Below are 114028 nucleotides of genomic sequence, written 5' to 3'. Positions count from 1 at the left end.
GCCGACGATGACGGGGACGTCCAGCTCGTAGATGAACCGTTTGAGGTTGAGGGGTTCGGCCGTGCTGGAGACGTGCTCGGCGGAGACGGTCGTGCCGCGGATGACGAAGAGGTCGACCCCCGCCTCCACGACGACCTTCCACAGCTGCTGGGTGCGCTGCGGGGACAGGGCCCCGGCCACCGTCACCCCGGCCTCACGCACCTGCCGGAGCCGCTCGGTGATGAGCTCGGGGCGCACCGGCGCGGCATACAGCTCGCGCATCCGGGACGTGGTCCGCTCCTCCGGCAGCTCGGCGATCTCGGCGAGCGCCGGACCGGGGTCCTCGTAGCGGGTCCACAGACCCTCGAGGTCGAGCACGCCCAGGCCGCCCAGCCGTCCCATCATGATCGCGGTCTCCGGCGAGACCACGGAGTCCATCGGGGCGGCGATCACCGGCAGCTCGAAGTGGTAGGCGTCGATCTGCCAGGAGATGGAGACGTCCTCGGGATCACGCGTGCGGCGGGACGGGACGACCGCGATATCGTCGAAGGTGTAGGCGCGGCGGCCACGTTTCCCGCGTCCGATCTCGATCTCGTTCACCCGCACAGGCTACCCAGCCCACGGCCGTGCTCCGAGCCGCACACTCCGATCACCGACGGGACGGGCACCCTTGTCAGTAGGTGACGCATCACGTACCATCGTGCCATGGCCACCCCCAGCAGCCGGATGCCGGTCCTCTACCTCTCGCACGGCGCGCCGCCGCTCGCCGACGACGCCCGCTGGACGCAGGAGCTGGCGACCTGGTCGTCGGACCTGCCGACGCCGCGCAACATCCTCATGGTCTCGGCGCACTGGGAGAACGCACCGCTGTCGGTGTCCGCCACCCGGGCGGCCCAGCCGCTGGTCTACGACTTCTGGGGCTTCCCGCGGAGGTACTACACGGTCACCTACGACGCCCCGCTCGCGCCGGAGCTCGGCGACCAGGTCGAGCAGCTCGTCGGGTCGCACGTCGCCGGCGGCGTCCACCGCGACGAGACCCGCGGGCTGGACCACGGCGCCTACGTGCCCCTCGTGGAGATGTTCCCGGACGCCGACCTGCCCGTCCTCCAGCTCTCGATGCCCACGCTCGACCCGCGCCAGCTCTTCGAGCTGGGTCGCCGGCTGGCACCGCTGCGCGACGAGGGCACCCTCATCGTGGGCTCCGGCTTCACCACCCACAACCTGGCCTGGTTCGACCCGAGCGCCGGCGCGGACGCCGCGCCGCCGACGGCCTCCGCCGAGTTCGACCACTGGGCCGCCGAGGCCCTCGAGCGCAACGACGTCGACGCGGTCCTGGACTTCGAGGACCGGGCCCCCGCCGCCCGGGTGGCGCACCCGCGCACCGAGCACTGGGCGCCGCTCTTCCTGTCCCTCGGCGCGGCGGACGCCGGCGGACTGAGCAGCACCAGCGTGGTCGACGGCTTCTGGTACGGCCTGTCCAAGCGCTCCTGGCAGTTCGCCTGAGCCGGGACCGACCGCCCCGACGCGACGACCGGCGGCTCAGCGGCTGTAGTTGGGCGCCTCCGCCGTCATCTCGATGTCGTGGGCGTGCGACTCCTGCAGGCTGGCCTGGGTGATGCGCACGAATCGTCCCTTGTCCCGCAGCTCGGGCACGGTGCGCGCGCCGACGTAGAACATCGCCTGCCGCAGACCGCCGGTCATCTGGTGCACGACGGCGCTGACCGCGCCGCGGTAGGCGACCTTGCCCTCGACACCCTCGGGGACCAGCTCGTCGTCGCTGGTCACCTCGGCCTGGAAGTAGCGGTCCTTGGAGAAGGACTTCTTGCCGCGCGAGCTCATCGCGGCCAGCGACCCCATCCCGCGGTAGCTCTTGAACTGCTTGCCGTTGACGAAGATGAGCTCGCCGGGGGTCTCCTCGCACCCGGCCAGCATCGAACCCATCATCACCGCCTCGGCTCCGGCGACGAGAGCCTTGGCGATGTCGCCGGAGAACTTCATGCCGCCGTCGGCGATGACGGGCAGGCCGAGGGACCGGACCGCCTGGGCGGCCTCGTGCACCGCGGTGAGCTGCGGCACCCCGACCCCCGTCACGATGCGGGTGGTGCAGATGGCACCCGGACCGACCCCGACCTTGACCGCGTCCGCCCCGGCCTCGGCGAAGGCGAGCGCGCCGGCGCCCGTGGCCACGTTGCCGCCGATGACCTGGACGTGCCGGGTGGCGGGGTCGGACTTGAGCCGCTGGACCATCTCGACGAGCATCCGCACGTGCCCGTGGGCGGTGTCGGCGACGAGCACGTCGACGCCGGCCTCGACGAGGGTGGACGCACGCTCCCACGCGTCGCCGAAGTAGCCGATGGCGGCACCGACGAGCAGGCGGCCGTCGCCGTCCTTGCTCGCGTAGGGGTACTGCTCGGACTTGACGAAGTCCTTGACCGTGATGAGCCCGACGAGGCGCCCGGCGTCGTCGACCAGCGGCAGTCGCTCCCGCTTGTGCGCCCGCAGGATGGCGGTGGCGTCCTCGCGCGAGACGTCGGCGGGTGCGGTGACCAGCGGGGTCGGCGTCATGACGTCACGCACGAGCGTGTGCTCCCACTCGGCGACCGGGGTGAAGCGCAGGTCCCGGTTGGTGCAGATGCCCAGCAGCAGGCCGTCCTGCGCCACGACCGGCAGGCCCGAGACGCGGTACTGCCCGCAGACCTGGTCGAGCTCCTCGAGGGTGGCGTCGGGTCCGATCGTCACCGGCCTGGAGATGCGCCCGGTCTGCGTGCGCTTGACCAGGTCGACCTGCATGGCCTGGTCCTCCACCGACAGGTTGCGGTGCAGGATGCCGATGCCGCCCTGGCGCGCCATCGCGATCGCCATCCGTGACTCGGTGACGGTGTCCATCGCCGCCGAGACCAGCGGGACCTTCAGCGAGATCTCCCGCGTCAGCCTGCTGGTCGTGTCGATCTCGGCCGGCGCGAGGTCGGTGTCGCCCGGCAGGAGCAGGACGTCGTCGTAGGTGAGACCGAGGCGCGCGAACGCGGCGGGCACGGAGGAGCTGTCGTCGACGGGGAGCATGCTGCGGATTCTAGTTGCCGGGCGTCCGCCGCTCCCCCACGCCCGTCGACGTCACGGCGAGGAGGGTCGCTCCGCAGGGGGCGCGGCCGGACCCTCGGCCTGCGTGCCCTGCTCGGCCAGGGGATCGCCATCCGCCGGGGTAGGGGGCACCTGCTTCAAGGTCGCCGGGTCCGCGGGCACCTGCTTCTTGGCCGCCTGGCCGGGAGGCACCTGCTCCTTGACCGCCTGGCCGGGAGGCACCTGCTCCTTGACCGCCTGGCCGGGAGGCATCTGCTTCTTGGCCGCCTGGCCGGGAGGCACCTGCTCCCTGACCGCCTGGCCGGGAGGCACCTGCTCCTTGACCGCCTGGCCGGGAGGCACCTGCTCCTTGACCGCCTGGCCCGGCGGCACCTGCTCCCTGACCGCCTGGCCCGGCGGCACCTGCTCCCTGACCGCCTGGCCCGGCGGCGTGGAGGACAGCCGTCCGCGCTCGGCGGCGACCTCGACCGGCCGCAGCTGGCCGGGCGGCGTGGCGGGCCTGCCCCGACCGGCGCTCGGATGCTGCACGGGCGCCTCGGCCGCAGCGCCCTGCGCGGCCGTCGGGTCGCCCGCGGACGGCCCGGACGGTCCCGCCCCGACCCATCCCAGACCCGGCAGGACCCGCTCGCGCTGGGGCGGCAACAGGCTGCGGGCGGCCTTCTTCTGCTGACCGGGAGCTGTCCACCTGCCGCGAGACCACGACCGGGTGTCGAGACCCGCGGCCGAGGGGGGCAGCCCGTCGGCCGCGTCCACGACCCCGACGTGCCCGGACAGGTCACCTGCGACGGCCGGCGCCTCGCCGTCCGTCGTCGCCGGACCGGTGGACCGGGCCGGCGTGGTGCGCACGTCCCCGGCGCGCTCCAGCAGGGGCGGCACCGCCGCCGCGCCCTCGGTCGAGGCGTCGCCGGCGGCCGCGGTGGCGGGGTTCTCCGGGCGCGGACCGGCCGCGTCCGCACCGGCACCGTCGTCCGCCTTCTCCGCCAGGGGGTCCTCCCCCCGGGGGACGACCGCTGGCTGATGCAGGACGTCTCCCGGGACCATCTCCACGACCGCGCGGCCGAAGCTCGTCATCGCAGGCACCTCCGCGCCGGTGAGCGCGGCGGCCACCGAGGCGCCCGAGAGGGTCGCGAGCACGACGGCTCCGCCGCCGAGGATGCCGCGCATCCGTCGTCCTCGCGCGGCGCGGTGACGTCCCCGCCGGGTGGCAACGGGCAGCTCGTCGAGCTGCCCGACCCACGCCGCCAGCGCGGCGACGACGTCGTCGTCGGCGGTCGCGGAACAGTCCAGCCTCCCACCCAGCTCGTCCAGGATCCGGTCCGTCCTGGCCACTCCACCGAGGTTCATCGGTCGGCTCCCTTCCAGCGGGCCCGAAGTTCCCCGAGGGCGCGGTGCTGCGCGACGCGGACGCTACCAGGAGTCATCCCCAGCGCGTACGCGGTCTCCACCGCGCTCAGTCCTACGGCGACGCGCAGGACAAGCACCTCGCGGTGCCGGTCCGAGAGCGTCTCCAGCAGGTCCCAGGCGCGTCGCGCCTCGTCCCTGTCGACCACGTGCGTCTCCGCGGAGGCGACACGGCCCTCGAAGAGCGGCGACTCGACGTGGTCGGCGGTCACGGGCGCCCGGGCGTGCGCCCGCTGGGCGTCGGCGACCTTGTGGGAGGCGACACGGTAGACGAAGGCCTCGAAGGGCGCTCCACGGTCGTCGTAGTCCGGGAGCGCGGTGAGCACCGCCATGCCCACCTCCTGCGCGACGTCGGCGGCGACCTCCGCGGCTGCGGGATAGGTCCCCAGCCGCGCCCTGGCGTAGCGGTGGGCGACCTGGAGCACGGCCCCGAGCAGGTGCTCCCGGGCGACGGGGTCGCCCGACCGGGCGGCCTCGACGAACGGGCGCATCTCGCCGACGGCAGCCGGTCGCCCGTCCTCCTGCACGTCCGTGGCACCCACCGGCGCAGAGACGACGCGGATCCTGCGCGCCGGCGGTGGCGCGTCGAGATCGGTGCTCAGGGCCGCCGCGGCGCGGGGCATCGTCACCCGGTTACCTCCTCTTCAGCGGACCCTGCTGCGGTGAGTGGCGATCCCCCGGGACCGCCCCGTGCGGGAGCGACGGCCCAAGGATGCCACAGGACCGTCCGGCAGGGAATACCTCACCCTGCGCGCCGCCGTCGGCACGGGCGAGGCCCCCGCCCCGGAGTACCGGGACAAGGGCCTCGTGGTCACCTGCGCGCGAGGCGCCGGAGCCGCCTGTCAGTGGCTGTGACCGTGCTGGTCGTCCTCGTCCTCGGGCTTGTCCACCACGAGGGTCTCGGTGGACAGCACCATGGCCGCGATCGACGCGGCGTTGCGCAGCGCCGAGCGGGTCACCTTGACCGGGTCGACGACGCCCTGCGCGACCAGGTCGCCGTACTCGCCGGTCGCGGCGTTGAGGCCCTGGCCCAGCGGCATCTCGCTCACCTTGGCGGTGGCGACGTAGCCCTGGAGCCCGGCGTTCTCGGCGATCCAGCGCAGCGGCTCGGCGGCGGCCTTGCGCACGATCTGGGCGCCGACCGCCTCGTCGGAGGTCAGGTCGAGCTCGTCGATCGCCACCGCGGCGTGCAGCAGCGCGCTGCCACCGCCGGGGACGATGCCCTCCTCGATGGCCGCGCGGGTGGCCGACACGGCGTCCTCGATGCGGTGCTTCTTCTCCTTGAGCTCGACCTCGGTGTGCGCGCCCACCTTGATCAGGCACACCCCGCCGGCCAGCTTGGCGATGCGCTCCTGGAGCTTCTCGCGGTCCCAGTCGCTGTCGGTGGACTCGGCCTCGGCCTGCAGCTGCGCGACCCGGTCGCTGACCGCCTGCTGGTCGCCGCCGCCGTCCACGATCGTGGTCGAGTCCTTCGTGGCCACGACCCGGCGCGCGGTGCCGAGGACCTCGAGCCCGACCTGGTCGAGCTTGAGGCCGACCTCCTCGGCGACGACCTGGCCGCCGGTGAGGATCGCCATGTCCTGCAGCGTCGCCTTGCGGCGGTCGCCGAACCCGGGCGCCTTGACCGCGACCGCGTTGAAGGTGCCGCGGATCTTGTTGACGACCAGCGTGGAGAGCGCCTCGCCCTCGACGTCCTCGGCGATGACGAGCAGCGGCTTGCTCGCGCCGACGACCTTCTCCAGCAGCGGCAGCAGGTCGGCCACCGCGGAGATCTTGCCCTGGTGGAGCAGGACGAGTGCGTCCTCGAGGACGGCCTCCATCCGCTCGGCGTCAGAGACGAAGTACGGCGAGAGGTAGCCCTTGTCGAACTGCATCCCCTCGGTGAACTCCAGCTCCATGGCCGTGGTCGAGGACTCCTCGACGGTGATCACGCCGTCCTTGCCGACCTTGTCGAAGGCGTCGGCGATGAGCTCGCCGATCACCTGGTCCTGGGCGGACAGGCTGGCGACCTGGGCGATGTGGTCGCGGCCCTCGAGCTCGTGGGCGTTCTCCAGGAGACGGTCGTTGACCGCGGCGACCGCCTTGTCGATGCCTCGCTTCAGGCCGGACGGCGAGGCACCCGCCGCCACGTTGCGCAGGCCTTCCTTGACCATCGCCTGGGCCAGCACCGTCGCGGTGGTGGTCCCGTCGCCGGCGACGTCGTTGGTCTTGGTCGCGACCTCCTTGGCCAGCTGCGCCCCGAGGTTCTCGTAGGGGTCGTCCAGCTCGACCTCGCGCGCGATGGTCACGCCGTCGTTGGTGATCGTGGGGGCTCCCCACTTCTTGTCGAGGACGACGTTGCGGCCCTTGGGACCCAGCGTCACCTTCACCGCGTTGGCCAGCGCGTCGACACCGCGCTCCAGCGCCTTGCGGGCGTTGTCGTTGAACTCCAGCTGCTTCGCCATGGCGAACAGCTCCTTTCGGGTATGGGGTGGTGCACGCGAGCGCCCCGTCTCACCGCGCCGCGCGGGCGGGTGGGACGGGGCGGCTCAGGTGCTGGTACTGCTCAATGAGATCCGGGGCTGTCAGCCGACGATCGCGAGCACGTCGCGCGCCGACAGGATCAGGTACTCGGTGCCGCCGTGCTTGATCTCGGTGCCGCCGTACTTGCTGTAGATGACGCGGTCGCCGACCTTGACGTCCATGGGGACGCGCTCGTCGCCGTCCTCGTTCCAGCGGCCCGGGCCGACGGCCAGGACCTCGCCCTCCTGGGGCTTCTCCTTGGCGGTGTCCGGGATGACGAGGCCGGACGCGGTGGTCTGCTCGGCCTCGACGGCCTGGACGACGATGCGGTCCTCGAGCGGCTTGATGGAAACCGACACGGTTACCTTCCCTTTCGTGAGCCGGGCGAGGGACGCCCGGCATGGTCGTGTGGTGCGGTCACTCGCCACGGGCTCGACCGCCGTCGCGGGGGTCGGCCGCGTCCGCGGCTGGCACTTGCGTGCCCCGAGTGCTAAGTCTGAATCTAGGCATTCGTTAGCACTCGGTCAAGCCGAGTGCTAAGAAAAATGACGATGTTCGCTCAGAGCATGGCCTCGAGGGGGCGGAGCGAGCGCTCCAGCACCCGGTAGTACCAGGGTCGCGCCCGCCACCTCTCGAGCGTGATCTCCTCGCAGTTCTGCAGGTCGCGGCGGAAGATCTCCTCCATCGTGGCGGCCTGGTCGGCGTCCACCACCTCGAGGTTGATCTCGTAGTTGCCGCGCAGCGAGAGCCGGTCGATGTTGGCCGTCCCGATGGTCGACCAGGCGCCGTCGACGGTCGCTGTCTTGGCGTGCACCATGACGTCCTTGTAGAGGAAGATCCGCACCCCGCCCTCGAGCAGCGCGCTCCAGTAGTAGCGCGCGACCACGTCGGCCAGCACGTGGTTGGACCTCTCGGGCATGATGACGCGCACGTCGACCCCGCGGGCGGCCACCGCGAGCAGCCCCTCGAGGATCTCCTGGTCGGGGATGAAGTAGCCCTGCGTGATCCACACGTTCTTCATCGAGCGGTCGATCGCCTCGAGGTAGAGCGAGCGCACCGGGTAGACCAGCCGGCTCGGCTCGTTGCGCGCCGCCAGCACCACGGTGTTCCACCTCGGGTTGCCGCTGTCCTCCAGCGCCGGGTGGCCCTTGTTGCGGTGCCGGTTCCAGAAGTCGGAGAAGGCGTTCTGCAGCTCCCAGACCCCCGGACCCTCGATCCGCACGTGCGTGTCGCGCCAGGAGGTGGCGTAGAGGGAGCCGATGTTGTAGCCGCCGACGAAGCCGACGCGCCCGTCGACCACGAGGATCTTGCGGTGGTCGCGACCGGTCCGGCGCAGGTCCATGAGCGGCAGGCCGGGCCGGATCGTCGGGAAGCGCAGCACGTGCACCTGCTCGGGGAACTCGGTGAACGCGCGGGGCACCACCAGGTTGGCGAACCCGTCGAAGACGACGCACACCAGGACGCCGCGGTCGGCGGCCCGCACGACGGCGTCCTTGAACTCCTGGCCGACGTCGTCGCCCTTCCAGATGTAGGACGCCAGGTAGACGAAGTCCTCCGCGCGCTCGATGGCCGCGAGCATGTCGTCGTAGAGCGCGCGCCCGTAGGTGTAGGTGGTGATGCGGTCCTCGCGGACCGGCACCTCGACGGGTTCGTCGGCGGGCGCGGTGCCGTCGCGGCGCTTGCGCAGCGAGTCGGCCGCGACCACGGCGGCGGCGAGCGAGACCTGGCCCGCGACGCCCCAGGCGAGGGTCCGGACCGCGATGCGTCGGGCGTCTTTGAGCCAGTCTCGGGCGTGGGGGGCGAGGACGGGTCTGGGCACGGAACCCAATCTAGCTGCCGCACAATGGGCGGGTGACCCGCGACGACCCGGTGGACGCCCCTTCGGCCGCCGACCTGATGCGCCGCCTGCACGGGACCGAGGGCACGGACCTGCTGGCGGCGCTGCCCGACTACGAGGAGCAGGACGTGATCGCCCTCACCCGCCGGCTGCGCGGGGAGGGCGCCGACGCCGCCCTGGTGGCGGCGGCGCTGACCCAGTCACGCCTGCGTTCCCGCGGGCGGGAGCGGCTGGGCCGGCTCGCCGACCGGCTGCTGCTCACCGCGCCTGGGCTGGAGCAGGCGACCCGGCCCGCGGTCGCCCGGCGGCACGCGCAGCGCTTCCTCGACGCCGGCGTCGCTCACGTGTGGGACCTGGGCGCCGGGCTCGGCCTGGACGCGGTGGCGTTCGCCGACGCGGGCCTGGCGGTGACCGCCGTCGAGCGCGACGAGGAGGTGGCGGCCGCAGCGGCCCACAACCTTGCTCCGTACCCCCGTGCCCGCGTGGTGGTGGGCGAACGCCCGGGAGCTGTCCCCCTCCCCCGAGGACGGCGCCTGGCTCGACCCGGCCCGCCGCACCCCCGGCGTCGCGGACGCGTGCGGCCGCACCCGCCGGTTGTTCCGCCTCTCGGACCTGTCGCCCTCGTGGGAGCACGTCCAGGAGGTCGCCGGCCGCGCCCGGGCGGCCGGCGTCAAGCTCTCGCCGGGGTTCTCGGCCGCGGACCGACCCCCGGGGGCCGAGGCCGAGTGGGCGGGTGTCGACGGCGCCGTGGTCGAGTGCGCGCTGTGGTGGGGGTCCGCGGTCCGCCGGGTCGGCGTGAGCGCGGTCGTGGGGACCTCGACCGCGGTCGGCACCTCCTGGCTCACCGTCACACCGGTGCAGGACCCGCCCCCGCCGCTGGGGCCGGGCGAGGCGCCCGGGCCGTTCCTGGCCGAGCCGGACCGCACGGTGCTGGCGGCCGGGCTCACCGCGAGCCTGGCCGCGGCGGTGCAGGGCCGGGAGTCCGGCCCCGGGACGGGGTATGTCGTGGCGCCCGCGGTCGTCGACCTTGCGTGGGCGCGGTGGTTCGCCGTGGAGGAGGTCCTGCCCCTGCACGCCCGGGCCGTGCGCGCCTGGCTGCGGGAGCGCGGGTACGGCCGGGTCACGATCAAGAAGCGCGGCGTGCCCACCGACCCGGACCGCTTCCGGGGCGAGCTGCGCCTGAAGGGAGCCCGCGACCTGCCGGAGGCCACGCTCGTGCTCACCCGGGTCGGCGCGACACCGTCGACGATCGTGGTCCGACCGCTGCCGCCGCGCTGAGGACGCTCACCGGCCCCGGCACGACAGGGGCACCTGCACTCCTCCTGCGGTCCCTCTCCTCCGGTGGCTCGAGCCGGCTCAGGCACTGACCTGGGACACCGGCTGGGAGGAGTCGGCCGGCAGGTCCAGGCGCGAGGCGTCGCGGCCCTTGAGCACCATCTCGGCCCCCAGCGCGGCGACCATCGCGCCGTTGTCGGTGCAGAGCCCCGGGCGCGGGACCCGCAGCCGGATGCCCGCGTCGTCGCACCGCTCCCGGGCCAGCGCTCGCAGCCTGGTGTTCGCCGCGACCCCGCCGCCGATGAGCAGGTCGTCCACGCCGTGCTCCCGGCAGGCCAGGACCGCCTTGCGGGTCAGCACGTCGACCACGGCCTCCTGGAAGCTGGCGGCGACGTCGGCCACCGGCACCGGCTCGCCGCTGTCCCGCCGGGCCTGCACCCAGCGGGCCACCGCGGTCTTCAGCCCGGAGAAGGAGTAGTCGAAGCGGTGGCGCTGCAGGTCGCGCCCCGAGGTGAGCCCCCGCGGGAAGTCGATGACGACCTGACCGCCCTCCCTGGCCACCCGGTCGATGTGCGGTCCGCCGGGGAAGGGCAGCCCCAGCAGCCGGGCGACCTTGTCGAAGGCCTCGCCGGCGGCGTCGTCGATGGTCGCGCCGAGCGAGCGGATGTCGTGGGTGACGTCGGGGACGAGGAGCAGGTTGGAGTGCCCGCCGCTGACGAGCAGGCCCATCGTCGGCTCCGGCAGCGGACCGTGCTCGACCACGTCCACCGCGACGTGGGCCGCCAGGTGGTTGACGCCGTAGATCGGCCTGTCCAGGGCCAGTGCGAGGGCCTTGGCGCTGGCGACGCCGACGAGGAGCGCCCCGGCCAGGCCGGGCCCGGACGTCACGGCGACCGCGTCCACGTCGGCCAGCCGGACCCCGGCCTCGGCGCAGGCACGCTCGATCGTGGGGACCATGGCTTCCAGGTGTGCCCTGCTGGCCACCTCGGGCACGACCCCGCCGAACCGCGCGTGCTCGTCGACGCTGCTGGCGACCGCGTCCACGAGCAGCGTCTGGCCGCGGACCAGGCCGACCCCGGTCTCGTCGCAGCTGGTCTCGATGCCCAGCACCAGGGGTTCGTTCACGGTCCGACCAGCTCCTTGCGCATGACGAGGGCGTCCACGGGCGAGGCTGCGCCCGCGGAGCGGTAGTAGCCGCGTCGGGTGCGGACCACCCGGTAGCCGCGGGTGGAGTAGAGCGCACGGGCGGGCTCGTTGTCGGCGCGGACCTCGAGCAGGACCGCCACGGCGCCGGCGTCCACAGCCCGTGCGTGCAGGGTCTCGAGCAGCCGCGCGCCGAGGCCGGTACCCCGGCGTCCCGGGTCCACCGCGACCGTCATCACGTCGGCGAGGTCGCCGGCCACGTCGAGCCCGGCGTAGCCGGCAAGCTCCTCCTCGCCCGCCGTCCCGTCGACGGCGACCCAGTAGGAGCGGCGAGGGCGCTGGGCCAGCTCGGCCCAGAAGGTCTGCGCCGACCAGCCGTCGTGCGGGAAGCAGCGAGCCTCCAGCTCGGCCATCCCGGCCAGGTCGCGCCAGGTCGCCTCGCGCAGCCTCACGACGCCCCCCTCCCCTCCGAGGAGGCCGTCATCGCGGTGCCGGGAGCGGCCACCGCGTCCGGACGCCGCAGGTAGAGCGGTTCTGGGTCGAGCAGGCCGGTGGCCGAGTCCGGGTGCCGGCCCGCCCGCAGGGCCACGGCCAGGTCGGCGAGGGCGGCCGGGTCCACGTCGCGGCGCCCGCCCGCCAGCCGGTGCGGCAGCGCGTCGGGGTAGAGCTCGGGGCCCCGGCCCACGGCCGGCAGCCGGCGCAGCTCATCGGGCAGGTCCGCGGCCCGTGAGACAGCCGGCCCGTCGAGGCGGCGCGCGCCCCCCGGCTGCACGTCGTAGACCGCCCAGTAGACCTCCTTGCGGCGGGCGTCGGTGGCGACCAGGGCCCGCCCCTGGTGTCGGCCGACCAGCTCGTGGGCGAGCGCGTCGAGGGAGCACACCCCGTCGGGGGCGGGCAGGCCGAGCGCGTGGGCGAGCACCAGCCCGGTGACCACCCCCACCCGCAGCCCGGTGAAGGGGCCGGGTCCGACGCCGCAGACGACCGCGGACAGTGCGCGGCGGTCCGCCCCGGCCCGCTCCAACGCCTCGGCGATCGCGGGCGCCAGCAGCTCGCCGTGCCGGCGCGCGTCCTCGTGGGTCACCGACGCCAGGACGCGGGTGCCGTCGTGGAGGGCTGCGCCGATGGCCGTCGTCGAGGTGTCGATCGCGAGGAGCACGGACCAAGGCTACGTGCCGGTGCCGGCACCGTCCGGAGCGGTTGCTGCCGTGCGCAGGCGCACGGCATCACTGGCGGCCAGCAGGCCGCGCCGCTCCAGGTGCCGGACGAGGGCGTCCACGACCTGGGGGTCGTACTCGTGCGGAGTCGAGCGCAGGATGCGCTCGAGAGCCTCGACGGGGCCGTGCCCGCCGCCGAGTCGGGTGCCGGCCCCGGTCAGGTCGTCGAAGGCGGAGACCACCCGCACCACGCGTGCGGACATGGGCACGTCGCCGCGCTGCTCGGCCCAGTGCTGGGGTATCCCGACGTCACCGACGGTGGAGGCCAGCCGCGACAGGTCCGCGGTGCGGGCGAGGATGGCCGCACCGGTGGCGGCGACCCTCCGCTGGTCGCGCGCGGACACCTCCACGGTCGCGCCCCCGGGGATGGGTCTGGTGAGCCCCACCTGGCCGATGTCGTGCAGCAGCGCGGCCGCCTCGACGTCGGCGAGGTCGGCGTCCTCCACGCCTGCCTCCCGGGCGACCGGCACCGCGGTCCTGGCCACCCGTACCCCGTGGCCCGGCGTGGTCAGGCCGGCCTGGTCGGTGAGTCTGGACAGCGCGAAGATCGTCTGCCGCTGCGCTTCGCGGATGCGACGCTGCCGGGTCACGGCCGGCTGGAGCAGCGCCATCGGCACCAGGAAGAGCACGAACGAGGCGGCTCCGAGCAGCCGCACCGACAGCGCCATGACGGCGGCGGTGGTGGCCGTCGCCAGCATGAGCGCCCCGTGCCTCGCCAGGTGGTCGGTGATCTGCACCCGCAGCGGGCTGCCCTCCCGCGCCGCCTGCACCGCCGCGCGACCCAGGACCGGAGCGACCACCGCGATCACCGAGACCACCAGCAGCAGGAGCGCCACGGTGGGAGCCTGCGCGCCGGGTGCCTCCGCGCGCTCGAGGAGGCTGGCGGAGCCGAGCAGCGGCACCCTGGCCAGCAGACCAGCCACCAGCACGGTGCTCACGGTGCGGGCGAGGTCAGGCGGCACGGCCCACCACGAGCGCCTCGCCGCGGCGACGACGAGGACGGCCAGGCAGGCCAGGACCAGCGGACCGAGCAGACCGAGCAGGTGGTCCGGGTCGTCGTGGGCCGGCCACGCGGTGGAGACGGCCAGGGCCGCTGCGGTCGCCTGCGACAGGGGCGCGTCCTGGCCGACCCCGGGCACGGACACCCGCCACGCCTCCCCGACGATCATGGCGAGGAGCGCGACCAGCGCCAGCTCGGGCGTCAGCGCCACCGCGCCCCCAGCGCCTGCTCGGGCTGCCACTCGGCGAAGGTGTCGCTCACCGACGGATGGTCGTGGTCGACCCCGGTCCCGCGTGGCGCGCCGCCCGCGGGATCCTCGGGACGCCCCGCAACCTCTGTCGCGCGTGCCGGGGTCGCTCCGGGCCGGCGGGCGAGCGCCCCGCCCAGCGCCTGGACCACGGCGGGGTCGAGCTGGGTCCCGGCGCGGGACCGGAGCTCCTCCAGCACCTCGGCATCCGTGGCCGGCGTGCCGGCGCGCCTCCCGGCGAGCGCGTCGTAGGCGTCGGCGACCGCGATGATGCGGGCGGCCAGCGGGATCGTCTCGCCCTCCAGCCCGGCCGGGTAGCCCCGGCCGTCGTAGCGTTCGTGGTGGTGCGCGATCGCCGGCAGCGCCCCGGTCAGGAAGTCGAGCCCCCGCAGCACGGCCACGCCCGCCTCGGGGTGCGCGCTGATCGCGCTGAGGTAGGCCGTCTGCTCGACCTCCGGGTCGGGGGGAAGCTGGGTGCGTACGGTCACCAGTCCGATGTCGTGGAGGAGGGCGGCGTAGCGCAGGTCCTCGGTCTGCTGCCCCCCCAGGCCCAGGGCGCTGCCGACGAGCTCCGCCAGGTGCGCGACGCGGGCGGCGTGCCCGGCCGAGACCGGGTCTGCCTCCTCCAGCGCCGCCACGAAGGTCGTCACGGTCTCTTGGTGCTCCCGCCGGGCCAGCGCCTCCCGGCCGATCGACCAGTGCGCGACCACGAGGGGACCCAGCACGAAGATGGCGCTCAGCACGCCGAGGTCGGCGGCGGTCCACAGGACGACGAAGAGGAACCCGACGATCAGATGGGTCAGCGTCCCCCAGCCCAGGCTCCGGAGCGCGCCGGCGGCCGAGGGCAGCACCCGGCTGCCACGGACGGCCGAGGCCATCAGACCGATCGACAGCGCGTTGAGCAGGGTCATCGCCGCGTGCGCGAGCAGCAGTGGCAGGCCGATGTCGAGCAGCGGCACGGTCTGCGGCGAGTCGACCGCGAGCCCCCCGGCGACCAGCAGGTAGACGACGCCGCCCACGGCACCGATGGCCCCTGCCATCGAGGCGTTGAACACGCGGGTGCGGGGACGCTTCTGATGCACGTCCACCGCGTACGCCACGAAGCCGACCAACGCCGCCCCCGCCGGACCGGTCAGCGCTACGGCGGCCGCCAGCACCACCGAGATGACGGAGACGCCCAGGTGCGGGCCGAGGTTGCGCTCCCGGAGCAGCACGCCCCCGACGCCCAGCCCGACGAGCGGCACGACGATGTCCGGCTCGAGGCGGGCGTCCGGCCCGAGCTCCCTCCAACCCCACCACGAGCCCGCGACCGCGACCGCCGCCAGCAGGAAGACGACGATGCCGACCCGCACGGAAGAGGGGCGAGGGGCTCGTCGCCCCTCGCCCCTCGTCGCGTGCTCCGGGACCGTCAGTCCTCCCAGGAAAGAAGGTCCGGGGTATAGCCACCGAGGGTGAACGAGGCGAGCATCGAGAGAATCTGGAGCACGATCGTGTCCTTTCACGGGTGCCGGGCGGCACAGGGATCAGGTCGTCCGGCGCAGGGTCGGCCGTAGAACACACTGTCCCATACACCCCGCCGCAGGTCGAGAGAAGAAGCCTCCTACGGAGGATTCTTGAACAAGTCTTTACCTTCACCGTGATGTGCGTCACGGTTGATGCGGGCCGCCGTACCCCGGTGTGAGATCATGGGGGACAGCGTCCGGCCGACGACCTCGCCAGGACGCACCCCTGACCACCACCGACCGGGAGGCAGACATGAGCAAGCGTGCACGCAAGCGCCGCGACCGCAAGAAGAAGGCGGCCAACCACGGCCGCCGGCCTAACGCCTGAGCCCTCACGCCTCAGCGGCGCCGAACGACAGACGCACAGAGAGGGCCGGCGCGCACCTGCGGGTGCGTACCGGCCCTTCTTGTGTGTGCCTCAACGGGTCAGGAGCGGTCCGGGCCGCCCTCGACGACGGTGACCCGGGTGGTGACGATGCGCGTGAGGATCTGGGCCCGCAGCGTCTCGGGGGCCGGCTGGCACGCGCACGCCCGCCGGACCAGCGCTTTGATGAGCAGGTCGCGCTCGTACTCGGCCAGGCAGCGTCCGCACTCCTCGAGGTGTGCGTGGATCCGCTCCCGGTCCACCGGCGCGCTCTCGTTGTCCACGTACTCGAACAGCCGCAGGATCACGTCGGCGCAGTCGGCGGCGCCGGCCTGCTCGGTCGGGCGGTTCATCGGCGGGCCTCCTCGGGCGAGGAGATGACGCCACGCTCGAGCGCGTAGTCGGTGAGCAGCTCGCGCAGCTGCTTGCGGCCCCGGTGCAGCCGGGACATCACGGTACCGATCGGCGTGTCCATGATCTCTGCGATCTCCTTGTAGGAGAACCCCTCGACGTCGGCGAGGTAGACGGCCATGCGGAAGTCCTCGCCGATCGTGGCCAGCGCGCGGGTCACGTCGCTGTCCGGCAGGTGGTCCAGCGCCTCGGCCTCCGCCGAGCGCAGACCCTTGGAGGAGTGCGAGGCGGCCCGGGCCAGCTGGTAGTCCTCGACCTCTCCGGCGTCCGACTCCAGCGGCTGGCGCTGCTTCTTGCGGTAGGAGTTGATGAAGCTGTTGGTCAGGATCCGGTACATCCAGGCCTTGAGGTTGGTGCCCGGGCGGTACTGGTGGAAGGCGGCGAACGCCTTGGCGTACGTCTCCTGGACGAGGTCTTCGGCGTCCGTCGGGTTGCGGGTGGTGCGCAGCGCGGCGCTGTACATCTGGTCCAGCAGGGGCATGGCCTCCCGCTCGAACCTGGCGGCGCGCGCGTCGGGCGTCTCGGTCGCGACGTCGACGCTCGCGTCGGCCTCCGCGATCGCCTGCGCCTCGAGCTCCTCGATCGTCGGCTGGTCAGTATCCATCGCCTGCCAGCCTAACCCGTGAGCCTGGACGAGCGCGCTGGCGCCGGTCCGCTCTCCGGGGGTCGTTGCGGTGATGAGCAAGGGACTGCCTCCTGCGTCCTTCGGGGTCGGCAGGGGAACGTGGCGGGAGGCTCCCGGCATTCCCGCCGTGGGACGATGGTGCGGTGAGCCAGAGCCACCGCACCCGTCCGCTGAAGCCGTTGAACCAGTCCGTCAAGCTCCAGAACGTCCTGTACGAGATCCGCGGGCCGGTGGCCGCCCGGGCCGCGCAGCTGGAGGCCGAGGGCCACCGGATCCTCAAGCTCAACATCGGCAACCCGGCCCCGTTCGGCTTCGAGGCCCCCGACACGATCCTGCAGGACATGATCGCCTCGCTGCCCGACGCCCAGGGCTACTCCGAGTCGAAGGGCATCCTGCCGGCCCGGCGCGCGATCGTCTCGCGCTACCAGGACGTCCCCGGGTTCCCGGCGCTGGACGTCGACCGGGTCTACCTGGGCAACGGCGTGTCCGAGCTGATCATGATGACGCTGCAGGCGCTGCTCGACAACGGTGACGAGGTCCTCGTGCCGGCGCCCGACTACCCGCTGTGGACCGCGGCCACCAGTCTGGCCGGCGGCACGCCCGTGCACTACCTGTGCGACGAGGCCGACGGGTGGAACCCCTCGGTGGAGGACATCCGCGCCAAGGTGACCCCACGGACCAAGGCCATCGTGGTCATCAACCCGAACAACCCGACCGGCGCGGTCTACAGCCGCGCGGCTCTCGAGGAGATCGTCCAGGTCGCCCGCGAGAACTCGCTGCTGATCCTGGCCGACGAGATCTACGACCGGATCCTCTACGACGGCGCCGAGCACGTCTCGATCGCCACGCTGGCCCCCGACCTGCTCTGCCTGACCTACAACGGCCTGTCCAAGACCTACCGGGTGGCCGGCTACCGCGCCGGGTGGGTCGCGATCACCGGTCCCACCGCGCACGCCACCGGCTTCCTGCAGGGCATCGAGCTGCTCGCCTCGACCCGGCTGTGCCCCAACGTCCCCGCCCAGCACGCCATCCAGGTGGCGGTCTCGGGCCACCAGAGCATCGAGGAGCTCGTGGTCCCGGGGGGACGGCTGGCCGAGCAGCGGGACGTCGCGGTGTCGATGCTCTCCGCGATGCCGGGCGTCTCCGTCGTCGAGCCCCGGGGCGCGCTCTACGTCTTCCCCCGGCTGGACCCCGACGTCTACCAGATCCAGGACGACGAGCGGTTCGTCCTGGACCTGCTGGAGCAGGAGAAGATCCTGGTCGTGCACGGACGCGGGTTCAACTGGCCCGAGCCGGACCACCTGCGGATCGTGACCCTGCCGTGGGGAGCCGACCTGCGCGCCGCGCTGGAGCGGATGGGCAACTTCCTCGCGGGCTACCGGCAGTGAACCGCGTCCGGGCGGTCCGGGCGGACGGGGCCGGCTGATGTGCGGGCGCTACGCCGCCACCGCGCACCCCGACGAGCTCGTCGAGGCCTACGACGTGGAGCTGGACGCCACCGCCGAGCGGTCGCGCAGCGTGCTGAAGAACCCGCAGCAACCACCGCCCGGCCAGCCCGACACCAACGTCGCCCCCAGCAAGCAGGCGCCCGTCGTGCTCACCCGCGTGCCCAGGGACGGTGACGAGGGCGGCGCACCGGTGCGCCAGCTGCGGCTGCTCACGTGGGGGCTGGTTCCCTCGTGGGCCAAGGATCCCTCCGTCGGCGCCCGGATGACCAACGCCCGCTCGGAGACCGTGCTGGACAAGCCGGCCTTCGCCCGGGCGGCCGCCCGGCGCCGATGCCTGGTGCCGGTCACCGGGTGGTACGAGTGGCAGCAGAGCCCCGTGGCCACCGACGCGCGCGGCCGGCCCCGCAAGCAGCCGTTCCTCGTCACCCGTGCCGACGGGGCGCCGCTCGCGCTCGCCGGTCTCTACGAGTTCTGGAAGGCACCCGAGGACCCGGCCGAGGACCCGCTGTCCTGGATCGTGTCCTACACGGTCATCACGACGGCGGCCGAGCCCGGTCTGGACCGGATCCACGACCGCCAGCCGGTCGCGCTGGACCCCGACGCGTGGTCCGACTGGCTGGACCCCGGCCTCACCTCCCCGGACGAGGTGCGCGCGCTGCTCGACGCCTCGCACGTGCCCGGCCGGTTCCGGGCCTGGCCGGTCAGCACCGCCGTCAACTCCTCGCGCAGCAACGGGCCCGACCTGCTGGAGCCGCTGCCGGCCGACCAGCTCGTCGGCGCGGTCGACCCCGCGACCGGTGAGGTCCTGGGCGGGTGAGCGGGCCGACCGGGGCGCCGGGGACCGAGGTCGTCACCCGCGAGGGTCCCGCCCTCGTCCGGGTGGTCCGACCGGCCACGGTGAACGGTCCCGGTCCCGGTCACCTCGGCACGCTGCTGCTGGGGCACGGTGCGGGCGGCCGGCGGGACGCGGCCGACCTCCTCGCGCTCGCCGCCCTCGCCGAGGACGGCTGGACGGTCGTGCTGGTCGACCAGCCCTGGCGGGTGGCCGGACGCAGGGTCGCCACCGCACCCCCGAGCCTGGACCGGGCATGGACCGACGTGACCACCACCCTGATGACGCCGGGCTGGCAGCAGGAGCACGACATACCCCTGCCTGTCCCCTGGGTGGTCGGCGGCCGCAGCGCCGGAGCGCGCGTCGCCTGCCGGACCGCCCCGGAGACGGCCTCGGTGGCCGGCGTCGTCTGCCTCGCCTTCCCGCTGCACCCGCCCGGCCGTCCGGACCGCAGCCGCGCTGCGGAGCTGGCCCGGCCGCTCGCCGCGGCGCTGCCCACGCTCGTCGTGCAGGGAACCCGGGATCCGTTCGGCACCCCCGAGGAGGTGTCCGCCGCGGTCGGCCCCGACCCGGCGCTCACGCTCGTCCCGGTCCCGGGCGCGCACTCCCCCTCACGCGAGCTCACCACGGTCCGTCGTCAGGTCGCCGACTTCCTGGCCGCGCTACCGTGAGACCCACCCACCGAGAGGAACCGCACCGATGAGCGACCTGCCGACCTGGTCCGCACCCCATGCGTCCGGGCCCGTCGACGCCGTGGTCCCCGTGCCCGGCAGCAAGTCGCTCACCAACCGCTGGCTGGTGCTCGCGGGCCTGGCCGACGGCACGTGCACGCTTCGCCAGCCGCTGCGCTCGCGCGACAGCGACCGGATGGTCGGGGCATTGCGCGTCCTCGGGGCCGTCGTCGACGACTCCTCCGACGACGCCTGGCGTGTCGTCCCACCGGTCCGGCCGCGCGGCGGCGGCATGATCGACTGCGGCCAGGCCGGGACGGTCATGCGCTTCGTCCCGCCCATGGCGGCCCTGGCGGACGGCCCGGTCCGCTTCGACGGGCACGACAGCGCCCGGACCCGTCCCGTCGGGCCGGTGCTCAGCGCCCTGCGCGGCCTCGGGGTCGAGGTCGAGGACGAGGGCCGCGGCACGCTGCCGTACACGGTGCACGGCACCGGTGGCGTCGGCGGCGGTCAGGTCCGCGTCGACGCCTCGGCCAGCTCGCAGTTCGTCTCCGCGCTGCTGCTCGCCGGGGCGCGCTTCGCCGACGGGCTCACCCTGGAGCACACGGGTGCGACGCTGCCGTCGAGGACCCACATCGAGATGACGGTGCAGGTGCTGCGCGCGGCCGGCGTGGAGGTCTCCTGCCCGGACGCCCAGACGTGGCGCGTGGAGCCCGGACGGGTGCGCGCCTTCGAGGTGGAGGTCGAGCCGGACCTGTCCTCCGCGGCCCCGCTCCTCGCGCTGGCCGCGGTGACCGGCGGGACCGTCGTCGTGCCGCGCTGGCCGGCGACCACCACCCAGCCGGGCGACCACCTGCGCGAGGTCCTGGCGCGGATGGGCGCGACCACCTCGCTGACCGAGCGCGGCCTCGTCGTCACCGGCAGAGGAGTGCCGGACGGCGGGCTCGTGGGCGCCGACCTCGACCTCTCCGACGCCGGCGAGCTGACCCCGGTCGTCGCGGCGCTGGCGGTGCTGGCGACCACCCCCAGCCGGCTGCGGGGCATCGCGCACCTGCGCGGCCACGAGACCGACCGGCTGGCCGCCCTGACCACCGAGATCGGCCGGCTCGGCGGCCGCGCGGAGGAGACCGCCGACGGGCTCCGCATCGAGCCCGCGCCGCTGCACGGCGCGCGGCTGCGGACCTACCACGACCACCGGATGGCGATGTTCGCCGCGGTGGTCGGCGCGGCCGTCCCCGGCGTGGAGGTCGAGGACGTGGGCACCGCCGACAAGACCTTCCCCGGCTTCCACACCGTGTGGGAGCGCATCATGGAGGACGGGGCCACGGCCCCCGTGCCGTGAGCGGGCGCTACGACCACCTCGACGAGTCGGCGGTGCACAACCGCCCGTCGCGCCGCGGCAGCCGGCCGAGGACCAAGGAGCGTCCCGCCCACGAGGACGCCGTCGTCGGGATGGTCACCGGCGTCGACCGGGGCCGCTACACCACCCGGGTCGGGGACCGCGCGGTGGTCGCGATGCGCGCCAGGGAGCTGGGGCGCTCCAGGATCGTCGTCGGCGACCGCGTGGCCATGGTCGGCGACACGACCGGCACGCCCGACACGCTGGCCCGCATCGTCCGCGTCGAGGAGCGCGACACCGTGCTCCGGCGCAGCGCCGACGACAGCGACCGTGTCGAGCGGGTCATCGTCGCCAACGCCGACCAGCTGGTCGTGGTCACCGCGCTCGCCGACCCCGAGCCGCGCCCCCGGATGGTCGACCGGTGCCTCGTCGCCGCCTACGACGCCGGGCTGGACCCGCTGCTGGTGCTGACCAAGGCCGACCTGGCCGACCCGAGGGACTTCCTCGCCCACTACGACGCGCTCGACGTGCCGCACGTGGTCAGCCGCAGCGCGGCTGGCCCTGGGGGCGGCGCCGCCCTGGACCCGCCGGCGGTGGAGGCGGTGCGGTCCCACCTCACCGACCGCGTCAGCGTGCTCGTCGGACACTCCGGCGTGGGCAAGTCGACCCTGGTCAACGCGCTGGTCCCGGAGGCGGACAGAGCGACGGGCCCGGTCAACACGGTCACCGGGCGCGGACGGCATACCTCGACCTCCGCCGTGGGGCTCGAGCTGCCCGGCGGCGGCTGGGTCGTCGACACCCCGGGCGTGCGGTCCTTCGGCCTGGGGCACGTGGACCCGGCGACCTTCGTCCAGCACTTCGAGGACCTCGTCCCCGGCACCGCCGGCTGCCCCCGCGGGTGCAGCCACGACGAGCCGGACTGCGCGCTCGACGCGTGGGTCGAGGAGGGCCACGCAGGGCCCGCGGGACCGGCCCGGCTGGAGTCGCTGCGGCGGCTGCTGCGCAGCCGTACCGGTGACGAGCACGCCTGACCTGCGGCTGCACGGCGGGGCTCGTCGGCCGCGACGCCCGCGGCGGATACGGTGAGCCGGTGGCCACGTACGACGACGACCTCCGCCTCGCGCACGTCCTCGCGGACGCCGTCGAGCGCACCGCTCTCGACCTCTTCGGGTCGCCGGACCTGCACCTGTCGGTGACCGACGACGGCGCGCTGATCACCCAGGCCACCTCGCGGCTGGAGGAGCTGCTGCGCCACCAGCTCCAGCGGACCCGTCCGCGCGACCGCGTCGAGGGCCGGGTCCTGGAGACGACGGGGCACGGCGACCGCCGGTGGGTCCTGGACGCGCTGGACGGCACCGCCAACTACGTGCGCGGGGTCCCGGTGTGGGCCACCCTGATCTCGCTCGTGGTCGAGGACGAGCCGGTGCTCGGCCTCGTCGCCGCGCCGTCCCTGGCCCGTCGGTGGTGGGCCGGGCGCGGCTCGGGCGCCTGGACCGGGCGCCAGCTCAGCCGCGCGCGGCCGGTCCGCGTCAGCGACACCTCGGTGCTCGAGCACGCGTCGGTCTCGGTCGACGAGGTGGCCTCCTGGCTCTTCGGTCCGCACGGGGACGGCTTCGCCCAGCTGTGCGACCGGGTATGGCGCACGCGCGCCTTCGGCGACTTCTGGAGCCACGCGCTGGTCGCCGAGGGCGCCGCGGACGTGGCGCTGGCGGCGACGGCCGACGTCTATCAGCTGTCCGCGCTCAGCGCGATCGTGCACGAGGCAGGCGGACGGGTCACCGACCCGTGGGGTGCCGGGGTGACCGGCCCGGACGCGTCTGCGCCGACGCCCGTCCTCGTCACGAACGCGCACCTGCACGAGCTGGCCCTGGCCACCCTGGCTCCGCAGGACGGCGCTCACGGGTGAGGGCAGCGGCCCGCACGGTCGGGACGCGCTCCCCCTGACGGACGGGTGGTCCTAACCCTCCAGGACGGTCAGCTCCCCCAGGCCCAGCCCGTCCAGGTCGTCGGCCAGGGCGGGGTCCCCGACGAGCACGACGGTCCAGGGCGGTCCCTGACGCACCTCGTCCCAGGCGGCCGCCACCTGCTCGGCCGTCAGTCCGCGCAGCTGGGCGAGCGTGTGGGTGACCGTCTGCGGCGAGAGCCCGTCGGCGGCCAGCGAGACGATCTCCTCGGCCACCGCGTCGGCCGTGCCGTAGCGGCCCGGTGCGGTCATGGCGACGAAGTCGGCCGCCGCCCGGACCTCGTCGTCGGTGAGCTCGGCCCCTGGCGTGTCCAGGATGGGGAGCAGCTCGGAGAGCGCCTCCGCCGTGGCGTCGGTCCGCACCGACCCTCCGACCACGGTCAGGCCGCCCACGGCACGGGGCCGGAAGCCGGCCCGCACGCCATAGGTGTAGCCCTTCTCCTCGCGCAGGACCCGGTCGATCCGGGCGTGCGGGGAGCCGCCGAGCAGCATCCCCAGCGCCTGGTAGGTGCCCCACCCGTGATGGGTGCGCCGGTCCGGCCCGGGCCGACCCAGGTAGAGCTCGGTCTGCGCCAGCCCCGGGCGCGGCACGAGCACCGCGCGGCCCGCGTCGGCGGCGCGGCGCGCGGGACCCGGCAGGTCGGCGAGGTCGCCGTAGCCCGCCCAGGTCCCCAGCGTGGCCGACACGATCGACACGGCCCCGGGGGCCGAGGACAGGTCGCCGGCCAGCACGACGGTGGCACCGAGGGGGCTGAGCTGGGCGTGGCGTTCGCGCAGGTGGTCGGGGGTCAGCGCGGCGACGGTCTCGCGGGTGCCGCCCACCGGCAGGTGGGGCCGGTCGCGGTCGTCGAAGTAGGTCCGCACGAACTGCAGCGACGCCCGGGAGCCCGGGTCCGCCTCCGCGTGCGCGATGTCAGCGAGCCGGTGCCTCACCAGCCGCGCCACCTCCGGGTGCGGGAAGGTCGCCTCGCCCAGGACCTCCGTCATCAGCGCCATGGCCGTCCCGAGGTGACGTCCGGTGGCCTCCACCCCCAGGTGGACGCCGCGCTCCCCCGCCCCGGCTCCCCACGCGATGCCGTTGCGCTCGGACAGCTCGGCGATCTGCTCGCTGGTATGGCGCGTGGTCCCCTCGTCCAGGGCTCTGGCCATGAGCAGCGTGGCGCCCTCCGTGCCGGGTGCCTCGTGGGAGACCGGCAGCCGCAGGTGCACCCGTACGGAGAGCACGTGCTGGCCGGGCAGGTCCACGACCAGCAGCCGCATGCCGTTGCCCAGACGGTGCTGCCGCGGTTCGGGGAACTCCCACGCCGCCGGTGGGAGGACCGGGGGCCGCTGCACGACGCGCGCGCTCACGGCATACCTGCGTCCGCGACGGGCGGCCGCAGGTAGCGCAGGGTCGCCGCGCAGCCGGGGCGCAACCACCGCTCGGCAGCGGCCCGGACCTCCTCGGCCGTCACCGCCATCACCTCGTCCAGGTAGGTGTTGACCTGCTGCGGGTCGCCGTGCAGGACGACGGCCCGGCCGAGCAGCTCGGCGCGCTGGTCGAAGCTGGCCAGCGCCTCCAGCCAGGAGCGTTCGGTCTCGGCGCGCGACGCCTCGAGCTCGGGCTCCCCCGGACCCTCGGCCGCGAGGGCCTCCAGCTCCTCGTGGACGGCGCGCTCGACGTCGGCCGGGTCCACGCCCTCGCTGACGTCCAGCACCACCAGACCCAGCGACGTCCCGGAGGCCAGCCCGAGCGCCGAGGCGTGGCAGCCGCTGACGCTCTCCTCCCGGCGCACCAGCCGCAGCTGGAGCCGGGACACCTCCAGCGAGGCGAGGGCGTCCAGAGCCATCGTGACGGGCACGAAGTCGGGGTCGGTCACCGCGGGCAGGCGGAAGGCGAGGTAGAGCCGCTGGCTGGGGACGTCCTCGACGAGGTCGAGGGCGACCGGGGCGGGCAGCGGCCCGAGGGGCTCGGCCGCCGCGGGTCGGGGGACCGTCCCGTCCTGCAGGTGTCCCAGGTAGCGCTCGGCCAGCTCGCTGGCCCGCTCCGCCGTCACGTCGCCGACGAGCGTCAGCACGCTCGTGCGGGGGCCGTAGTGGGCGGTGAAGAAGGCGTGCACGTCGTCCAGGTCGGCGGCCGTCAGGTCGTCCATGTCGCCGATCGTGGTGTGGTGGTAGGGGTGGCCCTCGGGGAAGACCAGCCGGCACGCGTGCGCGAGCGCCTGCCCGTAGGGCACGGTGTCGTAGCGCTGCCGCTTCTCCTCGACGACGACGTCCCGCTGGTTGTCCAGGTTGGTCTGGGTGAGGGCGGGCAGCAGGTGGCCGTGGCGGTCGGCCTCGAGCCAGAGGGCCAGCTCGAGCGCGCCGGTGGGCACCGACTCCACGTAGGTGGTGCGGTCGAAGGAGGTGGTGGCGTTGGACCGGCCACCCTGCGCCATGAGCGTGGCCATGTGCTCCCCCTCGGCGACGAGCTCGGAGCCCTGGAACATCAGGTGCTCGAACAGGTGCGCCAACCCGGTCCGGCCGGGCTGCTCGTGGCCGGAGCCGACCTCGACCCAGAGGTTGATCGAGACGCTGGGCACGGCGTGGTCCTCATTGACGACCAGCCGCAGACCGTTGTCCAGCGTCGTCAGGGAGACGGGGAAGTCCAGGGGCATAGTGCGACCACTGTAGGCGGGGACGGAGCCCGGAAAAGCACCAGGCCCGGAGAGCTGTGTCTCCGGGCCTGGTGCTGTGGTAGCGGGGGCAGGATTTGAACCTGCGACCTCCGGGTTATGAGCCCGGCGAGCTACCGAACTGCTCCACCCCGCGTCGCGATCACTACTCTACGTCACCCGGGCGGGCGGACCAAATCGTCGGTCCGCCGCCCGGGAGGCGCGCGCCGTCAGGGTGCCGTGGTCTGCGACGCGTCGTCGGCGCCGCCCCCGCTCCCGTCACCGGGCAGGGTGACGGAGCCACCCCCAGGACTGGCGTCGACCGCACGCTGGATGGCCTGCTGGAGCCGGTCCTGGGCCTTGCCGTAGGCGTCCCAGTCGCCGGACTCGAGCGCCTTCTGGCCCTCCGCGTAGGCCTCCTGGATGTCGTCGACCGCCCCGGCCAGCGCATCCTCGTCGGCGCCGGTCCCCGGTTGCTCGCCGGCCGTGCCGCCGGTGCCGCCCGTGCTGGGCTCGCCCTTGCTGCCGGCATCCCCCGCCGTCGCCCCGGAGTCGCCGCCGAACAGCTCGTCCAGAGCGCCGTCCAGGGTGTCGGACCAGGCCAGGTCGTTGCCGAAGGCGACCACGACGACGCGCTGGAGCGGGTAGGAGGAGCCGCCCTGGGACTGGACGTAGACCGGCTCCACGTAGAGCAGCCCGTCGCCGACCGGCAGCGTCAGCAGGTTGCCCAGCTTGACCTGCGAGCCCTGCTGGCGGTTGAGGTTGAGGAACTGGGAGAGCGTGACGTCGAAGGCGTCCGAGGTCTCGTTGGAGGAGTTGACCTCGTTCTGGAACTGTCCTGGTCCGCGCACGGTGGTGTCGCGGGGCAGGACGAGCATCCGCAGCTGGCCGTAGTCGTCCCGACGGCCGCCGCCGTCGGAGCCCGCGTCGGCATCCACCGCGAGGTAGCCGGTGAGGTTCTGCCGCTCCGACCCGGCCGGGATGTAGGTGGTCGTGAGGCTGAAGGTGGGGCTCTGCTGCTCGGGCATCGCGATGGACAGGTAGTAGGGCGGGATGTCCGGCTTGGTCTCCTGCTCGACCGTGGGGTCCTCGGAGACGGCCCAGAAGTCCTGGCCGGTGAAGAAGGAGCCCGCGTCGACGACGTGGTAGCGGGAGAGCACCTCGCGCTGGACCTTGAAGAGGTCCTCCGGGTAGCGCAGGTGCCCCATCAATTCCCCGCTGATGTCGGAGATCGGCCGGACGGTGCCGTCGAAGGCCTGCGACCACGCCTTGAGGAGCGGGTCGTCCTCGTCCCAGGCGTAGAGGTTGACGCTGCCGTCGAAGGCGTCGACGGTGGCCTTGACCGAGTTGCGGATGTAGTTGACCCGGCCCTGGCCGATGGAGCGGACGTTGTCCGCCTGCTGGAGCGAGTCGAGGGTGACCTCGCCGAGCTCCTCCATCTGGCTGTAGGGGTAGCGGCTGCTGACGGTGTAGCCGTCGACGATCCACTGCACGCGACCGTCCACGACCGCCGGGTAGGGGTTGCCGTCCAGGCGCAGCCACGGAGCGACACGCTTCACGCGCTCGCGCGGGCCGCGGTGGTCGAGCAGGAGCGACTGCTCGTTGACCGAGTCCGACAGGAGGATCTCGACCTGGCGGTACTTGATCGCGTAGGCGAGGCGGTGGGCGAGCGTGCCGATCGGCACGCCGCCCGTCCCGGCGTAGGTGTTGCTGACCTCACCGGTCTCCTGCCCGCTCACCGGGTAGTCCAGCTCGCGCGGGGTCGCACCCTCGGGCGCGCCGACGATCGAGTACAGCGGCGAGTGCTCACCGAAGTAGATCCTCGGCTCGTACTCGCCCAGAGCCCCTTTCGGGGGGATGTTGCTCTCGAAGAAGCGCGGCTCGCCCTCCGGGGTGCGCTGGTTGCCGTAGGCGGCCACCACGCCGAACCCGTGCGTGTAGACGGTGTGGTCGTTGACCCAGTTGCGCTGCCCGGCGGGCACGCCGTCGAGGTTGAGCTCGCGCACGGCGATGACGGTGTCGACCATCTCGCCCTTGACCTCGTACCTGTCGACGTCGAGCGCGTCGCCGAACTGGTAGTAGTTGCGCACGCCCTGCAGCTGGCGGAAGGTGGGCGAGACCACCTGGGGGTCGACGATACGGATGCCGGGGACGGTGGCGGCGTCGCTGCGCAGCTGGCCCGGCTCGGCCTCGGTCTCGGCCTTGTAGTCGATCTTCTCCAGCTTCTCCAAGCCGTAGGCGGCGAGGGTGCTGTCGATGGCCCGGTCGATGTAGGGGACCTCGAGCTGCGCCTCGGAGGGAAGGACCCGCAGCGACTGGACCAGCGAGGGGTAGACGCCGCCCAGCAGCAGGGCGACCACCAGCAGGCCGGCGAGGCTGATGAGCGGCAGTCTCCAGGTGCGGGTCCAGATCGTGGACAGGAAGAAGACCGCGCACAGCAGGGCCGCCGCCGCGAGGATGCCGCGCGTAGGCAGGACCGCGTGCACGTCGGTGTAGGTCATGCCGGTGATCCGGGCGTGCTGCGACATCGACAGCGCGTAGCGCTCCAGCCAGTAGCCCCCCGCCCGCACGAGGAGGAGCACGGCGATGATCGTGGCGATGTGCACGCGGGCGGCCGTGGTCGTCCGCGAGGACCGCGGGCCGCCCTGCAGCTGCAGCCCGCCGTAGATGTAGTGCGTCAGCAGCGCCGCGACGAGGGTCAGACCCAGGACGAGCGTGGCGAAGGAGACGAGCATCTGCCAGAACGGCAGGCTGAAGACGAAGAACCCGACGTCCAGGCCGAAGTGCGGATCCTTGGTGCCGAAGGGCTGGCGGTTGAGGAAGAGCAGGACGGTCTGCCACTGCGACGCGGCCGCGGTCCCGGTGAAGGCGCCGAGCAGGACCGGCACCGCGACGAAGACCAGCCGACGGACGGGATCGAGGGCGGTGCGGTAGCGGTCCAGGGCGGCCTGCTCGGGGGTGCTGGGCGCGTAGACCGGGCGGTGACGCCAGGCGAGCCACAGGCCGGACCAGATGACGGTCGCGGTGAGGACGGCGGCGACCACCCACAGGCCGGCCTGGGTGAGCAGGCGGGTGGTGAGCACCCTGCGGAAGCCGACGGAGTCGTACCAGAGGAACTCGGTCCACAGCGTCGCGCCCCAGCCGATGAGGGCCAGCAGCGCCAGCAGCACCAGCACGGTGGGCACGAGCCGTCCGCGCCGCCGCGGCAGCCCTCGACCGAAGGGGCCCCCAGGGGGCGGTCCGCCGGCGCGGCCGGCGCCCGCCGGACCACCGGGGGGTCGGCCGGCGGGGTCGTCGGGGCCGGGCCCGTTGTCCTGCTCGCTCACCGCTCCAGCCTAACCGGCGGCTTGCGGCGGACAGACCACCAGCCCTGCGGCGGCCCGGCGATGCGACGCCGGACCGCTCCCGCGGGGATGGGACGATGGGTGCTGTGCTCTCCGAGAAGCGTCCCGCCGTCCCGCCGTCCGCCCTGCTGACCGCCGCCGTCGACACCGAGCGGCACGTGGCCAGGCTCGGATGGGAGCAGCCACCCCGGGTGTTCGCGCTCGTGCGCACCGCGCTGCTGCGCGAGCGGGAGCCCTCGCTCGCCGGTCAGCTCGGCGACCCGGGCGCAGAGACCGACGGCTACACGGCGGTCGAGCAGGAGGGGCTGCCCAGGACCTCCGACCTGGAGTCCCTGCTCGGACGGATGGCCTGGCCGGAGGACGTGGACGGTGCCGTCATCGCCGTCGAACGGGTCGTCGTGCCCCCGGAGGCCGAGCAGGACCTGCCGCCGGACCCCGTCGCGGCCACCGACCGACTCGCCAACCACCCCCAGCGCAAGGACGTGCGGCTGCTCGCCGCCTGCCTGCGCGACGGGGAGCAGCTGTGCCTGCTGCGTCAGCGCGACCACGACAGCGACGACGCCGTCGCGGTCGGGCGGGACATCGCCCCAGGACTGACGCACGCCCTGGCGGCGACGCTGCGCGACTGACGCTCAGCCGTCGGTGCTGGTGGCGCCGTCGTCGAGGACCTGCTCGCAGGTCGGCAGGTCCAGGGCGGCCACGTCGTCGGTGGCGGCCGCCTGCTCGACGAAGCCCAGTGCTTCCTCGAAGGTCGCGACCGGCACCACGGTGAGCCCGTCGGGCTCGGCGCCGGCCACCTCGTCGCAGTTGTCGACGGGGGCGAGGAAGAGCTCGGCGCCGGCCCGCTCAGAGGCGTACATCTTCTGCGGGATGCCGCTGATCGGACCGACGATCCCCTGCCCGCTGATCGTGCCGGTGCCGGCGAACGCGTGCCCGCCGGTGAGCTCACCCTCGGTGATGGTGTCGTAGACCGCGAGGGAGAACATCAGCCCGGCGCTGGGGCCGCCGACGTTGCCGGCGTCGATCGTCACCGTGTAGGGCATCTCGTAGCGGGGCGCGAGGTAGACGCCCACGATGGTGCGTCCGGTCTGCTCGTCGCGCTTGGTGGGCACCTCGAGGTCGACCTTCTTGCCTCCGCGCAGCACCGTGATCGCCGCGCTGTCCCCCGGCTGAACGTCCTGCAGCGTCTCGCGCACCGTCTCGGTGTCCGTCGGTCTCTCCCCCTCGACGGACAGGATCTGGTCGTCCACGTGCAGCACCCCGTCCGCGGGGGCGTCGGCGATGACCTGTGCGACGACGATCTCCTCGGGGACGGTGATCCCCGCGGCGCGCAGGCCCACCACGGCGGCGTCCTCCTGCGAGTGCTCCATGAGCTCGGTGTTCTGCTCCCGCACCTGCTGGGCCGTGACGTCGCTGGGGAAGACGTCCTGGCGCTGGTAGACGCTGAGTGCGGGGTCGAAGCGCGCGGTGAGCCACTCCCAGGCGGTCACCTTGGTGCCCGGGCTCCCGTCCAGGATCACGGTGGTGAAGTAGAGGTCACCACCGGTGGGATAGGTCCTCAGGTCATCCTCGACGCTGATGATCGGCGATCCGTCGATGGTCCCCAGCGTGTTGAAGACCGGCCCGGGACGGAAGATGACCTTGTCGACCGGGATCCAGCTGAGTGCCGCGCCGGCCAGCATCAGGACCGCGACGAGGATGAGCGCGACGCCGGAGCGCAGGCCGACGCCCGTGTGCGGCGGCGCGGTCGTCGGGTCGGTGTCGCCCTCGTGGTGTCCGTCGCTCACATCCCCACCCAGCTGTGCCCGCCGTCCACGTACTGCTGACGCTTCCAGATCGGGACCTGCGCCTTGAGCACCTCGATCAGCCGGCGGCCACCCTCGAAGGCTTCGGCCCGGTGCTCCGCCGAGACCGCGCACACGACTGCCAGGTCGCCGACCCGCAGCGAACCGGTGCGGTGCACGGCATACACCCCGTGGACCTGGTGGCCCTGGGAGACGGTCGCAGCGATCTCGGCGAGGCGGTCGGCGGCGTCCGGGTGCGCGCTGTAGTCGAGGACGGTCACGCCCTCCCTGCCCTCGTCGTGCTCGCGCACGGTCCCGACGAAGATCGCCACCGCGCCGGCACGGGGATGGCTGACGGCGCGGAGCGCCTCGTCGACGGACAGCGGGCTGTCGCGGACATCGGTCACGACGGAGGGACTGCTCACCGCGTCATCATGCCCCATGCCGGCTGGGAGGCCGCTGCGCCCCCATCGCCCGGCGCCCGACGCGGCGCCGTCCCGGGTCCGTCAGCCACGAGGGCGCCGGCGGCGGGTCAGGGCTGCGGTCGCGATGACGGCCACGGCGGCGCTGGCCGCTCCGGCGGCCGCCGCCCCCACCGCGTCCCGCGCGGTGACCCGACGGGCCATCACGGCGTGGTGACCATGCCCGCCGGCCAGCAGGACGGCCAGGCAGGCGGCGTTGTCATGCGCGGGAACCCACCCGTGGCCGAGCAGCGCGACCGGCTCGGTGGCCCAGGGGTGGGCCACGTACGCCAGGTCGTCAGCGGGCACCGGCACCACCCCGAGGCGGTGCAGCCGGTCCGCGGCCGCACGGGCCACGGGCTCGGCCAGCTCGACGCGCCGCATCCCGGAGAGCTCCTCCACCTCGTGCTGCGAGAGCCACCCCGGGGAGGACACCGTCAGCTCGCTCGGCATGGCACCGTGCGCCACCTGGGAGAGCGCCGTGCCGAGGTCCTCGACATGGCAGAAAGTCCAGGCGGGGCTGGTGCCCCGCAGGGTCAGCAGTCGGGGCGCCTCGAAGTGTCTGGTGATGATCGTGTCCGCCCCGCCCCCCACGAGCGCGGCGGGCCGCACCACGCTGACCCGAAGCTGCGGGTGGAGCCGGGCCAGCGTGGCGACCTCCTCCTCCACGGCCACGAGGTCGGCGACCGAGCCCTCCGGGTCGAGGGTGCGCAGCGGGGCGTCCTCGGGCAGCGGGACGGGGTTGTCAGGTCGCGCGCCGAAGACCATGGCGCTGGTGACCAGCACGAGGTGCGGCACGCCGGCGGCGGCGGCTGCCGTGGTCAGGGCGGTGGCCTCGCCGAGCAGTCTGCCCCGGCGGGTCCCGGCGGGCTCCCGCAGCGCGGCTGCCAGGTCGTGCTCGTCGACGAGGTGGACGAGGAGGTCCACGTCATCCAGCGCCCTCACCACCGACGGTGCGGCGACGTCGCAAGGCCGCCACTCCACGTCCCCACGCTCCCCCGCCCGCACGTCCAGGCCCACGACCGCGTGACCACGCCGCACCAGGGCTCCCGCAACGGCCGACGCCGGGCCGCCGGCGGCGCGGGTCAGTGCGATCCGTGGTGGGCAGCCCGCGCCCGCACGGCGCGCTGCGTCGGAGGTCGTGGAACTCACGGGAGCCTCCCGGTGTTGTCATGGTGGGGCGCCGCCGTCAGGCGGTGCCGGAGCAGAGTCATCGTCTCAGGCGTGGCAGGCTGGAACCAGCTGCCCCGGCCAGGAAGGATCCACATGTCCGAGCACCCGCCCGTCGGCCGACCAGACGACGAGCCCGACCCGCTGGAGGCGCTCTTCGGCGGTCCGGTGCCGCCACAGATGAGGGAGGCCCTGGAGTCCATGGGGCTGGGCTCCCTGGACCCGGCGCAGCTCCAGCAGATGCGCGCCCAGATGGAGATGCTGATGGGGGGCGGTGACGGGGCCGACGACGGTCCCGTCAACACCGAGCTGGCGCACGACGTCGCCCGTCAGGTCGTCTCCGCGGCCGGCGACACCACCATCGGCGAGGCGACCCGCCGCGACGTCGAGCAGGTCGTGCAGGTCGCGACGCTCTGGCTGGACCAGGTCACCGACTTCCCGCCGCCGGTGGGACGGGCGCGGGCGCTCAGCCGCGCCGAGTGGGTCGAGGCCACCCTGCCGGTCTGGCAGCGCCTCACCACCCCCGTCGCGCAGGGGCTGCAGGTGGCCATGTCCACGGCCATGCAGCAGCAGATCGGCCAGCTGGGTCAGGAGGGCGCCCCCCAGATCCCCGGGCTGCCTCCGGGCATGAACCCAGCCGCGCTGATGGGACAGATGGAACCGATGATCCGCCGGATGAGCGGCTCGATGTTCGGCGGGCAGGTCGGTCAGGCGGTGGGCGCGCTGGCCGGCGAGACGCTGTCCGGCACGGAGGTCGGGATCCCGCTGCTCGGTGACGAGTCCGTCGCGATGCTGCCTGCCAACGTCGCCGCGTTCGCCGAGGGGCTCGAGGTCGACGCGGGCGAGGTGCACCTCTACCTCGCGGTCCGCGAGGCGGCGCGGGTGCGCCTGTTCGCCGCGGTCGCGTGGCTCGGGCCCCAGCTGCTCACCGCTGTCGAGGACTACGCCCGCGACATCCGGATCAACACCGACGGGATCGAGGAGGCGCTCCGCTCAGCCGACCCCCAGGACCCCGAGGCGATGCAGGCCGCGCTGGGCGACAGCCTGTTCTCGCCGGAGCCGAGCACCGCCCAGCAGGCGGCCCTGACCCGCCTGGAGACGCTCCTGGCGCTCGTCGAGGGATGGGTGGACGTCGTGACCGCGCTCGCGGTAGGCCCGCACCTGCCGAACGCCGACGCGCTGGCCGAGGCCGTCCGGCGTCGCCGGGCGACCGGCGGGCCCGCCGAGAAGACGTTCGCCTCGCTCGTGGGTCTCGAGCTTCGCCCCCGACGCCTACGCGACGCCGCCAACCTGTGGAGCTCCCTGGATTCGGCCGGTGGGAAAGACGCACGCGACGAGGCCTGGGGCCACCCGGACGTCGCGCCCACCGCAGCCGACCTGGACGACCCCCTCGGCTTCGCCGAGCGGCGGGCGTCCGGCTCCGAGAGCGGTCTGACCATCTCCGACGAAGACATCGAGGCGCTGCTGTCCTCCGCGGACGGACAGGCACCGCCTGACCAGGGTGACGGCCCCGACGTAGGCGACGGCCCCGGGGACGGCGCCGCGAGGTGAGGAGGTCAGCGCACCGCGGTTGAGGTGCCTGTGGACAACCCCGTGAGCAGGCTGCCTCGTCCTGCCAGTCTGGTCTGGTGAGCGCCGACGACACCCGTGCCCGAGTCCCGCTGGTCCGCCGCCCCGACGGTGGTTGGCAGGCGGGCGTGGGCCCGGGCGCGGTCGTCCTGCTGCCGTCGGCCGAGGGCGGGGACGAGGAGACGGGTCGGGTCCTGGTCCCGGCCCTGGCCGGGCTCAGTCTCGGCGCGGCCCTCGGTGGGGCGGGCGCGGGTCGCGGTGGGGCGCGCGGGGACGACGCGGCGTGCCCGGTCGTCGGCACCGGCCCGCTGGCCGTCCGCCTGCGCGCCCGCCTGGGTGGCGTCGAGGACGAGACGGACGCGCCGGTCCACGTCGCGGTCCACCACCACGCGGTGCCCGCGGAGGTCGGCCTCGCCCTCGCCCGTACCTCGAGCGTGGTCGTCCCCGTCGTCGTCCAACCCTGGCGGGTGGTGGTCGGTCCGGTGACGGGACGGACGGACGCGCCCTGCCTGCACTGCCTGGACCTGCACCGGCGTGACCGGGACCGGGCCTGGCCGACGCTCGTGTCGGTCCTCGGCCACCCGGTCGAGCAGGTCGCCCGCGTCGAGGTCCCGGACGCGGTGGCCACGGCCGTCGAGGGACTGACGACGATGCTGGTCTCGACGGTGCTGTCCGGACGGCCGGTGTCACCGGGTCTCGGCTACGAGGTCGGCCGCAGCGCACCGCACGTGGTCGTGCGCGGGTGGACCGTGCACGCCTCCTGTCCCTGGCACGCATGAGGAAGGGGGCCGTCCCTGTCCTGGGGCGACCCCCTTCGTGCGGCGCTGGCGGCCGGCCCGGTCCGGGTCAGGCCGCGGCCTCGTCCTTGCGGGGACGGCCCCGCGGCCTCTTGCGGGCCACGACGACTCCGCGGAGCAGGAGCTGGCCGCCCCACACCCCCCAGGGCTCGTTCCGGCGCAGGGCATCGCGCAGGCAGGCCTCCCGGATGGGGCAGGGCTCGCACAGCTGCTTGGCCTGCTCCACCTCGGAGGGGAGCTCGGCGAACCACAGGTCCGCCTCGTTCTCCTGGCACGGCAGGCCGCCCGGGGTGCCCCGGCCGGCATCGGGTCGGTCGACGGGCCGGGTGAGCATGTGCATGCCGACGGTGCGGAGTGCCTCGGTGTGCGTGAGCGTGGCGGAGGACACGTCTCTTCCTTCCTGATGGTCGTGTCTGTGCTGCTGGACTGGCGGGTGGCTGGTGATCGTCATGGCGGTCTCCTCCGGCGGTGAGGGTGGATCCGCGGTGACAGGTCCCTGCTCCCCGGACGATGTCCGGTCAGGCAGCAGAACGGCCGCGGATCCTTTGACGAGGACTCGCGGCCGGCAGACGCAGGAAGGGGTGCCTAGCTGGTCGGGTCGGGAGTCACGTCCAGGACGGGGACGGGGGTCGGCGAGAGCTCGGTGCGGGCGGTGCCGAAGCCGGAGCCACGACCTCCCGCTGCATCGTCCGCCGGGCGGAACGCACGCAGACGCGCGCCACCGGTGGCGGGCAGAACTGCGGCGTGCGTGTCGACAGACGCGCCGGTGAGGTTGACGATCGTCATCTTCATGGTTCCTACCCTCCTCCCGTTCGGTGCTCGACCCCACGAGCCGATGCGACGGCCGTGAGCTGGACGGGAATCACTCTAGACCTGGCCGTCGACACCGGGCAAGGTATTTATTCGCCCCGTCCGCGACCGGCCCGCGAGGAGTCGCCCGCGGCCGGCCGGAACACCTCGAGGACGGCGTCCCCATACAGCTCGATCTTGCGTTCCCCCACCCCTGAGATGCGTTGCAGCGCTGACCGGTCGGTCGGCCGAGTCTCGGCGATCGCGACGAGCGTGGCGTCGGTGAAGACCACGAAGGCGGGCACCCCGTCAGCGGCGGACCGCTCCTTGCGCCAGGCGCGCAGCTGCTCGAAGGTCGCCTCGTCGTAGGTCGGGGGGCAGTTCGCGCACCGGCCCACCTTGCGCTCGCCGGCGGTGTCCAGGATGGACCCGCAGGTGCGGCACGTCCGTGGGGTCCGCGGCGCCGTGCGCCGACGGGCACGGCGCCCCTCGGACGTCGGCCTCGCTCCTGCCGCGGCCCCCTCACCCAGCACCGCGGCGGCCGGCGCCAGGAACCGGGAGACCTGACGGCTGGACCGGCCGCCCGGTGTCCGTGCCCCCGCCCAGCTCAGCTCCAGGCGCTCCCGTGCCCGGGTGATGCCCACGTAGAGCAGCCGGCGCTCCTCCTCCACCCGCTCCGGGGTGTCGGCGAGGGTGATGGGGAGCAGCCCGTCGCTGCATCCGACAAGCAGGACCACGTCCCACTCCAGGCCCTTGGCCGAATGCAGGGACGCCAGGGTGATCCCCTGCACCGTCGGCGCGTGCTGCTCGGCGGCCCTCCTGTCCAGCTCTGCCACGAAGTCGCCGGCCCGCGCCGCAGGCGTCGTGCGCGCCAGGTCGTCGGCCAGGAGCACGAGCGCCTGCAGGCTCTCCCAGCGCTCCCGGGTGGCTCCGCTCCCCTCCGCCGGCTCCGGCGACCACCCGGCGCCGGCCAGCACCGCACGCACCACCTCACCCAGCGCCGAGGAACCGTCGTCGCTGCGCACCGCGCCGCGCAGCAGCAGGACGGCCGAGCGCACCTCGGCGCGGGCGAAGAACCGCTCTCCGCCGCGGACCAGGTAGGGCACGCCGGAGCGAGCGAGCGCCGACTCCAACGCCTGCGACTGCCCGTTGGTCCGGAAGAGCACCGCGATCTCGCTCGCGGCGACGCCCGAGCCGAGCAGGTCCTGGACCCTCGCCGCTACTCCCTGCGCCTCAGCGACGTCGTCGTCGTAGCGCTGCAGCGTCGGCGCCGGACCGTCCCTCCGCTGGGCCACGAGCTCGAGGGACGGAGCGAGCGAGCGGCCGGCCGGCCCGTCGGGTCGACGCGCTCCGGCCAGTACCAGGTTGGCCAGGTGGATGACCTGGGGAGTGCTGCGGTAGTTGCGGACCAGCCGGACGGTACGGGCTCCGGGGTGCCGGGCGGAGAAAGACAGCAGGTGGTCGGCGGATGCACCCGTGAAGGAGTAGATCGACTGGGCCGGGTCCCCCACGACGCAGACGTCAGAACGCTCGCCCACCCACAGGTCCAGCAGCTTCTGCTGCAGGGGGTTGACGTCCTGGTACTCGTCGACCACGAAGTGCCGGTACTGCCCGTGGACCTGCGCCGCAATGCGCGGGTGCTCGTCGAGCAGACCCACCGTGAGCAGCAGCACGTCCTCGAAGTCGATGACGTGCCGCTCGTCGCAGACCTCGCCGTAGACCTGGATGAGCCTGGCCATCGCTGTCGCGTCCAGGCCGGCCGCCTGACGTCCGCCGGCCCGCGCTGCGGCCGCGTACGTCTGAGCGGTCAGCATGCTGACCTTGGACCACTCGATCTCAGCAGCCGCGTCGCGCAGCGCCGCCCGGTCGAGCCGCAGCCGCAGCCGGCCGGCGGCCTCGACCACCGCCGGGACCTTCTGGGCGACCACGTCGGGCGGCGCGCCGCCCACCGCCTGCGGCCAGAAGAACTGGAGCTGGCGCAAGGCCGCCGAGTGGAAGGTACGCGCCTGGACGTGGGGCACGCCCAGGCCGCGCAGCCGGGTGCGCATCTCCCCTGCCGCACGGGCGGTGAAGGTCACGGCGAGCACGCGCGAGGGGTGGTAGACGCCGCTGGCCACCCCGAAGGCGATCCGGTGGGTGATGGCGCGGGTCTTGCCCGTGCCGGCCCCCGCCAGCACGGCCATGGGCCCGCTCGGGTGCGCGGCCACCTCGCGCTGCTCCGGGTCCAGGCCCTCCAGGACGGTGTCAGCGCCCTCTGCCATCACCGGCGCGGCTCCCCTGTCGGCTCCTCGATGGGTCCGCCGTACCACTCCTCGATGAGCAGTCGCGCGATGGACACCCTGGCCGGCAGGGTGCGGCTGCCCTCTGCGACCCTCGTCGCCAGATCGTCCCGGGTGTACCAGTCCGCCGCGCTGATCTCGACGGGGTCGAGCGTCAGCCGGGTCGCGGTCGCCCGGGCCCGGAAGCCGAGCATCAGCGAGGCGGGGAAGGGCCAGGGCTGGTCCCCGCGGAAGACCAGGTCGGTGACGTGCACCCCGACCTCCTCCTGGACCTCACGGACGACGGCCGCCTCCATCGTCTCGCCCGCCTCGACGAAACCGGCCAGCACGGACACCCGACCCGGTGTCCAGCCGGTGCCGTTCGCGAGCAGCAGCCGATCGTCGTCGTCCACGACCGCCATGATGACCGCAGGGTCGGTGCGCGGGTAGTGCTCGGAGCCGTCCCGGGGGCACCGGCGCACCCAGCCGCCCTGCACGACGTGGGTCGCCGCGCCGCAGCGGGGGCAGTGGCCGTGCCGGGAGTGCCAGCCGTGCAGTGCCGTGGCGGTGGTGAGCAGGCCCACCTCCAGGTCGTCCAGGTCGGATCCCACCTCGCGCAGCGACGCCCAGACGCCGACCGCCCCGCGCCCCGCGCCTTCCTCGTCGTCGGCAGGCTCCGGCTCGTCGACGGCCAGGTAGGCCACCCCGTCATGACGACCGAGGAACCAGGGCACGCGTCCTTCGTCCGAGGGGCCGGGCGGCCGCAGCGCGAGCCGGGTACCGTCGCCACCGACCACCCGGCTGCGACCGTGCCGCAGGACCAGCACCCGGGTGCGGTCGTCGCCGAGCGCGCGCGCCACCGTCGCCTCGTCCGCCCGCTCGCGCGCGGAGCGGTCGATCAGGGCACGGGACAGCGCCAGGTCCAGGAGCGTCTCGTCAGCGGGGGTCACCCGGCCACTGTAGGTGGCGCCGGTGACCGACCGAGGACGTGCCGGTCCACCTCCCCCGCTGCGGGGACGGCACCGCATACGGTGGGAGCGTGATGCGCAGCGATCTGGCCCTGGCCGCACTCGCCAGCGCCGCCGTCCCGGGGATGAAACCGGTGTCGGTGGCGGGGATCGGTCTCCCCCACGGCGGGTACGACCACGACCTGCAGACCGCGGTGGTGGAGGACGCCACAGGTCGTCGATGGACGGTGAGGGCGCCGCTGACCCCGGTCGCCGGCGCACGTCTGCAGCGCAACGACGAGCTCGTCCGGCAGCTGGCCAGGCACGTGCCGTTCAAGGTGCCGGCGGCGGTCGGCTACGCCTCCCTGGGCAAGGACGGCAGCGCCGCGGTCTATCCCTACGTCGACGGCTCGCCGCTGGACCTGCACCGGCTTCCGGCCGGTCCGGGCCTCGCGAGCGCTGTCGGCAGGGCCCTCGCCGCCATCCACAACATCACGCGCGGGGTGTTCGAGGAGCAGGACGTGCCCATCTACGACGCCGCGGGAGCCCGCCAGCGGATCATCGCCGAGGTCGACCGCGCCGCCGAGACCGGCCGGGTGCCCACAGGCCTGCTCGCACGCTGGGAGGAGGCCTTCGACGCAGCCCCGATGTGGCAGTTCGCACCCACGCCGGTGCATGGCCGCTTCACCGGGGACAGCGTCCTGGTGGCCTTCACCGACGACCAGGATGCGGCCTCGGGGCGGGTGGTCGCGGTGACGGACTGGGACGAGGCGATGGTCGGCGACCCTGCTGTCGACCTCGCCGAGCTGCGCTCGCATGCCTCGCCGGAGGCCTGGGAGGCCGTCCTGGAGAGCTACACCCTGGCCCGTGCTCACCGCCCGGACCCCTACCTCCACGCGCGAGCACGCCTGGTCGCCGAGCTGCGTCACCTGCGCGGGCTCGCACGGGCGGTCGCCGAGGACGACGAGGCCGGCGCCCGCAGAGCCGTCGAGTCCCTGCGGCGCGCCGACCGGCTCACCGAGGCCGACGACTCCCTGGTGCCGGTGACGGCTCGGCCGTCCGGCGCCACCGCCGGCCACCGGCCCGTGGGCGCCGTCGTACCGGCGGGCGAGCCCGCCGACCGACCCGATCCCGACGTGACGATGGAGGTGCCCCTCCCCGAGGTCGAGGACGTCCACGGCGAGCGGACCCCCGCTGACGACGCCGTGGAGCCGATCCCCGTGATCGAGGGCGAGGGCGACGAGCAGGGGTGGGTCGCGCAGGGCAACGCATCCGCCGAGGAGGCGGGTGGTGACGGTCAGGCGGGTGCTTCCGAGGACGTGCCGGATGCACCGGACACCGTGACGGCCGGCGAGCCCGTGGAAGGCGACAACGATCCTGAGACCGAGACGGACCCGGGGGCGGAGCCGGCGACAGGGACGGTGTTGGGAGCCGCGACGGACCTGGGAGCCGCGACGGAGCCGGCAGCCTGGTCGGGGACGGGCGACGAGCCGAGCACGGACGACGCCGGTCATGAACAGGTGATGCACGGCCGGACGCCCGGGGATGACGACGAGGGGGCCCGGCACGCGGACGCCGCGGACGAGGAGGCTGTGGACGACGAGGAAGACGCGCAGCGGCTGCACGAGCTCTACGGGATGCCGGACCCGGCACAAGACGGGGGCGACCGCTGACGTTCCTGGTCCGGGGCGGCGCTACCGGTGGTTCCGTCCCGGCGTCGTCGCCGGCTCCGACGGTGCGTCGTCGGTCAGGGCGGACAGAAGCTCCTCCAGCTCTCGCTCGTCCGGCATGTTGGGCCGCACCGTCTCCCCGGTCGCAGCGAAGAAGAAGGCCGCTCGCACGAGAGCGGGCTCGCGCCCGGTGAGCCGGGCGTAGGCGAGCCGGTAGACCGCGAGCTGGAGGGCCCGCTGCGACCGCTGCTGCTCGGTTCCGGGCCGCCCGGTCTTCCAGTCCACGATGGTGACGCCGCCGTCGAGGTCCTCGAACACGGCGTCCAGCCTGCCCCGGACGCTACGACCGGCCAGGGTGGTCTCCACCGCCACCTCGACCTCCAGCGGCACCCGGTCCGCCCACGGGCTGGCGAGGAAGTGGCGCTGGAGCACCTCGAGCTCCTCCTCCGGGTGGTCCTCCGGGTGCCCGGCGACCAGCTCGTCCAGGTCGACGAGAGCAGCGGCCGCATAGTGCTGCTCGACCCAGGCGTGGAAGGCGGTGCCCAGCCGGGCGTGGGCCGCCGGCGGGGTCGGCAGAGGTCGGCGCAGCCGCGCGCGGAAGCCCGCCGGGTCACCCGCCAGGTCCACGACGGCCGACGTCGACAGGTGCTCCGGGATGCGGGCGCCGGGGCTCGCCAGCCGCGCCTCCGCCCGCTCGGTCAGCAGCTGCCGGACGACGTCGCCCCAGGGTCCCTCACCCGATCTGACGGGGGTCCCGGCGGCGCGCGCCGACACCAGGGCCGTCGCCACGTCCCGCACGTTTCGGCGCCGGTCCGAGGGCGCGACCGGCCACGGGGCGGTCTCCTCCTCCGCGAGCCGCGGGTTCTGACAGGCCACGGCGTCGTCCGGGTCTGGCATCGGCACCCACGTGCGGACGGTCACCGGCGACCCGGGCGCCGTCATGACGTCCTTCAGGAAGCGCGAGGTCACGCGCGGCCGCTTGCCCGTGGACCAGACCGGGGCGGTGAGCAGCATCCGGTGCCGGGCCCGCGTGAACGCAACGTAGGCGAGGCGACGCTCCTCGCGCACGGCGTAGACCCCGCCCTCGCGGTAGACCCGGTCCAGCTCGTCCTCGAGCTCGTGGGTGTCCGTCACCGAGGCCCAGCCCAGGTCCGGGCGGTCCTCCCGGTCTCCCCGCAGGGGGGTCGGCAGCCTGCCGATGCCGGTGAGCCACGTCTTGTCGCGACGCTCGCCCACGACCCACTCTCCCCCGCCCGCCTTGGCGGGGGACCCGCCCGCCGGGAAGGTGCCCTCCACCAGCCCGGGAACGGCCACGAGGTCCCACTCCAGGCCCTTGGCCGCGTGGACGGTGAGCACCTGGACCGCGGAGGTGTCCACGCTGACCTCGGCCAGCTCGGGGACCTCCGCCTCCTCCAGGCCGCGCTCGTGCTGCCGGGCGGCGTCGAGCCAGTCGAGGAAGCCACCGAGGCTGACCCGGTCGGCAGCAGCAGCGAACCCGGCAGCGACGTCGGCGAGCGCGTCCAGCTGCGCGTGTGCCCAGGACGGGTGCAGGTCCGGGTCGGCCGCGACCTCCAGGTCGAGCCCCAGGAGCCGCTCGGCCTCGATGACGAGGTCGGGCAGCGGCAACCCGACGAGGGACCTCAGTCGGCGCACCACCCCGGAGAGCCAGGCGACGCGCGCCTGCGCCTCGGGCCCGAGGTGACGACCCTCGGGGTCGACCCAGCCGGACGGGGGCGGGTGGTCCAGCGACTCGGCGAGCAGCGGCGCGTGCTCGCGGCCGAGGTGCTCGTAGCCCGCCGGGGGGCGGGCCTGCTCGCGCGCCCACGCCCACAGCGCGTCGACGTCCGCGGCACCGAGGCGGCAGACAGGTCCGGTCAGCAACCGCATGACCTGGTCCCCCCTGCTCGGGTGCTGGACGGTCCAGAGGAGTGCCACCAGGTCCAGGATCTCGGGGGTGTCGAGCAGCCCGCCGAGGCCGACCACCTCGACGGGCAGGCCACGCCGGCGCAGCGCGTCGACGAGGACCGGGAACTGTGCCCGGGCGCGGCACAGGACCGCCGCGGTGCCGACCCCGGGGCCGCCCCAGTGCTCGCGCACCCAGTCGGCGACGTGCTCGGCCTCGGCGACGTGGTCCAGCAGCCGCGCCGCCTCCACCGTGCCCCCGCCCGCGGCGGGGCCGGCGCGCAGCATCTCCACGGGGATGCGGGTGGTGGCCTGCAGGTCCGCGGCCACCGCGTTGGCCGCGGCGAGCACGTCTCGGTCGTTGCGCCACGAGAGACTGAGGTTGAGCACGGCGGCCGGTCGTCCCTGAACCGTGAACTCGCGGGGGAAGCGGGTGAGCGTGCCGGCGCTGGCCCCGCGCCAGCCGTAGATGGACTGGTGCGGGTCGCCGACGGCCGTCACCGGCAGGTCCTCGCCGGCGAACAACGAGCTCATGAGGACCATCTGGGCCTCCGAGGTGTCCTGGAACTCGTCCAGCAGCACCGCCCGGTAGCGCGAGCGCTCGGCCCCACCCACGGCGGGGACGTCCCGCGCGAGCCGCGCGGCCAGCGCCATCTGGTCGCCGAAGTCGAGCGCGCCCCTGGCGTCCTTGGCGGCACGGTAGCGCTCGACGAGCGGGTAGATCAGCGCCTGGGCGCGCAGCGCCGCCGCGGTGTTGCGCCCGACCGCCTTCGGGCGACCGCCGTCCCGCCCAGGCAGGCCCCCGACGCGCGCGGCGACCCGCTCGACCCACGCGAGCGCCTCCTCCGGGTCGACCAGGTGCTCGCCGAGCTCCCCGGCCAGCCCCAGGACGGCGCGCACGACCGTGGACTCGGCATAGGGCATCTGCGACATGTCACCGTCGTGGGCCGTCACGACGTCGTGCGCGAGCTGCCAGCAGGCTGCCTCGGACAGCAGCTGCGCGTCCGGCTCAACCCCGAGCAGCAGCCCGTGCTCGCTGACCACGCGACCGGCGTAGGCGTGGTAGGTGGAGACGGTGGGCAGGTCGAACGCGTCCCGGCCCATGTCTTCGTCGTCCGCATCGTCCTCCGGGCTCCACAGCCCGGCCTCGCTCAGCAGCCTCAGCTTGCCGGTCAGGCGTTCGCCGAGCTCGAGCGCCGCCTTGCGGGTGAAGGTGAGCCCGAGAACCTCGGAGGGGTGCACGTGCCCGTTGGCGACCAGCCAGACCACGCGCGAGGCCATCGTCTCGGTCTTTCCGGACCCGGCGCCCGCCACGACGACGGTCGGCGACAGGGGCGCCTCGACCACGGCGGACTGCTCGGCTGTCGGCTGCGGCGTGCCGAGCGCGTGCGCCAGCTCCGAGGCGCTGTAGCGCGACCTCGTCGGAGCCGGTGGGTGCGTCGTCACGGGCACGCCCGGCGGCTTGGCGGCGGGCCGCGTGCTGCCCGTCACCGTTCCTGGCCCTCGGGCTGGAGGGGGCAGCTGAACCGGGCCGAGCAGTGCCGGCAGGCGTCGCCGATGCGCGCGTCGAAGGTCGCCCCGGCCATCCCGGTGGCGGTCGCGACCAGCATCGTCCGGGCCCAGCCCGGGTCCTCGTCCTGGTCGACCGGCGGTTGCGCCTGGGTGGTCGGTGGCCGGCTGCCGGTCCCGAGCTGAACCAGCTGGGCGCCGCCGCTGCCTGCACCAGGCGCCAGGTCCTCGAAGGCACCCTCCTGGACGGCGACCTGGTAGGCGCCGAGCTGGGCGTGCCGGGCGATCTCGGCCGCCGCCGGCTTCGTGCCACCGGTCTTGAGGTCGAGCACGACGAGGGCGCCGTCGGCGTCCGACTCCAGCCGGTCCACCTGGCCGCGCAGCCGCGCGGTGCGCGTGCCCTCGGCTGGGCTGTCGTCGTTGGACGGGTCGGGCCGCACCGTGACCGAGAAGCCGATCTCGGTGCCCACCAGCGAGCGGCCGGCGGCGCGAGACTCCTCCACGTAGCGGCCGTAGCGGACGATCATCTCGCGTGCCCGCAGCCGGCTGCGCTCGGCGACCCAGTTGGCCGGCAGACCGAGCTCCGGCCAGCGCCGCTCCAGCTCCGCGGTGAGCTCGTCGATGCCGGCCTCGGGCCGGGTCGCGACCACGTCGTGGACGAGCGTGCCGATGTCGGCCCGCACGACGTCGCCGGACTCGGCCCCGCGCGAGGTGAGGAACCACTGCAGCGGGCACTCCATATACGCCTTGACCCTCGACGGCGAGACCGGGACCGGCCCCTCGGGAGTCACCGGCCGGGAGGATGAGACCTCGCGGACGTCCCACCACCGTCCCGGGTCGGCACCCACGACGTCCTCGTCCGCCAGAACGAGCAGTGTCTCGACCGCGGCGTCCCTGCGGGCGGTGTCCCCGACCCGCTGGGAGGCGACCGCCTCCCGCCGCAGCTGCCCGACCAGCCCCCGCAAGGTCAGGGGCGGCGGGACCTCGACCGGAGGACGGTCCCGGTGGCGGGGGTCCACGAGGTCCAGGAGCACCGACGGCTGGTCCTCGGTGCTGGCCACCGCGGAGACCAGCAGCAGCTCCGTGGCCCTGCTGACCGCGACGTGGAACTGGCGCAGCTCGTCCGAGCGCACCTGTCCCTGCGCCGCGCGCACCGCCTCCGGCCCGTCCACGGGACGACCGCGCAGCGCCGCCACGAGGGACTCCGAACCCAGGAGCGTGTCCCGCAGCCGCAGGTCCGGCCACACACCGTCCTGGACGCCCACCACGGCGACGACGCGCCAACGCCGACCGGCGCTGGACTGCGGCGTGAGGACCTCCACCGACGCCTCGGCGCGCGCGCCGGCCACCAGCGTGTCAGCTGCCACCTCCGCGCTGCGCACGTGGTCGAGGAAGCCACGGGGTCGGCTGCCGGGCAGTCGCTCCACGTAGGACTCGGCCGCTCCGAAAAGCACCAGGACTGCATCCAGGTCGCGGTCGGCACGGGCCCCCAGCGGCCCGCCCCCCAGCGCCTGCTCCCGCCACAGCGTCGCCAGGCCGCTGGCCTCCCAGAGCGCCCAGAGCACGTCCTCGGCCGTTCCGCGCGGCTCCCGGTCGAGCGCGGCGCGCCCGGCGTCCAGCACCCGCCCGACCCGCACCAGCGGTGCCAGGTCCGGGTGCAGCTGCGCCGGCGTCGTGGCGCGCAGGCCGGCGTCGGACACGACGTGGGCCAGGACCTCACCGGCGGCGCGGCCACCACCGGCGGCGAGCTCCTCGCCGCGCAGCCGGCGACGGAGGCGACGCAGGTGCACCGGGTCCACCGCACCGAGCGGGCTGGTCACCAGCTCCACCGCCTCCTCCGGCGTCACGGCCCACGGTGACCCGGGGTCGCGGGTGACGACGTCGAAGGCGAGCAGCAGGGGGGCGACGGCCGGGTCCTGACCGACCGGCAGGCCGGCCCGGTCGACCCGCACCGGGACCCCGCCAGCCGCGAGCGCCCGGCGCACCGAGTCCTGCTGGGCGCCGGAGCGGGCGACCACGGCCATCTCCGCCCAGGGCACCCCCTGTCCCAGATGGGCGGCGCGCAGCACCCGGGCGACGTGGGCGGCCTCCTGAGCGCGGCTGCGCGCCACCGCTACCCGGACGGTGCCGCCGTCCCCCTCGCCGAGGTGCGCGCGACCAGCCGGGCGCACCGTCTCCACGTGGCGGTGGGCGGCACCGACCGTGGTGCCGATGCGGTCGGCGACCCGGGCGACGACGTCAGAGAGGCGCGCGCCGCCGTAGCGCCGCCCCAGGAGCACCCGCGGCACCTCGCTGCTCCTGCCGGGCGCGTCCGGATCGGCCCACAGCCGGGGCTTCGGAGCACGGTGCAGCTCCTGGCCGAGTCCGACGAAGCGGTCGGCGACCGCCCCGCGGAACCCGAGCACGCCCGAGTCCGGATCGCCGACGAGCAGCACGTCCGCGGTCGGCGGACGCAGGACCGCGACGAGCCGGGCGGCGGAAGCGGTCAGCTCCTGAGCGTCGTCGACGACGAGGACCCGCAGGCGTCCGCGCACGGCGTCCAGCAGGTCGGGGTCGTCCTCGAGCACGTCCGCGGCGGCGGTGCAGATCCAGGCCGGGTCGTAGGCGCCAGGCTCCGACAGGGCCGTCACCTCGTCGTACTCCTGCAGCACATCGGCGGCCGCGTCCCACTCGGGCCGTCCGTGCTCGCTCGCCAGGCCCCGCAGGTCGGAAGGCTCCAGCCCGTGCTCGACCGCTCGCATGAGCAGGTCGCGCAGCTGGTCGCGGAAGCCCGCCGTGGGCAGCGCCGCGCCCAGGTGCTCCGGCCAGTCCGGTGCGGTGGCGGCACCGGCAGCGTGCCCGGACAGCAGCTCGCGCAGGACCACGTCCTGCTCGGCACCGGAGAGCAACCGTGGCAACGGCTCGCCGGACGCCACCGCGGCCAGCCTCAGCACCGAGAAGGCCAGCGACGACGGGGTCCTGGCCAGCGGCTCGACGAAGGTGCGGCCCAGGCCCCGCCCGACGGCGGTCCGCAGCCTGGCGGCCGCCTGCCGCGTGGGCGCCAGGACGAGGCACGCGTCAGGGTGCAGGTGGTCCTGCAGGATCCGCTGCTGCACGTGCCGCACGACCGTGGTCGTCTTGCCCGTGCCAGGGGCTCCCAGCACGAGCAGGACGCCCCCCCGGTGCGCGACCACCCGCTCCTGCCACGGGTCGGGCAACCAGGTGAGGGCCCCGGAACCGTCGCCGTCTACCTCCGTCATGTTCCCCATCACATCACCGGCCCCCGACACACCCGCGGCCCGGGGACGCCCCGGGAGCCTGTTCATGCCGTCCCCGGGGCACACGCGCCCTGCGACACGCCGGGACCGACCCCTAGGATGTGCGGCAACGGAGACAAGGAGCGCCGGTGACGACACGCACGACCCGCGGTCGCGAGGCACGTGTCCGCCTGCCCCGCGACGAACGCCGAGCGCTGCTGCTGGAGGCCGCGCTCGCCTCGTTCTCGGACAAGGGCTACCACGCGACCGCGATGGACGACATCGCCGACCGGGCCGGGGTCTCCAAGCCGGTCCTCTACCAGCACTTCGACAGCAAGCTCGAGCTCTACGTCGCGCTGGCCGCGCGCGTCTGCGACGACATCGTGGAGACGATCGAGTCCGCGCTGGACTCCACCGCGGACAACGGCGCGCGGATCGGGGCCTGCCTGCACGGCTTCTTCGCGTTCGTCGACCGACCGGGATCGGGCTACCCGCTCGTGTTCAGCTCCGACATGGGGACCGACCCCGCCGTGGCCCCGCTCCTGGAGAGCGCTCAGACGAGATGCGGCGAAGCGATCGGGAGGGTTCTGCAGGACGAGACCGAGCTGAGCTGGGGGGAGTGCGTGCTGCTGGGGAGCACGCTGGTCGGCATGGCCCAGTCGGCGGCGCGGCACTGGGTGGAGAGCGGCTCCACGATCCCCCTCGAGCACGCGGTGGAGCTGGTCAGCACGCTGAGCTGGCGGGGCATGGGCGCCGTCCCCCAGTCCTCCGAGCCGGCTGCGCCCCGGGCGGGCGCCGACACGGACCGCACCGCGGGCTAGGCTCGTGGGAAAGTTCAGCCCCACAAGTGAAGGAGATCGCGTGGAGATCCGCATCGGAGTCCGGGACGTCGCCCGTGAGGTGACCTTCGAGTCGGACAGCACGCCCGAGCAGGTGCGCTCGCTGATCGCCGAGGCCCTGTCCTCCGGCTCCGCCCTCATCGAGCTGCAGGACGACAAGGGCGGCACCGTCCTGGTGCCGGCCGCCGCGCTGGGCTACGTGGAGATCGGCTCCCCCGAGAAAGGTCGGGTCGGCTTCGGGTCGCACTGACCGCGTCCGCCCCCGCCGACCGGCCGCGGTGGCGCGTCGGTTCGCCCTGAGCGCCGAACGGCCGTAATATGTGGACGTTTGTACAGGCGCGCGCAGCACCGAGGTCTGCGCGCCCGGCAGGGGACAGCAGTCACCCTGCCCTCCACACCCGAAAGGTCAGACTCACATGATCACGACCATCATCGTCTCGCTCATCGTCGGCTGCATCGTCGGCCCGCTGGCCCGGCTCATCCTGCCCGGACGTCAGAACATCTCCGCCGGGATGACCGTCCTGCTGGGTGCCATCGGCTCGCTCGTCGGCTCCTGGATCGGCGCCCAGTTCCTCGGCACCTCCGGGGCCCAGTTCAGCTTCTGGGGCCTGATCCTGGGCACGGTCTTCGCCATCGTGGCCGTGCTGATCTACGGCTCGATCACCGGTCGTGGCGACCGCGCGGTGACTCGCTGACCAGTTCTGCAGCTACCGCCGACGGCGCGTCGTCCCGACCGGGACGGCGCGCCGTCGATGTGTGATGGTGCTTGCGGCCCTCCGAACCGCTACCCTTGAGGGGTTCACCGGTGACCGGTCGGCCGCATCCGCTGCGGTTGCTTCTGGTCGGGCGCGTCGCCCGACCACCCCGAGAACTTCTCCGATCGGCCCGCGCGAGCCCGCGCACGCCATACCGCGTGCCCGGCCCAGCCCGACCGATCGGAAGAGAACCCATGCAGGAAACCGTCACGAGCTTCGCCGACTACGGCCTTCACCCCGACCTCGTCCGCGGGCTCACGGACAGCGGGATCACCCACCCCTTCCCCATCCAGGCGATGACCTTGCCGGTCGCGCTCTCCCGGCACGACATCATCGGCCAGGCCAAGACCGGCACAGGCAAGACCCTCGGCTTCGGACTGCCGCTGCTGCACAACGTCGTCGCGCCGGGCGACGCGGGCTTCGCCCAGCTGACCGCCCCCGGAGCCCCGCAGGCCCTCGTCGTCGCCCCCACCCGTGAGCTGGCCGGCCAGGTGTCCGGCGACCTGGCCAGGGCGGGTGTGCACCGCGGCATCCGGGTGCTGACCATCTACGGCGGCCGTGCCTACGAGCCGCAGATCGAGGCCCTGAACAAGGGCGTCGAGGTGGTCGTCGGCACGCCCGGCCGCCTGCTCGACCTCGCCGCCAAGGGCCACCTGACCCTGGCCCACGCGCGGACGGTCGTGCTCGACGAGGCCGACGAGATGCTCGACCTGGGCTTCCTCCCCGACGTCGAGAAGCTGCTCGCGCTCACGCCGGCCGGTCGGCACACCATGCTCTTCAGCGCGACCATGCCGGGCGCCGTCGTGTCGCTGGCCCGCCAGTACATGACCCAGCCCACGCACATCCGGGCCATGAGCGAGGACGGCGAGGGCCGCACGGTGGCCGCCACCGAGCAGTTCGTCTACCGCGCGCACGCCCTCGACAAGGTCGAGATGGTCGCACGCATCCTGCAGGCGGAGGACCGGGGCCGCACCATCGTCTTCACCCGCACCAAGCGGACGGCCGCCAAGGTGGCCGACGACCTGAGCGAGCGCGGGTTCGCCGCCGCCGCCATCCACGGCGACCTCGGACAGGGGGCCCGTGAGCAGGCGCTGCGCGCCTTCCGCAACGACAAGGTCGACGTGCTCGTGGCCACCGACGTGGCGGCCCGCGGCATCGACGTCGAGTCGGTCACCCACGTCATCAACTACCAGTGCCCCGAGGACGAGAAGACCTACCTGCACCGGATCGGGCGCACCGGCCGGGCCGGCAAGACCGGTGTGGCGGTCACCTTCGTCGACTGGGACGACATGCCGCGGTGGGGCCTGATCAACAAGGCCCTGGACCTGGGTTACCCGGAGCCGGAGGAGACCTACTCCTCCAGCCCCCACCTCTTCGCGCAGATGGGCATCCCCGAGGGGACACGCGGCACCCTGCCCCGCTCGGCCCGCACGCACGAGGGACTCTCGGGCGAGAAGCTGGAGGACCTCGGTGGGCGGGAGCCACGCCGCGCCTCCGGTCACGGAGGGGGCCGCGGTCAGGGCGGCCGTAGCCAGGGCAGCGTCCGCCGGGGCGGTGCCGGCAGCCCGGGGCACGGCAGCGCGCCGAAGGAGGAGGCCAGCTCCGCGAAGGCGGGCTCCGGCGGTGGCCAGGGCCGGCGCCGTCGCCGCACCACGCGTGTGCGCAGCGCCTCCCAGGGCAGCACCGACTGAACCGGGCCCCGCGACGGGCACCGGCCTCAGCGAGGGGCCGCCCCCAGCAGCGCCGTCCCCGAGGCACGCGACAGGATCTGCCCGAGCACGGCGGGCGAGGTGGTGTTCTCCCCGAGCCGGTTCGGCTTGCCCGCACCGTGGTAGTCCGAGGCCCCCGTCCGCAGCAGACCCAGCCTCGTCGCGAGGTCGGCTGCGTGCGCGCGCTCGTCCGGTTCGTGGTCACGATGGTCCACCTCGAGCCCGGCCAGCCCGGCCTGCGCCATCCGAGCCACGACGTCGTCGTCGACGGTGCGTCCGCGCCCACCGGCGAACGGGTGCGCCATGACGGCGACCCCGCCGGCCCCGACGACCAGCTCGGTCGCCCGCACGGGGTCGGGCGCGGCGTGGGCGACGTAGTAGCGGCTGCGCGAGGAGAGGATGTCGACGAAGGCGGCGTCCCGGTCCGGGACGACGCCCCTGCTCACCAGCAGGTCCGCCAGGTGGGGCCGTCCGAGCGTGGCGCCCTCCCCCGCCAGCGCGACGAGCTCCTCGTAGCTGACCGGGTAGCCGTCGGCGGCCACCCGCTCCACCATCGCCCGCATGCGCGTGTCCCGGCTGAGCCTGCTCGCGGCGAGCTCGCCCGCCAACGCCTGGTCCGTGGGGTCGGGCAGGTAGGCGAGCAGGTGGACCGAGATCCCCCGCCAGCTGCAGGACACCTCGATGCCCGGCACGACCACCACCCCAGCCTCACGGCCGGCCCGGTCGGCCTCGTCCCACCCCGTCGCCACGTCGTGGTCGGTGAGCGCCACGACGTCGAGACCGGCCGCTGCGGCGCGGCGCACCACGGTCCCGGGCGGCTCCGTGCCGTCGCTGTGGCAGGAGTGCGTGTGCAGGTCGACGACCGCGTCGGGGTCAGGGAAGGCCATGGGCACACGGTATGCCGCGACGCAGGCGGCATACTGGACCACCGAGACGAGACACGACCTCCGGACCGACCGGAGGCGGAGCACCCCGAGGGAGCTGCATGACCCTGACGACGCCGACCACCCGCCGGCTGGCTGCCGCCGGACTGGCGACCGCGCTGGCCGTGGCCACCCTGTCCGGGTGCGCCGAGGAGGCCCCGACGCACGAGGAGACGACCAGCTCCTCCACCGACGCGGCGCCCACGACCGCGGACTCCGCGACGGCCACCACGGCGGCACCGGACGGGGCCCCGACCACTGCGGACGCCGAGCAGAAGACCGAGGAGCCGGCCGACGAGACGTCCTCGCCGACCTCCCTGGAGTCCTCGGACGGCAGCTTCGAGGTCGAGGTCCCGGGCGGTTGGGAGGACGCGATCGACATGCTGGACGAGAAGGGAGTCCTGCTGGCCGCCAAGGACACCGAGCGGGTGGACGACTTCTTCACCAACGTGGTGGTCACCACGGAGAAGTCGGTCAAGAACCTGACCGCGTCCGTCGCGGACGCGGCCAAGGAGCTCGCGGGCAAGGACGGGGACTACGAGCTGCTCGACGCCATCGATGTCGACGGGGAGGACGCCCCGGGCTACACGCTGGTGCGCGAGGTCAAGGACACGCAGGTGCACCAGGTGCAGCGGTGGATCAACCACGACGACAAGCTCTACGTCGTGACGTTCTCCGCGGTGGAGAGCCAGGCCGAGCAGACCGCGCCGCTGCTGGACGAGATCCTCGGGTCCTGGTCCTGGACCGGCTGACAGGGGGTCACCCGGAGACGTACCGGCTCTCCGAGCGGCGGCGGGCCAGCTGCGCCGCGCGGTCCAGCCCGAGGCGACGGCGGGCCAGGTAGCCGCCGATCGACAGCCCGGCGGCCAGCGCGACGCCGGTGGAGACGGCGGTGACGAAGTGGGTGACCGCGCCGCCGACGACCGCCGGCGTGCCCTCCTGCATCAGGTAGATGGCGCGGTAGACCGCGAGCCCGGGGAGCAGGGCGACGACGCCGGCCGTGCCGACCGCCAGCTCGGGCAGCCGCAGCCGGCGGTGCACGGCATACGCGAGCGCGCCGACCGGTGCCGAGGCCAGCGCGGTGCTGGAGACCGCCCCCAGCCCCAGTGCCAGCCCGAGCTCGAAGACCAGCCAGCCGAACACGGCGACGAGCACCGCCACGAGCGTCGTGCGGCGACCGGTGTAGGTGCCCAGGCAGAACCCGAGCGCGATGAGCACGGCGCCGGCAGCGCTCTGCAGCGGCGTGCCGCCCACCGCGACGATCGGCGAGGCCTCCATGGGGATGCCGAACCGGTGCGCGAACCCGATGACGAGGGCCACACCGACCGCGATGCCGATGGTCATCATGATGACCTCCATCCCCCGTGCGCCGGCCGTGACGTAGTAGCCGTCCAGGGCGTCCTGGGCAGCCCCCATCACGCCGAGACCGGCGAGGAGCATCACGATGCCGGAGATGACGACCAGCGAGGGTCTGTCCACCCCCGGGACGGAGATGCCGTTGGCGGCCGCCGCGTAGAGCGCCAGGGCGAACAAGGTCGGGACCGCGGCGCTGACCACCTGGGCGAAGAAGGCGGCGAGGCGGATGCCGTACATGACGCGCTGGACGCGGTCGACCACCGCGGCGGACACGGCCGCCACCAGCCACATGCCCGGCTTGGCACCGAAGAGCATGACCACGCCGACGGCCAGCAGCGCCGCGCCGAGCGTGACGACCCACCGCCGGTAGGGGTGGGGCGCACGCAGCACCGCGTCCAGCTCGCGCCTGGCGTCCTCGATGTCGCGCAGGTCGGTGCCCGACTCGGCCGCGTGCACCGCCTCGTCGACGATCCGCTGCACACCTTCCAGCCGCGTGTAGTCCGGGGCACGCCCGGGGATGACCCGCATCACCGACAGCGGGTCCTCGTCCAGGCCGCGGTGGATGGAGACGGTGATCGAGGTGAAGGTGACGTCGACGTGCGCCGAGCGCACGCCGTAGGCGTGCATGAGGCGGAGCAGGTTGGTCACGCAGTCCGCTGCGGACGCGCCCGTCGACAGCATCGCCTCCCCGACCCGCAGCGCGAGGTCGATGACCGAGCGGGCGTGCCGCTGGGACACGTCGTCGGCCCCGAGTCGCAGGCCCAGAGCCATCGTCGGCGGGGACACGCCGCGCACCACGCGCGCGGCACGCAGGCGCCAGACCCGGCCGCCGACCCTGCGGGTCTCCCTCAGGTCCGGCGCGGTCACCCGCTGGGGCCCCGTCACCTCTCCGGTCACGGCAGGGGTCGGGTCGGGCTCGCTCACCCGACCAGCGTAGGGCGTCCTTCCTGACCGGGAGCCGGGCGTCCCCCACCACCACCTACGATGTCCGGGTGAGCGAGAAGCAGCACAAGGCAGAGCACCGCAACCGCCCCTCCGGGGAGGCGTTCCGCGCCTTCATGGGAGGTGGGTGGGCACCGCGCAGCAGCGGGCTGCCGGAGCTGACGGAGGCCGCGAGGTATGCCGCCCGGCGCCGGGCGGCGGTCTCCGCCGCCCACCCGGGGGTCCGGGTCGTCGTCCCCGCCGGCGGGCTGAAGATCCGTAGCAACGACACGGACTACGTCTTCCGCCCGCACAGCGCCTTCGCCAACCTCACCGGGCTCGGTGCCGACCGGGAGCCCGACGCGGTCCTGGTCCTCGAGCCGCGGGTCACCGGGGACGGCGAGCCGGACGGGCACGACGCCGTCCTCTACTTCTACCCCCTCGCCGACCGCGACACCGAGGAGTTCTTCGCCGACTCCCGGGTCGGCGAGTTCTGGGTCGGCCCGCGCCCGACCCTGGCCTCCGCGGAGGCCGAGCTGGGCGTGGCCACGCGGCACCTGGACGAGCTGCCCGACGCCCTCGCCAAGGACGCCGGCCCCGGCGGGCTGGGGCTGCTCGTCGTCCGGGACGCCGACCGCGAGGTCGCCGCCCTCGTCGACCAGGTCCGCGGCCAGGCGGGTCTGACCACCGACGAGGCGTCGGTGTCGGCCGCCCAGGAGCAGGACCAGGAGCTGGCGCGCCTGCTGTCCACGCAGCGGCTCGTCAAGGACGACTGGGAGGTCCGCCAGATGGTGGAGGCTGTCGAGGTCACCGCCGTCGCCTTCGACGCCGTCGTCGCCGAGCTGCCCGAGGCGGTGCGCCGCGGACGCGGGGAGCGATGGGTGGAGGGCGTGTTCGGCCTGCACGCCCGGCACGCGGGCAACGGGGTCGGCTACGACTCCATCGCGGCCGCCGGCGAGCACGCCACCACCCTGCACTGGATCCGCAACACCGGCGAGCTCCGGGAGGGCGAGCTGCTGCTCCTGGACGCCGGCGTGGAGACGGACTCGCTCTACACCGCCGACGTCACTCGCACGGTGCCGGTGGACGGCACCTTCTCCCCGGCTCAGCGCAAGGTCTACGAGGCGGTCCTGGAGGCGCAGGAGGCGGGCCTGGCGGCCGCGCGGCCGGGCAACCGGTTCAAGGACGTGCACGCCGCGGCGATCGAGGTGATCGCCCGCCACCTGCTGGAGTGGGGGCTGCTGCCGGAGGGTGTCACGCTGGAGCAGACCCTCGACGCCGAGGAGGGTCAGTTCCACCGGCGCTGGATGGTCCACGGGACCAGCCACCACCTGGGCATCGACGTCCACGACTGCGCGCTGGCGCTGCGGGAGGACTACGTCGAGGCGGAGCTGCGCGAGGGCATGGTCCTCACCGTGGAGCCGGGACTGTACTTCAAGTCCGACGACCTCCTCGTGCCCGAGGAGCTGCGCGGCATCGGGGTGCGGATCGAGGACGACGTGGTGATCACCGCCGACGGCAACCGCAACCTCTCCGCCATGCTGCCGCGCACCGCCGACGAGGTCGAGGCCTGGGTCCGGGCGGGAGGGAGCCGACCGGTCTGACCGTCCCGGACCGAGCTCCGGCTCAGCCCAGCGGCGCGCCGGGTCGCCGGTCCATCAGGTCACGGGCCCGCTCGACCAGCTTGTGCTCGGTGAGCACCTCGTAGCGGGTCGCCACGACCTGGGTCACCGAGACGAAATCGCGCCGCCCCCGCGTCATCGCGTAGCCGATGAGCGTCCATACCAGCCCGAAGAAGGCACCGAAGAGCACGGCATACAGCACCGTCATCAGGGCGTCGCCGACCTGGGCGAACAGGGCGAAGATCAGTCCCACGAACAACCCCAGCCACATTCCGGAGAGCAGGCCCCCCAGGGCCACGCGTCCGGTGGTGAGCCTGCCCGTCACCCGCTCGACCTGCTTGAGCTCGGTGCCCACGATCATGCACTGCTCGACCGGGAACTCCTCGTCGGAGAGGTAGTCGACGAGGGACTGGGCGTCCTCGTAGCGCTCGAAGACACCCAGACTCATCGGGTAGTCGAGGGCGATGACGGGGCCCGGGCCGCCGCGCGAGATGTTCGATGCTGGGGTCACGCACCCATTGTGCCGCGCCCGCCCGCCCGGGGCGAGCGCGAGGACGGCCCCGCACACAAGAGACCCCCGGGACCGGGAGAGGTCACGGAGGCCCGCAGGGGCGTCCGACTCAGCGGCGGAACAGGCGCCGACGGGGACGGACGGGTCGCTTGGCGACGTCCTCGGCGAGGACGTGGCGGAAAGCTCGAGAGCTGCTGACGGGGTAGACGAACAGAGGACCCATGGGGGGTGGTGACTTCCTTTCGAGTTCAGTGGTGTTTTATTGACACTTCACTTATCATACCTCATCCGGGGCCGTTCTCCAACCGGGTGACGCTACGTCAGGCATGCGCCGCGCCGGGCCCCGCGCGCCAGGGTCCGGGGCGGGCCCCCGCTCGTCGGTATCCTTCCGACGTGAGCCTTCCGCGCGTCTTCGTCGCCCGTCTCAACGGGATGAGCGTCTTCGACCCGATGGGCGACGAGGTCGGCCGGGTGCGCGACGTGGTCGTGACCCTGGCTGGTCGGGACGCGGTGCACGGGCCGCGTGTCATCGGGCTCGTCGTGGAGGTCCCGGGCCGCCGCCGGGTCTTCGTGCCGATCACCCGGGTGACCTCCATCGACACCGGTCAGGTGATCACCACCGGCCTGGTCAACATGCGCCGCTTCCAGCAGCGCGCGGGCGAGACCCTCGTGGTCGGCGAGCTCTTCGACCGGCAGGTCGAGGTGCCGGAGGACGACGGCCGCGTGAGCGCGGTCATCGAGGACGTCGCGATGGACCAGCACCGCGGGGGCGACTGGCGGTTGTCCCGCCTGTTCGTGCGCAAGGGCAAGGACCACGCCCTCCCCGCCTCGCGCGGTCTGCGGCTGCGCCGGCGACGGGGCGAGACCGTCCTCGTCGACGTGCACGGCGTGCACGGCCTGCACCAGGCCGGGCCGGCCCAGGCCGCCACTGCCCTGCTCGAGGCCTACGAGGACCTCAAGCCCCAGGACCTGGCCGAGGCGATCCACGACCTGAGCCCCAAGCGCCGCTCGGAGGTCGCCGACGCGCTGGACGACGAGACGCTCGCCGACGTCCTGGAGGAGCTGCCCGACGACGACCGGCTCGAGATCCTGACCCACCTGCCGACCGAGCGGGCCGCCGACATCCTGGAGGTCATGCAGCCCGACGACGCCACCGACCTGCTCTCGGACCTGCCGGCCGACACCCAGGAGGAGCTGCTGCAGCTCATGGAGCCGCAGGAGGCGGCCGACATCCGCCGGCTGCTCGTCTACGACGAGAACACCGCCGGCGGTCTGATGACCACCGAGCCGATCATCCTCGGGCCGGACGCGAGCATCGCCGAGGCGCTGGCGACGGTGCGGCGCGAGGAGGTGCACCCGGCGATCGCCTCGCTGGTCTACGTCACCCGTCCCCCGCACGAGACGCCCACCGGCAGGCTGCTGGGCAGCGTGCACATCCAGCGCCTCCTGCGCGAGGCGCCGCACCAGCCCCTGGGGTCCGTCCTGGACCCGGACGTCGACCCGCTCGACCCGCAGGCACCGCTGGGCGAGGTGACGCGGGCGCTGGCCAACTACAACCTCGTCGCGCTCCCGGTCACCGACGCCGAGGGCAGGCTCATCGGCGCGGTCACCGTCGACGACGTCCTGGACCACATCCTTCCCGACGACTGGCGCGAGGACCGGGACAACGTGACGGAGGTGGCCGATGTCTGAGCCGGTGCGCCGCCGGGACCCCGGCCCGCGCAAGGCGGTCCCCGTGGAGCGCCTGGACCAGCCCCTGGCCAAGCGCCGCACGCTCGTGTCCCAGGCGCGGATGGACCCCGAGGTCTTCGGCGCGTTCGCCGAACGCTTCGCCCGCTTCATGGGCACCGCGCGGTTCCTGGTGTGGATGACGATCTTCGTCCTGGTGTGGATCGGGTGGAACGCCCTCGCCCCGGACCGCTTCACCTTCGACCCCTACGCGTTCATCTTCCTGACCCTGATGCTCAGCCTGCAGGCCTCCTACGCCGCCCCGCTGATCCTGCTGGCGCAGAACCGCCAGGACGACCGCGACAAGGTCCAGATGGGCCAGGACCGCGCCCGGGACGAGCGGAACCTGGCGGACACGGAGTTCCTCACCCGGGAGGTCGCCGCCCTGCGGCTGGCGCTGCGCGAGGTCGCCACCCGCGACTTCGTCCGCTCCGAGCTGCGCAGCCTGCTCGAGGAGATGGACGACAGGGCCGCGGAGCGGCACCTCCGCAGCCCGGAGGGCACGGACCGGGGACAGGCCGACGGGACGGCCCCCGACGACGCCAGGAGGCCGCCGCGGGAGGCCGACGAGGGGTGACGCGGCGGCGGTCGTCCCCGGCCCCGGACGCGCCCTGCGGGGGATCTAGCATGGTGGTCATGTCCATCCCGAGCACCGATGCCGTCCACGCCGCGCTGTCCACCGTCCTGGACCCCGAGATCCGCAAACCGCTCACCGAGCTCGGGATGATCGAAGCCGTCGACGTGGCCGACGGCGGCCGCGTGCAGGTCACCGTGCTGCTCACCGTGCCCGGCTGCCCGATGAAGAACACCATCACCAAGGACGTCACGAGCGCGGTCTCCGCCGTGGAGGGCGTCAGCTCGGTGGACGTCCAGCTCGGCGTCATGAACGACGACCAGCGCGGCCAGCTGCGCAGCCAGCTGCGCGGCGGGGCCACCGAGCGGGAGATCCCCTTCGCGCGCCCCGACTCCCTGACCACCGTGTATGCCGTGGCCTCCGGCAAGGGAGGCGTCGGCAAGTCCTCGGTCACCGTCAACCTGGCCGCCGCGCTCGCGGAGGAGGGGTTGCGCGTGGGCGTCGTCGACGCCGACATCTACGGCTTCTCGGTCCCCCGCATGCTGGGCGTGACCCAGGCGCCCACGCAGGTCGACGACATGATCCTGCCCCCGGTCACCGAGTCCGGGATCAAGGTCATCTCGATCGGGATGTTCGTCCCCGGCAACCAGCCCGTCGTCTGGCGCGGACCGATGCTGCACCGGGCGATGCAGCAGTTCCTCTCCGACGTCTACTGGGGCGATATCGACGTGCTGCTGCTGGACCTTCCCCCGGGCACCGGCGACATCGCGATCACGGTGGCCCAGCTGCTGCCCAGCAGCGAGCTCATCGTGGTCACCACCCCGCAGCAGGCGGCCGCCGAGGTGGCGGAGCGGGCCGGCTCGATCGCGCTGCAGACCCACCAGCGCCTGGTCGGCGTCATCGAGAACATGTCCTGGCTGGAGCTGCCTGACGGGACCCGTCAGGAGATCTTCGGCTCCGGCGGCGGCCAGGCCGTGTCCGACTCCCTCAGCCGGTCCGTCGGCGCGCAGGTGCCGCTGCTGGGGCAGGTGCCGCTGGACGTCACCCTGCGCGAGGGCGGTGACCAGGGCCGGCCCGTCGTCAGCTCCAACCCCGACTCCCCCGCGGCCACGGCGCTGCGCGGCGTGGCCCGTCAGCTGGCCAGGCGCGGTCGCGGTCTGGCCGGACGCAAGCTGGGCATCACGCCGACCGCCCGGGTCTGAGCCGCCTCTCCGAGCCTCTCAGGTGGCGTCGGTGTCGAACGGGGTCGGCAGCACCGGGTCGTAGGTCGCGCTCGACGGCGCCGCCCAGGCCGTGGTGCTCCCCGCGCGCCGCGACTGCGCGGCGGGAGCCGGGAGCCCCGGCGCGGACCCGGCCGCCGGTGTGCGACGCCCGGGTGCCGGGCTGGCCAGGGCCTCGCGCACGATGCGCCGCGGGTCGTACTGCCGGGGGTCCAGCTGGCGCCAGTCGACGTCGTCGAAGGCGGGACCCATCTCCTGCCTGATCTGCGCCTTGGCGCCGTCGGCGAGGTCGCGCAGCTGCCGGACCCCGCGGGCGAGCATGCTCGCGTAGTGCGGCAGGCGGGCGGGCCCGAGGATCACGAGCGCGAGGATGACGAGAACGACGATCTCGCCGCCACCGATGTTGAGCACGACCCTCCTCGAGCGTCCATGAGCGTGCCCGGCACCGTCGTGCCGGGCACCCCCAGACTACCTAGTCCTCGGCACCTGCCAGGACGATGTCCACGGTGCGCTCCTGGCCGTCCTCGCCGCGCAGCGCCATCTCCACGGTGTCGCCGACCGCGTGCGAGCGCAGCTCGACGAGCAGGTGCTGCGCGTCCCGGATCCGGGTGCCGTCCACCGACACGATGATGTCGCCGGGACGCACGCCCGCAGCCTCGGCCGGCCCGCCGGGGATCACCGGCGGTGCCCCGCCGCGGACCTCGCCGAGCACCCTGGCGCCCTCGCCGGCCCAGAGCAGGTCGATGTGCACGCCCATGACCGGGTGCTGGCTGGTCCCGGTCTCGATCAGCTGGGTGGCGGTGCGTTCGGCCTGCTGGGCCGGGATGGCGAAGCCCAGTCCGATGCTGCCTGCGGACGAGGCCGCGCTGCTCGGCATCTGCGCGATGGCGGAGTTGACCCCGACGACGTTGCCGGCCAGGTCCAGCAGCGGGCCGCCGGAGTTGCCCGGGTTGATCGCGGCGTCGGTCTGGATCGCGTTGATGTAGCTCACGACGTCGTCCTCACCGGCGACCACCGGCCGGTCGAGCGCCGAGACGATCCCTGCGGTGACGGTGCTGTCCAGGCCGAGCGGCGCCCCGACCGCGACCACGGTCTGACCGACCTCCACCCCCTGCGGATCGGCGAACGCCAGCGGCGTCAGTCCCTGCCGGTCCACCTTGAGGACGGCGATGTCGTAGGCCGGGTCGGACCCGACCACCTCGGCCTCCATCGGCTCCTGGCCGGGCAGCTCGACGGTGATCTGCCCGCCGCGGGCGGCAGCGGCGCGGATGACGTGGTGGTTGGTCAGCACGTAGCCGTCCTCCCGGATCACGAAGCCCGATCCCTGCCCGCCGACGCCGTCGGCGCCGATCGAGATCAGCGCCACGCTGGGCAGCACCGCCTTGGACAGCGCCTGCACGGTCCCGTCCGGGGCGACGGCGACGGGGACAGGGTCGGGAAGACCTGCGGAGGTCGCCGTCTCCTGCGCGGTGCCTTCGCCGACCTGGAGCGTCTGGGCGAGGATCCCCCCGCCCAGGCCGCCGATCAGCCCGGCGACCAGCGAGGCCAGCACGACCGGCGCGGCCCGGCGGCGACGTGGTGGCGACGCCGGCCGGGCGGGCCCCCCTGGCCCGGGCAGCGGGCCGGTGCGGTCCAGCGGGATCCGCTCGGTCGGCTCGGTCGGCTCGGTCATAGCGTCCGATTGTGCCAAGCGCTGCTGCCGCGCCCGGCGCCGGACCCGCGCCGGGTCACCCGAGGGCCGGGGACGGCCGGTGGTAGATGCCGACGGTGCGGCCCGGGGAGCTGGGACGGCGGTGCTCCAGCGACTGACGCAGCAGCGCGCGTCCGCGGTGGATCCGGCTGCGCACCGTGCCCATCTTGATCCCGAGCGCCTGGGCTACCTCCTCGTACGTGCACCCCTCGATGTCGGAGAGCACGACGGCGGCGCGGAACTGCGGGGGCAGTGCGTTCAGGGCCTCCTGGATGTCGGAGTCCAGGTGGGTCATCTCGAAGACCTGCTCGGGGTCGGTGCCGGTGGCGCGCAGCGGCAGCCGGGCACTGAGCTCCTCGGTGAGCGCGTCGAACCTGATCCGCTGACGGCGGCGAACCTTGTCCAGGAACAGGTTCGTCGTGATCCGGTGCAGCCAGCCCTCGAAGGTGCCGGGACGGAAGGTGTCCAGCGAGCGGAAGACGCGCACGAACACGTCCTGCGTCAGGTCCTCGGCCTCGTGCGGGTCGCCGGTGAGCCGGTAGGCGAGGCGGTAGACGCGCGCGGAGTGCTGGCGCACGATCGCGTCCCACGACGGCTGGACCCACGCCTGCCCGTCGTCCGCGCCCTGTGCAGGTCCGGCCGCGACGTCCGTCGGCTCCGAGCTCATGGTCCGATCGTCCCAGGACCGGCTGAGAGCGGGCTGGACGTGCGCGGCGTCCGGCCCGCCCCGCAACCCCGGATAGGGTGGAGCCCATGGCAGCTGCGAAGGCGTCCTCCCTGGCCTACGCCGAGGACTTCATCACTCCCCACCCGGTCATCGAGCAGGCGCAGCGTCGTGGCGAGGAGCTCGGCGCCGCCCCGCTGGCGAACGCGGCCGGTGCGACGCTGCGGCTGCTGGCCGCGGCCGTCGGCGCCCGGCACGTGGTCGAGGTCGGCACGGGGGCCGGCAGCTCAGGCCTGTGGCTGCTGCAGGGTATGCCGCGCGACGGCATACTCACCACGATCGACGAGGACCCCGAGCACCAGCGCGCCGCTCGGCAGGCCTACGCCGAGGCCGGGATCCCCCCGCAGCGGACCCGGGTGATCACCGGCGAGGCCCAGCAGGTCCTGGGTCGGCTCACCGACGGCGCCTACGACCTCGTCCTCGTGGACGCGGACAAGGAGGGCTACCCGACCTACGTCGAGGAGGCCGTCCGGCTGCTGCGCGTGGGCGGGGTCCTGGCGCTGGACAACATGCTCTGGCACGACCGCGTCGCCGACCCCGCCAACCGCGACGAGGTCACCACGCTCCTGCGCGACCTGGGCAAGAAGCTGCGCGACGACGACCGGCTCCAGCCGGCGCTCCTGCCCGTCGGCGACGGACTGTTCGTGGCGGTCCGCCGCCCGGACTGAGCTGTCACCACCAGGGAGGCCCCCGGACCGTCGACGGTCCGGGGGCCTCCCTGCGCTGAGGCCGGGGCCGGTCAGCCCATGCACTCCTTGATGGCGTCGCCGAGCGCCGTGGCCTCGTCAGGGTTCATCTCCACGACCAGGCGACCGCCACCCTCCAGCGGCATGCGCAGCACGATGCCGCGCCCCTCCTTCGTGACCTCCAGGGGACCGTCTCCGGTGCGAGGCTTCATTGCTGCCATGGGTTGCCCTTCCTTGTGGCGCGGCCAGGGACCGCTGAGCCCGCCGCAGGTGCGACGGGCACGAATCCGACACTCTCATCCAGTATCTCGCGTTCTCCCAGGCCATCCTAATCCAGCGCCTCCGGCGGACCGCAGCGTCATCCGCCCGGGGGGCGATACTGGCGGGGTGCACGCACGTTCCGCCGTCGTCGACCTCTACGGCGACCACCTGCCCGAGCACGGGTGGTGGGCCCCGGTCGCCGGGGTCGTCGCGCTGGCCTCCTGCTGCGGGGTCCAGCCGGCCGCGACGCGCACCGCGGTCTCCCGGCTGGTGCGCCAGGGCTGGCTGCGCGCGGAGCGCCGGGGCGAGGCCCGTGGGTACGCCGCCACTTCCCTCGCGCGCGAACGGCTCGCCGCCGCGCACCGGCGGATCTACGCCGAGCAGCCGCCTCCGTGGGACGGCCGCTGGCACCTGGTGGTCGTGGACGGCAACGGGGACCGGCGCCGGCGGGACCGGGTCGCGGCCTCGCTGGGCTACCTCGGCTACGCGCGGCTGGGAGGGGCGACCTGGGTCAGCCCGTGGGTCAGCACCGAGCTCGGCCCTGCCCTGTCCGCGCACGGCGCCTCGTGGACCGGTTGGACGGCCAGCCCGCACCACGACCCGGCGGCGCTCACCGCTGGCCTGTGGGACCTGACCGGGCTGGGGGCGGCCTACCGGGACTTCGCCCGTCGGCTCCCCGCTCCTGCCTCCGTCGCCGCCCTCGGACCGGCGGCCGCCTTCCCGGTGCGCACCGCGCTGGTCCACGAGTGGCGCAAGTTCCTCTTCCGCGACCCCGCCCTGCCGGTCGAGGTGCTGCCCCCGGACTGGCCCGGTCAGGCCGTGCGGCAGCAGTTCCTCCAGGTCGCCGAGGCGCTGCGGCCAGCTTCCGCGTCCTTCGTCGCCGGGGTGCTGGACGGGGCCGTGAAAAGCCCCGGGACGCCGGCGGAAGCGGCCACGTAGATTGGGCCACATGGACGACCAGACCTCCCCCGTGCTCCTCGAGCGTGCCGACGGTGTCGCCACCGTGACGCTCTCCCGCCCCGAGGCGATGAACGCCCTGGACCTGGGGACCAAGGAGTCGCTGCTCGCGGTCCTGCGCGAGGTGGCCGCGGACGCCGACGTCCGCTGCGTCGTGCTGACCGGCACGGGCCGTGCCTTCTCGGTGGGCCAGGACCTCAAGGAGCACGTCCGGCTGCTGGGCGAGGACCCCGAGGAGCTGTGGACGACCGTCTCCCGCCACTACAACCCGGTCGTCGAGCTCCTCGCCACGATGGACAAGCCGGTGGTCGCCGCGGTCAACGGGGTCGCTGCGGGCGCGGGTGCCGCCTTCGCCTTCGCCGCCGACCTGCGCTACCTGGCGGCCTCGTCCGGCTTCAACCTGGCGTTCACCGGGATCGCGCTGTCCTGCGACTCGGGCACGTCATGGTCGCTGCCGCGGCTGGTCGGCACGGGCCGGGCCAAGGAGCTCCTCTACTTCCCGCGCACGGTGCCGGCGCAGGAGGCCCTGGAGCTGGGTCTGGCGACCGAGGTCGTCCCGGACGAGGAGCTGGCCGGGCGCGTCGCCGAGGTGGCCCGCACCCTGGCGGCCGGCCCGACGAGGGCCTACGGCGCGGTCCGGCGCGCGGTCGCCTTCTCCGGCTCGCACGGGCTGACGGACTCGCTGGGCTTCGAGGACGAGATGATGACGCGCACCGGGTGCAGCGAGGACCACCGGGCCGCCGTGGACGCCTTCCTGGCCAAGGAGCGGCCGGTCTTCACCGGTCGCTGAGGCTCACGGCGGGTTGTCCTGCGGGGGCACGAACATGAACAGCTCCCAGCCCCACCAGACCTGCCATCCGAGGAAGAGGACGGTGATCGCTGCGGTGCGCACGACCATCAGCCACCGCGGGACTCGCCCAGCCCGCGGGTCGTCCCTGCTCCATCCGCCGCCGACCATGACCACGAAGAGCGGGAAGAGCAGCATCAGGTAGCGGTAGATGCTGGTCCACGGGTCGAGCGCGGCGAAGAGGTAGAGCACGTAGCCCAGGCACCAGGTGCGCAGCTCCGGTCCGAGCCCGCGGGCCCACGGGCCTGCCACCGCGACGACCAGGAGCAGCAACCCGGTGGCAAGGACGACGAGACCGGCCGTGTCCCCGAACAACCACTGGACCCGGTCGATGGTCGGCCAGAAGGGCGTCACCGGCTCGCCGCGCCGCCAGGCCGACATGGTCTGGGTGTAGGCGTCCGGCACGCCGGTCCGCAGCCAGGCGATCGTGGGCCACACCAGGCCGGCCAGCCCGCAGGCCGCCAGTGAGGCGGCCATCGCCGCATACTCCCCGCGCGTGACGGGCTCCTCGTGCCGCCGTCGTACGCGCACCACGACCGCGACGAGGGCGACCAGTCCCAGCGGCAGGCCCACCGGCCTCGCCAGGCCGGTCAGCAGCGCCACCCCGCCCGCCGCGAGCCACCGGCGGCGGACGAGCAGCCACAGGCCGGCGGCGAGGAGCAGCAGCGCGAGGGACTCGGTGTAGGCGACCTGGAAGGTGGGGGACGTCGGGTAGGCACCGAGCAGCGTCACCCCGGCCAGCGCCGCCGCGGTGCCCACCCGCTCGCGGAGCAGGCCCGCGACGACGATGGCTGCGGCATACCCGAGGAGGACGGCGACCACCGTCCCGGTGACGGCGAACGGCTGACCGGTGGCCGCGGTGAGCGTGCGGGCCAGGAACGGGAAGATCGGGTAGAAGGCCCACGCGTTCTGGCGCACCGCTCCGGTCACGCCGACCGGCAGCTCCTCCGGGTAGCCCTCGGTGGCGATCTCCTCGTACCACTGCCCGTCCCAGAGCGTGGCGAACTGGAAGTAGCGGGGCACCCCCGGATCGTCGTAGACCGACGGGTCCTGCCAGTTGTCGGCGAGCTCGACGAGCAGGACGGTGCTCAGAGCGCGCAGCACCGTCCAGATCAGCGCGACCGTGAGCACGAAGCGCAGGTCGAGGGTGCGTGGACGTCGCGGCGGCAGCGCGACGCTGGTCATGAGGTGAGGCGCGCTCCGGTCACCCGGGACCCGGACCGGGAGGCCCCGGCACGGAAGCAGCCGACGAGGTGGTCGTCGACCAGGCCGCAGGCCTGCATCGCGGCGTAGACCGTCGTGGGGCCGAGCTGGACGAAACCGGCCTTGCGCAGGCGTTTGGCGAGCAGCTCGGACTCCGTGGTCTGGGTGGGCACGTCGCCGAAGCCCATCGGGCGCGGCGTCGGCTCGGGGGCGTGCGTCCAGAGGAGCTCCTCGAGCCCACCGCTGTCGCGCAGCGCGAGCGTGGCCCGGGCGTTCTGGATCGTGGCCTCGATCTTGCGACGGTTGCGCACGATCGACTCCTCCTCCATGAGGCGCTCGACGTCGCGGGCACCGAAGTCGGCGACGACCTCGGCGTCGAAGCCGGCGAAGGCTGCCCGGAAGGCGGGCCGCTTGCGCAGGATGACCAACCAGGACAGCCCGGTCTGGAAGCCCTCGAGGCAGAGTCGTTCGAGCAGCGCGGTCTCCCCGTGGACCGGCTTGCCCCACTCGCGGTCGTGGTAGTCGCGGTAGTCGGCGTGGCTCAGCCCCGGCCAGCTGCAGCGCACTACCCCGTCCGGTCCGACGGTGAGGTCGTGGTGCGTCGCGGTGATCGTCATGGTCGTCAGGTCCACCCTTCACTGTGCGAGGCTGCGTCGCGCAGCCTGGCGATCTCGACGTCCCTGTCCCGCAGCTCCTGCCCCAGACGCGCGAGCGCGTCGTCGACCTGGGCCATGCGGTAGCCCCGCACGGCCTGGTCGAAGCGGACGTCATGGACGTCGTCCGCGTCGAGCGGGCCTGCCGGCAGAGGTCGTGCCGACTCCGTCGTCACCGCCTCGGCCACGCCCGGGACGTCGGCCCTACCGACGACCCAGGCCGCCGCCGCGCCCACCAGGAGCACGACGACGACGGCCACGACGATGATCACGCCCCGATCCTCGCATGTCAGACGCCAGGGGTGAAGGGGGCCGCGCCGCGACCTGCCCTGGCCTCCACGATCCAGCGCACGCCCTCGGCCACGTCGTCGGTGGTCCGCACCAGCTCGAGGTCCTTCTCGGCGATCATCCCCTCGGCCAGCAGGGTGTCCCGGATCCAGTCCAGGAGCGGGGCCCAGAAGCCGTTGCCGAGCAGCACGATCGGGAAGCTGGTGATCTTGCCGGTCTGCACCAGGGTGATCGCCTCGAAGAGCTCGTCCAGGGTCCCCACCCCACCGGGCAGCACGACGAAACCCTCGCTGTACTTGACGAACATCGTCTTGCGGACGAAGAAGTAGCGGAAGTTGACGCCCACGTCGACGTAGTCGTTCAGCCCGGTCTCGAAGGGCAGCTCGATGCCCAGCCCGACCGAGGTGCCGCCCGCCTCGGCGGCGCCCTTGTTGGCCGCCTCCATGACGCCAGGCCCGCCACCGGTGATCACGGCATACCCGGCCCGGACCAGCTCGGCCCCGACCTGCTCGGCCATCCGGTAGCTCGGATGGTCCGGCGAGATCCGTGCCGAGCCGAACACCGAGACGGCCGGGCCCAGCTCCGCGAGGGTGCCGAACCCCTCGACGAACTCGGCCTGGATGCGCAGGACCCGCCACGGGTCGGCGTGCAACCAGTCGGCCGGCTCCCGGCTGTCCAGCAGCCGCTGGTCGGTGGTGCTGGCGGGCACCCGCTCGCCGCGCAGCGTCACCGCACCCTTGCGGTGCTCACGTCGGTCCTGGCGCCATCGCTCCGTCACGACTCCGACCCTACCCAGCCCCGCCGCGCGACTCCGCCGAAGGTCAGGGAGCGTGCAGGGCGGGCACCTAGAATCTTTGCCGTGCCCAGGACCGGACGGACGCTGACCGCCCTGGCCCTCGTCGGGGCCACGGCGGTCGCCGCCGTGCTCGGAGCACGCTGGGCCGTCGACGAGCTCGCGCCGCAGCGGTGCGTCTTCGTCGCCGCCGACCGGGAGGTCTCCCTGACGCCGGAGCAGGCCGCCAACGCCGCCACCATCGCCGGGGTGGCCGTCCAGCGCGGCCTGCCCGCGCGGGCGGCGACGATCGCGATCACCACCGCCATCCAGGAGAGCAAGCTGCGCAACCTGCGCTACGGTCACGCCGACAGCCTGGGTCTGTTCCAGCAGCGGCCCAGCCAGGGCTGGGGGACGGTCGACCAGGTGAACGACCCTGTCTACGCCAGCAACGCCTTCTACGACGCCCTGGTGCAGGTGGACGGCTGGGAGACCGGGATCGTCACCGAGGTGGCCCAGGAGGTCCAGCGCAGCGCCTTCCCGGACGCCTACGCCGACCACGAGTGGGAGGGGCGCGTGCTCGCCTCTGTCCTGACCGGTCAGGAGGCCGCGGGCACGGTGATGGGGTGCCGGCTCCGCGGCGTGGACGGCACGGGCTCCACGCAGACCCTGGCCGCCAAGGCCACCGACCAGCTGGGCGCCTCCGGCACGGTCGGGGCGGACGGTCGCACGCTCCACCTGCAGCTGGGGGACCCGGCCACCGCGTGGTCGGTCGGGACGTGGGCGGTCAGCCACGCGGACAGCGAGGACGTGGTGCGGGTCACCGTCGGGGACCGGGAGTGGCGGCGCAGCCGGGACGGCCTGCGCTGGCACGACGCGGGGACCTCGGAGGGCGAGACGACCGTGGTGCTGGAAGTCGGCTGACAGCCGGGCGAGGACACGAGCCTGCGAGTCCCGTGCACACGCCACTCACCTGAGTGGGTGAGGCACGCTCCTCACCGAAGATGCGTGCACGAGCCACTCCGGTGAGTGGGCCGCGCAGCGTGTGCCCGGACACGGGACGGCCCCGGACCGCATCTCGCGGTCCGGGGCCGTCCGGGGTGCTGGTCCAGCCTCAGCGCTTGTCGACAGATACGTAGTCACGCGCCCCGGAGCCGATGTAGACCTGGCGCGGGCGGCCGATCTTGGTCGCAGGGTCGGTGATCATCTCGCGGTACTGGGCGATCCAGCCGGGCAGCCGGCCGATCGCGAACAGCACGGTGAACATGTTACTCGGGAAGCCCATCGACTCGTAGATGAGCCCGGTGTAGAAGTCGACGTTGGGGTAGAGCTTGCGCTCGACGAAGTAGTCGTCCTCGAGCGCGGTCTGCTCCAGCTCCATCGCGAGGTCGAGCAGGGGGTTGTCTCCGGCCTTCTCGAGCAGGTCGTGGGCGGTCCGCTTGACGATGGCGGCGCGCGGGTCGTAGTTCTTGTAGACCCGGTGGCCGAACCCCATCAGCTTGACGCCGTCCTCCTTGTCCTTGACCTTGCGGACGAACTCCTTGACGTCGCCGCCGTCGCCCTTGATCTCCTCGAGCATGTTCAGCACGGCCGAGTTGGCCCCGCCGTGGAGGGGGCCGGAGAGGGCGTGGATGCCGGCCGAGATCGCGTTGAACAGGTTGGCCTCGGAGGAGCCCACGAGACGCACGGTGGAGGTCGAGCAGTTCTGCTCGTGGTCGGCGTGCAGGATGAACAGCAGGTCCAGCGCCTTGGCCAGGTCAGGGTCCATCTCGTACTTCTCGGTGGGCTGGCCGAAGGTCATCCACAGGAAGTTCTCGACCAGGTTGTAGTCGTTGTCCGGGTAGAGCAGCGACTGGCCCTGGCTCTTGCGGAAGGCGTAGGCGGCGATGGTCGGCAGCTTGGCCAGCAGCCGGATCGTGGAGATCTCCACGGCCCGCGGGTCGTAGGGATCGTGGCTGTCCTGGTAGAAGGTGCCCAGCGCCGACACGGCGGAGGAGAGGACCGACATCGGGTGGGCGTCCCGGGGGAAGCCGTCGAAGAACATCTTCATGTCCTCGGCCAGCAGGGTGTGCCGGCGCACGCGCTGGTCGAAGTCCGCCAGCTGCCCGGGGGTGGGCAGCTCGCCGTAGATCAGCAGGTAGGTGGTCTCCAGGAAGGAGGACTTCTCGGCCAGCTGCTCGATCGGGTAGCCGCGGTAGCGCAGGATCCCCGCGCCGCCGTCGATGTAGGTGATGGCCGACCGGCAGGAGGCGGTGTTGACGAAGCCCACGTCCAGCGTGGTGTCGCCGGTGGTCTTGAGCAGCTCGCTGATGTCCAGCCCGTTGTTGCCCTCGACCGCGGGAACGACGTCCAGGGACAGCTCGTGCCCGCCGTGCGAGAGGGTGGCGGCGGTCGTGGTGGTGGTATCGGTCATCTGGTCCTCCTGTGGGCCGGGTTCGAGGGGCGGGACCGCGGGGTCGTCACTCGTCGTGCGACTGCGGGGGCAGCGCGGCGACGAGCGGGTGGTCCTTGGGGATCACGCCCGTCTTCGCGGCGCCGCCGGGGCTGCCGAGGTCGTCGAAGAACTCCACGTTGGCCTTGTAGTAGTCCGCCCACTCCTGCGGGACGTCGTCCTCGTAGTAGATCGCCTCCACCGGGCACACGGGCTCGCAGGCACCGCAGTCCACGCACTCGTCCGGATGGATGTAGAGCGAGCGTTCGCCCTCGTAGATGCAGTCGACCGGGCACTCCTCGATGCAGGACTTGTCCTTGAGGTCAACGCACGGCTGCGCGATCACATACGTCATGGGCCAAGAGTATGCCGTCCGCGAGGGGTCCCCTCCCACGGGGTCGGTCGGCACCGGCTCGCCGAACCGGTCAGTAACCGGCCTGCGGGTTGGTGCACACGATCTCGTCGGCCGGCTGGTAGACGGTCGTGAACGAGTCGCGGCTCACCTCCGTCCCGCCCTGGGACAGGATGCGCGTGCTGACGATCGTGAAGCCGTCCGAGGCATGCTGCGGCACGCACTCCGCGCTGTCGTCCTCGACCCGCTCACCCTGGGTGCGGTCGTAGCGCTCGCTGTCGAGGGTCGTCACCGTGTACTGACGGTCGCCGAGGAAGACCATGTGGATGACGTCCCCGCTGATCCAGGCCCGGAGCACGACGGGGTTGTCGGTGTCGTTGGTCCACAGGTTGTCCAGCCCCGGGAGGGCCAGCGTCGCCTCCCGCCCGGCCGGGTAACGAGGGATGTAGTAGGAGTGCGGCGTGTGCGCGTCCAGCTGCACGCCGGCCAGCCAGGAGGTGTTGAACACCACGGTGGAGATCTGCGACAGCCCGCCGCCGATGCCCATGACGAGACGGCCCTCGACGATGATCGGCGCCTCGTGGTAGCCGCCCGCCTCGCTGATGTCACCGAGCGCCGCGCCCAGGCTGAACTGCTGGCCCGGCATGACGACCGTGCCGTCGAGATGCTCCACCCCGGCGTGCAGGTTGGCGGTGCGCTCGGCGTTGGCCGCCCCGGTGGGGAACTGAGAGGTGAAGCTCGCCATCTGGGTGAAGGACCAGCCCTGCGAGACCGAGGTCGGGATGGCCGGCTCCACCGCGCGCAGCTCGGCCCGGACGGTCCGCTCCTTGCCGGTCGCCGACAGCGCCGCGCTGATCTTCTCGGTCAGCCCGTCCTCGACCAGCGCCGTCCCGGCCCGGGCCGGCACGACCTCGACGTCGGACCCCGCCAGCCGCACGGTGGCGTCCCTCGGACCGCGCTCGAGCTGTCCGAGATCCTGACGGACGCGGGCCAGGAGGGCCTCCTGGTCCAGCTCGAGGGAGAGGGCGTCGTCCTGTCCGCGCCGCACCGTCAGCAGCTCCGCCAGCTCGCGGGGGGCGATCTCGGCCGTCGCGCGCTTCGCCCCGTCGCCCTTCCCGCGGACGGCGGTCACCTTCACCGGCGCGGCCAGGGCCGGCTCCACCTCCTCGGTGCGGAACCGCTCGAGGTCCTTCGCCGACAGCTTCGCCCGCACCAGGGCGGCCGTCCCCTCGACCTGGGTGCTCGCCGGCCACGCCGCCTCGACCGCGGCCGCGGTGGCCGGCACGTCCAGCCGGCGCCCGGGCCGCGGGTCCTCGACGGACACGCCGTCCTCGCCGTCCTCGCCGAGCGACACCTTCCCCTCGACGGCGTCCTCGTCGTAGTCCTTGGCCGCCGACTGCAGCGCGGCGTCGAGGGCCTGCTCGTCCACGGCACCGACCAGGTCCAGCTCCTGGCCCTGGCCCGAGACGTGCGCCCACAGCACGCGCGGGTCGAAGCTGCGGCCGGTCGCCCCGTCCAGGGTCTGCTCGATGTCGAAGGACAGCCCCGACCCGGCGGGCACCAGGCTGATCTGCGCGGGTTCCCCCGCCGACCCGGCCGACCCGCCCCCGTCCGGCACGAGGGTGACCGTCACCGGCTCCTCCAGCCGGTCGGCCAGCTCCCGCTCCAGGTGGGCGTGCGCCTGCTCGCGGGTCATCGAGCCGATCTCGATGCCGTCCACGCTCATCCCGGCCGGCGGGCGGTCCTGGAAGTAGAGCGCGGCCGCCACGTAGGCGCCACCGAGCACGAGGACCGCCGCGAGGACCCGGAGCACGACGGCGCGCCACTCCCTGCCGGGGGTGCTGCGCTCCTCGCGCAGGCCGGGGTCGAGCGTGTCCCGGTCGCTCATCGGTGGTCCTTCCGGTCGGTCGGGGTGCGAGCAGCGACGCCTCAGCGCAGCTCGCCCAGCGCCCCACGGTAGTGGACGAGCGCCGGTGCATCCGTCGGCGACGCGTGCACGGCGACGACCTCGCCGAGCACGACCGCATGGTCCCCGCCCGGGTGGACCGCGAAGGTCCGGCACTCGAAGGCTGCCAGCGCGTCGTCGATGAGCGCCACGTCGACGACCTCGCCGCGACGGTGGCTCACCCGCGCCAGCTGGTTGTGCAGCGGACGCCCGGGCTCGCCCAGCCAGGTGGCCAGACCCCGGTGGCTGGCCGGAAGCACCGAGACGCCCCAGGGCTCCCCGGCCTCGATCCCCTCGAGCACCCTCGCCTCGTCGTGCAGGCTCACCATGAGCAGCAGCGGGTCGAGGGACACGCTGGTCATCGAGGCCACGGTGAGCGCGACGTCGTGCCCCCGGTGCCGGGAGGTCACCACGGTCACGCCGGTGGCGAACCGCCCCATCGCGCGGCGGTAGAGGTCGGTGTCCACGGGTTCGGGGTCCGGTGTCAGGGCGTCTCGACCTCCCAGTGCGCGTAGCCCTCCCGGCCGGGCAGCCGGGCGGCGATGTCGTTGCTCAGGGTGTACCACCCCTCGTGGAGCGTGACCTGGGTGGGGTGCTCGCGCAGCGCGGCGACCTGGCGCACCAGCGCGTCCGCGTCCACGACCGCATGGGTCACGCAATCGTCCTCGACGACCGACGGAGGGTATGGCGTCCGCGGCCCGGGCACGACGGCCACGCCACCCGCGGGGCTGGTCACGCCGGCCGGCACGTGGGCGGCCAGCCACGCCCGGTCCTCCTCCGCCCACGACCGTGGGGTGAGCGCGACGTAGAGCCGTGGACGGTCCTGCTGCGGCAGCGCGGCGAGCGCGGCCACGGTGACCCGGTGGGTCTGGACGTGGTCCGGGTGGCGGTAGCCGCCCTCGGGGTCGTAGGTGAGGACGACGTCGGGCCCGATGTCGCGCAGCAGCGCGGCCAGCACCTCCGCGGCCTGCCCGACCGGGGCCGCCGCGAAGGCGCGCGGGTGCGCGGCGGCGGCGGAGCCCTCCATACCGGAGTCGCGCCAGCGGGGCGGGTCGCCGCCCAGCCAGTGGTGCGTGACGCCGAGCGCGGCCGTGGCGCGCCCGATCTCGCCGCGCCGGTGCGGGCCGAGCTCCTCGCTGCCCTCCAGGTGCGCCAGCGCGGGCGTGATGACCTCGCCCTCCTCGCCGAGCGTGGCGGTGACGACGTGCACCTCGTCGCCGGCCGCGGCGTGGTGCGCCAGCGCCAGCCCGGTCGCGAGCGTCTCGTCGTCGGGGTGCGCGTGCACCGCCACCACCCGCAGCGGGCGCCCGAGGTCCTCGGGTAGGCCGTCGCGCAGGTCGGGGCGGGCCGGCCCGGTCACGGGTGGTTCCTGGCCCGGGCCGCGCTGCGGGCGCGCAGCGCGGCGTCCAGCACCACCTTGCGCACCCGCACGGCCTCGGGGGTCACCTCGACGCACTCGTCCTCGCGGCAGAACTCCAGGGACTGCTCCAGGGAGAGGCGGCGCGGCGGGATGAGCCGTTCCAGGACCTCGGAGGTCGCCGAGCGCACGTTGGTGAGCTTGCGCTCCTTGGTGATGTTGACGTCCATGTCGTCGGCCCGGGAGTTCTCGCCCACGACCATGCCCTGGTAGACCTCCGTCGTGGGCTCGACGAACAGCGAGCCGCGCTCCTGGAGGTTGAACATCGCGTAGGTGGTCGCCACGCCGGTGCGGTCGGCGACGAGCGAGCCGGACTGCCGGGTGCGGATCTCCCCGAACCACGGCGCGTAGCCGTCGAAGACGTGGTTGGCGATGCCGGTGCCGCGCGTCTCGGTGAGGAACTCGGTGCGGAAGCCGATGAGTCCGCGGGAGGGCACGACGTACTCCATCCGGACCCAGCCGCTGCCGTGGTTGGTCATCTGCTCCATGCGCCCCTTGCGGGCCGCCATGAGCTGGGTGATCGTGCCGAGGTGCTCCTCGGGGGTGTCGATGGTGAGCCGCTCGACCGGCTCGTGCACCGACCCGTCCACGACCTTGATGACCACCTGCGGCTTGCCGACGGTGAGCTCGAAGCCCTCCCGGCGCATCTGCTCCACGAGGATGGCCAGGGCGAGCTCCCCGCGGCCCTGGACCTCCCAGGCGTCCGGACGCTCCGTCGGCAGGACCCGCAGCGACACGTTGCCCACGAGCTCCTTGTCGAGCCGGTCCTTGACCAGGCGCGCGGTGAGCTTGGCGCCCTTGGTGCGACCGGCGAGCGGGCTGGTGTTGGTGCCGATCGTCATCGAGATCGCCGGCTCGTCCACGGTGATCAGCGGCAGCGGGACCGGGTTCTCCAGGTCGGCGAGCGTCTCGCCGATGGTGATCTCGGGGATGCCGGCGATCGCGATGATGTCGCCGGGGCCGGCGTGCTCGGCCGGCTTGCGCTCCAGGCCCTCGGTGAGCAGCAGCTCGGTGATCTTCACCCGCTCCACGGACCCGTCGTGGCGGCACCAGGCCACCTGCTGCCCCTTGCGGATGGTGCCCTCGTGGACGCGGCACAGGGCGAGCCGGCCCAGGAACGGGCTGGAGTCGAGGTTGGTCACGTGCGCCTGCAACGGCGCGCCCTCGGTGTAGGCCGGGGCGGGCACCGTGTCCAGGATGGTCCGGAAGAGCGGCTCCAGGTCGGGGCTGTCGGGCAGCTCGCCGTCGCCCGGGGCGGTGAGCGTGGCGCGGCCCGCCTTGGCGGAGGCGTAGACGACGGGGAACCCCAGGGCCCGGTCGACCAGCTCCGGGTCGTGGTCGTCGAGCAGGTCCATGAAGAGCGCGTAGACCTCGTCCACGACCTCGCTGATCCGACTGTCGGGCCGGTCCACCTTGTTGATGCACAGCACGACGGGCAGCTGGGCGGCGAGAGCCTTGCGCAGCACGAAGCGGGTCTGCGGCAGGGGCCCCTCGGAGGCGTCGACGAGCAGCACGACGCCGTCCACCATCGACAACCCGCGCTCGACCTCGCCGCCGAAGTCGGCGTGGCCGGGGGTGTCGATGATGTTGATCGTCATCCCGCCCACGGGCGCGTGGGACCCGGCGTAGTGGATGGCCGTGTTCTTGGCCAGGATGGTGATGCCCTTCTCCCGCTCCAGGTCGCCGGAGTCCATGACCCGCTCGACCTCGGTCCCCTCCTTCTGGTGGCCGGCGAAGGCACCGCCCTGGGTGAGCATGGCGTCGACGAGGGTGGTCTTGCCGTGGTCGACGTGGGCGACGATCGCGACGTTACGGATGTCGGCCCGCAGCGCGCGTCCCGTGGGGACGTGCTCGGCGGAGCCGTTCTCGGTATGAGGCATAACCTCCATTCTCTCAGGGTCGAGGGGGTGCTCCTGCAACGTCGTCAGGACCGGCCCTGCGGGCCGTCCGCCAGCAGCGGCCGCAGGTGGTCCACGACCGGCAGGTCGTGGACCAACCAGGGCACGTCGTCGAGCGTGGCCGCGCCCAGCCAGCGCAGCTCGTCGTGGTCCTGGACCGGCGACGGAGCAGGCTCCCCCGGCAACGGCTCGGCCCACCACAGCAGCATCTCGGCGGTCCCGCCCAGCGGCCAGGCGCCGCCGACCCGCTCCCCCAGCCGCACCCGCACGCCGAGCTCCTCGAGCGTCTCGCGCACGGCGGCCTGCGCCGGGCTCTCGCCCGGCTCCACCTTGCCGCCGGGGAACTCCCAGCCGCCCGCGAGGGCCGGCGGGGCGCTGCGCCGGGCGGCGAGCACCCGCGTCGGCCGGGACAGGTCGTCGACGAGCGCCACGGCGGCGACCCGGACGCGGTCGGTGCTGGACGTCATACCCTCCATCCTCGTCGGAGGTGTCCGCGCACGTCGGGGCAGGTCACAGTCTCGTCACGACTTGGCCGGCCCTCTTCCCAAGGATCGTGCCGTGCGGCACGCTCAGCACGTGCCGGACGACCACGTGTCCGGATGACCCCAGGAGGCACGATGAAGAACCGCAAGGTGGGAGCGCTGGCGACGGTCGCCGCGCTCGCCCTGGTCCTCACCAGCTGCGCGCAGTCGCAGCGGGACACCGGTGAGGACGGAGGAGACGGCGGCGACGGCGCCACCCAGAGCGAGGGCGCTGCCGGTGGCCAGGCCAGCGACGCGACGTTCGTGTTCGCGGCCGCAGGTGCCCCGACGACCTTCGACCCGTTCTACGCCAGCGACGGCGAGACCTTCCGGGTGAGCCGGCAGATCTTCCAGAACCTCATCGGCATCGAGCCCGGCGGGACCACCGGCGTCCCGGAGCTCGCGACCGACTGGGAGAGCAGCGAGGACGGTCTGACCTGGACCTTCAACATCCAGGACGGCGTGAAGTTCCACGACGGCACCGACCTCGACGCCGAGGCGGTCTGCTACAACTTCGAGCGCTGGTCGGACCAGAACGAGGTCGGGCAGAACCCGTCGGCGGCCTACTACTACGGCAACGACTTCGGCTTCGGCGACGACTCGCTCTACGACTCGTGCGAGGCGACCGACGACATGACCGCCACGATCAAGCTGACGCGCGTCACCGGCAAGTTCCCGATGGTGCTCTCGCAGTCCTCCTACGCGATCCAGTCCCCGACGGCGATGGAGGAGTACGACGCCAACGGCATCAAGGTCCAGGGCGAGGGCTTCGACTTCCCGGCCTACGCCGACGAGCACCCGACCGGCACCGGCCCGTTCAAGTTCAAGTCCTACGACGGCACCAGCAACGTCATCATCGAGCGCAACGACGACTACTGGGGCGAGCCGGCCGGCGTCCAGGAGATCATCTTCCGGATCATCTCCGACGAGACCGCCCGCCGCCAGGAGCTCGAGGCCGGGACGATCCAGGGCTACGACCTGCCCAACCCGGTCGACTGGGCGGCCCTGGAGGACGGTGGCAACCAGGTCCTCATCCGGGACCCGTTCAACATCCTCTACCTGGCGCTCAACCCGGTCGCCGACCCGCAGCTGGAGGACCTGAAGGTCCGTCAGGCGCTCTACCACGCGATCAACCGCGACGAGCTGGTCAAGAGCCAGCTGCCCGACGGCGCCAGCGTGGCCACCCAGTTCATCCCCAAGACGGTCGAGGGCTGGAACGCCGACATCGCGGCCTACGACTACGACCCGGAGAAGACCAAGTCGCTGCTCGAGGAGGCCGGCAAGTCGGACCTGGAGATCGAGCTGTGGTACCCGACCGAGGTCACCCGCCCGTACATGCCCAACCCGCAGGCGATCTACGACGCCGTCAAGTCGGACTGGGAAGCGGCCGGCATCACCGTCAACCCGGTGTCCAAGCCGTGGGCCGGTGGCTACATCGACGGCACCCAGCAGAGCAAGGCCCCGGCCTTCTTCCTCGGCTGGACCGGTGACCTGAACTCCGCGGACAACTTCCTGTGCGCCTTCTTCTGCGGGGACGACAACCAGTTCGGCACCAGCGCCGAGCCGTTCCACCAGGAGCTGCAGGACGCTCTGCGCGCCGCGGACGCCGAGCCGGACGAGGCCAAGCGCACCGCGATGTATGAGGATCTCAACGCCAAGATCATGGAGGACTGGCTGCCCGGTCTGCCGCTGTCGCACTCGCCGCCGGCCATCGTGGTCGCGGAGAACGTCAAGGGACTGGTCGCCAGCCCCCTGACGGCGGAGGACTTCTCCACGGTCACCATCGAGGAGTGAGCCGCTGACGCCGGGCCGGTCCCTCCCCACAGGGACCGGCCCGTCGTCGCGCCTGCTGCGGCAGGCCCCTCCCGTCTGGCATCCTGCCCCTACCGCCGGCCCGGCTCCCCGCCCGGAAGGATCCCGCACGTGCTGAAGTTCATCATCCGGCGCAGCCTGCAGATGGTGCTTGCGCTGTTCATGCTCAGCCTGCTGCTGTTCGCCTGGCTGCACGCGCTGCCGGGCGGACCGGTCAGCGCGCTGCTCGGCGAGCGCGGCAACCCCGAGGCGGCCGCCGACCTGCGCGCCCAGCTCGGCCTGGACCAGCCGCTGCCGGTGCAGTACTGGCAGTTCCTGCAGCGTGCCTTCGCCGGCGACTTCGGCATCTCCACCGGGGTCTTCGCCGGGCAGCCCGCCATGCGGGTCTTCCTGGACCGCTTCCCGGCCACCATCGAGCTGAGCGTCCTGGCGCTGATCTTCGCCCTCGTGATGGCTGTCCCCCTGGGCTACGCCGCCGCGCGCCGACGCGGGAGCGCGCTGGACACCTCACTGGTCATCTCCTCCCTCGTCGGGGTCGCGGTCCCGGTCTTCTTCCTCGCCTTCGTCCTGAAGTACTTCTTCGCCGTCCAGTGGGGCGTCCTGCCTCCCTCGGGCTACCAGACGGCGGGGCTCAACGCCACGAGGGTCACCGGGTTCGGGCTCCTCGACGGCCTGCTCACGCGCGAGTGGGACGCCGCCTGGGACACCTTCAGGCACCTGCTGCTGCCGGCGCTGGCGCTGTCCTCCATCCCGTTCGCGGTGATCTTCCGGATCACCCGGGCCTCGGTGCTGGACGTGCTCGACGAGGACTACGTGCGCACCGCGCGGGCCAAGGGTCTGACCGGGCGGGTCATCCGCAGCCGGCACATCATGCGCAACGCCCTCATCCCGGTCGTGACGATCATCGGCCTGCAGGTGGGTGCGCTGCTGGCCGGTGCGGTCCTGACCGAGAAGGTCTTCGCCTACCCCGGCATCGGGCAGGCGCTGGCGCTCGGCTTCGAGAAGCGCGACTACCCCGTGCTGCAAGTGGTCATCTTCATGGCCGCGCTCATCTACATCGTCGTCAACCTCCTCGTGGACATCGCCTACGCGGTGATCGACCCACGGGTGCGCACCAGGTGAGGGGCCGGACCGTGAAGACCTACGGGCAGACGAAGAAGGACCGGATCGACGCCCTCGCCGAGGCCGGGGCGCTCGACGACGACAAGGGCGTGAGCCTGCTGCGCTCGGCGTGGCTGCGGTTGCGCACCGACCGCGTCTTCCTCTTCGGACTGGTCATCATCGTGCTCTTCGTGCTGCTGGCGATCCTCTCGCCGTGGATCGCCCCGCACGACCCGGCCGAGCGGCTCCTCATCGGAGAGGTGAGCCGGCAGAGCAACCCGGTGCCGCCGCCGCAGGACGGCTTCCCCCTCGGCGCCGACGACCGTGGGCGCGACCTGTTCTCCCGGCTGCTCGTCGGTTCCCGTCAGACGCTCATCGTGGGCGTGCTCGCCACGCTCGGGGGACTGGCCGGCGGCCTGACCCTCGGGACGCTCGCCGGCGGCATCGGCGGCTGGATGGACTCCGCCGTGATGCGCATCGTCGACGTCATGCTCTCGATCCCCTCCCTGCTCATGGCCTTCTCCCTGGCCGCGGTCCTCAAGCCCTCGCAGTGGAGCGTCATCCTTGCCATCGCGGTCATCCAGGTGCCGATCTTCGCCCGGCTGCTGCGCGGCTCGATGCTCGCCCAGCGGCACAGCGACCATGTGCTCGCCGCGCGCGCCCTGGGCGTCCGCCCCGCCGCCATCGTGTTCCGCCACATGCTGCCCAACTCGCTGGGGCCGGTCATCGTCCAGGCCACCCTCGTGCTCGCCGTGGCCATCATCGACGCGGCCGCGCTGTCCTTCCTCGGCCTGGGCAACCCCGACGACACCCGGCCCGAGTGGGGCCAGATGCTCGGCCAGGCCCAGCCCTACTTCAACTCCTTCCCGCACCTGGCGGTCTACCCCGCCCTGTGCATCATCGTGGTGGCGCTGGGCTTCACGCTCATGGGTGAGTCGCTGCGCGAGGCCCTCGACCCCAAGTCCCGTCGCTGAGGAGGACACGTGAGCGCCCAGCCCAGCACCACCGCATACCCCGGAGGCTCCGACGCCCCGCGTGAGCCGCTGCTGTCCGTGCGCGACCTGGCCGTCACCTTCGGCCGCGGCGCCAAGAGCTTCCGCGCCGTCGACGGTGTCAGCTTCGACGTCGCGCCCGGCCAGACGGTCGGCCTCGTCGGCGAGTCCGGGTGCGGCAAGTCCGTCACCTCGCTGGCGATCATGGGGCTGCTGCCGGCCCGCGGCAACACCGTCACCGGCAGCGTGACCTTCGCCGGGCAGGAGCTGCTGTCGATGTCGACCGCGCAGCTGCGCGACCGCCGCGGCAAGGACCTGGCGATGATCTTCCAGGACCCGCTGTCCTCGCTCAACCCGGTCGTGCCGATCGGCGTGCAGGTGGCCGAGGTGCTCCAGCGGCACAAGGGGATGAAGCGCGGCCCCGCGCAGGAGCAGGCGGCGGTCATGCTGGAGAAGGTCGGCATCCCCGACCCCACCCGGCGGCTCAAGGAGTATCCCCACCAGCTCTCCGGCGGCATGCGTCAGCGCGCGCTCATCGCCATGGCGCTGGCCTGCGAGCCGCGGCTGCTCATCGCCGACGAGCCGACGACCGCCCTCGACGTGACGATCCAGGCCCAGATCCTGGCTCTGCTCAAGGAGCTGGTCCAGGACAGCGGGACGGCGCTGATCATGATCACCCACGACCTCGGGGTCGTGGCCGGGCTGTGCGACGAGGTCAACGTCCTCTACGCCGGTCGGATCGTGGAGCGGGCCCAGCGGCACGACCTCTTCGCCGCGCCCCGGCACCCCTACACCGGCGGCCTGCTGGCCTCCATCCCGCGCCTGACCGAGGAGCGCGGGCGCCGGCTGACGCCGGTGCCCGGGTCGGTCGCCGACAACATCCCCTGGGACTCCGGGTGCGCCTTCGCACCCCGCTGCGCCAACGAGATCGCGGTGTGCCGCGAGCGCACCCCCGAGCTCGTCGCCGACCGCGAGGACCTCGGGGCCGACCGGCTGCTGCGCTGCCACAACCCGCTGGAGTCGCACCCGCTGGACGACGACGCTCGCACCGACACCTCGAGCACCGACACCTCGAGCACCGAGGAGGACCCGGCATGACCACCACCGAGCGCGAGGAGGGGACCGCCCCCGCCGCGAGCGAGGGCGTCCTCGTCCGGGCCCGCGGCGTCAAGGTGCACTTCCCGATCAAGAAGGGACTCGTCTTCGACCGCACCGTGGGCCACGTCTACGCCGTCGACGGGATGGACCTGACGATCCGGCGCGGGGAGACCTACGGTCTGGTCGGCGAGTCCGGCTGCGGCAAGTCGACCTTCGGCCGGGCGCTGCTGCAGCTCGAGGAGCTCACCGAGGGCGAGGTGGACTTCGACGGCACCGACCTGGCCTCGCTCAAGGGCGAGGCGCTGCGCGCCCAGCGCCAGCACATGCAGATGGTCTTCCAGGACCCGCTGGGCAGCCTCGACCCGCGCCAGACCGTCGAGCAGCTCCTGCTCGAGGGCATGAGGGCGCACGGACTGGCCAAGGACGGCGCCGCCGCCCGGGGACGGCTGGTCGAGCTTCTCGCTGCCGTGGGCCTGCCCCGCAACGCGCTGAGCAAGTATCCGCACGAGTTCTCCGGCGGCCAGCGACAACGGGTCGGCATCGCCCGCGCACTCTCGGTCGACCCGGAGCTGATCGTCGCCGACGAGCCGGTCAGCGCCCTGGACGTCTCCGTCCAGGCCCAGGTCATCAACCTCCTGGAGGACCTGCAGGGGGAGTTCGGGCTGACCTACCTGGTCATCGCGCACGACCTGGCCGTCGTGCGGCACATCAGCGACCGCATCGGGGTGATGTACCTCGGGGCCCTCGTGGAGGAGGCCGACGCCGACGACCTCTACGCCGAGCCGCTGCACCCCTACACCCGCGCGCTGCTGTCCGCGGTCCCCGTCCCCGACCCGGTCGTGGAGGACACCCGTGAGCAGATCCTCCTGGTCGGGGACCTGCCCTCCCCCGCGGACCCGCCGTCGGGCTGCCGCTTCCACACCCGGTGCCCCTGGCGCCAGGAGACGAGGTGCGACGACGAGCGCCCGCTGCTGAGGACGGTGGAGCTGCCGGGAGTGCCGGACTCGCACCGGGTGGCCTGCCACTGGGCGGAGCAGATCGCCTCCGGGCAGCTGCAGCGGCACCAGGTGGTGCCGCAGGACGTGACCGACCCCACCGAGGCCTCGGCCGGCGGCGACGACGCGTCCCTCGGCGCCAAGGGCGTCACCGACGCGACCGGCTGAGCGGGAGCGGTGACCCCCCAGGAGGCGGCCGGGGCGCCCGGCAGGACGACGGTGCTGGTCGTCCAGCAGGACGACGGTGACCCCCTCGGCCCGGCGCGGCGCTGGCTCGCCGAGGAGGGCGTGGGCTGCGAGGTGCTCGAGGCGCACCGGGGCGCTCCGGTGCCGGGTCGGGTGCGCGGTCGCTCCGGCCTCCTCGTGCTCGGCGGCGAGGCCGGCGCCACCCAGGACGAGGCACACCCCTGGCTGGCTCCGGTGCGGGACCTGATCGCCACGACGGTGGCCACCGGCCTGCCCTTCCTCGGCGTCTGCCTGGGCCACCAGATGGCCGCTGTCGCACTGGGTGGACGGGTCACGCCCAACCCGCACGGGCCGAGCCGCGGCCTGCTCCCCTGGGGGCCGACCGTCCCGGGCCGTGGGGACCCGCTGACCTGCGCCCTGGAACCCGGCAGCGACGTGCTGCACTGGAACGACGACGTCGTCGTGGAGCTGCCGACCGGGGCGGTCGCCCTGGGCAGCTCCCCGGACGGCACCGTGCAGGCCGCCCGGTACGCGCCGCGCGCCTGGGGCGTGCAGTTCCACCCCGAGGCCGCCGCCGAGGTGGTCCAGGGCTGGGGGCACGCTGCGCCCTCGCCGAGCGAGCGGGCGACCGTGACGGCCCTCCGGCAGCGCGAGCACGAGCTGCACGCGGCCTGGGCGGCACTCGTGCGACGATTCGGGCAGCTCCTGCACGAGGGTTGAGCGACCGCATACCGGCAACGCCCGACGATGGAAGAATCGGTGGCAGGGCCGGACCGGCCGGCACGAGGAGGTGACCGTGGGCGACGTCGCCTTCTTCCTCGCCGCGACCTTCGCCGCGGGCCTGCTCATCTCGCTGCTGCGGCTGCCCGCGCTGCTCGGTTTCCTGGTCGCCGGCTTCGTGCTGTCCGCGGCGGGCGTCCGCGAGCTGCCCTACCTGGACTTCATCGCCGAGCTCGGCGTGGTCCTGCTGCTCTTCGGGATCGGCCTGAAGCTCGACGTGCGCAACCTGCTCTCCCGAGAGGTGTGGGTCACCACGGTCGGCCACGTCGCGCTCTCCGTCGCCGCCGGGACCGGCTTCCTGTGGCTGCTGGCCCTCGTCGGCTACCCGCTGCTGGCGGGCCTGGCGCCCGGCACCCTCGTCCTCATCGCCTTCGCGCTGGCCTTCTCCTCCACCGTCTTCGTCATCAAGGTGCTCGAGGACAAGAACGAGCTGGAGACCTTCTACGGGCGCGTCGCGATCGGGATCCTCGTCATGCAGGACATCGTGGCGGTCGTCTTCATCGCCACCGCCGAGGAGCGCCTGCCCAGCCCGTGGTCCGTGCCGCTCGTGCTCGCGCTGCTGCCGCTGGGCTGGCTCGCCCGACGCATCTGGGGCCACATCCGTCCCGGCGAGCTGCAGGCACTCTACGGTCTTGCCCTGGCGCTCGGCGGCTTCGCCGCCTTCGACGCGGTCGGTCTGGAGGGCGACCTCGGCGCCCTGGTCGTCGGTATGCTGCTCGCCGGCCACCGGGCGGCCGGCGAACTGTCCGACCAGCTCTTCACGCTGAAGGACCTGCTGCTCGTCGGGTTCTTCATCTCGATCGGCTACGGCGGCCCGGCCACCACCTCGACGGTCGGGCTGGGCCTGGCCATGCTGCTCCTGCTGCCGGTGCAGGTGCTCATCTACGTCTGGCTGCTCGACCGGCACCGGCTGCGGCGACGCACCTCGGTCAAGGCCGGGCTGCTGCTGGGCAACTACTCCGAGTTCGGTCTCATCGTCGTCGCCGCGGCCGTCTCCGGCGGTCTGCTCGAGGAGAGCTGGCTGGTCGTGATGTCGGTGGCGGTGGCGGGCAGCTTCGTGCTCGCCACGCTGGTCAACGCCCGCTCCGACACGGTGCTGGCCCTGGCACGCCGGATCATGCCGATGCACCCGCCCGAGGACGTGCACCCGCACGAGCGGCCGATCTCCTTCGGCACGGCCCGGGCGGTCGTCATGGGGATGGGGCGGATCGGGCACGCTGCCTACGACCAGCTCCAGGACACCTACGGGCTGGAGGTCCTCGGCGTGGAGAACCGCACCCACCGGGTCGAGGACCTGCAGGCCCACGGGTTGGCGATCGTCGAGGCCGACGCCGCCGACGGCGACTTCTGGTCCCGCCTGGAGTCGTCCCACCAGGTGGACATCGTGGTCCTCGCCATGCCCTTCCACGGCGCCAGCAGGCTGGCGCTGGAGCAGCTCGTGGCCAGCGGCTACACCGGCGTCGTCGCCGTGGTGGCTGGCTACGACTCCGAGGTCTCGTCCTTCGTCGAGCTCGGCGCCGACGTGGTCGTCCACGTCTTCGAGGGTGCGGGTGCCACGCTCGCCGAGCGCGCGGCCGAGGCGCTGTCCGACCGGGGCTGAGGCCGGTCAGCGACGGGTGGCGGTGACCACCGCGACGGGGCTGGCCGCCGAGCGCATCACGCGTTGGGAGACAGAGCCGAGCAGCCTGCCGCGGACGCTTCCCATGCCGCGGCTGCCCATGACGACCAGGTCGACCTCGCGAGACAGGTCGACGACGGAGCTGACGACCGGGCCGCGGCGCACCGCCAGCTCGACGTCCACACCGGGATGCTTCTCCAGCGCCGGGCGCAGCGCGTCCTGCAGGACGGCCCGCCGGTCCTCCTCGATCTTCTGCCACTCGGGGCTGTCCGGCTCGGTGACGACGTAGCCGTCGACCACCTCGAGGTACCAGGTGCTCAGCGCCACGAGCTTCTTGCCGGTGACCGCGGCGTACTCGACCGCGGCGCGCGCCGCCACCCGGCTGTCGTCGCTGCCGTCGACCGCCACGGCGATCCGGTCGTGCACGAGCGAGTCCACGTCGACCTCGGGGTTGACCACCACCACGGCGACCGTCGCGTGCGCCGCCACGCCGATCGAGGTGGTCCCGAGGACGAACTCCTCGAGGGGCCCCTTGCGACCGGTGCCGACCACCAGGACCGAGGCCTCCTGCTGGTGCTCCAGCAGCGCGCGCACCGGCGAGCCACGCTCCACGACCACCGAGGCCTGGATGCCGAACTCCTCGCCCAGCGCCTCCACCCGGTCCCGGATCTGCTCGCCCCGGGTCTCCTCCGCCTCCAGCAGCATCGTGATGTCCGGTGCTCCCGCGCCGGCGGCCCGTGCCGCCAGCGCCTCCGGCTCGCTGGCGTGGACCACCAGCAGCCGTCGGCCCGTCGTCCTCGCGTGCATCGCCGCCCAGCGCAGCGCCGCACCGTCCGTGCCACCCCCGTCCGCCCCGACCACCACGGGCCTGGTCTGCTCCGTCGCCACTGCCGCCACCTCCGTGTACTACGAATCGTCGCAGCCAGTCTAGCCGCCGGGGCGCGCCGGCTGGCGACCACCCGCGGCGGCACGGACGGCTCGGCATGCCCCGTTTAGTAGCCTCGTCCTCGACAGCCCCCGCCCCGACGTCACGCAGGAGACCCACCCGTGTCCACGATCATCTACACGCGCACCGACGAGGCACCGCTGCTGGCGACCTACTCGCTCAAGCCGGTCGTCGAGGCCTTCGCCGGTGCTGCCGGCATCGACGTGGAGACGCGGGACATCTCGCTCGCCGGCCGGATCCTCGCGCACTTCCCGGAGCGGCTCACCGACGCGCAGCGCCGGCCCGACGCGCTCGCCGAGCTCGGCCGGCTGGCGACGACGCCGGAGGCCAACATCATCAAGCTGCCCAACATCTCCGCCTCCGCGCCCCAGCTGCGCGCGGCGATCGCCGAGCTGCAGGCCCAGGGCTACGACCTGCCCGACTACCCCGAGTCTCCCGCCACCGACGAGGAGCGCGAGGTCCGTGCCCGCTACGACAAGCTCAAGGGGTCGGCGGTCAACCCGGTCCTGCGCGAGGGCAACTCCGACCGTCGGGCCCCTGACGCGGTGAAGAACTACGCCCGCAGCCGCCCGCACTCGATGGGGACCTGGGACTCCGACAGCCGCACCCGGGTGGCGACCATGGGCGAGCACGACTTCGCCACCAACGAGCAGTCGGTGATCATGCCGGCGCCGGACACGCTGACCATCAGCCACGTGGCCGCGGACGGCACCCGGACCATCCTCAAGGAGTCGCTGCCGGTGCTGGCCGGCGAGGTCGTCGACGCGACCTTCATGCAGGTCTCGGCGTTGCGCACCTTCCTCGCCGAGCAGGTGTCGGCGGCCGCTGCCGAGGACGTGCTCTTCAGCCTGCACCTGAAGGCGACCATGATGAAGGTGTCGGACCCGATCATCTTCGGCCACGCCGTCGAGGTCTTCTTCGCCGACGTCTTCGCCCGGTACGGCGCCCAGCTCGACGCCGCCGGGCTGTCCTCCAGCGACGGCCTGGGCGGGATCCTCGCCGGCCTCGACGCGCTCGGCGACGACGCGGGCGAGGTGCGCGCCGCGATCGAGGGCCGCCTGCGCGAGCTGCCCCGCCTGTCGATGGTGAACTCGGACAAGGGCATCACCAACCTGCACGTACCCAGCGACGTCATCGTCGACGCCTCCATGCCCGCGATGATCCGCAACGGCGGCAAGGTGTGGGGACCGAAGGGCGAGGTGGACGACACCATCGCGGTGATCCCCGACTCCTCCTACGCCGGCGTCTACCAGGTCGTGATCGAGGACTGCAAGGCGCACGGCGCCTTCGACCCGACGACGATGGGCTCGGTGCCCAACGTCGGCCTGATGGCCCAGAAGGCCGAGGAGTACGGCTCGCACGACAAGACCTTCGAGATGGTCGCCGACGGCGCGGTCCAGGTCCTCGACTCCGCGGGCACCGTGCTCATGGAGCACCAGGTCTGCGCCGGCGACATCTGGCGCGCCTGCCAGACCAAGGACGAGCCGGTCCGCGACTGGGTCAAGCTGGCGGTGAAGCGGGCCCGGGCCACGGGCGACCCGGCGGTCTTCTGGCTCGACCCCGCCCGGGCGCACGACGCCAACCTCATCAGCAAGGTCGAGGAGTACCTGCAGGACCACGACACCGATGGGCTGGACATCAGGGTGCTCTCCCCCGTCGAGGCCACGAAGCTGTCCGTCGAGCGCATCCGCGAGGGGAAGGACACCATCTCGGTGACCGGCAACGTGCTGCGCGACTACAACACCGACCTGTTCCCGATCCTGGAGCTGGGCACCAGCGCCAAGATGCTCTCGGTGGTGCCGCTGATGAACGGCGGCGGCCTGTTCGAGACCGGCGCCGGCGGCTCGGCACCCAAGCACGTACAACAGCTGCAGCAGGAGAACTACCTGCGCTGGGACAGCCTGGGCGAGTTCCTCGCGCTCGCGGAGTCGCTGCGCTTCCTGGCCGAGCGCGACGACAACCCCAGGGCGCGCGTGCTGGGCGACGCCCTGGACCGCGCCACCGAGCGGGTGCTGACCGAGGACCGTTCCCCGGCGCGCAGGCTGGGCGAGATCGACAACCGCGGCAGCCACTTCTACCTCGCCCTGTACTGGGCGCAGGCCCTCGCCGAGCAGACCGAGGACGCCGAGCTGGCCCGGCGCTTCGCCCCCGTCGCCGAGCAGCTCTCGGCCCAGCAGGACACCATCGCCCAGGAGCTGCTGGACGTGCAGGGCTCCCCGGTCGACCTCGGCGGCTACTACCACCCGGACGAGGAGAAGGTCGCCGCTGCGATGCGCCCCTCGGCCACCTTCAACGCCGTCATCGACGCCCTGCGCGGCTGACGGCATCCCCGGCTGCGCACGGTTCACCGCGCGGAGCCGAGCGTGGGTGCAGCGGGGCCCGTCCGGGCCGGCCCCGATGCGGCTGGGCTGGCGTCAGAGTGATAGGACTACCCGGGTGACGTCGCCCCCGGACCAGCCCCGCCGCCGGGGCTCCGGCATCGGACGCGACGGGGTCGGCGCCGGTCTCGCCCTGCTGGCCGTCGTCCTCATCTCGGTCAACCTGCGTCCGGGCGCCTCGTCGCTGGGACCGGTCCTGGCCGAGGTCCGCGCGGGGCTGGACATGAGCCCGGGCACGGCCGGTCTGGTGACCGCGCTGCCCGGCCTGTGCTTCGGGGCGTTCGGGGCCCTGGCCGTCGGACTGGCCCGGCGCGTCGGGATGACCGCGGGGATCAGCCTCGGGCTGGCCGCCGTCGTCGTGGGGCTGGTCGCCCGTGCCACGACCTCGTCGGTCGCCCTCTTCCTCCTCGCCACCGCACTCGCACTCGGGGGCATGGCGCTGGGCAACGTGCTGGTGCCCGCCTGGATCAAGCGGCACGCCCACGACGGCGGGGTCCGCCTGATGACCTTCTACGGCAGCGGGCTGACCCTGGGCGGAGCGGTCGCGGCCGCCCTCGCCGCCCCCGTCAGCGACGCCTCGGCGCTGGGCTGGAGGGCGGCCCTGGGGGTATGGGGCGTGGTCGCCGTCAGCGCCCTGGTCCCGTGGGTGCTCATCGCCCGCCGCGAGCACGGAGACCCGGCCGACCACCGCGCCGGCGCCTCGAGCACCCCCGTCAGTCTCTGGCGCTCGCCCACCGCGGTGGCCCTCACCGCCCTCTTCGGGATCCAGGCGATGAACGCCTACGTCCAGTTCGGCTGGCTGCCGCAGATCTATCGCGACGCCGGCCTGTCGGCGACCTACGCCGGAGTGCTGATGTCGCTGCTCACCGCGCTGGGGATCGTCGGAGGCCTGATCATGCCTACGGTGATCGCCCGCTCCCGCACGCTGGCGCCCTGGATGGTGGCCTTCGGGCTGCTCGTCATCACCGGCTACGCCGGCCTGCTGCTGGCCCCCGCCCACCTCCCATGGCTGTGGGCCGTCATCCTCGGCCTGTCCGGCTTCGCCTTCCCGACCGCCATCGCGCTGATCACCGCCCGCTCACGCGACCCGCGCGTCACCGCGCAGCTCTCCGGGTTCGTGCAGCCCGTGGGCTACGTGCTCGCGGCCGTCGGCCCGTTCACCGTCGGCATCATCCGGGACCTCACCCACGACTGGACCCTCGTGCTCATCCTCCTCATGGCCAGCGGGGTGCTGATGACCCTGGCCGGCCTGCGGGTCTCCACGCACGTCTTCGTCGACGACGAGCTCGACCGGTCCTGATCGCCAGGCGGCGTGCGGTCGGCACCGACACGCACGACGGGAACGGTTCGTCAGAATCCGCTATTTCAACTACACTCCGTAGGAGTTGGGCTCGTCGAGCCCCCCTAGCCTCGGAGAAAGCCACGATGAACCCCGACTTCCCCCTGTGGTTGCGCGCCTCGCACCTGATCAACTTCGTCCTCATCGGCATGCTGCTGCGCTCGGGCTGGGAGATCCTGTCCTCGCTGCCCCGCCTGTGGTGGCGCAAGGACTGCGCCCCCGGGACGGAGTGGCTGCGGTTCACCCGGCGCCAGCTGCCCAAGGAGGAGGGCGTCTACACCTCGCTCATGGACGAGAAGTCGCTCTCCCCGCTGATCGGCCTGCCGGGTCGGGAGAACGTCGGCCTGGGACGGCACTGGCACGGCCTGTCGGTGATGCTCTGGGTGCTCAACGGCATCATCTACGTCGGGCTGCTCTTCGGCACCGGCCTGTGGCGGCGCATCGTGCCCACCTCCTGGGACGTGGTCCCCGAGGCCTGGGAGTCGCTGAAGATGTACGTGTCCTTCCAGACGCCCTCCATCGAGCACTACCAGCCCTACGACGCGCTGCAGATGCTCGGCTACACCTTCGTCATCTTCGTCCTGGCGCCCTTCATGATGCTCACGGGCGTCGCGATGGCCCCGGCGATCCGGTCCCGCTACCCGTGGTACGTGAAGTTCTGGGGCGGTCACCAGGGCGCCCGGTCCCTCCACTTCATCGGCATGGTGCTGATGGCCGGCTTCGTCGTCATGCACGTCGGTCTCGTCTTTCTGGTGCACCGCGAGTACAACCTGGTCCACATGGTGTTCGGCGACGTCGACACCGCCCGCTACGCGCAGGCCTTCGTCATCATCGTGTCCACCATCGTGGCGGTGGTCCTCTTCTGGATCGCGCTGAGCTACCTCACGCTCGCCGACCGCGTCCGCGCCCACAAGTTCCTGGTGCCCACCACCGAGATCGGGCGCCGCATCTTCCTGAACTGGATGCGGCCGCGCAGCGCCGAGCAGACGACCTACACCGACGAGGACATCTCCGAGTTCCACTGGACCAACGGGCTGCCCCCGACCGAGGAGGAGTCCCCGGAGTGGATCGCAGCCCGGGACAACGACTGGGCGGGCTACACCATCGCGGTCGGGGACGGGCTGACCGGCACGAGCCGGGAGCTCACCCTTGACGAGATCCGCGAGCTGCCGCAGGTCTCCTACATCGCCACCCACACCTGCATGCAGGGCTGGTCGGCCACCAGCCGCTGGACCGGTGTGCGGCTGGTGGACCTGCTCCCGGAGCGTCCGGAGGGTGCCAACTACGTGCTGGTCGAGTCCTACGGGCTGGCCCAGAAGATGTACGACAACCGGCCTCGAGAGCCCTTCTACGCCGCCTACGACCTGGAGACGGTCTACGAGGCGGACACCATCCTGGCCTACGAGCGCAACGGTCGACCGGTCGACATACACCTCGGCGGTCCGGCGCGGATGCGCGTAGAGTCCAACCACGGTTACAAGCACGTCAAGTGGGTCCGCTCGATCCGGTGGATCGCCGACTACGCCGAGTACGGCGACGGTCGTGGCGGCACCCGCGAGGACTCCGCCCTCCAGGCGTTCAACGGAAGGATCTGATGGACGAGACCGAGGACCCCATCGTCTCCACCACCTTCGCGGTCGAGGGGGTGCGCTCCGAGAGCGAGGTGCGCGAGGCCCTCCAGGCGCTCTACGACGTCTTCAGCGAGCTGGGGCTGGGGCAGGCGACCTTCGAGGTGACCGGGAGCGAGGTCGCCCAGCTGTTCGTCAAGCACAAGAGCTCGGTCAGGCCGGACCGGGTCGCCATCGCCCAGGCGCTCTCGACGGTCGGTGCCCGCGTGGTCGACTGACCACCGGTCCACCGCACCCGACGAGGCCCGCACCGCCATCTCGGCGGTGCGGGCCTCGTGACGTCCCGTCCGTGCGGGGTCAGCGCGCCTCGTGCGCGGTGATCTCCTCCAGCCTGGGTGCGTAGCTGCCGGCCGGGTCGTGGCGCAGGTCCAGCCACACGTCCAGCAGCGCGGTCGCCGCCGGTGCAGCGATGACGTTCTGCCCCATGCACAGCACCTGGGCGTCGTAGTTCTCCACCGAGCCGCGCACCGTCACCAGGTCGTGCGCGGTCGCGGCCCGCACGCCCGGCACCTTGTTGGCCGCGATGGTCGTCCCCAGGCCGGTGCCGCAGACGAGCACGGCGCGGTCGACGCGGCCCTCGCGCACCGCCTCGGCGACCTGGAAGGACACCTCGGGGTAGGTGATGTCCGCGGTCGACAGGTCGACGACCTCGCTCACCCGCGGGTCGTCCTCGAGGAAGGCCCGCAGCGCCTCCTTCAGGACCGCCCCGTTGCCCGGTGCTCCGACCGCGATACGCATGCCGTGTCTTCCCTTCCCGTCGAGGTCCGGCGGCCGGTCGGGCCGGCACGGCCGAAATTTCTTACCCATTGTAGTAGCCGGCGACCGGGCATCCCGGCCGGCGAGCACAGGAGCAGTGCCGGCCGTCGTACGGTATGGCGTGCGGGTCGCAAGGATCCCTTCGACCAGGCGGACGACGGCGAGCGGGAGGCAGGGATGACAGACGACGGGGTGGCGAGGGCCTACGGCACGCGAGCGGCCGAGCTGGCCGGGATGCTCGGCTCCGTGGTCTCCCTGCAGGACCCCGACCGCGCGGTGATCGAGCCGTGGGCCAAGACGGTTCGAGGCCGCATCCTCGACGTCGGATCGGGGACGGGGCGCTGGAGCGGACGACTCGCCGACCTCGGGCACGAGGTCGAGGGCCTCGAGCCCGTGGACCGCTTCGTCCAGATCGCGCGGCGGGCCCATCCGAGCGTGACCTTCCGGCGGGCGGCGCTGGCCGATCTCGCCGGTTCCGAGGAACGCTGGTCCGGGGTGCTCGCGTGGTACTCACTCATCCACCTCGGCCCCGAGGAGCTCCCGACGGCCCTGTCCACCGTGCGCACCGTCCTGGAGGACGGTGGCTCCCTCCTGCTCTCCTTCTTCACCGGGCCGCGCCTGGAGGCCTTCCCGCACCCGGCGACCACGGCCTACCGGTGGCCCATGGGCGACATGACCCGGGCGGTCGAGCGGGCGGCCTTCGAGGTCATCGACGCGCAGGAGCGGTCCGAGCACCTCCATGCCCACATCCGGGCGCGGACGCGCCGCCTCGGCCCCTTGACGTGATCGCGCGCGACCACGTCGGCCAGGAGCAGACCTAGGACCCGCTCGACAGGATGCGCACGCGTTCGCCGTGCCTCGCGGTGATCGCGATCCCGTCGAGCTCTGCCCCACCGTCGGCGACGTGCGCCGCGTCTGATCCTTCCCCGGACGCCTCGATACCGCCGTCGACGGCGAACGAACGGACCAGGCCGTCGACCTCTAGGGTCGTCACCCGTTCTCCCGTGGTGGCCAGCCGGCCGCCGATCCGGACCTCATCCACGACACCGCCGGCCTTCACACTGAGCGCGACCGCCTGGAGCGTGACCTGCACACCTTTGACCAGGCTCAGACCTTCGCCGCCGCTGGTCGTGACATCCCCGGTCACGACCAGGTGGCCCAGCGGCTTGCTGACCTGGATCCCCATCGACCCGTCGCCGGTCGTCTGGATGCTGGTGAAGCGTGCCTCCCGCAGGCTGCCGTCGTAGTGGTTGAACCCACGGGCACCCTTGCCGGTCGTGGTGATGGACGCCTGCACGTCGAGGATGCCGATGTCGCCGAAGTTGACCACTCCGATGCCGCTCGGCCCGTGGGAGGCCACCGGCGCCGTGGCGGTCCACGTGGCGACCCTGCCCCAGTTGTCCAACGCCATGTCGTTCTGCCCGTAGGTCGTCACCGGTCCGGCGCAGACGACGCGGTCCACGCGCGCCCCGCTGATCACGAACACGCCTCCGGAGATCAGGTCCGGCGTGCCTTCCGCGATGCCGCCGTCGGCATGAATCTCGCCGGTCCGGAGCTCGTCGACCAGGACGGTGCCGCCGGCTGCCTTCCCGTCCCAGTCACCGTGACCACCGACGAAGACGCCGCTACCGCGCACCGGCTCCGCCGCCGTCCCCGCCGAGATGTCCAGGAGCTCGGCGGTCAGCTCCACCGCCCGGTCGCCCTGCCGGTTCCATACGGTGAACGCCCCCCTGCAGCGCATCCACTCCGAAGCCGTGCGGGCGGTCGAACCGGCCGCGCACGTCAGCGGCCGCGACGTGGACGCCCTCGGCACGGATCCGGCCGGCGCGCACGCGATCCTGGGCGAGGAGCGCCACCTGCCCGCGGGTCCTCACGTTGCGCAGGACGAGCGTGCCGAGGTCCTCCACGGACGTGGCGTTGAGGATCGCGGCCTCCTGGAGGGGGACCTCGATGGTGATGCCCTCCAGCGTGTTGTCGGAGGTCAGTCGCACGCCCCGGGCGCCGAAGCGGAGCGTGCCTCCGCGGAGGGTCGTCCCTGGTGGGAGCGTGATCATCGGGGACCCGGTGATCACGCCATCGACCTCGATCACGCTCGACCGGCGCTCTATCGCCCGCGCCAGCTAGGGCGTGTCTCCCAATTGTCGACGGCGCTCGAAAACTGGACAGTTTCGGCGGTCGAAAAGTGGACAGTTTCAGTCTAGTGCGCCCTGCTCGGCCTTGATGCTGGGCAGGGTGTCGATTCCTCGGTCGCGCAGTCGGTAGGAGGCGCCTTTGAGGGGTATGACGTCGGCGTGGTGGACGATGCGGTCGATCATCGCGGCGGCGACGACCTGGTCGCCGAAGACGCCGGCCCAGGAGCTGAACGGCAGGTTCGAGGTGAGGATGAGCGAGGCGTGCTCGTACCGTGAGGAGACAAGCTGGAAGAACAGGTTCGCGGCGTCCTGGGCGAACGGGAGGTAGCCGACCTCGTCCACGGCGATCAACGGGTAGCGCCGCAGCCGGGTCAGCTCGGCGTCGAGCCGGCCGCGCTGGTGGGCCTCGGACAGGCGGGTCACCCACTCACTGGCGGTGGCGAACAGCACCCGGTGCCCCTGCCGGGCGGCGGTGACCGCCAGGGCCGCGGCCAGGTGGGTCTTGCCGGTCCCGGGTGGGCCGAGCAGGACGACGTTGCGGTGCTCGGTCAGCCAGGCTCCGGAGGCCAGGGCCTGGATCGGGGTGCGGGCGGTGGGTTGGTGGTCGAAGTCGAAGTCCTCCAGGGTCTTGCCAGCCGGGAGCCCGGAGGCGCGGATGCGCAGCTGGGCGCCGGAGGCGTTGCGGGCGGCGACCTCGCGTTCGAGGACGGCGGCGAGGTAGTCCTCGTGGGTCCATCCGGCGTCGCGGGCGTGCTCGGCCAACCGGGCCGCGGACTCGGTGATGCGTGGTGCTTTGAGCGCGGCCGCGAGGTGGGTGATCTGCTTGAGCACCTCGGTCGCCGGCGTCGTCCTGGCGGTGGTCCTGGTGCTCACAGCGTGCCTCCTGCGGTGTCGAGGCCGAACGCGCGGTCGTAGTCGGCCAGGTCCCGCACCAGGTCCTCGTGCTCGTCGGGCAGCACCTGGTCACGGTGCTGGTAGGCGCGGCGCAGGTCGCCCGCGGCGGCCACGTGGGCGGGGTCGGTGACGGTCATCGAGCGGGCCCACCGGCGAGGGTGCTCGGCCACGAGGCGGCCGCCGTGACGGACGCGGACGACGTCGAGGTCGGCGGCCACGTCCACACGGGCACCGATCGCGGTGGGGTGGACGGAGTAGTCGTTGGTGTCGACGCGCACGTAGTAGTCCCGGCCCAGGCGGACGTGGTTGCGCCAGCCCAGGTGGAGCAGGGCCGGCGGCAGCGGTGTCATCTTCTCCTTGTCGGCGGTGAGCAGGTCGACCGGTCTCGCCTTGGTCGTGCGCACCATCCTCGCGTTGGCGGTGCCCAGCCAGTCGGTGAGCTGGGCGTTGAAGTCGGCCGGGGACTCGAAGTGCCGGCCGGGCATGAACGAGGTCTCGAAGAAGCCGTTGCGCCGCTCGACCACCCCTTTGGACTCCGGGTCCCGCGGTGGCAGCAGCACGATCTTGGTGGCCAGGGTCCCGGCGAACACCGCGGCCGGCTCGGTCAGCTTCCCTCGCCCGATCCCGGCCTCGTTGTCCCAGATCAGGCGGCGGGGCACGTACCCGACCTGCGACAGCAGCGACCACATGCCGAGCAGGAGGTCGGCGGTCTTGCGGGTCGGGATCATCCGGGCGAGCATGAACCGGCTGTACGCCAGCGTCATCACCAGCACCGGAAGCAGCGCCCGGTTGCCGTCCTCGAGCAGGATCTTGCGCGGCGGGAACCACAGGTCGCACTGCGCCACGTCCCCGGCCGCCCACGTCAACCGGTCCGCCGGGTCGATCGGGCGGTGGTCGGCCCGCACCCGGTTCACGTTGTCCCGGAACCAGCGGATCGAGCCGGTCCACCCGACCCGCTCGGCGAGCACGGTCGCGGGCATGTCCGGGGTATCCGCGAGCAGCACCCGCACCCGTGCCTCGTACGGGGTGAACGAGGTCGGGCCGCTGGCCCGCTCGTACTTCGGTGGCCCCTGCGAGGCGACGGCGTTGAGCACCGTGGTCCTCGAGATGCCCAGCTTCCTGGCGATCGCAGCGTTCGGCACACCCTCACGGGCCAGCCTGCGGATCAGCGCCCAGTCCTCCATAGTGATCACTCTCCAATCGTGGTTGGGGTGTCCACTCTTCGAGCGCCGTTACTGCCTAGTTTTCAAGCGCCGCTGACACCAATAGGCGTAGCCAGCGTATGCAGGTCTGGAGGATCGCGGCTGCCCGGTAGGTGATGGCGAGCTTGTCGTAGCGGGTGGCTAGGCCTCGCCACTGTTTGGTCACGCTGAAGGAGCGCTCCACGACGTTGCGGTCCTTGTAGGTATCTGCGTCGAAGGCCGGGGGTCTACCGCCTGCTGAGCCCTTGCGTAAGCGAGCGGTGATCTCGGTGGTCTTCTGCGGGATGACTGCCTTGATCCCGCGGCCAGCCAGCATGTCCCGGTTCACGCCGCTGGTGTAGGCACGGTCTGCGACCACCGCCTCGGGCCGGGTCCGGGGACGTCCCGGACCCGGGCGCGGAACCCGAATGTCAGCGAGTACCTCGGCCAGCATCGCCCCGTCGTTACGCTGCCCGCCGGTGACCACCAACGCCAACGGACGACCATGGCCATCGACCGCGGCATGGATCTTGGTGGTCAGCCCACCACGAGAGCGACCGATCCCGTGACCTGCAGGTTCTCGCTCACCGCCCAGAGAGCTGGCAAGGAACCCGGGCGGCAGATTCGTGTAGTTCGATCGAGCCCCCTGTGTCCTGCTCGGGGCGGGTCGTGTTCGTGCCGTGCTGGTGGGCACGGTTGATCGTGGCATCCACCGACACCGTCCAGTCGACCTTGCCGGCGGCATCGGCCTCGGTCAAGATCTGAGCGAGCACCCGGTCCCAGGTCCCATCAGCCGCGTAGCGACGGTGCCGCTTCCACACGGTCTGCCACGGTCCGAAGACCTCGCGAGGCAGGTCGCGCCAGGGCATCCCAGTGCGGTAACGGTAGATGATCCCCTCCACCACCCGACGGTTGTCACCAAACGGGCGACCCCGCCGACCGGCATTCGAAGGCAGCAGCGGTTCGATCCGCTCCCAGTGCGCATCGGACAACGACTGACTCCTCGAAGAACTCACCCACCGATACTGACGCGAGCCTCACCCGAGATATTGGAGACACGCCCTAGGCCGCAGTCCGCACCTTCACCACATCGCTCATGCCTCGATTGTCTCCGAGTCGTGCCCCGGTGGCGACGTGGGCGCGGCTCTGGTCCCGTCGGTGCAGGTCAAGGCGCAGGTATGGCGGGAGGGGTCCACCTTCTCGACGGTCGAGTCCTTGCTCCCGAACGACCCGACCACGAACCGGACACGGAGGACACGCTCACACGTTGAAGCGGAACTCCACCACGTCACCGTCGTTCATCACGTAGTCCTTGCCCTCGATGCGCACCCGGCCCGCCTCCTTGGCCTTCGCCATCGAGCCGGCGGCGTCCAGGTCCTCGAAGGAGACGACCTCGGCCTTGATGAAGCCACGCTCGAAGTCGGTGTGGATGACCCCCGCGGCCTGCGGCGCGGTCCAGCCCTTGCGGATCGTCCAGGCGCGGGACTCCTTGGGACCGGCCGTGAGGTAGGTCTGCAGCCCGAGGGTGTCGAAGCCGACGCGGGCCAGCTGCTCCAGCCCGGGTTCCTCGACGCCGACGGACTCGAGCAGCTCGCGCGCCTCCTCGTCCTCCAGCTCGGCCAGGTCGGCCTCGAGCTTGGCGTTGAGGTAGATCGCCTCGGCGGGCGCGACCAGGGCCGCGAGCTCCTCGTGCAGCGCCTCGTCGGTGAGCCCGTCCTCGTCGAGGTTGAACACGTAGAGGAAGGGCTTGGTGGTGAGCAGCCCGAGCTGGCGGGCGAGGACCGGGTCGACGCCTGCCTCGGCACCCGCGGCGTAGAGCGTGTCCCCGCGCTCCAGGACAGTGCGGGCCGCGACCGCCGCGTCGAGGAGCTCCTTGGGCGTCTTCTTGCCCTTGACCTCCTTCTCCAGGCGCGGGACCGCGCTCTCGAGGGTCTGCAGGTCGGCCAGCACCAGCTCGGTGTTGATCGTCTCGATGTCGTCCCTCGGGGAGACCTTGCCCTCCACGTGCACGACGTCGTCGTCGCCGAAGGCGCGCACCACCTGGCAGATCGCGTCGGCCTCGCGGATGTTGGCGAGGAACTTGTTGCCCAGCCCCTCCCCCTCGCTCGCGCCGCGGACGATACCGGCGATGTCGACGAAGCTGACCGTCGCCGGCAGGATCCGGGCGCTGCCGAAGATCTCGGCGAGCCGGGTCAGCCGGGCGTCCTTGAGCGGGACGACCCCGACGTTGGGCTCGATCGTGGCGAACGGGTAGTTCGCGGCGAGCACGGAGTTCTTGGTCAGCGCGTTGAAGAGCGTCGACTTGCCGACGTTGGGCAGTCCGACGATTCCGATGGAGAGGGCCACGGGGTCAGGAGTCTACCGGGCCTCACCCAGCGCCTCGACGACGTGCGGACGCACCTGGGCGGCGCCCTCCGCGAGCATGATCACCGTGTAGTGGTTGACGTCCTCCACCGGCACCATGCGCACCGCGGGATAGCGCACGGTCCACAGGTCGCGGGCCGCGTCGGGGTAGAGCGGCGGCACCTCGTCCATCAGCCCGCGGGGCGCGACCAGCCAGGTCGCCGGACGCCGCAGGTGATCCAGGGCGTGCTGCACCGAGTCGCCGTCGACGAGCTCGCGGATGTCCTCCCCCAGCGCGGCGACCCGCGTGGCGGGTCGCAGCTCGGGCTCGGCGCCCACGAGGTCGTAGTCGACGTAGGCGGTGGTGAGGTCGGTCCACCCCGGTCCCAGCGCGGGGTGCTCCCGCCAGAAGTCGCGGTAGGCGGCGCGGCTCGGGAAGGTCATCTGCAGACGTTCCGCAGCAGGTCCCAGGACCAGCCCGGCCATCTCGTCCGGCGCGACGCCCGGAGGCGGGAGGAGCGGCATACCCCCGTCGACGAGGACGAGGGAGGAGACCGTGTCCGGGTGCCGGTCGGCGAGCACGAGGGAGACGAAGCCCCCCATCGAGTGGCCGACGACAACGACCGGTCCGGCCCCCAGGTGGTCCAGGACGGCCGCGACGTCGTCGGCGTGCGTCGGCATGCCGTAGGGCGCGGGCAGGTCCCTGGACCGGCCGCGGCCGCGCAGGTCGGGCGCGACGATCCGCACCCCGGGCAGCTGGCGGGCCAGCTCGGCCCAGCCGACGTGCGAGGCGGTGATGCCGTGGACGGCGAGCACCGTCGGCGGCGCCGGACCACCACCCTCGGGCTCCCAGACACCGACGTGCAGGTCACCGCCGCGCACCGGCACCTCGACCTCCCGGTAGCGGGGCCCGACGACCTGCCCGACGGACGGTGGCAGCGTGGTGGGCGTGCTCACCGAGCCCTCCACCCTCCGTCGATGGTGTACGACGCCCCGGTCACCGTCGCCGCGTCGTCAGGGGCCAGGGTTGACACCAGGGCGTCGATGCCGCTGTCCCCTCCGGTGACCAGTGCCGTGCGTGTCATGTCGTGCTGTCCTCTCTGTCGTGGTCGGTCGGTGCCGCCGGCGGCTCGAGCGCCCCCTGGATGAGGTTCATGAGCCCCTCGAAGACGCCAGGGTCGATGCGGCCCGCGCCGTCCCAGAGGACCCACCGCATGCCGATGAGCTCGCCGGCACCCATGAGCGCCCAGGCGGTCACGGTGGGGTCGACGTCCCGGATCTCCCCCGCTGCACGGGCGCTCTCCAGACCTGCGGCGTAGCCGCTGCAGATCGCCTCGTAGTGGGCGCGCATCGCCTCGGGCGAGACGAACTCGGCCTGCCTGATGATCCGGTAGAGGGCCGGGTGGGCAGCGGTGAAACGGAAGAACTCGCGAAAGCCCTCGCGCTCGGCCTCGATCCGGTCGCGGCCGCGGCGGGCGCCCTCGCTCATCGCCTGGCGCACCCGCTGGGACAGGTCGTGGACGACCTCGTCGAAGATCTCCTTCTTGCCGGGGAAGTGCACGTAGAAGGTGCCCAGCGCCACCCCGGCGCGCTCGGTGATCTTCACGATCGAGGCGTCGTGGTAGCCGACCGTGGCGAAGACGTCCTCGGCCGCCTCGAGCAGGCGGGCCCGGGTGCGGGCTCCGCGGGCGGTGCGTGGGGTGCGGTCGGCCGTCGCGCGGGTCTGTGTCACCGTGACCTCGCCTGCTGGGCCGCGAGCGCGATGTGCAGCGCCTGCTGGCGGGCGATCTTGCCGACCGACACCGACGGCAGCTCGGGGACGAGGTGGACGGCGACGGGGACCTTGAACGCCGCCAGCCGCTCGCGGCAGTGCTCGACGAGCTCGGTCTCGTCGGTGACGACGCCGCTTCGCGGGACGACCAGCGCCACGCCCCGCTCCCCCCACCGCTCGTCCGGCACGCCCACGACCACGGCCTGCTCGACGCCGGCGTGGGTGAGCAGCACGGCCTCGACCTCGGCGGGCGCGACGTTCTCCCCCCCGGAGATGAAGATGTTCTTGAGCCGGTCGACGATGCGCAGGTAGCCGTGCTCGTCGCGGGTGGCGACGTCACCGGTGGACAGCCAGCCGGCGCGCAGGGCCGCGCGGGTGGCCGCCTCGTCGTGCAGGTAGCCGCTGAACACCCCCGGACCGCGCACCAGCAGCTCACCGGTGCCGGGGCCCTCGATCCGCTCGCCGGTCGCGGGTGCCGCGAGCGCCACGTCGACGTGGGGGTAGGGGACGCCGGCCCAGCCCGCGCGCGCGGTCGCCTCCCTGGGAGGTATGCAGAGCACGTTGGGTCCGGCCTCGGTCAGGCCGTAGCCCTGCACGAGGCTGACGCCGCGGCCGTGGAAGGTGCGCAGCAGCGGCGCGGGCATCGGGGCGCCGCCGACGATCGCTCTGCGCAGGCTGCTCAGGTCGGCGGTCGCGAAGGCGGGGTGCTCGGCGAGCCGGAGGTACTGCGTGGGGACACCCATCATCGTGGTGATCCTTCGTTCGCGGACCAGGCTGAGCACCCGGCCGGCGTCGAAGGAGCGCTCGAGCACGACGGTGGCACCGGTCCACCAGGCCAGGAGCGGCTGGATGTTCCATCCCCCGACGTGGAACTGCGGCATCACCGCGAGCACCACGTCGTCCTCCCCCAGCTCCACGGTGCGGGACAGGGACAGGTTGGTCCAGTAGCAGGCCCGGTGCGAGAGCACCGCCGCCTTGGGGGCGCTGCCGGTGCCGGAGGTGAACAGCACGAGGAGCGGGTCCTCGTCCTGGACCGCCTCCACCGGCCCCTGCTCACGCACCCGGGGCACGCCGGTCGCGTCGATCCCGGTCAGCGGTACGGTCGGCACCCGGCGCGCCAGGTTGCCCAGGACCTCGCGGGCCAGCCCGGAGGTCTCGTCCTCAGTGACGAGGAGCACCGGTGCGAGCAGGTCCACCTGGCGGGCCAGCTCTCGGGCGGTGAGCCGCCAGGAGAGCGGGGCCAGGGCTGCACCCACCCGCGCGCACGCGAAGAACAGCACGACGTGGCAGCTGGAGCTGCCGACCAGGGTCGCGATCCGGTCCCCGCGCCGCACGCCGGCCGTGCGCAGATGCTCCACGAGCCGCTCGATCCGCGCCTCCATCCGCCCGTAGGTCAGCTCGACACCGCGATCGAGGATCGCGACCCGCTGGGGCGCCAGCCGCGCCCGGTCGGCCGGCCACCGGCCGAGGGTGTGCAGCCCGTCGACCGGCCCGTGGATGCCGCTCATGTGACCTCCAGCCGTTCCCGCTCGTCCAGGGCGCCCGCGTCGTCCGCGGGCCCGGCCGGTCCGTGGGAGCGCTTCCCGCCGCGACGCTCGCCCCGTGCCCGCGAACGCGCACCGATCCTGGCCACCGTACCGGCGAGCCCGCCGGGCAGGAAGAGCACGACGAGGACGAACAGCAGACCGAGGATGAACAGCGGCTCGGACAGCGGGATGCGCAGGACCGCCGGCAGCCCGTCCACCCAGCCCGCCGAGGCGAGCACGGTGAGGCGCTGGTTCAGCAGCACGTAGAGGATCGCGCCGGCGACCGCGCCCCAGCGGGACCCGACCCCGCCCAGGACGACCATCAGCAGCAGCGAGATGGTGAACTCGGCGCTCATGACGTTCGGGATGGCTCCGGAGTTGAGCAGCAGGTGCACCATGCCGACCATCGAGGCGATGACGGAGGCCGCCACGAAGATGGCGAGCTTGACCAGGAACGGACGCATGCCGAGGACCTGGACCCGCAGCTCGTTCTCCCGGACGGCCGCGGCGACGTGCCCGGCCCGCGAGTTCTGCACCCACCTGGTCAACAGGTAGCTCACCGCGAGCACGCCGAGCGCCAGCCAGTAGACGTTGCGGGTGTTGAACACGCCTATGAAGAAGTCCGGCACGAACTCGGTCGGCAGCCGCAGACCCTCCTCGCCGCCGGTGAGGCGGCCCGGGTCCCGGCGGACCAGGACCGAGCCCGCCTGGGCGAACGCCAGGGTGACCATGGCGAACGGGATGCCGGTCACCTGCAGGCTGACGGCACCGAGCAGCGCCGACATGACGACCGCCGCGACCACCACCACGAGGGCTGCGGGAAGGAGACCGAGCCCGAGCTGCTCCATGACGATGCCGAGCCCGTAGGCGCCGAAGCCGAAGTACAGCGCGTGGCCGAAGCTGAGCAGGCCGGCGACGCCGAAGAGCAGGTGGTAGGACAGCGCGACCGCCGCCATCACCCAGGCGAGGGCGAGCAGGTGCAGGGTGCCCGGCGTGTAGGTGGCGCCGGGCAGGACGCCCGGGATGGTGATGTCGAGCAGCGGCAGGCAGGCGAGCAGCACGAGCACTCCCACCGGCGCGACCACCCCGGGGAGCAGCGTGCGAGCGTTCGTCGACCCGGTCCGCCCGGTCATGCCGCCACCCTCTTCCCCATCAGGCCGGACGGTCTGGCCAGCAGGACCACCGCCAGCAGGATCACCACGGCGAAGTCGCCGGTGCCCCCCAGGTAGTAGTTGGCGAACTGCTGCATGAGCGCCACCACCACGGCGGCGACCGCGGCACCGGTCAGCGACCCCAGGCCGCCGATGATCGTCACGATGAAGGCGAAGATCAGCAGGGTCTGTCCCAGCATCGGCGAGACGTAACCGAAGGCGTGCGAGGCGAGGACGCCACCGAGCCCGGCCGCGGCGCCACCGATCGTGAAGATCAGCGTGAACGCGGTCCGCACGTCGATGCCCAGGGCGGTCACCATGGAGCGGTTCTCGACACCGGCGCGGATGATCATGCCGTAGCGGGTGTACTTCAGGAAGAGCACGATCGCCAGCAGGACGAGGGTCGCGACCCCGATCGCCACGAAGCGGTCGTTGGGCACGTTGGCGCCGGCGACCCGCGTGGTCTCCGCCATCCAGGGCGGGCCGGTGATGAACCGGGCGTCGGTGCCCCAGATGCCGTCGAAGAGCGCGACGACGGCCAGCCCGAGCCCGACGGTGATGAGGATCTGCTCGATGTGCCGCTCGTAGAGGCGCTGCACGAGGAAGCGCTCGGTGAGCGCGGCGAAGACCGCGCCGGCCAGGGCGCCGACCACGAGGGAGGCGAGGAACGCCGGCCAGGTGGCCGCCCCGACGACGCGGGCGACCTCCCAACCGAGGAACGCGCCGAAGGTGAGGAAGACGCCGTGGGCGAAGTTCAGCACGCCCATCAGACCGTAGATGAGGGACAGGCCGGAGGCGACGAGGAAGTAGATGGCTCCGAGCCCGATCCCGGTGATCAGGAGGAGGACGACGGTGCTCATACGGCTCCAGCGGGGTCTTTGCCGCCGTGCACGCCCAGCAGGCGCTGGGTGGCGACGGGGTCGGAGAGGAAGGAGGAGGCGTCGCCGTGGTGGACGCTGCGGCCGTCGGTGAGCACCACGACGGTGCTGGCCAGGTCGCGCACCACCTGCAGGTTCTGCTCCACGAGCAGGACGGGGACCACGTCGGCGGCGCGCGCGAGGGCGTGCGCGACCTCGGTGACGAGGCGCGGCGCCAGGCCCTTGGTCGGCTCGTCCACGAGCAGGACGCGATTGTCGTTGAGCAGGGCGCGCGCGAGCGAGACCATCTGCTGCTGACCGCCCGAGAGCGTGCCGGCCGCCTGCTGGCCACGCTCGCTCAGCTCGGGGAAGAGCTCGTAGACGAGGTCGTAGCGGTGCTCGCTGCCCCGCCGCTCGGCGAGCCTGAGGTTCTCGCTGACGGTGAGCGCGGAGAAGACCTCGCGGTCCTCCGGCACGTAGCCCACGCCCAGCCCGGCGATCCGGTAGGTCGGCAGGGTGCTGATGTCCTGGCCGTCCAGCTCGATCGTGCCGCTGCGCCCGACGAGGCCCATGACGGCCTTGATCGTGGAGGTCTTGCCCACGCCGTTGCGGCCCAGCAGGGCGGTCACGCCGGTCGGCGTGACCTCGAGGTCGACGTGCTCGACGACCTGCTGCCCGGCGACGTCCGCCCGGAGGTCCTGCACGCGCAGGACGGGAGCGGACGTCATACCGCCTCCCCGAGGTAGGCGCTCTGGACGGTGGGGTCGGCCATGACGGCCTCCGGTGTGTCGATGGTGAGCAGGTGGCCGAAGTGCAGGACCGCGACGCGCTCGACGAGGCCCATGAGGACCTCCATGTGGTGCTCGACCATCAGGACCGTGCGGCCGTGGTCGCGGTGCAGGCTGCGGATGACCTCGGTGAGGCCCTCGACGTCACCGGAGGCGACGCCCGCCATCGGCTCGTCCAGGAGGACGACCGAGGGGTCGGCGGCCAGCAGCATCGCGATCTCCAGCTTGCGCTTGTCCCCGTGGGGCAGGTCCCCCGCGGGTCGACCGAGCCGGCTGCTCAGGCCGACCTCGTCGAGGAGCTCGCGGGCCCTGGTCGAGGCGGCGTCGCCGCGACGCGGGAAGGAGGTGAGCGACAGCGCACCGCCCTCCTTGACCTGGGCCGCGAGGCGGACGTTCTCCTCCACGGACAACCCCGCGAACAGCGAGGAGGTCTGGAACGTGCGCCCGAGCCCGGCGGTCGCCCGCTGGGTGATCGAGCGCCCGGTGATGTCCTGCCCGTCGAGGTGGACGGACCCCGAGGTCGGCGTCATCACACCGGAGACCAGGTTGAACAGCGTGGTCTTGCCCGCGCCGTTCGGTCCGATCACGCCGACGATCTGCCCCGTAGGGACGGAGAAGCTGACGTCCTGCAGGATCTGGGCACCTCCGATGCGCAGGGAGATGTCCTTGACCTCCAGCGCGGGGGCGGCCCGGTCGGCCGCCCCCGCGCCGTGGTCCGTGCTGACGTCGGTCACTTGCTGGACGCCTCCGGCGGCGCGACCTGGTCTGCGGTGAAGGTGTCGATGAGCTCCGGCGTCCAGCTGTCCCCGTCCTTGACCAGCGTGGCGCTGAACATCGGCTGGAGCAGGGCGTGGTCGCTGGCGCGGATCGTGTAGTCACCCTTCGGGCCCTGGAACTCCCAGCCCTCGAGGGCACCGATCATCGAGTTGACGTCGTCGGCGCTGCCCTCGGCGACGGCGTGCACAATCATCTGACCGGCCACGAAGCCGTCCGGGGTGAACAGGTCCGGCGTGCCGCCGGCCTCGCTGACGTGGTCCACGAGGGCCTGGTTGACCTCGTTGTCCGCCGCGCCCGGGAAGTAGTGCGAGAGGAAGCTGATCTTCTCGCCGATCGGGCCGTAGGCTCCGAAGGTCGCGCTGTCGGCCAGACCGGTGACCACGGGGGCGACGTCGAAGACGTCCTGCTGGTCGAGCGACTGCCACATGTTCCCGGCGGTCGCACCGGCCCAGGCCACGAAGATCAGGTCGGGCTTGGCGTCGATCACCTGGCGGGCGAAGCCGGTGAACTCGGTGGCGTCCTCGGGGACGAGCACGCTGTCCACCTCCGCGCCGTTGGCGCCGATGACCGCCTCGACCGCGGCGAGGTTGCCCTGGCCGAAGGCGTTGTCCTGGGCGAGGACGACCACCTTGCCGCCCTCCTCACCCAGCAGGGCGCCGGCGGTGGCGACGTCCTGCAGGCTCTGGCGGCCCGAGCGGAAGGTGTACTCGTTGGCGCCGGTGATGGCGTCGGTGGCGGCCGGGCCGGAGATGTAGAGGATCTGGTTCTGCTCGGCCTGCTCGGCCATCGCGATCGCGATGCCGGAGACGACGGTGCCACCGAGGATCTGGTAGCCGTCGCCGATGAGCTCCTTGGCGGCGGCCACCGCGGTGTCCGGGTTGCCCGCGTCGTCGCGGTAGGTGATCTGGATCGTGGTGCCGTTCACCTCGCCGGTGCCGTCGGTGGCGTAGTCGATGCCGGCCTCCAGGCCCTGCTTGTACTGCTGGCCGTAGGCGGCCAGCGGGCCGGTCTCGGAGTAGATGATGCCGACGTCGACGCTGCCGCCGGCGGCCTGCTCACCACCGCCCGCGGTGGCAGAGGCGTTGCCGTCGGCGCCGGTCGCCTCGTCGGCGGTGTCGGTCGCCGACGGCGCGCACCCGGCGACAGCCAGGACCGCGGCAGAGGACATGAGCGCTATCAGTCGGGTGCGGATCACCGGACACTCCTTCGTGGCTGAGTCGAACATGAAAGGTGATTCATGTTTCGGTCTCACTCTGGCAGCCTGGTTCGGGCGCTGTCAACGCGGGTCAGGTCACGATGTGGTCACGACCCGTCGAGGAGTCTTCGGCGGGGCCACGTGCGGTCGGCGCGACAGGCCTGTCGGAGGGCGCTGGCATCCTCGCAGGTATGCAGACGCTCCCCTGGCAGGTCGTGCTCCTCCTTGCCGTGGCCCTCGTCCTGGCCCTGGCGGTCGGGGCCGTGGTCGGTGCCGCGCTCGCCCGCGCCGGAGCGAGGGCCGGGCTGGTCCGCGCCGAGGCCGAGCGGGACGGCTGGGCCCGCCAGGCCCAGGGCCTCGAGGACGCGCTGGCGCAGGAGCGCGGGTCCGCGGCCCAGCTGGCCCCGCTGGGGCAGGCGCTGCGGAGGGTCGAGGAGCAGGTGCACGTGCTGGAGCGCGACCGGTCCAGACAGTTCGGCGAGGTGGGCGTGCAGCTGGCCGACGTCGCCGAGCAGGCCAGGGCGCTGCACCGGCAGACGGCGGCCCTCTCCGGCGCGCTCAACTCCTCGGGCACCCGGGGCACCTGGGGCGAGGTGCAGCTGCGGCGGGTGCTCGAGCACGCAGGCATGCTCGAGCGCTGCGACTTCGACGAGCAGGTCAGTGCCGTGACCAGGCATGACGCCCGCGTCCGCCCGGACGCGGTTGTCCACCTGCCCGGCGGCAAGAGCCTGGTGGTCGACAGCAAGGCGCCGCTCACGGCCTACCTGCGCGCCCAGGGCGAGGACGTCCCGGCCGAGGAGGCGGCACGGCTGCTGCGCGACCACGCGCGGGCCCTGCGTGGGCACGTCGAGACCCTCGCCGGCAAGGACTACTGGAGCGCCTTCGCCAGCTCCCCGGAGCTCGTCGTGTGCTTCGTGCCCAGCGACTCGGTGCTGGCCGCGGCCCTGCGCGCCGAGCCCGACCTCTACGACCACGCGCAGTCCCGGCGCGTGGTGCTCGCCTCGCCCGCCACCCTGCTGGCCGTGCTGAGGGCGACCGCCCTGGCGTGGCAGCAGGAGGCGCTCACCGCCAACGCCCAGCAGCTGCTCCGGCTGGGGACAGAGCTGCACCAGCGGCTGGGCACCGTGGGCCGCCACCTGGGCTCGATGGGCTCCTCGCTGCGCCGCTCCGTGGAGACCTACAACCACCTGGTGGGCACGCTGGAGTCGCGGGTGCTGGTCACCACGCGTCGCATGCACGAGCTGGGGCTGGTCGAGGAGGCGGTCGAGGCGCCGCCGCCGGTGGACGCCTCGCCACGCCCCCTGACCAGCGCCGAGCTGCTCGCCGACGAGCTGGAGTCAGCCACCCCGCGCAGGGACGACCTGGACGAGGCCGCCGCTCGCAGGACCCGGTCGGCCGACGCCGTCCCCCGGCAGGACGAGCCGTTCGGGGCCTGACCGACAAGGACTTCGTCCTGCACCGGATGCGGCATCGGGCGCACAGCCTCGCGTGCCGCACCTTGTCCATCCCGCCGCGGGGGCAGGCTGACCCGACAGGACCTGCGACGCCCGGGCGCGGCGTGGCCGTCCCGCAACCTCGTGCTGCCAAGGAGGCCGCCTAACGCAGGGCGCCGGGGTCGTGGCGGAGCTTCTTGACGTCGTGCCCGGCCGTCTTGAGGTCGCGGCGCAGCTCGGTGGGCAGCGCGAAGAGGATCGACTCCTCGGCGGCGGTGACCGGCTGCACGTCCTCGTAGCCGTGCGCCGCGAGCCGCTCCAGCACCCCGCGCACGAGCAGCTCGGGCACGCTGGCGCCGCTGGTCACGCCCACGGTCCGCACGCCCTCCAGCCAGGCCTCGTCGATCTCCTCGGCGTAGTCGACGAGGTGGCCGTCCCTGGCGCCGTGCTCGACGGCGACCTCGACCAGCCGCTTGGAGTTGGACGAGTTCTGGGAGCCGACGACGATCACGAGGTCGCACTCCCGGGCCATCTGCTTCACCGCGACCTGACGGTTCTGGGTGGCGTAGCAGATGTCGTCGCTGGGCGGGTCCTGCAGGGCCGGGAACCGCTCGCGCAGCCGCCGCACCGTCTCCATCGTCTCGTCGACCGACAAGGTGGTCTGGGACAGCCACACCACCCGCTCCGGGTCGGGGACCTCGACGGCGTCCACGTGCTCGGGGCTCTCCACCAGGATCGTGTTCTCCGGCGCCTCCCCCGCGGTGCCCTCGACCTCCTCGTGCCCCTCGTGCCCGATGAGCAGGATCGTGTAGTCGTCCGCGGCGAAGCGGACGGCCTCGCGGTGCACCTTGGTCACGAGAGGACAGGTCGCGTCGATCGTCCGCAGCGAGCGCTGCCGGGCCTCCTCGTGCACGGCCGGGCTGACACCGTGCGCGGAGAAGATGACCCGCGCGCCCTCGGGCACCTCGTCGGTCTCCTCGACGAAGATCGCCCCCCGACGCTCGAGGGTGCGCACGACGTGCTTGTTGTGCACGATCTCCTTGCGCACGTAGACGGGGGGGCCGTAGAGCTCCAGAGCCTTCTCGACCGTCACCACGGCGCGGTCCACCCCGGCGCAGTAGCCGCGCGGGGCGGCCAGCAGGACCCGCCGGGCACCAGGCGTGCCGGGCTCAGGCGTCGCGACGTCGGTCGGCACGGTGGCTGGGGTCGTGGTCACCGGTCCATCGTAGGCAACGGCCCTGCGCCGCTGCCGGGCGCGGCTGCCTCCAGCAGCAGTGCGGCGAGCGCGTCCGGGTGGGTGAGCGGCAGCAGGTGCGTGGCGTGCGGCACGGTGACGACCCTCGCCTCCCTGGCCGCCTCGGCGTAGCGGCGGACGTGGACGCGCATCTGGTCCAGCCCGCCGTTGACGAGGAGGACCGGGCAGTCCACGTCACCGAGGAGCCCCGGCCCGCAGTCCTCCATCACCGCCTGCCACGCGTCGGGCAGGGCCGCGTAGGCCTCGCCGCCGGGGAGGGCCGCGACGATCTCGCCGCGGGCGCCGAGCCAGCGCATGAGCCCGTTGGCCACGCGTGCCATCCTCTCGGCACCGACCCGGGGAAGCACCCGCGCGAACCCGCGGTAGACGCCCGAGAGCCGGCTGGCGGGGTCTGCGGTGGCGCCCACGAGCACGAGCCCGGCCAGGTGGCCCGGGCGGCGAGCGGCATACACGGTGGCCATGTAGCCGCCCAGGCTGTGACCCACGAGCACCACCCGACGGCCGCGCGCGACGCCCTCCACGGCGTCGGCGATGACGTCCACAGCGGCGTCGGTGGTGAACGGCTCCCCCACCCGGCTGCCGTGGCCGGGCAGATCCACCGCCACGACCTCGAGACCGGGGAGCAGCCGGCGGTAGGGGTCCCACTGCCGGGCGTCCATCCTCGTGCCGTGCACGAGGACGAGGCGCGGCTGCGCGAGGATGTCGTCCACGCTCCCTAGGCTAGGCACGTGACCTCGACCTCGCTGCCCCCGACCGCCCGGGAGACGACGGCGTCCTCCCCGTGGCCGGTCCGCACGCTGTCGATGAAGATCAGCGACTACGTGGACAAGATGTCCCCGTTGTGGGTGGAGGGGCAGATCGTCCAGCTCAACCGTCGACCCGGGATGAAGACCGCCTTCCTCACCCTGCGCGACACCGACGTCGACATGTCCCTGTCCGTGGCCATCCCGACCGGTGCCCTCGACGCCATGCCGTCCCCGCCCCAGCAGGGCGCGCGCGTCGTCGTCCACGCCAAGCCCACCTTCTGGACCAAGCGCGGCACGCTGCAGCTCGAGGCCCGGCAGATGCGCCACGTCGGGGTGGGAGAGCTGCTCGCCCGGCTCGAGCACCTCAAGCAGCTGCTGCGCAGCGAGGGCCTGTTCGACGTCGGCCGGAAGCGCCCGCTGCCCTTCCTCCCGGCCCGGATCGGGCTGATCACCGGACGCGCCACCGCGGCCGAGCGCGACGTCCTGGCGGGGGTGCACCGGCGGTGGCCGGCCGCCCGCGTCGAGGTCCGTCAGGTCGCCGTCCAGGGCGCCGACACCGTGGCCGCGGTCACCGGCGCCCTGCGCGAGCTCGACGCCCATCCCGAGGTCGAGGTCATCGTCGTGGCACGCGGCGGGGGTTCCTTCGAGGACCTGCTGCCCTTCAGCAACGAGGCCCTCGTCCGCGCCGTGGCGGAGGCACGCACCCCGGTCGTCTCGGCCATCGGGCACGAGAGCGACACCCCGCTGCTCGACTTCGTCGCCGACCTCAGGGCGTCCACCCCGACGCACGCCGCCGCCGCGATCGTGCCGGACGTGGCCGACGAGCTGCAGGGCCTGGCCACCGTCCGCCGCCGGGCGCGCCAGGCGATGGTGCGCCGCGTGGCGACCGAGCGGGAGCGGATCACCGCGCTGATGAGCCGCCCGGTCATGGCCGACCGCGCCGCCATCGTGGCCCAGCACCGCACCGAGATCGAGGCGCTCCTGGCCCGGTCACGGCGCAGCGCGCAGGACCGGCTGGACCGTGAGCGCGACCGCACGGCCGGACTGGTGCGACACCTGCGCGCCGTGTCCCCACAGCAGACCCTGGAGCGCGGCTACGCCGTGGTGCGGCACCGTGACGGGTCCATCGTGCGCGACCGCGAGGAGGTCGAGGTCGAGGAGGTGCTGCGGGTGACGGTGGCCCGGGGCGACTTCGCGGTGCGCCCCGTCGCCACCCCCGCCTGAGGCCTCAGTCCCGGGTCGGGTCGGTCTGCGGCGCCGGCTCGTCCGGCACCGGTGACGGCGACGGCCCGGGCTCGCCGGGGTCGCTCGGCCGGGTCGCTCGGCCGGGTCGGGCCGCCGGGGGCGGGCGCCGGCTCGCTGGGCCGAGGCGGCTCCTGGGGTGCCGGGCCCGGCGCGGGCTCCGGTCCGGGCCCGGGCGTCCCGCCGGGGCCCGGTGTCGTCCCGGGCCCGGGCCGGGCGGGCTCGTCGGGCAGCCCCGGCTGGTTCTCGTCCCGTTCCCCCGCCTCGTCGGTACTGAACTGGTGCCGCTGGTCGCTCATCGGGTCTCCTGTCGTCCTGCCGACCTCGGGGGGTCGGTCCGACGACCACGCTATGCCCGGCCGCGGGGATCGGCACCTCGACGCCCTGGCCGGTGCGCCCCGGTCAGTGAGGTCCGCGGCGGTTAGTCTGACCGGATGACGCAGACCTCACAGGATCCCGCGCCGGTGGGCGAGCTGACCTACGAGCAGGCGCGCGACGAGCTCGTCGCGCTGGTGGCCAGGATCGAGTCCGGCGCCGTGCCGCTGGAGGAGTCGATGCTGCTGTGGGAGCGTGGCGAGCAGCTGGCCGCGCACTGCCAGGCCAAGCTCGACCTCGCCCAGGAGACCCTGGACCGCAGCGCCGGCGGGGGTCCAGCAGCAGCGACCGACGGGGCCACGACCGACGGGGCCGACGAGGACGACACCGAGGAGGACCAGGACTCCTAGCCGGCCAGCAGCATCCTGCCCGTGGACTACTCGCGAGCCTGGACCGTGTCGAGGAACTCCTCGAACTCCGCCTGGTCGGCGGTGCCGTGCACCACGACGGTCGTGCCGCCGGTCACCTCCGGCCCGAGGACGTAGGCGTGCTCGGCGTTGCCCTGCGGCTCCCCGGCGTACTCCTCCCAGACCTGCTCACCGTCCGGGCCGCCGAGCTCGACCTCACCGACCGGCCGGGCGTCGCCGAGGACCGCAGCGCGCCACGCGTCGGTGACGTCAGCGGCCTGGTGCAGCGCGACGTACTCCCCGTCGGGGGATACGTAGGAGATGTGCCAGGTCTGCACCTCCTCGAGCGGCTCGTAGAGCACCACCGTGGGGGTCCAGCCGTCGCCCGGCGCGGGCACCCACACCGGCCACGGCGCCTGCTCGACGACGTAGTTCGCCGTCTGGGTGACCTCGGGAGGACGCCGCTGCGACTCCGCGGGGTTGAAGGTCAGCGACCACCAGGCCAGCACGACCGCCCCCACCGCCAGCACCGACCACACCATGTTCTGCACCGAGTAGGAGGCAAGCCGCCGGCGTCGGCCGTCCGCGGGGTCGGGTCCCGCAGACCCGTCCCGGACGTGCGGGTCGCTGCTGGGCGGAGTGGGGTCGCTCACCCCACCATCGTCGCATCCGCGCCCGCGACTCCCGGACCCCGGACCGATAGGCTGCGGACGAGCAGCGCCGACGACGAAGGAGTCCCGTCATGACCACGCCCCAACCCGCCACCCAGCGTCCGAGCACCGAGCAGGTGCTCCCCGACCGGAACCTGGCGATGGAGCTCGTCCGCGTCACCGAGGCGGCGGCGCTGGCGGCCGGCCGCTGGGTCGGCCGGGGCGACAAGAACCTCGCCGACAACGCGGCCGTGGAGGCCATGCGCAAGGTCATCTCCTCCGTCGCCATGGACGGGGTGGTCGTCATCGGCGAGGGCGAGAAGGACGAGGCGCCCATGCTCTTCAACGGTGAGGAGGTCGGCGACGGGACCGGACCCAGGGTGGACGTCGCGGTCGACCCGATCGACGGCACCACGCCCACCGCCAAGGGCATGGACAACTCGATCGCGGTCATGGCGGTCTCCGAGCGAGGCACGATGTACGACCCCTCGGCGGTCTTCTACATGGACAAGCTGGTCGTCGGCCACGACGTCGCCGACCGGGTGGACATCCGGCTGCCGATCCGGGAGAACCTGCGCCGGATCGCCAAGGCCAAGAAGCGGTTCGTGGACGACCTGACCGTGATCATGCTCGACCGGCCCCGGCACGAGCGCTACACCGCCGAGGTGCGCGCGGCGGGGGCCCGCCTGCGCTTCATCACCGACGGGGACGTCGCCGGCGCGATCGCGGCGGCGCGCGAGGAGTCCTCGGTCGACATGCTCATCGGCATCGGCGGCACGCCCGAGGGCATCATCACCGCCTGCGCGATGAAGGCGATGGGTGGCGTCATCCAGGGAAAGCTGTGGCCCAAGGACGACGACGAGCGCCAGCGGGCCCTGGACGCCGGCCACGACCTCGACCGGGTGCTGTCCACCGACGACCTCGTCACCGGCGACAACTGCTTCTTCGTGGCGACCGGCATCACGACCGGGGAGATGCTCACCGGCGTGCGGTACGGGTCGGGGTCGGCCAAGACCAACTCGCTGGTCATGCGGTCCAAGTCCGGCACGATCCGCGAGATCATCTCCCACCACCGGCTCGACAAGGTGGCCAGGATCGCCGACCCGCTGTCCCCGGACGCTCACCTCTGAAGGAGGACGGGTATGGAGCACGCCACCGCCCACGGACCGCACCAGAGCGCTGTGCTCACCCTCGGCGAGGCTCTCGTCGACGTCGTCGTCCCGCACGGCGGGGGTGAGCGGACCTCGCACGTGGGCGGCTCGCCCGCCAACGTGGCCGTCGGCCTGGCCTCCCTGGACCACGACAGCCGGCTGACGGCATACCTCGGGCAGGACGAGGAGGGCCGGAGGGTGCGCGAGCACCTGCTCGACGCGGACGTCGTGCTCACCCCCGGCTCGGACGGGGCGCCCCGGACCTCGACGGCGACCGCGCTGCTGGACGAGTTCGGGGCCGCGACCTACAGCTTCGACCTGCTCTGGGACGTCGCGCCCCAGGACCTGCACGGCGTCGGCCACCTGCACACCGGCTCCATCGGAGCCATCCTCGAGCCGGGCGCCTCGACGGTGCTGTCGACCATGTCGCGGGCCCGCCGGACGGCGACCGTCTCCTACGACCCCAACTGCCGCCCGAGCATCATGGGCGACCCGCACGCGGTGCGCTCCCGCATCGAGGAGTGCATCGGGCGCAGCGACGTGGTCAAGGCCTCGGCCGAGGACGTCGAGTGGCTCTACGGCAGCGACGTCGGCATGGACGAGGTCGCTGCGCTCTGGGGCCGGCTGAGCCCCTCCCTGGTGGTCGTGACCCGCGGCGGGGACGGCGCGGTCGTCCACGTGGCCGGACCGGACGTCACGGTCGAGCTCGAACCGGTGACCGTGGCGGTCGTCGACACCGTCGGGGCGGGCGACTCGTTCATGGCCGGGCTGCTCAGCGGGCTGCTCGACGCGGGGGTGCTCGGCTCGGCGGAGGCCCGCGAGCGGCTGCGCCACGCCGACCTCGACGACCTCGCGCCGGCCCTGCGGCGCGCGGTGGCCTGC

Annotated in this window: 107 protein-coding genes and 1 tRNA gene (2 of these 108 running past the window's edge); 43 read left to right on the top strand and 65 right to left on the bottom strand. The window is 73.1% G+C overall.

What is annotated here, in order from left to right:
* Positions 1–579: the 5' portion of a GuaB3 family IMP dehydrogenase-related protein gene (locus DV701_RS17625; protein WP_114930289.1), read on the bottom strand. 543 nt of this gene lie to the left of the window's left edge; 579 of the gene's 1122 nt are visible here — the first part of the coding sequence; the start codon lies at positions 577–579; its stop codon lies beyond the left edge, outside the window.
* A 105-nt stretch (positions 580–684) separates the two neighbouring features.
* Between DV701_RS17625 and DV701_RS17620 the strand changes: the two genes are divergently transcribed.
* Positions 685–1482 (top strand): dioxygenase family protein, encoded by a 798-nt coding sequence (locus DV701_RS17620; RefSeq protein ID WP_114930287.1) that lies wholly within the window; start codon positions 685–687, stop codon positions 1480–1482.
* Between the two features lie 36 nt (positions 1483–1518).
* Here DV701_RS17620 and guaB read toward each other — a convergent pair whose 3' ends face one another.
* The 7 genes from guaB to DV701_RS18960 all read right to left on the bottom strand — a co-directional run bounded on the left by guaB (position 1519) and on the right by DV701_RS18960 (position 9141).
* Positions 1519–3039 carry an IMP dehydrogenase gene (gene guaB / locus DV701_RS17615; RefSeq protein ID WP_114930285.1) on the bottom strand — a complete coding sequence of 507 codons (1521 nt, stop codon included), beginning with the start codon at positions 3037–3039 and terminating at the stop codon, positions 1519–1521.
* 51 nt (positions 3040–3090) lie between these two features.
* Positions 3091–4401, bottom strand: coding sequence for a hypothetical protein (locus tag DV701_RS17610; protein WP_114930283.1), 1311 nt, complete (start codon positions 4399–4401; stop codon positions 3091–3093).
* Positions 4398–5081 (bottom strand): sigma-70 family RNA polymerase sigma factor, encoded by a 684-nt coding sequence (locus DV701_RS17605; RefSeq protein ID WP_228255385.1) that lies wholly within the window; start codon positions 5079–5081, stop codon positions 4398–4400. The genes DV701_RS17610 and DV701_RS17605 overlap by 4 nt, the downstream gene beginning before the upstream one ends.
* Positions 5082–5300: 219 nt before the next feature.
* Positions 5301–6902, bottom strand: a complete 1602-nt coding sequence (groL, locus tag DV701_RS17600) for a chaperonin GroEL (protein WP_114930281.1) — start codon at positions 6900–6902, stop codon at positions 5301–5303.
* Between the two features lie 120 nt (positions 6903–7022).
* Complete coding sequence (gene groES, locus DV701_RS17595) at positions 7023–7319, bottom strand: co-chaperone GroES (RefSeq protein WP_114930279.1); 297 nt, start codon at positions 7317–7319, stop codon at positions 7023–7025.
* 200 nt (positions 7320–7519) lie between these two features.
* Complete coding sequence (locus tag DV701_RS17590; protein ID WP_114930277.1) at positions 7520–8779, bottom strand: phospholipase D-like domain-containing protein; 1260 nt, start codon at positions 8777–8779, stop codon at positions 7520–7522.
* A gap of 218 nt (positions 8780–8997) precedes the next feature.
* Positions 8998–9141, bottom strand: coding sequence for a hypothetical protein (locus tag DV701_RS18960; RefSeq protein WP_228255107.1), 144 nt, complete (start codon positions 9139–9141; stop codon positions 8998–9000).
* Between the two features lie 130 nt (positions 9142–9271).
* On the opposite strand from DV701_RS18960, the gene DV701_RS17585 reads away from it, so the two are divergent.
* Positions 9272–10075 (top strand): THUMP-like domain-containing protein, encoded by an 804-nt coding sequence (locus DV701_RS17585; RefSeq protein WP_228255106.1) that lies wholly within the window; start codon positions 9272–9274, stop codon positions 10073–10075.
* A 78-nt stretch (positions 10076–10153) separates the two neighbouring features.
* On the opposite strand, the gene tsaD is transcribed toward DV701_RS17585, so the two are convergent.
* From tsaD to DV701_RS17560, 5 genes are read right to left on the bottom strand one after another with little or no spacing between them, the layout of a single operon-like run.
* Entirely contained in the window at positions 10154–11197 is a 1044-nt protein-coding gene (tsaD, locus tag DV701_RS17580; protein WP_114930275.1) for a tRNA (adenosine(37)-N6)-threonylcarbamoyltransferase complex transferase subunit TsaD, read from the bottom strand.
* The gene (rimI, locus tag DV701_RS17575) at positions 11194–11667 is read right to left on the bottom strand and encodes a ribosomal protein S18-alanine N-acetyltransferase (protein WP_228255105.1); all 474 of its coding nucleotides are present in this window, start codon (positions 11665–11667) and stop codon (positions 11194–11196) included. Before rimI ends, tsaD begins: the two co-directional genes overlap by 4 nt.
* Positions 11664–12371, bottom strand: coding sequence for a tRNA (adenosine(37)-N6)-threonylcarbamoyltransferase complex dimerization subunit type 1 TsaB (tsaB, locus tag DV701_RS17570; protein ID WP_114930273.1), 708 nt, complete (start codon positions 12369–12371; stop codon positions 11664–11666). Before tsaB ends, rimI begins: the two co-directional genes overlap by 4 nt.
* 9 nt (positions 12372–12380) lie before the next feature.
* On the bottom strand, positions 12381–13640 hold the full coding sequence (locus DV701_RS17565) for an HD-GYP domain-containing protein (RefSeq protein WP_114930271.1): 1260 nt from the start codon (positions 13638–13640) through the stop codon (positions 12381–12383).
* Entirely contained in the window at positions 13631–15028 is a 1398-nt protein-coding gene (locus tag DV701_RS17560; protein WP_114930269.1) for an HD-GYP domain-containing protein, read from the bottom strand. The genes DV701_RS17565 and DV701_RS17560 overlap by 10 nt, the downstream gene beginning before the upstream one ends.
* A 403-nt stretch (positions 15029–15431) precedes the next feature.
* Here DV701_RS17560 and DV701_RS19405 point away from each other — a divergent pair, with 403 nt between their 5' ends.
* Positions 15432–15506 carry a 50S ribosomal protein bL37 gene (locus tag DV701_RS19405; RefSeq protein WP_407669376.1) on the top strand — a complete coding sequence of 25 codons (75 nt, stop codon included), beginning with the start codon at positions 15432–15434 and terminating at the stop codon, positions 15504–15506.
* Between the two features lie 98 nt (positions 15507–15604).
* On the opposite strand, the gene rsrA is transcribed toward DV701_RS19405, so the two are convergent.
* Positions 15605–15895 carry a mycothiol system anti-sigma-R factor gene (gene rsrA / locus DV701_RS17555; RefSeq protein WP_114930267.1) on the bottom strand — a complete coding sequence of 97 codons (291 nt, stop codon included), beginning with the start codon at positions 15893–15895 and terminating at the stop codon, positions 15605–15607.
* Complete coding sequence (locus tag DV701_RS17550) at positions 15892–16557, bottom strand: sigma-70 family RNA polymerase sigma factor (RefSeq protein WP_114930265.1); 666 nt, start codon at positions 16555–16557, stop codon at positions 15892–15894. Before DV701_RS17550 ends, rsrA begins: the two co-directional genes overlap by 4 nt.
* A gap of 164 nt (positions 16558–16721) precedes the next feature.
* On the opposite strand from DV701_RS17550, the gene DV701_RS17545 reads away from it, so the two are divergent.
* From DV701_RS17545 to DV701_RS17520, 6 genes are read left to right on the top strand one after another with little or no spacing between them, the layout of a single operon-like run.
* Entirely contained in the window at positions 16722–17966 is a 1245-nt protein-coding gene (locus DV701_RS17545; RefSeq protein WP_114930263.1) for a pyridoxal phosphate-dependent aminotransferase, read from the top strand.
* 37 nt (positions 17967–18003) lie between these two features.
* Complete coding sequence (locus DV701_RS17540; RefSeq protein WP_114930261.1) at positions 18004–18843, top strand: SOS response-associated peptidase; 840 nt, start codon at positions 18004–18006, stop codon at positions 18841–18843.
* On the top strand, positions 18840–19529 hold the full coding sequence (locus DV701_RS17535; RefSeq protein WP_114930259.1) for an alpha/beta hydrolase family protein: 690 nt from the start codon (positions 18840–18842) through the stop codon (positions 19527–19529). The genes DV701_RS17540 and DV701_RS17535 overlap by 4 nt, the downstream gene beginning before the upstream one ends.
* A gap of 28 nt (positions 19530–19557) precedes the next feature.
* A complete protein-coding gene (gene aroA / locus DV701_RS17530; protein WP_114930257.1) occupies positions 19558–20871 on the top strand; it encodes a 3-phosphoshikimate 1-carboxyvinyltransferase in 1314 nt (437 codons plus the stop codon).
* Positions 20868–21899: a ribosome small subunit-dependent GTPase A gene (rsgA, locus tag DV701_RS17525; RefSeq protein WP_114930255.1), complete on the top strand. Its 1032-nt coding sequence runs from the start codon at positions 20868–20870 to the stop codon at positions 21897–21899. Before aroA ends, rsgA begins: the two co-directional genes overlap by 4 nt.
* Positions 21900–21958: 59 nt before the next feature.
* Entirely contained in the window at positions 21959–22774 is an 816-nt protein-coding gene (locus tag DV701_RS17520) for an inositol monophosphatase family protein (protein WP_114930253.1), read from the top strand.
* A gap of 51 nt (positions 22775–22825) precedes the next feature.
* Here the strand turns inward: DV701_RS17520 and DV701_RS17515 are convergent, their stop codons facing one another.
* The 4 genes from DV701_RS17515 to DV701_RS17500 form a co-directional block, all read right to left on the bottom strand.
* On the bottom strand, positions 22826–24181 hold the full coding sequence (locus DV701_RS17515; RefSeq protein ID WP_114930251.1) for a M16 family metallopeptidase: 1356 nt from the start codon (positions 24179–24181) through the stop codon (positions 22826–22828).
* Positions 24178–25467, bottom strand: coding sequence for a M16 family metallopeptidase (locus DV701_RS17510; RefSeq protein ID WP_114930249.1), 1290 nt, complete (start codon positions 25465–25467; stop codon positions 24178–24180). Before DV701_RS17510 ends, DV701_RS17515 begins: the two co-directional genes overlap by 4 nt.
* A gap of 77 nt (positions 25468–25544) precedes the next feature.
* Positions 25545–25621, bottom strand: a tRNA-Met gene (locus DV701_RS17505).
* 73 nt (positions 25622–25694) lie between these two features.
* A complete protein-coding gene (locus DV701_RS17500; RefSeq protein ID WP_228255104.1) occupies positions 25695–28790 on the bottom strand; it encodes a UPF0182 family membrane protein in 3096 nt (1031 codons plus the stop codon).
* Positions 28791–28885: 95 nt separating this feature from the next.
* Here DV701_RS17500 and DV701_RS17495 point away from each other — a divergent pair, with 95 nt between their 5' ends.
* Positions 28886–29437 (top strand): PPA1309 family protein, encoded by a 552-nt coding sequence (locus DV701_RS17495; protein ID WP_114930247.1) that lies wholly within the window; start codon positions 28886–28888, stop codon positions 29435–29437.
* A gap of 3 nt (positions 29438–29440) precedes the next feature.
* Here DV701_RS17495 and DV701_RS17490 read toward each other — a convergent pair whose 3' ends face one another.
* The 3 genes from DV701_RS17490 to DV701_RS17480 all read right to left on the bottom strand — a co-directional run bounded on the left by DV701_RS17490 (position 29441) and on the right by DV701_RS17480 (position 32205).
* A complete protein-coding gene (locus DV701_RS17490) occupies positions 29441–30595 on the bottom strand; it encodes a YlbL family protein (RefSeq protein WP_114930245.1) in 1155 nt (384 codons plus the stop codon).
* Positions 30592–31017, bottom strand: a complete 426-nt coding sequence (locus DV701_RS17485) for a molybdenum cofactor biosynthesis protein MoaE (protein WP_228255103.1) — start codon at positions 31015–31017, stop codon at positions 30592–30594. Before DV701_RS17485 ends, DV701_RS17490 begins: the two co-directional genes overlap by 4 nt.
* Before the next feature lie 81 nt (positions 31018–31098).
* Complete coding sequence (locus DV701_RS17480) at positions 31099–32205, bottom strand: NAD-dependent epimerase/dehydratase family protein (protein WP_114930241.1); 1107 nt, start codon at positions 32203–32205, stop codon at positions 31099–31101.
* Between the two features lie 114 nt (positions 32206–32319).
* Between DV701_RS17480 and DV701_RS17475 the strand changes: the two genes are divergently transcribed.
* Positions 32320–33774, top strand: a complete 1455-nt coding sequence (locus DV701_RS17475; protein WP_114930239.1) for a zinc-dependent metalloprotease — start codon at positions 32320–32322, stop codon at positions 33772–33774.
* 77 nt (positions 33775–33851) lie between these two features.
* Positions 33852–34571, top strand: a complete 720-nt coding sequence (locus DV701_RS17470; protein WP_114930237.1) for a hypothetical protein — start codon at positions 33852–33854, stop codon at positions 34569–34571.
* 67 nt (positions 34572–34638) lie between these two features.
* Here the strand turns inward: DV701_RS17470 and DV701_RS17465 are convergent, their stop codons facing one another.
* The 4 genes from DV701_RS17465 to nudC form a co-directional block, all read right to left on the bottom strand.
* Positions 34639–34923 carry a WhiB family transcriptional regulator gene (locus DV701_RS17465; RefSeq protein WP_407669375.1) on the bottom strand — a complete coding sequence of 95 codons (285 nt, stop codon included), beginning with the start codon at positions 34921–34923 and terminating at the stop codon, positions 34639–34641.
* A 251-nt stretch (positions 34924–35174) separates the two neighbouring features.
* Positions 35175–35381, bottom strand: a complete 207-nt coding sequence (locus DV701_RS17460) for a hypothetical protein (RefSeq protein ID WP_114930235.1) — start codon at positions 35379–35381, stop codon at positions 35175–35177.
* 107 nt (positions 35382–35488) lie between these two features.
* Positions 35489–37639 carry an ATP-dependent DNA helicase UvrD2 gene (locus DV701_RS17455; RefSeq protein ID WP_114930233.1) on the bottom strand — a complete coding sequence of 717 codons (2151 nt, stop codon included), beginning with the start codon at positions 37637–37639 and terminating at the stop codon, positions 35489–35491.
* Positions 37639–38586 carry an NAD(+) diphosphatase gene (nudC, locus tag DV701_RS17450; protein WP_228255102.1) on the bottom strand — a complete coding sequence of 316 codons (948 nt, stop codon included), beginning with the start codon at positions 38584–38586 and terminating at the stop codon, positions 37639–37641. Before nudC ends, DV701_RS17455 begins: the two co-directional genes overlap by 1 nt.
* A 92-nt stretch (positions 38587–38678) precedes the next feature.
* On the opposite strand from nudC, the gene DV701_RS17445 reads away from it, so the two are divergent.
* Entirely contained in the window at positions 38679–40256 is a 1578-nt protein-coding gene (locus DV701_RS17445) for a phosphotransferase (RefSeq protein WP_228255382.1), read from the top strand.
* Between the two features lie 21 nt (positions 40257–40277).
* On the opposite strand, the gene DV701_RS17440 is transcribed toward DV701_RS17445, so the two are convergent.
* Together DV701_RS17440 and DV701_RS17435 are read right to left on the bottom strand one after the other, a co-directional pair.
* The gene (locus DV701_RS17440; RefSeq protein WP_228255101.1) at positions 40278–43646 is read right to left on the bottom strand and encodes an ATP-dependent helicase; all 3369 of its coding nucleotides are present in this window, start codon (positions 43644–43646) and stop codon (positions 40278–40280) included.
* Entirely contained in the window at positions 43643–46903 is a 3261-nt protein-coding gene (locus DV701_RS17435) for an ATP-dependent helicase (RefSeq protein ID WP_114931341.1), read from the bottom strand. The genes DV701_RS17440 and DV701_RS17435 overlap by 4 nt, the downstream gene beginning before the upstream one ends.
* Positions 46904–47049: 146 nt before the next feature.
* Here DV701_RS17435 and DV701_RS17430 point away from each other — a divergent pair, with 146 nt between their 5' ends.
* From DV701_RS17430 to DV701_RS17415, 4 genes are all read left to right on the top strand, one after another.
* Positions 47050–47721 (top strand): TetR/AcrR family transcriptional regulator, encoded by a 672-nt coding sequence (locus tag DV701_RS17430; RefSeq protein WP_162803112.1) that lies wholly within the window; start codon positions 47050–47052, stop codon positions 47719–47721.
* A gap of 40 nt (positions 47722–47761) precedes the next feature.
* Positions 47762–47989 (top strand): DUF3107 domain-containing protein, encoded by a 228-nt coding sequence (locus DV701_RS17425; protein ID WP_114930224.1) that lies wholly within the window; start codon positions 47762–47764, stop codon positions 47987–47989.
* 166 nt (positions 47990–48155) lie between these two features.
* The gene (locus tag DV701_RS17420; RefSeq protein ID WP_202863579.1) at positions 48156–48434 is read left to right on the top strand and encodes a GlsB/YeaQ/YmgE family stress response membrane protein; all 279 of its coding nucleotides are present in this window, start codon (positions 48156–48158) and stop codon (positions 48432–48434) included.
* A 254-nt stretch (positions 48435–48688) separates the two neighbouring features.
* The gene (locus DV701_RS17415; protein WP_114930222.1) at positions 48689–50185 is read left to right on the top strand and encodes a DEAD/DEAH box helicase; all 1497 of its coding nucleotides are present in this window, start codon (positions 48689–48691) and stop codon (positions 50183–50185) included.
* Positions 50186–50211: 26 nt separating this feature from the next.
* Here the strand turns inward: DV701_RS17415 and DV701_RS17410 are convergent, their stop codons facing one another.
* The gene (locus tag DV701_RS17410) at positions 50212–51090 is read right to left on the bottom strand and encodes a PHP domain-containing protein (RefSeq protein WP_114930220.1); all 879 of its coding nucleotides are present in this window, start codon (positions 51088–51090) and stop codon (positions 50212–50214) included.
* Between the two features lie 98 nt (positions 51091–51188).
* Between DV701_RS17410 and DV701_RS17405 the strand changes: the two genes are divergently transcribed.
* Entirely contained in the window at positions 51189–51878 is a 690-nt protein-coding gene (locus DV701_RS17405; RefSeq protein WP_114930218.1) for a hypothetical protein, read from the top strand.
* A 7-nt stretch (positions 51879–51885) separates the two neighbouring features.
* Here the strand turns inward: DV701_RS17405 and DV701_RS17400 are convergent, their stop codons facing one another.
* A complete protein-coding gene (locus tag DV701_RS17400) occupies positions 51886–53406 on the bottom strand; it encodes a threonine/serine exporter family protein (protein ID WP_114930216.1) in 1521 nt (506 codons plus the stop codon).
* A 68-nt stretch (positions 53407–53474) separates the two neighbouring features.
* On the opposite strand from DV701_RS17400, the gene DV701_RS17395 reads away from it, so the two are divergent.
* Positions 53475–55007 carry an aminopeptidase P family protein gene (locus DV701_RS17395; protein WP_114930214.1) on the top strand — a complete coding sequence of 511 codons (1533 nt, stop codon included), beginning with the start codon at positions 53475–53477 and terminating at the stop codon, positions 55005–55007.
* A 22-nt stretch (positions 55008–55029) separates the two neighbouring features.
* On the opposite strand, the gene DV701_RS17390 is transcribed toward DV701_RS17395, so the two are convergent.
* Entirely contained in the window at positions 55030–55536 is a 507-nt protein-coding gene (locus DV701_RS17390) for a general stress protein (RefSeq protein WP_114930212.1), read from the bottom strand.
* Positions 55537–55929: 393 nt separating this feature from the next.
* On the opposite strand from DV701_RS17390, the gene DV701_RS17385 reads away from it, so the two are divergent.
* From DV701_RS17385 to DV701_RS17375, 3 genes are read left to right on the top strand one after another with little or no spacing between them, the layout of a single operon-like run.
* A complete protein-coding gene (locus DV701_RS17385; RefSeq protein WP_114930210.1) occupies positions 55930–57228 on the top strand; it encodes a magnesium transporter MgtE N-terminal domain-containing protein in 1299 nt (432 codons plus the stop codon).
* Complete coding sequence (locus DV701_RS17380) at positions 57221–57841, top strand: DUF1003 domain-containing protein (RefSeq protein WP_114930208.1); 621 nt, start codon at positions 57221–57223, stop codon at positions 57839–57841. The genes DV701_RS17385 and DV701_RS17380 overlap by 8 nt, the downstream gene beginning before the upstream one ends.
* Before the next feature lie 59 nt (positions 57842–57900).
* On the top strand, positions 57901–59040 hold the full coding sequence (locus DV701_RS17375; RefSeq protein ID WP_114931337.1) for an Mrp/NBP35 family ATP-binding protein: 1140 nt from the start codon (positions 57901–57903) through the stop codon (positions 59038–59040).
* 18 nt (positions 59041–59058) lie between these two features.
* On the opposite strand, the gene DV701_RS17370 is transcribed toward DV701_RS17375, so the two are convergent.
* The 3 genes from DV701_RS17370 to sigE all read right to left on the bottom strand — a co-directional run bounded on the left by DV701_RS17370 (position 59059) and on the right by sigE (position 61415).
* Positions 59059–59469, bottom strand: coding sequence for a Sec-independent protein translocase family protein (locus DV701_RS17370; RefSeq protein ID WP_114930207.1), 411 nt, complete (start codon positions 59467–59469; stop codon positions 59059–59061).
* Between the two features lie 61 nt (positions 59470–59530).
* On the bottom strand, positions 59531–60730 hold the full coding sequence (locus DV701_RS17365; RefSeq protein WP_114930205.1) for a S1C family serine protease: 1200 nt from the start codon (positions 60728–60730) through the stop codon (positions 59531–59533).
* Between the two features lie 55 nt (positions 60731–60785).
* Entirely contained in the window at positions 60786–61415 is a 630-nt protein-coding gene (sigE, locus tag DV701_RS17360; protein WP_114930203.1) for an RNA polymerase sigma factor SigE, read from the bottom strand.
* An 86-nt stretch (positions 61416–61501) separates the two neighbouring features.
* Here sigE and DV701_RS17355 point away from each other — a divergent pair, with 86 nt between their 5' ends.
* On the top strand, positions 61502–62140 hold the full coding sequence (locus tag DV701_RS17355; protein ID WP_114930201.1) for an O-methyltransferase: 639 nt from the start codon (positions 61502–61504) through the stop codon (positions 62138–62140).
* A gap of 71 nt (positions 62141–62211) precedes the next feature.
* Here the strand turns inward: DV701_RS17355 and DV701_RS17350 are convergent, their stop codons facing one another.
* Entirely contained in the window at positions 62212–62379 is a 168-nt protein-coding gene (locus tag DV701_RS17350; protein ID WP_114931335.1) for a DUF3117 domain-containing protein, read from the bottom strand.
* A gap of 166 nt (positions 62380–62545) precedes the next feature.
* On the opposite strand from DV701_RS17350, the gene DV701_RS17345 reads away from it, so the two are divergent.
* Complete coding sequence (locus tag DV701_RS17345) at positions 62546–63358, top strand: PaaX family transcriptional regulator (RefSeq protein ID WP_162803111.1); 813 nt, start codon at positions 62546–62548, stop codon at positions 63356–63358.
* Between the two features lie 10 nt (positions 63359–63368).
* Entirely contained in the window at positions 63369–64166 is a 798-nt protein-coding gene (locus tag DV701_RS17340; protein ID WP_114930197.1) for an enoyl-CoA hydratase/isomerase family protein, read from the top strand.
* 3 nt (positions 64167–64169) lie between these two features.
* Here DV701_RS17340 and DV701_RS17335 read toward each other — a convergent pair whose 3' ends face one another.
* The 4 genes from DV701_RS17335 to DV701_RS17320 are packed head-to-tail and all read right to left on the bottom strand — an operon-like array spanning position 64170 to position 67145.
* Entirely contained in the window at positions 64170–65408 is a 1239-nt protein-coding gene (locus DV701_RS17335) for a hypothetical protein (RefSeq protein ID WP_228255100.1), read from the bottom strand.
* Positions 65405–66043, bottom strand: a complete 639-nt coding sequence (locus DV701_RS17330; RefSeq protein WP_114931332.1) for a DNA-3-methyladenine glycosylase I — start codon at positions 66041–66043, stop codon at positions 65405–65407. The genes DV701_RS17335 and DV701_RS17330 overlap by 4 nt, the downstream gene beginning before the upstream one ends.
* A gap of 5 nt (positions 66044–66048) precedes the next feature.
* Complete coding sequence (locus DV701_RS17325) at positions 66049–66351, bottom strand: DivIVA domain-containing protein (RefSeq protein WP_114930195.1); 303 nt, start codon at positions 66349–66351, stop codon at positions 66049–66051.
* A 17-nt stretch (positions 66352–66368) separates the two neighbouring features.
* Positions 66369–67145: an LOG family protein gene (locus DV701_RS17320; RefSeq protein ID WP_114930193.1), complete on the bottom strand. Its 777-nt coding sequence runs from the start codon at positions 67143–67145 to the stop codon at positions 66369–66371.
* Between the two features lie 81 nt (positions 67146–67226).
* Here DV701_RS17320 and DV701_RS17315 point away from each other — a divergent pair, with 81 nt between their 5' ends.
* Positions 67227–68063 carry a hypothetical protein gene (locus DV701_RS17315; protein ID WP_114930191.1) on the top strand — a complete coding sequence of 279 codons (837 nt, stop codon included), beginning with the start codon at positions 67227–67229 and terminating at the stop codon, positions 68061–68063.
* A 190-nt stretch (positions 68064–68253) separates the two neighbouring features.
* On the opposite strand, the gene DV701_RS17310 is transcribed toward DV701_RS17315, so the two are convergent.
* The 7 genes from DV701_RS17310 to DV701_RS17280 all read right to left on the bottom strand — a co-directional run bounded on the left by DV701_RS17310 (position 68254) and on the right by DV701_RS17280 (position 75649).
* Entirely contained in the window at positions 68254–69552 is a 1299-nt protein-coding gene (locus tag DV701_RS17310; RefSeq protein WP_114930189.1) for a citrate synthase, read from the bottom strand.
* Positions 69553–69598: 46 nt separating this feature from the next.
* The gene (fdxA, locus tag DV701_RS17305; protein WP_114930187.1) at positions 69599–69925 is read right to left on the bottom strand and encodes a ferredoxin; all 327 of its coding nucleotides are present in this window, start codon (positions 69923–69925) and stop codon (positions 69599–69601) included.
* Positions 69926–69995: 70 nt separating this feature from the next.
* Positions 69996–71810 carry a VanW family protein gene (locus DV701_RS17300; RefSeq protein ID WP_114930185.1) on the bottom strand — a complete coding sequence of 605 codons (1815 nt, stop codon included), beginning with the start codon at positions 71808–71810 and terminating at the stop codon, positions 69996–69998.
* Positions 71811–71851: 41 nt separating this feature from the next.
* Positions 71852–72334, bottom strand: coding sequence for a flavin reductase family protein (locus tag DV701_RS17295; protein WP_228255099.1), 483 nt, complete (start codon positions 72332–72334; stop codon positions 71852–71854).
* 17 nt (positions 72335–72351) lie between these two features.
* Positions 72352–73227, bottom strand: a complete 876-nt coding sequence (locus DV701_RS17290; protein ID WP_114930183.1) for a PIG-L family deacetylase — start codon at positions 73225–73227, stop codon at positions 72352–72354.
* On the bottom strand, positions 73224–75164 hold the full coding sequence (gene typA / locus DV701_RS17285) for a translational GTPase TypA (RefSeq protein ID WP_114930181.1): 1941 nt from the start codon (positions 75162–75164) through the stop codon (positions 73224–73226). Before typA ends, DV701_RS17290 begins: the two co-directional genes overlap by 4 nt.
* Positions 75165–75208: 44 nt before the next feature.
* Complete coding sequence (locus tag DV701_RS17280; RefSeq protein WP_114930179.1) at positions 75209–75649, bottom strand: (deoxy)nucleoside triphosphate pyrophosphohydrolase; 441 nt, start codon at positions 75647–75649, stop codon at positions 75209–75211.
* A gap of 150 nt (positions 75650–75799) precedes the next feature.
* Here DV701_RS17280 and DV701_RS17275 point away from each other — a divergent pair, with 150 nt between their 5' ends.
* The 7 genes from DV701_RS17275 (at position 75800) to DV701_RS17245 (ending at position 84267) form a co-directional block, all read left to right on the top strand.
* Positions 75800–77497 carry an ABC transporter substrate-binding protein gene (locus tag DV701_RS17275; RefSeq protein ID WP_114930177.1) on the top strand — a complete coding sequence of 566 codons (1698 nt, stop codon included), beginning with the start codon at positions 75800–75802 and terminating at the stop codon, positions 77495–77497.
* A gap of 129 nt (positions 77498–77626) precedes the next feature.
* Positions 77627–78637, top strand: a complete 1011-nt coding sequence (locus DV701_RS17270) for an ABC transporter permease (RefSeq protein ID WP_114930175.1) — start codon at positions 77627–77629, stop codon at positions 78635–78637.
* Between the two features lie 11 nt (positions 78638–78648).
* Positions 78649–79590, top strand: coding sequence for an ABC transporter permease (locus tag DV701_RS17265; RefSeq protein ID WP_114930173.1), 942 nt, complete (start codon positions 78649–78651; stop codon positions 79588–79590).
* Positions 79591–79599: 9 nt separating this feature from the next.
* Complete coding sequence (locus tag DV701_RS17260) at positions 79600–80706, top strand: ABC transporter ATP-binding protein (RefSeq protein WP_202863578.1); 1107 nt, start codon at positions 79600–79602, stop codon at positions 80704–80706.
* Entirely contained in the window at positions 80703–81869 is a 1167-nt protein-coding gene (locus DV701_RS17255) for an ABC transporter ATP-binding protein (protein ID WP_114930171.1), read from the top strand. The genes DV701_RS17260 and DV701_RS17255 overlap by 4 nt, the downstream gene beginning before the upstream one ends.
* A 9-nt stretch (positions 81870–81878) precedes the next feature.
* Positions 81879–82607: a type 1 glutamine amidotransferase gene (locus DV701_RS17250; RefSeq protein WP_114930169.1), complete on the top strand. Its 729-nt coding sequence runs from the start codon at positions 81879–81881 to the stop codon at positions 82605–82607.
* Positions 82608–82683: 76 nt separating this feature from the next.
* Positions 82684–84267, top strand: a complete 1584-nt coding sequence (locus DV701_RS17245) for a cation:proton antiporter domain-containing protein (protein WP_114930167.1) — start codon at positions 82684–82686, stop codon at positions 84265–84267.
* A gap of 6 nt (positions 84268–84273) precedes the next feature.
* On the opposite strand, the gene DV701_RS17240 is transcribed toward DV701_RS17245, so the two are convergent.
* A complete protein-coding gene (locus DV701_RS17240; protein ID WP_162803109.1) occupies positions 84274–85173 on the bottom strand; it encodes a universal stress protein in 900 nt (299 codons plus the stop codon).
* Positions 85174–85332: 159 nt separating this feature from the next.
* Between DV701_RS17240 and DV701_RS17235 the strand changes: the two genes are divergently transcribed.
* The 4 genes from DV701_RS17235 to DV701_RS17220 all read left to right on the top strand — a co-directional run bounded on the left by DV701_RS17235 (position 85333) and on the right by DV701_RS17220 (position 90794).
* The gene (locus tag DV701_RS17235) at positions 85333–87552 is read left to right on the top strand and encodes an NADP-dependent isocitrate dehydrogenase (protein WP_114930162.1); all 2220 of its coding nucleotides are present in this window, start codon (positions 85333–85335) and stop codon (positions 87550–87552) included.
* 115 nt (positions 87553–87667) lie between these two features.
* Positions 87668–88909 carry an MFS transporter gene (locus tag DV701_RS17230; RefSeq protein WP_228255098.1) on the top strand — a complete coding sequence of 414 codons (1242 nt, stop codon included), beginning with the start codon at positions 87668–87670 and terminating at the stop codon, positions 88907–88909.
* Between the two features lie 125 nt (positions 88910–89034).
* Complete coding sequence (locus DV701_RS17225) at positions 89035–90543, top strand: molybdopterin-dependent oxidoreductase (RefSeq protein ID WP_114930160.1); 1509 nt, start codon at positions 89035–89037, stop codon at positions 90541–90543.
* The gene (locus DV701_RS17220) at positions 90543–90794 is read left to right on the top strand and encodes a hypothetical protein (protein ID WP_114930158.1); all 252 of its coding nucleotides are present in this window, start codon (positions 90543–90545) and stop codon (positions 90792–90794) included. The genes DV701_RS17225 and DV701_RS17220 overlap by 1 nt, the downstream gene beginning before the upstream one ends.
* A gap of 79 nt (positions 90795–90873) precedes the next feature.
* Here DV701_RS17220 and DV701_RS17215 read toward each other — a convergent pair whose 3' ends face one another.
* The gene (locus DV701_RS17215; protein ID WP_114930156.1) at positions 90874–91314 is read right to left on the bottom strand and encodes an RpiB/LacA/LacB family sugar-phosphate isomerase; all 441 of its coding nucleotides are present in this window, start codon (positions 91312–91314) and stop codon (positions 90874–90876) included.
* Between the two features lie 195 nt (positions 91315–91509).
* On the opposite strand from DV701_RS17215, the gene DV701_RS17210 reads away from it, so the two are divergent.
* Complete coding sequence (locus DV701_RS17210) at positions 91510–92118, top strand: class I SAM-dependent methyltransferase (protein ID WP_114930154.1); 609 nt, start codon at positions 91510–91512, stop codon at positions 92116–92118.
* A gap of 31 nt (positions 92119–92149) precedes the next feature.
* Here the strand turns inward: DV701_RS17210 and DV701_RS17205 are convergent, their stop codons facing one another.
* From DV701_RS17205 to DV701_RS17145, 14 genes are all read right to left on the bottom strand, one after another.
* Positions 92150–93022, bottom strand: coding sequence for a hypothetical protein (locus tag DV701_RS17205; protein ID WP_202863577.1), 873 nt, complete (start codon positions 93020–93022; stop codon positions 92150–92152).
* Complete coding sequence (locus tag DV701_RS18570; protein WP_202863576.1) at positions 92958–93422, bottom strand: hypothetical protein; 465 nt, start codon at positions 93420–93422, stop codon at positions 92958–92960. Before DV701_RS18570 ends, DV701_RS17205 begins: the two co-directional genes overlap by 65 nt.
* Before the next feature lie 102 nt (positions 93423–93524).
* The gene (gene istB / locus DV701_RS17200; RefSeq protein ID WP_114930152.1) at positions 93525–94337 is read right to left on the bottom strand and encodes an IS21-like element helper ATPase IstB; all 813 of its coding nucleotides are present in this window, start codon (positions 94335–94337) and stop codon (positions 93525–93527) included.
* Entirely contained in the window at positions 94334–95542 is a 1209-nt protein-coding gene (gene istA / locus DV701_RS17195; RefSeq protein ID WP_114930150.1) for an IS21 family transposase, read from the bottom strand. The genes istB and istA overlap by 4 nt, the downstream gene beginning before the upstream one ends.
* A gap of 55 nt (positions 95543–95597) precedes the next feature.
* Positions 95598–96555, bottom strand: a protein-coding gene (locus DV701_RS17190) for an IS5 family transposase (protein WP_202863574.1) whose coding sequence is annotated in 2 segments (ribosomal slippage) — positions 95598–96185 and positions 96187–96555 — 957 coding nt in all. Because the reading frame shifts where the segments join, the coding sequence is not laid out codon by codon here.
* 244 nt (positions 96556–96799) lie between these two features.
* Positions 96800–97885, bottom strand: a complete 1086-nt coding sequence (gene ychF / locus DV701_RS17185) for a redox-regulated ATPase YchF (protein WP_114930148.1) — start codon at positions 97883–97885, stop codon at positions 96800–96802.
* 12 nt (positions 97886–97897) lie between these two features.
* Positions 97898–98839, bottom strand: a complete 942-nt coding sequence (locus DV701_RS17180; protein WP_228255097.1) for an alpha/beta hydrolase — start codon at positions 98837–98839, stop codon at positions 97898–97900.
* A gap of 124 nt (positions 98840–98963) precedes the next feature.
* On the bottom strand, positions 98964–99614 hold the full coding sequence (locus DV701_RS17175) for a TetR/AcrR family transcriptional regulator (RefSeq protein ID WP_114930146.1): 651 nt from the start codon (positions 99612–99614) through the stop codon (positions 98964–98966).
* Positions 99611–101161, bottom strand: a complete 1551-nt coding sequence (locus tag DV701_RS17170; protein WP_202863572.1) for a class I adenylate-forming enzyme family protein — start codon at positions 101159–101161, stop codon at positions 99611–99613. Before DV701_RS17170 ends, DV701_RS17175 begins: the two co-directional genes overlap by 4 nt.
* Entirely contained in the window at positions 101158–102312 is a 1155-nt protein-coding gene (locus DV701_RS17165) for a branched-chain amino acid ABC transporter permease (protein WP_114930144.1), read from the bottom strand. The genes DV701_RS17170 and DV701_RS17165 overlap by 4 nt, the downstream gene beginning before the upstream one ends.
* Positions 102309–103190 (bottom strand): branched-chain amino acid ABC transporter permease, encoded by an 882-nt coding sequence (locus tag DV701_RS17160; RefSeq protein ID WP_114930142.1) that lies wholly within the window; start codon positions 103188–103190, stop codon positions 102309–102311. The genes DV701_RS17165 and DV701_RS17160 overlap by 4 nt, the downstream gene beginning before the upstream one ends.
* Entirely contained in the window at positions 103187–103915 is a 729-nt protein-coding gene (locus DV701_RS17155) for an ABC transporter ATP-binding protein (protein ID WP_114930140.1), read from the bottom strand. The genes DV701_RS17160 and DV701_RS17155 overlap by 4 nt, the downstream gene beginning before the upstream one ends.
* Positions 103912–104709 (bottom strand): ABC transporter ATP-binding protein, encoded by a 798-nt coding sequence (locus DV701_RS17150; protein ID WP_114930138.1) that lies wholly within the window; start codon positions 104707–104709, stop codon positions 103912–103914. The genes DV701_RS17155 and DV701_RS17150 overlap by 4 nt, the downstream gene beginning before the upstream one ends.
* Positions 104706–105920 carry a substrate-binding domain-containing protein gene (locus DV701_RS17145; RefSeq protein ID WP_114930136.1) on the bottom strand — a complete coding sequence of 405 codons (1215 nt, stop codon included), beginning with the start codon at positions 105918–105920 and terminating at the stop codon, positions 104706–104708. Before DV701_RS17145 ends, DV701_RS17150 begins: the two co-directional genes overlap by 4 nt.
* Before the next feature lie 218 nt (positions 105921–106138).
* Between DV701_RS17145 and DV701_RS17140 the strand changes: the two genes are divergently transcribed.
* Positions 106139–107383: a DNA recombination protein RmuC gene (locus DV701_RS17140; protein WP_114930134.1), complete on the top strand. Its 1245-nt coding sequence runs from the start codon at positions 106139–106141 to the stop codon at positions 107381–107383.
* Between the two features lie 160 nt (positions 107384–107543).
* Here DV701_RS17140 and DV701_RS17135 read toward each other — a convergent pair whose 3' ends face one another.
* Together DV701_RS17135 and DV701_RS17130 are read right to left on the bottom strand one after the other, a co-directional pair.
* Positions 107544–108575, bottom strand: coding sequence for a 4-hydroxy-3-methylbut-2-enyl diphosphate reductase (locus DV701_RS17135; protein ID WP_202863745.1), 1032 nt, complete (start codon positions 108573–108575; stop codon positions 107544–107546).
* Positions 108576–108592: 17 nt separating this feature from the next.
* Entirely contained in the window at positions 108593–109345 is a 753-nt protein-coding gene (locus DV701_RS17130; RefSeq protein WP_228255096.1) for an alpha/beta fold hydrolase, read from the bottom strand.
* A gap of 18 nt (positions 109346–109363) precedes the next feature.
* On the opposite strand from DV701_RS17130, the gene xseA reads away from it, so the two are divergent.
* Together xseA and DV701_RS17120 are read left to right on the top strand one after the other, a co-directional pair.
* Entirely contained in the window at positions 109364–110605 is a 1242-nt protein-coding gene (xseA, locus tag DV701_RS17125) for an exodeoxyribonuclease VII large subunit (RefSeq protein ID WP_114930131.1), read from the top strand.
* A gap of 452 nt (positions 110606–111057) precedes the next feature.
* On the top strand, positions 111058–111348 hold the full coding sequence (locus DV701_RS17120; RefSeq protein ID WP_114930129.1) for an exodeoxyribonuclease VII small subunit: 291 nt from the start codon (positions 111058–111060) through the stop codon (positions 111346–111348).
* A gap of 26 nt (positions 111349–111374) precedes the next feature.
* On the opposite strand, the gene DV701_RS17115 is transcribed toward DV701_RS17120, so the two are convergent.
* Complete coding sequence (locus DV701_RS17115; protein WP_114930127.1) at positions 111375–111998, bottom strand: DUF4245 domain-containing protein; 624 nt, start codon at positions 111996–111998, stop codon at positions 111375–111377.
* Between the two features lie 89 nt (positions 111999–112087).
* On the opposite strand from DV701_RS17115, the gene glpX reads away from it, so the two are divergent.
* Together glpX and DV701_RS17105 are read left to right on the top strand one after the other, a co-directional pair.
* Entirely contained in the window at positions 112088–113125 is a 1038-nt protein-coding gene (glpX, locus tag DV701_RS17110) for a class II fructose-bisphosphatase (RefSeq protein ID WP_114930126.1), read from the top strand.
* A gap of 12 nt (positions 113126–113137) precedes the next feature.
* A protein-coding gene (locus DV701_RS17105) for a carbohydrate kinase family protein (RefSeq protein WP_114930124.1) crosses the window boundary here: on the top strand, positions 113138–114028 show its 5' portion. 60 nt of this gene lie beyond the right edge of the window; 891 of the gene's 951 nt are visible here — the first part of the coding sequence; its start codon is at positions 113138–113140; its stop codon lies beyond the right edge, outside the window.

Source organism: Ornithinimicrobium avium (assembly GCF_003351765.1).
Classification (GTDB): domain Bacteria; phylum Actinomycetota; class Actinomycetes; order Actinomycetales; family Dermatophilaceae; genus Ornithinicoccus; species Ornithinicoccus avius.
This window is presented reverse-complemented; position numbering and strand designations above follow the sequence as displayed.

Coding starts and splice junctions, on each gene's coding strand:
- DV701_RS17620 (WP_114930287.1), top strand. CDS start 685: ATGGCCACCCCCAGCAGCCGGATGCCGGTCCTCTACCTCTCGCACGGC.
- guaB (WP_114930285.1), bottom strand. CDS start 3,039: ATGCTCCCCGTCGACGACAGCTCCTCCGTGCCCGCCGCGTTCGCGCGC.
- DV701_RS17610 (WP_114930283.1), bottom strand. CDS start 4,401: ATGAACCTCGGTGGAGTGGCCAGGACGGACCGGATCCTGGACGAGCTG.
- DV701_RS17605 (WP_228255385.1), bottom strand. CDS start 5,081: ATGCCCCGCGCCGCGGCGGCCCTGAGCACCGATCTCGACGCGCCACCG.
- groL (WP_114930281.1), bottom strand. CDS start 6,902: ATGGCGAAGCAGCTGGAGTTCAACGACAACGCCCGCAAGGCGCTGGAG.
- rsrA (WP_114930267.1), bottom strand. CDS start 15,895: ATGAACCGCCCGACCGAGCAGGCCGGCGCCGCCGACTGCGCCGACGTG.
- DV701_RS17550 (WP_114930265.1), bottom strand. CDS start 16,557: ATGGATACTGACCAGCCGACGATCGAGGAGCTCGAGGCGCAGGCGATC.
- DV701_RS17540 (WP_114930261.1), top strand. CDS start 18,004: ATGTGCGGGCGCTACGCCGCCACCGCGCACCCCGACGAGCTCGTCGAG.
- aroA (WP_114930257.1), top strand. CDS start 19,558: ATGAGCGACCTGCCGACCTGGTCCGCACCCCATGCGTCCGGGCCCGTC.
- DV701_RS17510 (WP_114930249.1), bottom strand. CDS start 25,467: ATGCCCCTGGACTTCCCCGTCTCCCTGACGACGCTGGACAACGGTCTG.
- DV701_RS17495 (WP_114930247.1), top strand. CDS start 28,886: ATGGGTGCTGTGCTCTCCGAGAAGCGTCCCGCCGTCCCGCCGTCCGCC.
- DV701_RS17475 (WP_114930239.1), top strand. CDS start 32,320: ATGTCCGAGCACCCGCCCGTCGGCCGACCAGACGACGAGCCCGACCCG.
- DV701_RS17465 (WP_407669375.1), bottom strand. CDS start 34,923: ATGCTCACCCGGCCCGTCGACCGACCCGATGCCGGCCGGGGCACCCCG.
- DV701_RS17460 (WP_114930235.1), bottom strand. CDS start 35,381: ATGAAGATGACGATCGTCAACCTCACCGGCGCGTCTGTCGACACGCAC.
- DV701_RS17455 (WP_114930233.1), bottom strand. CDS start 37,639: ATGGCAGAGGGCGCTGACACCGTCCTGGAGGGCCTGGACCCGGAGCAG.
- DV701_RS17445 (WP_228255382.1), top strand. CDS start 38,679: ATGCGCAGCGATCTGGCCCTGGCCGCACTCGCCAGCGCCGCCGTCCCG.
- DV701_RS17435 (WP_114931341.1), bottom strand. CDS start 46,903: ATGACGGAGGTAGACGGCGACGGTTCCGGGGCCCTCACCTGGTTGCCC.
- DV701_RS17420 (WP_202863579.1), top strand. CDS start 48,156: ATGATCACGACCATCATCGTCTCGCTCATCGTCGGCTGCATCGTCGGC.
- DV701_RS17415 (WP_114930222.1), top strand. CDS start 48,689: ATGCAGGAAACCGTCACGAGCTTCGCCGACTACGGCCTTCACCCCGAC.
- DV701_RS17410 (WP_114930220.1), bottom strand. CDS start 51,090: ATGGCCTTCCCTGACCCCGACGCGGTCGTCGACCTGCACACGCACTCC.
- DV701_RS17405 (WP_114930218.1), top strand. CDS start 51,189: ATGACCCTGACGACGCCGACCACCCGCCGGCTGGCTGCCGCCGGACTG.
- DV701_RS17380 (WP_114930208.1), top strand. CDS start 57,221: ATGTCTGAGCCGGTGCGCCGCCGGGACCCCGGCCCGCGCAAGGCGGTC.
- DV701_RS17375 (WP_114931337.1), top strand. CDS start 57,901: ATGTCCATCCCGAGCACCGATGCCGTCCACGCCGCGCTGTCCACCGTC.
- DV701_RS17365 (WP_114930205.1), bottom strand. CDS start 60,730: ATGACCGAGCCGACCGAGCCGACCGAGCGGATCCCGCTGGACCGCACC.
- sigE (WP_114930203.1), bottom strand. CDS start 61,415: ATGAGCTCGGAGCCGACGGACGTCGCGGCCGGACCTGCACAGGGCGCG.
- DV701_RS17355 (WP_114930201.1), top strand. CDS start 61,502: ATGGCAGCTGCGAAGGCGTCCTCCCTGGCCTACGCCGAGGACTTCATC.
- DV701_RS17350 (WP_114931335.1), bottom strand. CDS start 62,379: ATGGCAGCAATGAAGCCTCGCACCGGAGACGGTCCCCTGGAGGTCACG.
- DV701_RS17340 (WP_114930197.1), top strand. CDS start 63,369: ATGGACGACCAGACCTCCCCCGTGCTCCTCGAGCGTGCCGACGGTGTC.
- DV701_RS17335 (WP_228255100.1), bottom strand. CDS start 65,408: ATGACCAGCGTCGCGCTGCCGCCGCGACGTCCACGCACCCTCGACCTG.
- DV701_RS17330 (WP_114931332.1), bottom strand. CDS start 66,043: ATGACGATCACCGCGACGCACCACGACCTCACCGTCGGACCGGACGGG.
- DV701_RS17310 (WP_114930189.1), bottom strand. CDS start 69,552: ATGACCGATACCACCACCACGACCGCCGCCACCCTCTCGCACGGCGGG.
- fdxA (WP_114930187.1), bottom strand. CDS start 69,925: ATGACGTATGTGATCGCGCAGCCGTGCGTTGACCTCAAGGACAAGTCC.
- DV701_RS17300 (WP_114930185.1), bottom strand. CDS start 71,810: ATGAGCGACCGGGACACGCTCGACCCCGGCCTGCGCGAGGAGCGCAGC.
- typA (WP_114930181.1), bottom strand. CDS start 75,164: ATGCCTCATACCGAGAACGGCTCCGCCGAGCACGTCCCCACGGGACGC.
- DV701_RS17280 (WP_114930179.1), bottom strand. CDS start 75,649: ATGACGTCCAGCACCGACCGCGTCCGGGTCGCCGCCGTGGCGCTCGTC.
- DV701_RS17275 (WP_114930177.1), top strand. CDS start 75,800: ATGAAGAACCGCAAGGTGGGAGCGCTGGCGACGGTCGCCGCGCTCGCC.
- DV701_RS17255 (WP_114930171.1), top strand. CDS start 80,703: ATGACCACCACCGAGCGCGAGGAGGGGACCGCCCCCGCCGCGAGCGAG.
- DV701_RS17225 (WP_114930160.1), top strand. CDS start 89,035: ATGAACCCCGACTTCCCCCTGTGGTTGCGCGCCTCGCACCTGATCAAC.
- DV701_RS17220 (WP_114930158.1), top strand. CDS start 90,543: ATGGACGAGACCGAGGACCCCATCGTCTCCACCACCTTCGCGGTCGAG.
- DV701_RS17215 (WP_114930156.1), bottom strand. CDS start 91,314: ATGCGTATCGCGGTCGGAGCACCGGGCAACGGGGCGGTCCTGAAGGAG.
- DV701_RS17210 (WP_114930154.1), top strand. CDS start 91,510: ATGACAGACGACGGGGTGGCGAGGGCCTACGGCACGCGAGCGGCCGAG.
- istA (WP_114930150.1), bottom strand. CDS start 95,542: ATGGAGGACTGGGCGCTGATCCGCAGGCTGGCCCGTGAGGGTGTGCCG.
- DV701_RS17170 (WP_202863572.1), bottom strand. CDS start 101,161: ATGAGCGGCATCCACGGGCCGGTCGACGGGCTGCACACCCTCGGCCGG.
- DV701_RS17165 (WP_114930144.1), bottom strand. CDS start 102,312: ATGACCGGGCGGACCGGGTCGACGAACGCTCGCACGCTGCTCCCCGGG.
- DV701_RS17160 (WP_114930142.1), bottom strand. CDS start 103,190: ATGAGCACCGTCGTCCTCCTCCTGATCACCGGGATCGGGCTCGGAGCC.
- DV701_RS17155 (WP_114930140.1), bottom strand. CDS start 103,915: ATGACGTCCGCTCCCGTCCTGCGCGTGCAGGACCTCCGGGCGGACGTC.
- DV701_RS17145 (WP_114930136.1), bottom strand. CDS start 105,920: ATGTCCTCTGCCGCGGTCCTGGCTGTCGCCGGGTGCGCGCCGTCGGCG.
- DV701_RS17140 (WP_114930134.1), top strand. CDS start 106,139: ATGCAGACGCTCCCCTGGCAGGTCGTGCTCCTCCTTGCCGTGGCCCTC.
- DV701_RS17120 (WP_114930129.1), top strand. CDS start 111,058: ATGACGCAGACCTCACAGGATCCCGCGCCGGTGGGCGAGCTGACCTAC.
- glpX (WP_114930126.1), top strand. CDS start 112,088: ATGACCACGCCCCAACCCGCCACCCAGCGTCCGAGCACCGAGCAGGTG.